Source organism: Chryseobacterium sp. CBTAP 102, from assembly GCF_003201365.1.
Taxonomy (GTDB): Bacteria; Bacteroidota; Bacteroidia; order Flavobacteriales; family Weeksellaceae; genus Chryseobacterium; species Chryseobacterium candidae.
The window spans coordinates 115,343-230,685 of record NZ_QICX01000006.1 but is presented as its reverse complement, the minus strand read 5'-3'; the positions used below and the strand labels follow the sequence as shown (position 1 = coordinate 230,685).

Annotated in this window: 106 protein-coding genes and 1 riboswitch (2 of these 107 running past the window's edge); of the genes, 61 read left to right on the top strand and 45 right to left on the bottom strand. The window is 36.3% G+C overall.

The genetic code is table 11. The features are described 5' to 3' along the window. A protein-coding gene (locus C8D70_RS10860; RefSeq protein ID WP_076597077.1) for a peptide deformylase crosses the window boundary here: on the top strand, positions 1–324 show its 3' portion. Its footprint begins 312 nt before the window's first position; 324 of the gene's 636 nt are visible here — the last part of the coding sequence; its start codon lies beyond the left edge, outside the window; the stop codon is at positions 322–324. A gap of 153 nt (positions 325–477) precedes the next feature. Here C8D70_RS10860 and C8D70_RS10855 read toward each other — a convergent pair whose 3' ends face one another. From C8D70_RS10855 to C8D70_RS10845, 3 genes are read right to left on the bottom strand one after another with little or no spacing between them, the layout of a single operon-like run. After that, positions 478–903, bottom strand: a complete 426-nt coding sequence (locus C8D70_RS10855; protein WP_110367323.1) for an organic hydroperoxide resistance protein — start codon at positions 901–903, stop codon at positions 478–480. Next, a complete protein-coding gene (locus C8D70_RS10850; protein ID WP_076597074.1) occupies positions 900–1,337 on the bottom strand; it encodes a MarR family winged helix-turn-helix transcriptional regulator in 438 nt (145 codons plus the stop codon). Before C8D70_RS10850 ends, C8D70_RS10855 begins: the two co-directional genes overlap by 4 nt. Positions 1,338–1,369: 32 nt before the next feature. After that, positions 1,370–2,002 (bottom strand): NAD(P)H-dependent oxidoreductase, encoded by a 633-nt coding sequence (locus C8D70_RS10845; RefSeq protein ID WP_062670959.1) that lies wholly within the window; start codon positions 2,000–2,002, stop codon positions 1,370–1,372. A 293-nt stretch (positions 2,003–2,295) separates the two neighbouring features. On the opposite strand from C8D70_RS10845, the gene C8D70_RS10840 reads away from it, so the two are divergent. Further along, entirely contained in the window at positions 2,296–3,048 is a 753-nt protein-coding gene (locus C8D70_RS10840; protein WP_110367322.1) for an SDR family oxidoreductase, read from the top strand. 6 nt (positions 3,049–3,054) lie between these two features. On the opposite strand, the gene C8D70_RS10835 is transcribed toward C8D70_RS10840, so the two are convergent. From C8D70_RS10835 to C8D70_RS10775, 13 genes are all read right to left on the bottom strand, one after another. Next, positions 3,055–3,366, bottom strand: coding sequence for a hypothetical protein (locus tag C8D70_RS10835; protein WP_076597072.1), 312 nt, complete (start codon positions 3,364–3,366; stop codon positions 3,055–3,057). A 69-nt stretch (positions 3,367–3,435) separates the two neighbouring features. Next, positions 3,436–4,395 (bottom strand): protein-glutamine glutaminase, encoded by a 960-nt coding sequence (locus C8D70_RS10830; RefSeq protein ID WP_146212877.1) that lies wholly within the window; start codon positions 4,393–4,395, stop codon positions 3,436–3,438. Between the two features lie 515 nt (positions 4,396–4,910). Next, a complete protein-coding gene (gene lipB, locus C8D70_RS10825) occupies positions 4,911–5,639 on the bottom strand; it encodes a lipoyl(octanoyl) transferase LipB (protein ID WP_110367320.1) in 729 nt (242 codons plus the stop codon). Between the two features lie 31 nt (positions 5,640–5,670). Further along, positions 5,671–6,405, bottom strand: coding sequence for a tryptophan synthase subunit alpha (gene trpA, locus C8D70_RS10820; protein ID WP_110367319.1), 735 nt, complete (start codon positions 6,403–6,405; stop codon positions 5,671–5,673). Positions 6,406–6,480: 75 nt separating this feature from the next. After that, positions 6,481–7,665, bottom strand: coding sequence for a tryptophan synthase subunit beta (trpB, locus tag C8D70_RS10815; protein WP_076597068.1), 1,185 nt, complete (start codon positions 7,663–7,665; stop codon positions 6,481–6,483). Positions 7,666–7,669: 4 nt separating this feature from the next. Continuing rightward, positions 7,670–8,215 carry a GNAT family N-acetyltransferase gene (locus C8D70_RS10810; RefSeq protein ID WP_110367318.1) on the bottom strand — a complete coding sequence of 182 codons (546 nt, stop codon included), beginning with the start codon at positions 8,213–8,215 and terminating at the stop codon, positions 7,670–7,672. Beyond that, positions 8,212–8,721, bottom strand: coding sequence for a hypothetical protein (locus C8D70_RS10805; RefSeq protein WP_076597066.1), 510 nt, complete (start codon positions 8,719–8,721; stop codon positions 8,212–8,214). Before C8D70_RS10805 ends, C8D70_RS10810 begins: the two co-directional genes overlap by 4 nt. A 27-nt stretch (positions 8,722–8,748) precedes the next feature. Next, positions 8,749–9,423: a phosphoribosylanthranilate isomerase gene (locus tag C8D70_RS10800; protein WP_110367317.1), complete on the bottom strand. Its 675-nt coding sequence runs from the start codon at positions 9,421–9,423 to the stop codon at positions 8,749–8,751. A gap of 11 nt (positions 9,424–9,434) precedes the next feature. Beyond that, positions 9,435–10,208, bottom strand: a complete 774-nt coding sequence (trpC, locus tag C8D70_RS10795) for an indole-3-glycerol phosphate synthase TrpC (protein WP_110367316.1) — start codon at positions 10,206–10,208, stop codon at positions 9,435–9,437. Positions 10,209–10,264: 56 nt separating this feature from the next. Then, a complete protein-coding gene (trpD, locus tag C8D70_RS10790) occupies positions 10,265–11,251 on the bottom strand; it encodes an anthranilate phosphoribosyltransferase (RefSeq protein WP_110367365.1) in 987 nt (328 codons plus the stop codon). 41 nt (positions 11,252–11,292) lie between these two features. Then, a complete protein-coding gene (locus C8D70_RS10785) occupies positions 11,293–11,895 on the bottom strand; it encodes an anthranilate synthase component II (protein WP_110367315.1) in 603 nt (200 codons plus the stop codon). A 54-nt stretch (positions 11,896–11,949) separates the two neighbouring features. Next, positions 11,950–13,374, bottom strand: a complete 1,425-nt coding sequence (locus tag C8D70_RS10780) for an anthranilate synthase component I family protein (protein ID WP_110367314.1) — start codon at positions 13,372–13,374, stop codon at positions 11,950–11,952. A 719-nt stretch (positions 13,375–14,093) separates the two neighbouring features. Next, a complete protein-coding gene (locus C8D70_RS10775; RefSeq protein WP_110367313.1) occupies positions 14,094–14,546 on the bottom strand; it encodes a cupin domain-containing protein in 453 nt (150 codons plus the stop codon). Positions 14,547–14,743: 197 nt separating this feature from the next. On the opposite strand from C8D70_RS10775, the gene C8D70_RS10770 reads away from it, so the two are divergent. The 5 genes from C8D70_RS10770 to C8D70_RS10750 all read left to right on the top strand — a co-directional run bounded on the left by C8D70_RS10770 (position 14,744) and on the right by C8D70_RS10750 (position 19,117). Then, on the top strand, positions 14,744–14,962 hold the full coding sequence (locus C8D70_RS10770; RefSeq protein ID WP_076597060.1) for a hypothetical protein: 219 nt from the start codon (positions 14,744–14,746) through the stop codon (positions 14,960–14,962). Then, entirely contained in the window at positions 14,962–15,336 is a 375-nt protein-coding gene (locus C8D70_RS10765) for a c-type cytochrome (protein ID WP_110367312.1), read from the top strand. The genes C8D70_RS10770 and C8D70_RS10765 overlap by 1 nt, the downstream gene beginning before the upstream one ends. A 3-nt stretch (positions 15,337–15,339) precedes the next feature. Beyond that, positions 15,340–16,269 carry a 23S rRNA (adenine(1618)-N(6))-methyltransferase RlmF gene (rlmF, locus tag C8D70_RS10760; protein WP_110367311.1) on the top strand — a complete coding sequence of 310 codons (930 nt, stop codon included), beginning with the start codon at positions 15,340–15,342 and terminating at the stop codon, positions 16,267–16,269. A gap of 281 nt (positions 16,270–16,550) precedes the next feature. After that, positions 16,551–18,248 carry a lysine--tRNA ligase gene (gene lysS, locus C8D70_RS10755; protein WP_110367310.1) on the top strand — a complete coding sequence of 566 codons (1,698 nt, stop codon included), beginning with the start codon at positions 16,551–16,553 and terminating at the stop codon, positions 18,246–18,248. Positions 18,249–18,376: 128 nt separating this feature from the next. Then, on the top strand, positions 18,377–19,117 hold the full coding sequence (locus C8D70_RS10750) for a hypothetical protein (protein WP_110367309.1): 741 nt from the start codon (positions 18,377–18,379) through the stop codon (positions 19,115–19,117). Between the two features lie 18 nt (positions 19,118–19,135). On the opposite strand, the gene C8D70_RS10745 is transcribed toward C8D70_RS10750, so the two are convergent. The 3 genes from C8D70_RS10745 to C8D70_RS10735 are packed head-to-tail and all read right to left on the bottom strand — an operon-like array spanning position 19,136 to position 22,002. Then, a complete protein-coding gene (locus tag C8D70_RS10745; RefSeq protein ID WP_110367308.1) occupies positions 19,136–19,651 on the bottom strand; it encodes a ClbS/DfsB family four-helix bundle protein in 516 nt (171 codons plus the stop codon). A 6-nt stretch (positions 19,652–19,657) separates the two neighbouring features. Next, the gene (locus tag C8D70_RS10740) at positions 19,658–20,662 is read right to left on the bottom strand and encodes a cytochrome d ubiquinol oxidase subunit II (protein WP_110367307.1); all 1,005 of its coding nucleotides are present in this window, start codon (positions 20,660–20,662) and stop codon (positions 19,658–19,660) included. Further along, positions 20,659–22,002: a cytochrome ubiquinol oxidase subunit I gene (locus C8D70_RS10735; protein ID WP_110367306.1), complete on the bottom strand. Its 1,344-nt coding sequence runs from the start codon at positions 22,000–22,002 to the stop codon at positions 20,659–20,661. Before C8D70_RS10735 ends, C8D70_RS10740 begins: the two co-directional genes overlap by 4 nt. 234 nt (positions 22,003–22,236) lie before the next feature. On the opposite strand from C8D70_RS10735, the gene gyrB reads away from it, so the two are divergent. The 6 genes from gyrB to C8D70_RS10705 all read left to right on the top strand — a co-directional run bounded on the left by gyrB (position 22,237) and on the right by C8D70_RS10705 (position 30,719). Then, the gene (gene gyrB / locus C8D70_RS10730; RefSeq protein WP_110367305.1) at positions 22,237–24,171 is read left to right on the top strand and encodes a DNA topoisomerase (ATP-hydrolyzing) subunit B; all 1,935 of its coding nucleotides are present in this window, start codon (positions 22,237–22,239) and stop codon (positions 24,169–24,171) included. Between the two features lie 81 nt (positions 24,172–24,252). Then, on the top strand, positions 24,253–24,675 hold the full coding sequence (locus C8D70_RS10725) for a DUF5684 domain-containing protein (RefSeq protein ID WP_110367304.1): 423 nt from the start codon (positions 24,253–24,255) through the stop codon (positions 24,673–24,675). 399 nt (positions 24,676–25,074) lie between these two features. Continuing rightward, complete coding sequence (locus C8D70_RS10720) at positions 25,075–26,967, top strand: DUF3857 domain-containing protein (RefSeq protein ID WP_110367303.1); 1,893 nt, start codon at positions 25,075–25,077, stop codon at positions 26,965–26,967. A 2-nt stretch (positions 26,968–26,969) separates the two neighbouring features. Next, a complete protein-coding gene (locus tag C8D70_RS10715) occupies positions 26,970–28,904 on the top strand; it encodes a DUF3857 domain-containing protein (protein WP_110367302.1) in 1,935 nt (644 codons plus the stop codon). Between the two features lie 95 nt (positions 28,905–28,999). Further along, positions 29,000–29,824 carry an RsiV family protein gene (locus C8D70_RS10710; RefSeq protein ID WP_076597047.1) on the top strand — a complete coding sequence of 275 codons (825 nt, stop codon included), beginning with the start codon at positions 29,000–29,002 and terminating at the stop codon, positions 29,822–29,824. A 43-nt stretch (positions 29,825–29,867) separates the two neighbouring features. Beyond that, on the top strand, positions 29,868–30,719 hold the full coding sequence (locus C8D70_RS10705) for a diacylglycerol/lipid kinase family protein (RefSeq protein WP_076597127.1): 852 nt from the start codon (positions 29,868–29,870) through the stop codon (positions 30,717–30,719). 144 nt (positions 30,720–30,863) lie between these two features. Here C8D70_RS10705 and C8D70_RS10700 read toward each other — a convergent pair whose 3' ends face one another. Then, a complete protein-coding gene (locus C8D70_RS10700; RefSeq protein WP_076597046.1) occupies positions 30,864–32,144 on the bottom strand; it encodes a dicarboxylate/amino acid:cation symporter in 1,281 nt (426 codons plus the stop codon). A 282-nt stretch (positions 32,145–32,426) separates the two neighbouring features. Between C8D70_RS10700 and C8D70_RS10695 the strand changes: the two genes are divergently transcribed. Together C8D70_RS10695 and C8D70_RS10690 are read left to right on the top strand one after the other, a co-directional pair. Then, complete coding sequence (locus C8D70_RS10695) at positions 32,427–34,379, top strand: hypothetical protein (RefSeq protein WP_110367301.1); 1,953 nt, start codon at positions 32,427–32,429, stop codon at positions 34,377–34,379. A gap of 4 nt (positions 34,380–34,383) precedes the next feature. Then, positions 34,384–34,965: a hypothetical protein gene (locus C8D70_RS10690; RefSeq protein ID WP_136522495.1), complete on the top strand. Its 582-nt coding sequence runs from the start codon at positions 34,384–34,386 to the stop codon at positions 34,963–34,965. A 265-nt stretch (positions 34,966–35,230) separates the two neighbouring features. Here C8D70_RS10690 and ggt read toward each other — a convergent pair whose 3' ends face one another. Next, positions 35,231–36,919, bottom strand: coding sequence for a gamma-glutamyltransferase (gene ggt / locus C8D70_RS10685; protein WP_110367299.1), 1,689 nt, complete (start codon positions 36,917–36,919; stop codon positions 35,231–35,233). Between the two features lie 204 nt (positions 36,920–37,123). Between ggt and C8D70_RS10680 the strand changes: the two genes are divergently transcribed. Beyond that, positions 37,124–38,089: an NAD-dependent epimerase/dehydratase family protein gene (locus C8D70_RS10680; RefSeq protein WP_110367298.1), complete on the top strand. Its 966-nt coding sequence runs from the start codon at positions 37,124–37,126 to the stop codon at positions 38,087–38,089. Positions 38,090–38,173: 84 nt separating this feature from the next. Beyond that, on the top strand, positions 38,174–38,926 hold the full coding sequence (locus C8D70_RS10675) for a polysaccharide deacetylase family protein (RefSeq protein ID WP_076597043.1): 753 nt from the start codon (positions 38,174–38,176) through the stop codon (positions 38,924–38,926). Positions 38,927–39,051: 125 nt separating this feature from the next. On the opposite strand, the gene C8D70_RS10670 is transcribed toward C8D70_RS10675, so the two are convergent. Beyond that, positions 39,052–40,257 carry a metallophosphoesterase gene (locus C8D70_RS10670; RefSeq protein ID WP_110367297.1) on the bottom strand — a complete coding sequence of 402 codons (1,206 nt, stop codon included), beginning with the start codon at positions 40,255–40,257 and terminating at the stop codon, positions 39,052–39,054. Positions 40,258–40,321: 64 nt separating this feature from the next. Next, positions 40,322–41,395 carry a 3-oxoacyl-ACP synthase III family protein gene (locus C8D70_RS10665; RefSeq protein ID WP_076597041.1) on the bottom strand — a complete coding sequence of 358 codons (1,074 nt, stop codon included), beginning with the start codon at positions 41,393–41,395 and terminating at the stop codon, positions 40,322–40,324. 101 nt (positions 41,396–41,496) lie between these two features. On the opposite strand from C8D70_RS10665, the gene C8D70_RS10660 reads away from it, so the two are divergent. The 8 genes from C8D70_RS10660 (at position 41,497) to C8D70_RS10625 (ending at position 47,782) form a co-directional block, all read left to right on the top strand. Further along, on the top strand, positions 41,497–42,066 hold the full coding sequence (locus C8D70_RS10660) for a hypothetical protein (protein ID WP_110367296.1): 570 nt from the start codon (positions 41,497–41,499) through the stop codon (positions 42,064–42,066). Positions 42,067–42,069: 3 nt separating this feature from the next. Beyond that, positions 42,070–42,801: a bifunctional demethylmenaquinone methyltransferase/2-methoxy-6-polyprenyl-1,4-benzoquinol methylase UbiE gene (gene ubiE, locus C8D70_RS10655; RefSeq protein WP_047096897.1), complete on the top strand. Its 732-nt coding sequence runs from the start codon at positions 42,070–42,072 to the stop codon at positions 42,799–42,801. 3 nt (positions 42,802–42,804) lie between these two features. Then, a complete protein-coding gene (locus C8D70_RS10650) occupies positions 42,805–43,587 on the top strand; it encodes a porin family protein (RefSeq protein WP_034695972.1) in 783 nt (260 codons plus the stop codon). A 139-nt stretch (positions 43,588–43,726) separates the two neighbouring features. Then, positions 43,727–44,029: a hypothetical protein gene (locus C8D70_RS10645; protein ID WP_047376863.1), complete on the top strand. Its 303-nt coding sequence runs from the start codon at positions 43,727–43,729 to the stop codon at positions 44,027–44,029. Beyond that, a complete protein-coding gene (locus C8D70_RS10640) occupies positions 44,029–44,316 on the top strand; it encodes a cell division protein ZapA (RefSeq protein ID WP_034695967.1) in 288 nt (95 codons plus the stop codon). Before C8D70_RS10645 ends, C8D70_RS10640 begins: the two co-directional genes overlap by 1 nt. Positions 44,317–44,550: 234 nt before the next feature. Continuing rightward, positions 44,551–46,116 (top strand): ribonuclease Y, encoded by a 1,566-nt coding sequence (rny, locus tag C8D70_RS10635; RefSeq protein WP_076597039.1) that lies wholly within the window; start codon positions 44,551–44,553, stop codon positions 46,114–46,116. A 73-nt stretch (positions 46,117–46,189) separates the two neighbouring features. Beyond that, positions 46,190–47,431 (top strand): MFS transporter, encoded by a 1,242-nt coding sequence (locus C8D70_RS10630; RefSeq protein ID WP_110367294.1) that lies wholly within the window; start codon positions 46,190–46,192, stop codon positions 47,429–47,431. Between the two features lie 168 nt (positions 47,432–47,599). Beyond that, positions 47,600–47,782: a hypothetical protein gene (locus tag C8D70_RS10625; RefSeq protein ID WP_076594213.1), complete on the top strand. Its 183-nt coding sequence runs from the start codon at positions 47,600–47,602 to the stop codon at positions 47,780–47,782. Between the two features lie 110 nt (positions 47,783–47,892). On the opposite strand, the gene C8D70_RS10620 is transcribed toward C8D70_RS10625, so the two are convergent. The 5 genes from C8D70_RS10620 to C8D70_RS10600 form a co-directional block, all read right to left on the bottom strand. Next, positions 47,893–48,525, bottom strand: a complete 633-nt coding sequence (locus tag C8D70_RS10620; RefSeq protein ID WP_146212876.1) for a hypothetical protein — start codon at positions 48,523–48,525, stop codon at positions 47,893–47,895. 190 nt (positions 48,526–48,715) lie between these two features. After that, positions 48,716–49,651: a YeiH family protein gene (locus tag C8D70_RS10615; protein WP_110367292.1), complete on the bottom strand. Its 936-nt coding sequence runs from the start codon at positions 49,649–49,651 to the stop codon at positions 48,716–48,718. Between the two features lie 164 nt (positions 49,652–49,815). Continuing rightward, a complete protein-coding gene (locus C8D70_RS10610; RefSeq protein ID WP_076594216.1) occupies positions 49,816–50,691 on the bottom strand; it encodes a LysR family transcriptional regulator in 876 nt (291 codons plus the stop codon). Between the two features lie 129 nt (positions 50,692–50,820). Continuing rightward, positions 50,821–52,128, bottom strand: coding sequence for a voltage-gated chloride channel family protein (locus tag C8D70_RS10605; RefSeq protein WP_181416121.1), 1,308 nt, complete (start codon positions 52,126–52,128; stop codon positions 50,821–50,823). A 31-nt stretch (positions 52,129–52,159) separates the two neighbouring features. Next, positions 52,160–52,227, bottom strand: a riboswitch (Fluoride riboswitch). Between the two features lie 160 nt (positions 52,228–52,387). Then, a complete protein-coding gene (locus tag C8D70_RS10600; RefSeq protein ID WP_047423514.1) occupies positions 52,388–52,855 on the bottom strand; it encodes an acyl-CoA thioesterase in 468 nt (155 codons plus the stop codon). 121 nt (positions 52,856–52,976) lie between these two features. Between C8D70_RS10600 and C8D70_RS10595 the strand changes: the two genes are divergently transcribed. Continuing rightward, on the top strand, positions 52,977–53,333 hold the full coding sequence (locus tag C8D70_RS10595) for an arsenate reductase family protein (RefSeq protein ID WP_076594217.1): 357 nt from the start codon (positions 52,977–52,979) through the stop codon (positions 53,331–53,333). 125 nt (positions 53,334–53,458) lie between these two features. Here C8D70_RS10595 and gcvT read toward each other — a convergent pair whose 3' ends face one another. Genes gcvT through idi form a run of 3 tightly spaced genes read right to left on the bottom strand, consistent with a single transcriptional unit; the run spans position 53,459 to position 55,527 of the window. Continuing rightward, positions 53,459–54,535, bottom strand: a complete 1,077-nt coding sequence (gcvT, locus tag C8D70_RS10590; RefSeq protein ID WP_110367291.1) for a glycine cleavage system aminomethyltransferase GcvT — start codon at positions 54,533–54,535, stop codon at positions 53,459–53,461. 9 nt (positions 54,536–54,544) lie between these two features. Beyond that, positions 54,545–55,018: a hypothetical protein gene (locus C8D70_RS10585; RefSeq protein WP_076594219.1), complete on the bottom strand. Its 474-nt coding sequence runs from the start codon at positions 55,016–55,018 to the stop codon at positions 54,545–54,547. Next, the gene (idi, locus tag C8D70_RS10580; protein WP_110367290.1) at positions 55,018–55,527 is read right to left on the bottom strand and encodes an isopentenyl-diphosphate Delta-isomerase; all 510 of its coding nucleotides are present in this window, start codon (positions 55,525–55,527) and stop codon (positions 55,018–55,020) included. The genes C8D70_RS10585 and idi overlap by 1 nt, the downstream gene beginning before the upstream one ends. A gap of 558 nt (positions 55,528–56,085) precedes the next feature. Here idi and C8D70_RS10575 point away from each other — a divergent pair. Further along, positions 56,086–56,496 carry a phosphoheptose isomerase gene (locus C8D70_RS10575; RefSeq protein WP_076594524.1) on the top strand — a complete coding sequence of 137 codons (411 nt, stop codon included), beginning with the start codon at positions 56,086–56,088 and terminating at the stop codon, positions 56,494–56,496. 86 nt (positions 56,497–56,582) lie between these two features. Then, positions 56,583–57,542 (top strand): D-2-hydroxyacid dehydrogenase, encoded by a 960-nt coding sequence (locus tag C8D70_RS10570; RefSeq protein ID WP_076594221.1) that lies wholly within the window; start codon positions 56,583–56,585, stop codon positions 57,540–57,542. A gap of 77 nt (positions 57,543–57,619) precedes the next feature. Here the strand turns inward: C8D70_RS10570 and mscL are convergent, their stop codons facing one another. After that, entirely contained in the window at positions 57,620–57,997 is a 378-nt protein-coding gene (mscL, locus tag C8D70_RS10565; RefSeq protein ID WP_076594222.1) for a large conductance mechanosensitive channel protein MscL, read from the bottom strand. Between the two features lie 246 nt (positions 57,998–58,243). Here mscL and C8D70_RS10560 point away from each other — a divergent pair, with 246 nt between their 5' ends. Further along, positions 58,244–59,761, top strand: a complete 1,518-nt coding sequence (locus C8D70_RS10560; protein WP_110367289.1) for an NAD(P)H-hydrate dehydratase — start codon at positions 58,244–58,246, stop codon at positions 59,759–59,761. 114 nt (positions 59,762–59,875) lie between these two features. Here C8D70_RS10560 and lgt read toward each other — a convergent pair whose 3' ends face one another. Then, positions 59,876–60,724, bottom strand: a complete 849-nt coding sequence (lgt, locus tag C8D70_RS10555; protein ID WP_228408016.1) for a prolipoprotein diacylglyceryl transferase — start codon at positions 60,722–60,724, stop codon at positions 59,876–59,878. A 450-nt stretch (positions 60,725–61,174) separates the two neighbouring features. After that, on the bottom strand, positions 61,175–61,426 hold the full coding sequence (yidD, locus tag C8D70_RS10550) for a membrane protein insertion efficiency factor YidD (protein ID WP_034695943.1): 252 nt from the start codon (positions 61,424–61,426) through the stop codon (positions 61,175–61,177). A gap of 100 nt (positions 61,427–61,526) precedes the next feature. Here yidD and C8D70_RS10545 point away from each other — a divergent pair, with 100 nt between their 5' ends. Then, positions 61,527–62,804 carry a replication-associated recombination protein A gene (locus tag C8D70_RS10545; RefSeq protein WP_110367287.1) on the top strand — a complete coding sequence of 426 codons (1,278 nt, stop codon included), beginning with the start codon at positions 61,527–61,529 and terminating at the stop codon, positions 62,802–62,804. Between the two features lie 46 nt (positions 62,805–62,850). Here the strand turns inward: C8D70_RS10545 and C8D70_RS10540 are convergent, their stop codons facing one another. From C8D70_RS10540 to C8D70_RS10520, 5 genes are all read right to left on the bottom strand, one after another. After that, a complete protein-coding gene (locus C8D70_RS10540) occupies positions 62,851–63,288 on the bottom strand; it encodes a hypothetical protein (protein WP_076594225.1) in 438 nt (145 codons plus the stop codon). A 116-nt stretch (positions 63,289–63,404) separates the two neighbouring features. Further along, positions 63,405–65,639, bottom strand: coding sequence for a DUF2339 domain-containing protein (locus tag C8D70_RS10535; protein ID WP_110367286.1), 2,235 nt, complete (start codon positions 65,637–65,639; stop codon positions 63,405–63,407). 112 nt (positions 65,640–65,751) lie between these two features. Then, the gene (locus tag C8D70_RS10530; protein WP_076594227.1) at positions 65,752–66,462 is read right to left on the bottom strand and encodes a hypothetical protein; all 711 of its coding nucleotides are present in this window, start codon (positions 66,460–66,462) and stop codon (positions 65,752–65,754) included. Positions 66,463–66,824: 362 nt separating this feature from the next. Beyond that, on the bottom strand, positions 66,825–67,673 hold the full coding sequence (gene pheA, locus C8D70_RS10525; RefSeq protein WP_076594228.1) for a prephenate dehydratase: 849 nt from the start codon (positions 67,671–67,673) through the stop codon (positions 66,825–66,827). 285 nt (positions 67,674–67,958) lie between these two features. After that, positions 67,959–68,369 carry an acyl-CoA thioesterase gene (locus tag C8D70_RS10520; protein WP_076594229.1) on the bottom strand — a complete coding sequence of 137 codons (411 nt, stop codon included), beginning with the start codon at positions 68,367–68,369 and terminating at the stop codon, positions 67,959–67,961. Positions 68,370–68,505: 136 nt separating this feature from the next. On the opposite strand from C8D70_RS10520, the gene dnaA reads away from it, so the two are divergent. The 4 genes from dnaA to C8D70_RS10500 all read left to right on the top strand — a co-directional run bounded on the left by dnaA (position 68,506) and on the right by C8D70_RS10500 (position 73,535). Next, complete coding sequence (dnaA, locus tag C8D70_RS10515) at positions 68,506–69,960, top strand: chromosomal replication initiator protein DnaA (RefSeq protein WP_076594230.1); 1,455 nt, start codon at positions 68,506–68,508, stop codon at positions 69,958–69,960. 101 nt (positions 69,961–70,061) lie between these two features. After that, positions 70,062–70,511, top strand: a complete 450-nt coding sequence (locus C8D70_RS10510; protein ID WP_110367285.1) for a low molecular weight protein-tyrosine-phosphatase — start codon at positions 70,062–70,064, stop codon at positions 70,509–70,511. A gap of 63 nt (positions 70,512–70,574) precedes the next feature. After that, complete coding sequence (locus tag C8D70_RS10505) at positions 70,575–71,273, top strand: SAM-dependent methyltransferase (protein ID WP_110367284.1); 699 nt, start codon at positions 70,575–70,577, stop codon at positions 71,271–71,273. A gap of 459 nt (positions 71,274–71,732) precedes the next feature. Next, positions 71,733–73,535: a lytic polysaccharide monooxygenase gene (locus tag C8D70_RS10500; protein ID WP_110367283.1), complete on the top strand. Its 1,803-nt coding sequence runs from the start codon at positions 71,733–71,735 to the stop codon at positions 73,533–73,535. A gap of 290 nt (positions 73,536–73,825) precedes the next feature. On the opposite strand, the gene C8D70_RS10495 is transcribed toward C8D70_RS10500, so the two are convergent. Continuing rightward, positions 73,826–74,713, bottom strand: coding sequence for a DUF4349 domain-containing protein (locus C8D70_RS10495; protein WP_110367282.1), 888 nt, complete (start codon positions 74,711–74,713; stop codon positions 73,826–73,828). Positions 74,714–74,879: 166 nt separating this feature from the next. Here C8D70_RS10495 and C8D70_RS10490 point away from each other — a divergent pair, with 166 nt between their 5' ends. Next, positions 74,880–75,947, top strand: coding sequence for a DUF2891 domain-containing protein (locus C8D70_RS10490; protein WP_076594235.1), 1,068 nt, complete (start codon positions 74,880–74,882; stop codon positions 75,945–75,947). On the opposite strand, the gene C8D70_RS10485 is transcribed toward C8D70_RS10490, so the two are convergent. Then, positions 75,944–76,417: a DUF962 domain-containing protein gene (locus tag C8D70_RS10485; RefSeq protein ID WP_076594236.1), complete on the bottom strand. Its 474-nt coding sequence runs from the start codon at positions 76,415–76,417 to the stop codon at positions 75,944–75,946. The genes C8D70_RS10490 and C8D70_RS10485 overlap by 4 nt on opposite strands. A 74-nt stretch (positions 76,418–76,491) precedes the next feature. Between C8D70_RS10485 and C8D70_RS10480 the strand changes: the two genes are divergently transcribed. The 5 genes from C8D70_RS10480 to C8D70_RS10460 all read left to right on the top strand — a co-directional run bounded on the left by C8D70_RS10480 (position 76,492) and on the right by C8D70_RS10460 (position 82,626). Beyond that, entirely contained in the window at positions 76,492–77,337 is an 846-nt protein-coding gene (locus tag C8D70_RS10480) for a helix-turn-helix domain-containing protein (RefSeq protein WP_076594237.1), read from the top strand. An 89-nt stretch (positions 77,338–77,426) separates the two neighbouring features. Beyond that, positions 77,427–78,737: a TolC family protein gene (locus C8D70_RS10475; protein WP_076594238.1), complete on the top strand. Its 1,311-nt coding sequence runs from the start codon at positions 77,427–77,429 to the stop codon at positions 78,735–78,737. Positions 78,738–78,761: 24 nt separating this feature from the next. Beyond that, entirely contained in the window at positions 78,762–79,877 is a 1,116-nt protein-coding gene (locus C8D70_RS10470; protein ID WP_110367281.1) for an HlyD family secretion protein, read from the top strand. 109 nt (positions 79,878–79,986) lie between these two features. Beyond that, positions 79,987–81,579 carry an MFS transporter gene (locus C8D70_RS10465; RefSeq protein ID WP_110367280.1) on the top strand — a complete coding sequence of 531 codons (1,593 nt, stop codon included), beginning with the start codon at positions 79,987–79,989 and terminating at the stop codon, positions 81,577–81,579. Positions 81,580–81,921: 342 nt separating this feature from the next. Further along, on the top strand, positions 81,922–82,626 hold the full coding sequence (locus C8D70_RS10460) for a class I SAM-dependent methyltransferase (protein ID WP_110367279.1): 705 nt from the start codon (positions 81,922–81,924) through the stop codon (positions 82,624–82,626). Positions 82,627–82,810: 184 nt separating this feature from the next. Here C8D70_RS10460 and C8D70_RS10455 read toward each other — a convergent pair whose 3' ends face one another. Beyond that, positions 82,811–83,479, bottom strand: a complete 669-nt coding sequence (locus tag C8D70_RS10455; RefSeq protein ID WP_110367278.1) for a hypothetical protein — start codon at positions 83,477–83,479, stop codon at positions 82,811–82,813. A 64-nt stretch (positions 83,480–83,543) separates the two neighbouring features. Beyond that, positions 83,544–85,580: a methionine--tRNA ligase gene (gene metG / locus C8D70_RS10450; protein ID WP_110367277.1), complete on the bottom strand. Its 2,037-nt coding sequence runs from the start codon at positions 85,578–85,580 to the stop codon at positions 83,544–83,546. Between the two features lie 335 nt (positions 85,581–85,915). On the opposite strand from metG, the gene C8D70_RS10445 reads away from it, so the two are divergent. From C8D70_RS10445 to C8D70_RS10405, 9 genes are all read left to right on the top strand, one after another. After that, complete coding sequence (locus C8D70_RS10445; protein WP_181416120.1) at positions 85,916–88,768, top strand: SusC/RagA family TonB-linked outer membrane protein; 2,853 nt, start codon at positions 85,916–85,918, stop codon at positions 88,766–88,768. Positions 88,769–88,785: 17 nt separating this feature from the next. Then, the gene (locus tag C8D70_RS10440) at positions 88,786–90,354 is read left to right on the top strand and encodes a RagB/SusD family nutrient uptake outer membrane protein (protein WP_110367275.1); all 1,569 of its coding nucleotides are present in this window, start codon (positions 88,786–88,788) and stop codon (positions 90,352–90,354) included. A 16-nt stretch (positions 90,355–90,370) separates the two neighbouring features. Continuing rightward, positions 90,371–91,489 (top strand): SusE domain-containing protein, encoded by a 1,119-nt coding sequence (locus tag C8D70_RS10435; protein ID WP_110367274.1) that lies wholly within the window; start codon positions 90,371–90,373, stop codon positions 91,487–91,489. Between the two features lie 71 nt (positions 91,490–91,560). Beyond that, on the top strand, positions 91,561–93,714 hold the full coding sequence (locus C8D70_RS10430; protein WP_110367273.1) for a glycoside hydrolase family 97 protein: 2,154 nt from the start codon (positions 91,561–91,563) through the stop codon (positions 93,712–93,714). An 84-nt stretch (positions 93,715–93,798) separates the two neighbouring features. Then, positions 93,799–94,017 (top strand): hypothetical protein, encoded by a 219-nt coding sequence (locus C8D70_RS10425; RefSeq protein ID WP_076594247.1) that lies wholly within the window; start codon positions 93,799–93,801, stop codon positions 94,015–94,017. Between the two features lie 63 nt (positions 94,018–94,080). Next, the gene (locus C8D70_RS10420) at positions 94,081–95,325 is read left to right on the top strand and encodes a radical SAM protein (RefSeq protein WP_110367272.1); all 1,245 of its coding nucleotides are present in this window, start codon (positions 94,081–94,083) and stop codon (positions 95,323–95,325) included. Continuing rightward, on the top strand, positions 95,322–96,155 hold the full coding sequence (locus C8D70_RS10415; RefSeq protein ID WP_076594249.1) for a hypothetical protein: 834 nt from the start codon (positions 95,322–95,324) through the stop codon (positions 96,153–96,155). Before C8D70_RS10420 ends, C8D70_RS10415 begins: the two co-directional genes overlap by 4 nt. Before the next feature lie 5 nt (positions 96,156–96,160). Further along, positions 96,161–97,033, top strand: a complete 873-nt coding sequence (locus C8D70_RS10410; protein WP_136521925.1) for a hypothetical protein — start codon at positions 96,161–96,163, stop codon at positions 97,031–97,033. A gap of 18 nt (positions 97,034–97,051) precedes the next feature. Next, complete coding sequence (locus tag C8D70_RS10405; protein WP_110367270.1) at positions 97,052–98,197, top strand: hypothetical protein; 1,146 nt, start codon at positions 97,052–97,054, stop codon at positions 98,195–98,197. A gap of 75 nt (positions 98,198–98,272) precedes the next feature. Here C8D70_RS10405 and C8D70_RS10400 read toward each other — a convergent pair whose 3' ends face one another. Beyond that, on the bottom strand, positions 98,273–99,196 hold the full coding sequence (locus tag C8D70_RS10400) for a sterol desaturase family protein (protein ID WP_110367269.1): 924 nt from the start codon (positions 99,194–99,196) through the stop codon (positions 98,273–98,275). Positions 99,197–99,349: 153 nt separating this feature from the next. Between C8D70_RS10400 and C8D70_RS10395 the strand changes: the two genes are divergently transcribed. The 11 genes from C8D70_RS10395 to C8D70_RS10340 all read left to right on the top strand — a co-directional run bounded on the left by C8D70_RS10395 (position 99,350) and on the right by C8D70_RS10340 (position 114,328). Next, a complete protein-coding gene (locus C8D70_RS10395) occupies positions 99,350–101,209 on the top strand; it encodes a glycoside hydrolase family 13 protein (protein ID WP_110367268.1) in 1,860 nt (619 codons plus the stop codon). Positions 101,210–101,218: 9 nt separating this feature from the next. Next, the gene (locus C8D70_RS10390; protein WP_181416118.1) at positions 101,219–101,737 is read left to right on the top strand and encodes a nuclear transport factor 2 family protein; all 519 of its coding nucleotides are present in this window, start codon (positions 101,219–101,221) and stop codon (positions 101,735–101,737) included. Further along, on the top strand, positions 101,737–103,155 hold the full coding sequence (locus C8D70_RS10385; RefSeq protein WP_110367266.1) for an MFS transporter: 1,419 nt from the start codon (positions 101,737–101,739) through the stop codon (positions 103,153–103,155). Before C8D70_RS10390 ends, C8D70_RS10385 begins: the two co-directional genes overlap by 1 nt. A gap of 587 nt (positions 103,156–103,742) precedes the next feature. Beyond that, a complete protein-coding gene (locus C8D70_RS10380; protein ID WP_110367265.1) occupies positions 103,743–104,471 on the top strand; it encodes a pirin family protein in 729 nt (242 codons plus the stop codon). 37 nt (positions 104,472–104,508) lie between these two features. Then, the gene (locus C8D70_RS10375) at positions 104,509–105,060 is read left to right on the top strand and encodes an NADPH-dependent FMN reductase (protein WP_076594255.1); all 552 of its coding nucleotides are present in this window, start codon (positions 104,509–104,511) and stop codon (positions 105,058–105,060) included. A gap of 308 nt (positions 105,061–105,368) precedes the next feature. Further along, positions 105,369–106,361, top strand: coding sequence for a phosphoribosylformylglycinamidine cyclo-ligase (gene purM / locus C8D70_RS10370; protein WP_110367264.1), 993 nt, complete (start codon positions 105,369–105,371; stop codon positions 106,359–106,361). A gap of 83 nt (positions 106,362–106,444) precedes the next feature. After that, positions 106,445–107,011 (top strand): phosphoribosylglycinamide formyltransferase, encoded by a 567-nt coding sequence (gene purN, locus C8D70_RS10365; RefSeq protein WP_110367263.1) that lies wholly within the window; start codon positions 106,445–106,447, stop codon positions 107,009–107,011. Between the two features lie 174 nt (positions 107,012–107,185). Beyond that, positions 107,186–108,703 (top strand): bifunctional phosphoribosylaminoimidazolecarboxamide formyltransferase/IMP cyclohydrolase, encoded by a 1,518-nt coding sequence (gene purH / locus C8D70_RS10360; protein ID WP_110367262.1) that lies wholly within the window; start codon positions 107,186–107,188, stop codon positions 108,701–108,703. Positions 108,704–108,793: 90 nt separating this feature from the next. Further along, positions 108,794–110,032: a phosphoribosylamine--glycine ligase gene (purD, locus tag C8D70_RS10355; RefSeq protein WP_076594259.1), complete on the top strand. Its 1,239-nt coding sequence runs from the start codon at positions 108,794–108,796 to the stop codon at positions 110,030–110,032. Between the two features lie 154 nt (positions 110,033–110,186). Next, a complete protein-coding gene (gene guaA / locus C8D70_RS10350; RefSeq protein WP_369073657.1) occupies positions 110,187–111,734 on the top strand; it encodes a glutamine-hydrolyzing GMP synthase in 1,548 nt (515 codons plus the stop codon). A 1,091-nt stretch (positions 111,735–112,825) separates the two neighbouring features. Further along, positions 112,826–114,328: a bifunctional GNAT family N-acetyltransferase/carbon-nitrogen hydrolase family protein gene (locus C8D70_RS10340; protein ID WP_110367260.1), complete on the top strand. Its 1,503-nt coding sequence runs from the start codon at positions 112,826–112,828 to the stop codon at positions 114,326–114,328. Between the two features lie 57 nt (positions 114,329–114,385). On the opposite strand, the gene C8D70_RS20805 is transcribed toward C8D70_RS10340, so the two are convergent. Next, complete coding sequence (locus C8D70_RS20805; RefSeq protein ID WP_168801959.1) at positions 114,386–114,550, bottom strand: hypothetical protein; 165 nt, start codon at positions 114,548–114,550, stop codon at positions 114,386–114,388. Between the two features lie 212 nt (positions 114,551–114,762). Here C8D70_RS20805 and C8D70_RS10335 point away from each other — a divergent pair, with 212 nt between their 5' ends. Next, on the top strand, positions 114,763–115,343 hold the beginning of the coding sequence (locus tag C8D70_RS10335) for an ABC1 kinase family protein (RefSeq protein WP_110367259.1). 1,069 nt of this gene lie beyond the right edge of the window; 581 of the gene's 1,650 nt are visible here — the first part of the coding sequence; the start codon lies at positions 114,763–114,765; its stop codon lies beyond the right edge, outside the window.

Here is a 115,343-nt window from a genome sequence, read left to right as displayed (position 1 = left end):
GAAGGAACTCCGTTGGAATATTTTATTAATCCAGTAATTGTTTGGAGATCTGATCTTCAGAACCTCGGTCCTGAAGGCGATTTATCTATTCCTGATTTCAGAGATCAGTTTTACAGAAGCAAAGTTATCCAACTGGAATATGTGGATTTGAAAGGACAGAAATATTCAGAAATCGTAGAAGGTTTTACTGCGGTGATTTTCCAGCATGAAATCGACCACCTTTTCGGCATCCTGATTTCCGATAAAAAGGAAAAAGAGAAAAATGATTCCTATAAAAAAGTCGATGCCTATCAGAAAAGTGATGTCATGAAGGACAGAAGGTAATGATGAATGATGAGTGAAATTCTTGAGCATTATATACATAAAAAATATTCTCAATCATCTGTGCCCATCTGAGAAATCTGTGGGAAAATAAAAAAAGGAGCTGTTTCCACGGAAACAGCTCCTTTCGTTATAACTATGCTTAAAAAAATTGGATTAATCGTTGTTGGTGACTGAAAGTTTCACCTCCATATTATTTCTGGTCGCATTAGAATAAGGACAGATCTGGTGTGCCTTTTCTGTCAACGCCTGCGCTTCTTCAAGAGAAACTCCGGGAATGTTAACATCCAGTTCTGCAGCCAGTCCGAAACCACCATTCTCAAGCTGACCTATGCTTACCTGAGCGGCTACCGTTGTTTCTCCTGTCTTTACTTTAGAAAGACTGATCACTCTGTTCAGAGCACTGTCGAAACATGCGGAATATCCTGCTGCAAAAAGCATTTCAGGATTGGCAAAATCATCATTGGCTCCTCCTAAAGCTTTTGGCATTCTAACATCAAGATCCAGCACTCCGTTTTCACTTTTTACATGGCCGTTTCTTCCTCCCTGAGCAGTGACCTGAGTTGTATATAACGTTTTCATTTATTTTCTATTTTGTTTAATATTTTTAACACGGTGTCTTTAAGATGCAGCAGCTCTTCCGGTTGTATTCCCAGTTTTTCCTGGATTTTTCCCGGAATCTCACAAGCCTTCTGCTGAAGCTTTTTCCCGGCTTCGTCTAAAAATACTTCAACCACTCTTTCGTCCTCTTTTTTTCTTTTGCGGATAATAAATCCTTTAGACTCCAGTCTTTTAAGGAGAGGTGTTAAAGTACCACTGTCCAGAAACAGTTTTTCTCCGATATGGGTTACCGTAAGCCCGTCACCATCCCATAATATCATCATCACAAGATACTGAGGATATGTAATGCCGAGTTCATCAAGAAATGGACGGTAAAGCCCCGTAATCTCTTTGGCAATGACATATAGCGGAAAGCAGATCTGATTTTCCAGCTTGGGTGTTTTCGGGTTTTCCATAATGTTTGAGTACGAAAGATTCGATGAAGGTATTACTTTTTTATGATAAATTCATCCATTGGAATTCTGACTTTTTTCATAGTAGAAAGCCAGTCATTCGCTTCGTCACGGTATCCAAGATATAAAAGGCTTACACTTTTTAATCCCAGTTCTTTTAGTCCCAGTACTTCATCTACCACCTCATTGCTGAATCCTTCTGCCGGTGTACTGTCGATTTTAAGCTCTGCAGCCTGCGCAAGGGCAATTCCTAAAGCGATATAAGTCTGGCGTGCAGTGTGTGCAAAATGCTCTTCGGGAGTCTGTGCACCGTATATTTCTTTTATTTTATCGGTATAGCTTCCAAAACGGCCTCTCGGAAGATCCCTTACGTCCGTATGATAATCATAAACTTTGTCAATCTTTTCATTAGAATAGCTGTCCCATGCCGCAAAGACCAAAACGTGAGAAGAGTCTCTCATTACTTCAGGGTTTAAAGCACCTGCTACCATTTTTTCTTTCAGCTCCTGGTTTTCCACAACAATAATTCTGAAGGGCTGCAATCCCGATGAAGTAGGAGCCAGTCTTGCTGATTCTAAAATCGTATTAAGGTCTTCCTGTGATACTTTTTTGGTCGGATCATAAGCTTTTACTGCATGTCTCCAGTTTAAATTTTCTATTAATGACATTTTTCTTTTTGTTTTTAAATTAAACTACTTGGCGATTATTAAACTTCATGATTTTACGTTGAAGTAAATTAACAGTACAAATGTACGCTCAATTTAATTGTGTACAATTTAATTTTAAAAGATTTTATTGATGACAATTATTGATGAACTTTAAAAATATAAAAGAAAAAGAGCAAAATAGCTCAGAGTCATAGGTGAATAAGGTATTTCACGATTCAGCCAATTCCGCATGATTCGGATTTTTTCAAAGTCTTAGTATTCCAATCTTTGCAATAGAATTTAAACTTAAAACAATGCAGAGATTTAGAAATAAAACGGCTTTAATTACAGGAGGAACCAATGGAATGGGTTTGGCTACCGCTCAGAAATTTATTGATGAAGGAGGATCAGTGATAATCACCGGACGAAGTGAAGAAACGGTGAATAGAGCTTTAGAGAAACTTGGAGAAAAGGCTTTCGGAATTGTTTCCAATGCCGGAAATATGAAAGATCTGATGAACCTGCAGCATGAAATCAGAAAATATACAGAACAGATTGATCTGGTTTTTGCCAATGCAGGATATGGAAGATTTGCTCCCCTGGAATATGTGGATGAAAATCACTTTGATGAACTGTTCAATATGCTGGTCAAGGGACCGTTTTTTACGGTACAGCAGGTGTTACCATTAATGAAAAGCGGCAGCTGCGTTATTTTCAATACTTCAATGGCCACAGATATTGCTATGGCTAATTTTTCAGTGTATTCTGCAGCAAAATCTGCGGTGCAGTCGTTGATCAAAACATTTGCTTTAGAACTTACAGAACGCGGCATTCGTGTCAATGGAGTAAGTCCCGGGCATATTAAAACCAATATTTTTAATAATACGGGCTTAACCGGAGATCAGATTGATAGTGCCATTGATGAGATTATTCCCACGATTCCTTTTAAAAGACAGGGCGAACCGTCAGAAATAGCCAATGTAGTTCTGTTTCTTGCTTCAGAAGAAGCTTCCTATATTCATGGAGCAGAAGTGAAAGTGGACGCCGGAATTTCGGTGATCAGATAATCCTGATTATTTGACTTCTTTAATTTCTTTGATGATATTGGTTTTATTTTCAATACCGATATTATAGGTCTTACCTTTTTTAAAGCTTTGGGTTGCTTTTTCCATAAGGCTTTTGTATTCCGGTGATTTTTTGGAAAGATAAAAAACCTGAGCACTGATTCCAATAGCGACACGTACCACTTCATTCGGTTTGTCGGGATCTTCCATGATATTTGAAATGGTGGCATTATTGTACCACGTTAAATTCTGCGGAGTGGAACTACCGGAACAGGATGTGATCATAATAAATAGCAATAATAAATAGGACCAGGCTTTCATAGCAAATAGTATTAAGTAAAAAGCTCCTGCAATATATCAAAATGTAAGCAGGAGCTTTCTATAAATTAATTAAAATCCACAGCTTGCCACACTAGGAGCTGGGGAAGGAGAACATCCTGAAAGGGATGAAAATTTAGTCAATACACAATTGGTATTTACATAGTTGTTGTCATACAGTAAAGAACCGGCTGGACTTCTGTAGTATACGTTTCCTGCTGTATTGGCATAAGAAGAAACAGAAGCAGATCCACAGCTTGTATTGGTACATGCAGCTCTCCATGCAGCGTCAGTTACAGGTCCGCTGGAGAATAATGACGGGTCAATGATTCTTTTTTCAACAATTCCTGAAGCATTTTTGAAGCTTACCAAAATGGCTACGTGATATACCCATGAAACACAGCATGTTCCTGTAGATGCTCTAAGGTTACCATACACGAATTGCTTTTCACAATCGTAACCTGCATTCAAAAGGATTTGTCTCATTTTGTGCGCTCTTGCATAGCAGCCATCCACAGGATATCTGAAAGTGATACATGGTGAAGAGGCGGTAGAAGTTCCACAAGCCTGATTTTTAATCTGTGCAAAAAGACTGTTTAACGTCGCCAGATTAGGAATGATACTTACTGCCTTATTACTTTCCCCTCTTTCTTCTTTGTTGAATACAGATTTGAAATAACGGATATCATCAGCAGTTGCTTTTTCTACCTTTGCGATTTCGTTAGAATTGGCTTTCAGGAAAATCTGAACAGGAGTTTCGTTTTCTACAGCTTCTTTGATCATGGAGATATAGCCCGCATTTTCTTTAGTATCTTTAATTTGATACGGTTGCGCTGAAACCATCAAGGAAACTTTAAACTTTCCATCTTCTTTTTCAATCCCTACCGGAACAGTTTTGCCGAAATCTTTCATTGCAATGTCGTTAGACTCTTTAGCAACAAGATTCGGATCCTGATTGGCGGTCGAATCTGAGCAGGCATTAAATGACAGTACCGTCACGAATACCATCATGGATAACAGAAATTTTTTCATAGCTTTTATATTTTGGTGATTAATTTTCAGTGAACTTTTTAATTGTGATAGTTCACTTATTTGTGACATTAAAAATAATAAAAATTAAAATATATGCAATGTTTTTTTGAAAAAATAAATAATTCTGTCGTTTTATTGGTTTTATGATATTGAAAAAGATGAAAAAATGATCGTTTTTATAGGGATATTCAAGGAAAATAGAAAATTTTTAAAATGGTGAAATCGGTTGTTTTTTACGCCTTGGTTTCCTACGGAATAGACAAGTTTGATGGATAATTCATCACTAGAATACGGATGTTTTTAGTACGTATCTTTTCTTTACTCGCTTTGTCATTTCATAGGAATCTAAACTCTTATTTTATCCTCATTCATTATTACAGGATTTCTGAATCTGGATTCCTTTGGAATGACAAATGTTGTGGATAATCTAAGCGAATAAAAATAACATTATCATAAAACTAAAAGCCCGGGTTCAATCGTTGAAACCGGGCTTATTTTATTGTAAGTAAACTTGACTATTTATAAATCAATTCTGCCTGAAAAACATCCGCGAAATGCTTTCTGATCTTTGCTTTCAGTTCTTCCATTTCTTCCGGTGTGAGTTCTCTTTCAAGCTCTCTTTTTAAAGAAGTAACCTGCTTATCCTTAATCCCACATGGAATAATGTATTCAAAATAACGCATATCTGTATTCACATTCAGTGCAAAACCATGAAGGGTAACCCATCGGGAAGCTTTCACTCCCATAGCACACATTTTTCTGGCGTAAGGTTTTCCTACATCCAGCCAAACTCCGGTCTCTCCCGGGGAACGTTCTCCTTTAATACCATATTCGGCAATGGTTCTGATGATCACTTCCTCCAGATTCCTCATATATAAATGGATATCTGTGAAAAAGTTTTCAAGATCCAGAATAGGGTAGCCTACAACCTGTCCGTAACCATGGTACGTAATATCTCCGCCACGGTTTACTTTCACAAACGTAGCATCAATTTCTTTCAGCTTATCAATACCGGCAAGCATATTTTCTTCATGTCCGCTTTTTCCTAATGTATACACATGAGGATGTTCCACGAAAAGAAGGTGGTTGGGAGTAATATTATGCTGTTCGGCAGGAAGATCCCTGTTTTTTATTTTGGTATCAATGATGTTTTTCATCAGTTGTTCCTGATAATCCCAGGCGGGCTGATATTCTTTGATTCCTAAATCTTCAAATTCTACTGCTTTATTTTGATTTGTATTCATTTCAATTTTTGATATACAAATTTAGTGAATTTTACCCTTTTATGGAATGGATAAAATCTATGGCACTTTTCTTCCAGTTTTTATCCTTAAGCAAAATATTCACAAAAGATGTTCCGATGATACCGCCATCCGCTTTTTCCGTTACGTTTTCAAAATCTTCCTTAGACTTAATTCCAAATCCTATCATTACCGGGTTTTTAAGTGGAAGAGATGCAAGTCTGGAAAGATAATCCTCATTTTTTAAAACCGCATTTTCATTTCCGGTGGTAGAAGAAGAGCTTACCGCATACAGAAAGCCTGAACTTAAAGAATCCAGATAGATCATCCTTTCATCAGAGGTTTCCGGGGTTACAAGAAAAGTGAAATTAAGATGATACTGTTTTAAAATATGCTGATAATTTTTCTCAAATTCAATAGGAGGAAGATCGGGTAGGATCAATCCTGAAACACCGCTTTCCGCACAAGCCGCACAGAATTTCTCAAATCCGAAGCTCAAAACCGGATTGATGTACCCCATCAGAATAACCGGAATTTTGATTTCGTCTTTGATTGCTTTCAATTGGGAAAGGAGTTTTTCAATCGTCATTCCGTTTTGTAAAGCCAGTTCATGAGCTTTCTGGATCACAGGGCCATCTGCCACAGGATCAGAATAAGGCATCCCGATTTCTATCATATCTGCTCCGGAATCCTGAATCAGTTGTATAATATCAGCGGTATCTTCCAGTTGCGGAATTCCTGCTGTGAAGTATATATTTAGTTTTTTCATTTTTTTTTTATAGAAGTTAGAAATTAGAGGTTAGAAGTTAGAAGGTGAATACTTGTTATTACTAATTTCTAGTATCTAACTTCTAATTTCTTTAAGATATGTTTCCATATCCTTGTCTCCACGGCCGCTCAGGCAAATCACCACAACATCATTTTCATTAAATTTCTTCTTATCCAGAACAGCCAGTGCATGAGAGCTTTCCAATGCAGGAATAATACCTTCCAGTCTGGTAAGCTCAAAGGCACATTTCAAAGCTTCATCATCATTAATGCTAAAGAATTCAGCTCTTTTTTGTTTAAATAAATGCGCATGGAAAGGTCCTATCCCCGGATAATCTAATCCTGCAGAAATAGAATGCGGCTCAATGACCTGTCCGTCTTCCGTCTGCATCAGAAGGCTTTTGCTTCCGTGAAGAACTCCAAGCGTTCCTAAGAATGTAGTCGCAGCAGATTTTCCGGAATCTACCCCCAGGCCTCCGGCTTCAGCAGCAATAATTTTTACTTCTTTCTCTTCTACAAAATGATAAAAAGTTCCTGCAGCATTACTTCCTCCACCCACACAGGCAATCACATAATCAGGATTTTCTCTACCGGTTTTTTCTTTAAGCTGCTCTTTGATTTCTTTTGAAATAATGCTTTGAAATCTGGCTACAAGATCCGGAAAAGGGTGTGGTCCCACGACACTCCCAATCACGTAATGGGTAGTTACAGGATTGTTGATCCAGTCTCTTAATGCTTCATTTACCGCATCTTTCAGCGTTTTTGATCCTGAAGTGGCAGCTACCACTTCTGCACCCAGCATTTTCATTCTTGCCACGTTGGGTGCTTGTCTCTGGATGTCAATTTCTCCCATATAAACAATGCACTCAAGACCAAGCAAAGCACACGCTGTAGCTGTGGCAACACCATGCTGTCCTGCTCCGGTTTCAGCAATAATTCTGTTTTTTCCGAGGCGTTTTGCCAATAAAACCTGTCCCAGAGCATTATTGATTTTATGAGCTCCGGTATGGTTGAGGTCTTCACGTTTTAAGTAAATCTGAGTCTTATATTTATTACTAAGATTTTTAGCAAAATATAATGGGGTAGCCCGCCCAACATAGTTTTTAAGTAAATCCTGATATTCAGCCTGAAAATCTTCAGATTCTATGATTTCAAGATAGTTTTTTTGCAGTTCTTCTACATTAGGATAAAGCATTTCGGGGATAAAAGCTCCTCCAAATTCTCCATAATATCCGTTTTCGTCGGGGTTTTTATAATTCATTTTTTTATTCTTTAGTCATTAAATAAGCATTGTTTTGTGAATTCAGCTGATTGAGCCGTTCTTTTCTTTCCTGTGTTGTATGAAAAATCAAAATATCATCATCTTCAGCATTCGCCCACTCTGAATCCACACTTTCTTTGATCATTTTGGCTTTGTCGTGTAGAATTTCTACATCACACTTTTCATAAAAAATACGAAGATCCGAATGGCAGAATCCAATTGTTTCCAGATTTCTCTGAGTAACATTTTCTTTGAAATAACGAACCAAAGCAGCTCCATACCCTTTCTTTTTATGAGCAGAAACCAGCCCTACAGCCTCTGCAAAGGAGTAATCTGTATCTGCTATTTGTATGGTGAAATCAAAATTCACTCTCATAATGGCCAGTATATTTTCATCCGTATCCATCAGAAAATGAAACTCTGAATCTCTGAAAAAAGAGCGGAAATAGGATGAATTCATGGTGCTCCAGGCAGAAATATCCCAAAGCTCCAGAATGTGTTTTATTTCTGCTTCTGTTAAATCTTTCGTTTTTTTTACTTGATATTTCATGGGTTTAAGCTCTTAATAAAGGTGAGGTGGTAATCGTACTGTTGTTTCGTAATCAGCTTTTTATAATATAACAATTCTATTTTATGTGTTAAATCAATTAAGGTTGCCTTATCTATTTCCGACTGATACATGGTAATGGCAATTTCCAGATTATCAATTAAAAAATAAGGATCGGAATCTTCATACAACAGAAAAATTTTAGCATAAATCAATCCCAGGTCATACTTTACACTTGATCTTACATGATTTTCTAAAAATTTATCTGAAATAATGACCAGATAATAGCTGTTCCATAAGCTGATTCTTTCAAAAAAATACTGGATATCACTTTCTTTAAAATCTTTAATAATACAAATGAAATCAGACAATAACCCTCCCACTTCCCAATGTTCTGTATTGCTGTCGTTCTCAGAAACAAAGCGGTACAGATTCTGAATTTTATCATTCCCGAATTTAGGCGGAAATAATGTTTTATAAAATGTCTTCTTTAGCAAATGTATATTCATCCTTGTGTGTTTTTTGTGTTATTTATTTTACTGAAACAGGGTTTTAAACTTTCTTATTCTGTCGATATTTTTACTGCCGGGTTCTGTTTCAAATTTTGAATTGATATCTAAAGCGAAAGGCTGTTGTTTCAATGTATCAATATTCCCTATATTTTCCTCGGAAATACCGCCGCTTAAAAAGTAGGGCAGAGGGATGTCGAATTCATTCAGAATACTCCAGTCGAATTGTTTTCCCGTTCCGCCGAAGGCTTTACTGTCAGTATCGAATAGGTAGTATGTGACAGGTGGCAGATTGGAGGTAAACGTTTGTGCTATTTTATCTTTATTATCAGAATCAATATCTCCTATTCTGATGACTTTAATGATTCCAACCTCAGGATTTAGTTTTTGTCTTAATCCGGCAATGAAATGATTGCTTTCATCACCATGAAGCTGAACGAAATTCAATCCTGCCTGCTGAACTGCTTTTAAAATGACATCTGTTTCTTCATTAACAAAAACACCTGTTTTTCCCCGATGCTCAATAGCTGAGATCTCTTCCATACTCAGATGATTCAAAACATATCTCGGGGATTTTTCATAGAAGATGAAACCGAGAAAATCTACACTCATAGAAATCAATTCCTGAATCTGATCCGGTTTTGTAAGACCGCAGACTTTGAGTTGAGGTGGCAGGTTAAAGGTTTTAGGTGGCAGGTTCATTGGTATTGAGTTTAAATTTGAGAAGCAAATTCTTCAAAAGCGTTGGCCGGATCTGTATTTTTCATGAAATATTCGCCCATCAGGAAACCGTCAAATCCTTTTTCTTTTAAAAATTGAAAATCTTCAAGACTGTAAATGCCGCTTTCTGCAACAGATAAAACTCCTTTTGGAAGCTGGTTTTTCAGCTGGACAGAATGCTGCAGATCTACTTTGAAATCTTTAAGGTTTCTGTTATTAATTCCTGCTAAATCAATTTTCGAATTGAAATGTTTCAGTTCATCTTCCGTATGAATTTCCAGTAAAACCTCCATTTTCAGTTGATGAGCTAATTCTGTAAATTCCTGAACCTGATTAGGTGAAAGACATGAAGCAATCAACAGAATAACATCTGCTCCTATACTTTTTGCTTCATAAAACTGATACTCGTCAATCATAAAATCTTTTCGCAGAATCGGAATGGTAATCTCATTTCTTACATCCTGAACATCATTTAAATTTCCTCCGAAATAATCATGATCAGTCAGGATAGAAATTCCGCTTGCTCCAAATTTTTCGTAAGCTGAAACTACTTCCAAAGGCTGTACACTATTGTTTATGATTCCTTTTGAAGGAGATTGTCTTTTAAATTCAGCGATAATTCCGCTCTTATTTTTGATAGATTCTTTCAGAGAACAGGTTGGTCTTCCAAAAAAAGCCGTGTTTTTTAAATGATCAAGAGAAATGCGTGATTTTGCTGCTGCAACTTCCTCTTTTTTTCGTTCAATAATTTTATCCAGTATAGTCATTTCTTGTGTTTAATTTTGGTCAATAGTGAATTTTGCTTCGCAAGTGAATAATGAATTTAATTAATCAAAAGATTAAAACTGTTTAATGCTTTTCCGCTGTGCAGACTTTCCTGAGCGAGCAGAAGACAGTCATCATACGTCCCGAATTGATGAGTGTTGTACAGGGCTACTGAAGCATTGGCCAGGATCACAGAGTTCTGCTGTTCCGTACCTTTTCCTTCCAGAATATTCATAAATATTTTTGCGGTTTCCTGAATGGAGTTTCCTGCTTTAATATCCTCCAGCGTTACCGGGTTGAAGCCTAAATCTTCCGCAGAATAGATTTCTTCACCGTTTTTTGTGATGATTTTGCTGTCATCCGTAAGGCTTATTTCATCATATCCATCCAGACCATGTACAAGAATAAAGTCACGTTCCTCTTTCTGAAGCAGATACTGATAAATTCTTGCAATTTCCAGATTGTAAACTCCAATCATGGAAAATTTTGGTTTTGCCGGATTTACCAATGGACCCAAGAGATTAAAAAATGTCCTTAATCCTAAAGACTTTCTCAATAAACCAACCGATTGCAGTGCAGGATGAAAATAAGGAGCATGCAAAAAGCAGATGTTGGATCTTTCCAGATCTTCATTCAATTGTTCTGAACTGCTTTTAAACTGATATCCCAGTTCTTCCAGCACATTGGATGAACCTGTAGTGGTAGAAGCTCCGTAATTTCCATGTTTTGTTACCTTCTGTCCGGTTCCGGCTACTACAAAGCTGGCAAGCGTTGAGATATTAATGGTGTCTTTTCCGTCTCCTCCGGTTCCTACAATGTCAATGGCATTACCGGCATCTATATCTACAGAAACGGCCATTTGTAATAAAGCTTCTCTGAAGCCTTCCAGTTCTGTTAGTGTGATGCTTCGCATCAGGAAAACACTGATGAAAGCCGTCACTTCCGCAGCATTGAATTTATTCTGTGCAATCTCAATCATCATAGCCTTAGCTTCAGATTTGGACAGCGTATTATGGTTGAACAGGTATTGCAGTATTTCTTTCATTTGTGGTGTTTTTATGGTTGTTGAAGGACTTTCTAGGGTTTTCATGACAACAGAAAGTTTTTAATGATTACTTCTCCTTCCGGCGTTAAAATGCTTTCAGGGTGAAACTGTACTCCGTGTACATCATAGGTTTTGTGCTGCAAAGCCATGATCATTCCGTCTTTATCTACAGCCGTTATTTCCAGTTCTTCCGGGAAACCTTCCGGATTTACTGCCCAGCTGTGGTATCTTCCCACTTCCAGTCCTGAACTTAAATCTTTGAACAATTTGGTGTTTTCTTTTACCAGTTCAGTAGTGGTTGCTACTCCGTGGAAGATCTCAGTCAGGTTGATCAGATTTCCTCCGAAAGCTTCAGCGATGGCCTGCTGGCCAAGGCATACTCCAAAAATACTTTTGGTAGGAGCATATTCTTTAATAAGGTCTAATAAAATACCTGCTTCTTCAGGAATACCGGGACCTGGAGAAAGGATGATCTTATCATATTTGCCAATCTCTTCCAGGGTAATTTCATCATTTCTTACCACATCTACTCTTTGGTTCAGAATTCTTTCAATAATCTGGACAAGGTTATACGTAAAGCTGTCATAGTTATCGAAAACGAGAACTTTAAGCTGTGGCTGTTGAGTGTTTATATTGTTGTTCATTGCTTTTTTGTTATGGAGTTGCTGGTTGTTTTTGTTGCTGGTTAATAGTAGGGCTTATTTTTCAACTATTTTTTCTGCTTTTTCAACAGCTTTTTTCAGGGCGTTCAGTTTGTTGTTGACTTCCTGCAGTTCACTTTCAGGGACAGATTTTGCTACAAGACCGGCACCTGCCTGATAAAATAATGTGTTGTTTTTGCTTAAGAAAGTTCTGATCATAATGGCCTGGTTGCAGGTTCCGTTCAGTCCGATAATTCCGATACAGCCGCCGTAATATCCGCGGGAATCTTTTTCGTATTGGTTGATCAGCTGTAGCGCTTTATGTTTTGGTGCTCCGCTCAGAGTTCCCTGAGGGAAAGTAGCGGAAACCATCTCAAGAGGATTGATATCATCTTCAACATCTGCCGTTACTTCACTTACCATATGAATAACGTGAGAGAACAGCTGAATCTCCTTAAGCTTGGTAACTGTTACATTTTTTCCAAGTTTTCCAAGATCATTTCTTGCCAGGTCCACCAGCATGGTATGTTCTGCGTTTTCTTTAGGATCAGCTTTTAAAACTTCAATGGCTTCAAGGTCTGCTTCAAAATTTCCCGTTCTTCTGGAAGTTCCTGCAATCGGGTGAATAATTGCTTTATTATTTTTGATGATTAACTGGCTTTCAGGGCTGGAACCAAATAATTTATAATTCCCGTAATCAAAATAGAATAGGTAAGGTGAAGGATTGATATTTCTCAAAGCACGGTATACATTGAATTCATCTCCCTTGAATTTCTGTTCAAATCTTCTGCTCAGAACCAGCTGGAAGACATCTCCGCGCATACAGTGTTTCTGAGCCGTTTTTACCAGTTCCAGATATTCTTCATTGGTAATATTAGAGGTTTCCTCGCTTGTTTTTTCAAAAGGATAAACCGGAGTATTCTGATTTTTAATAAGATTTTCCAAAAGATGAAGTTCAGATTTTACCCCATCAATAAAATTTTCAATGATATGCATTTCATCATTGAAATGATTGATAGCAATTACATATTGGTATAACCTGTATCTCATAACAGGAATTTCAACTTCCTTGCTCTGTGGTTTAAGATTGATGTTTTCAAAGAACTGTACCGCTTCAAAGCTTGTATAGCCAAAAAGGCTCTGAGCTGTCTGCTCTATTGGATCATTCGTTTTTTCACATTTAAAAATATTTCTGAAGTTTTCAAATACATCTGTAATCTTTTGATCATTAATCAATTGTTTTACAGGAGCTGAAGCGGGAAGCTTAATTTCAAATTCGCTGAGGTTTTTCACTTCAATTCCTGCAATGGCATTCACGGCGATAAAGGAAAAATTATTATCAATACTTTTTGAATCCGAGCTTTCCAGAAGAATGGTATCACGGAATTTATCCCTGATCTTAAGGTAGATATTCATGGGAGTATGAAGGTCTCCCAGTGTTTTTTTCGAAACAGTTTTTATTGTAATTGTGTTGGTCAACATTGTATTGTTTTTTGTAAGATTAAGGAATAAAAAAAGGCTTTAACGGTATCCGTCAAAGCCTATATATTGTTTTTTGATTATTTCTGCTGTAGTTAACAACATGACAATACCTTCAGACCCGACGAAGAGTTTGAAAGCCACCACCAAATATTGTTGTTCATTTTTAACATGGGACAAATGTAGAAAATTTTTTAATACCAAGAATAAAAAATATCAAAAAATACAAAAACTTAATATAGAAATCTATTGTTTAAGCTGTTCGAGTTTATGTTTCAATTCCTTAATCTTTTAAAAGCCGTCCGCTACAACCGTTTAATATAACCAGTTGAAAAACAGAATTTTTGAATTTTAAATCATGAATCAAATATGAAAAATTTATTGATTTATTCTTTTAATTAATAGTCGAGATTAATGATTAACAAAGTTTTTCTTATTGATAGTCATTCCACAGGCTCAGGCTGACAATTCGAATACCAACCGAAATTTTTGAGTGTTGTCAGGCTGGGCCTGTCGAAGATATTATTACTAAAAGGGATAGATCAATTATTTTATTTAAACGCGGAAGGGGCGCAATGATTTTGTTGATGATAAAATATCTTTCGCAAAGGCATTTCACTCAGCAAAGAAAGTATTGGTCTTAGCTAAACGAAGTGGCTTTGCACAAAAAAATAAACGCACTATAAAACAAATTGGCCTTGCAAACATAGCGTTTAAAACAACTATTTTACTGGTTCAGACAAAGGTGTATCAGGAGTTCCGCTGTAAAAAACAATTAAAGTCACTCCTTTATCTCCCGTTTTTCCTCTGTGGCCCATATTCACCATCTCGGGCAGCACCTCACCTTTACGAATCCACTGTGTTTTGCCGTCTTCTTTTCTTTCTACCTGAATTTCCCCTTTTTCTACATAAGCAGCATTAATAACAGGATGCTTATGCCAGTCTAAAGCTTTGTTGGGAGGTACCGCAATTTTAAGAACCGAAATTTCCGGCTGTGTAGCAGGATAGGCCGGATATACGGTTCCATCCCATGATTTAGTTGTTTTTAAAAGTGTCACCGATTCTATTTTATCTGAATATTGTGATTGTGGTTCGTTGGAGGAATTGTCACATGAAATAAAGAGGCAAGAGGAAACAACAAAGAAAGTTGCAGCAAACAATTTTTTTTTAGTCATAAGCTTCCTATTTATATTTTGGTTTGGATAATCCGTTATACAAAAATAACTAAGCTTATTTAATTTCTCCAATGTTTGAATTATTTTTTTTATTGATTGGATTAAAACCCGGTCTGTAAAAAATATTTCTTAAAGAAAACATTTGTCATAAGTTTAAAAGTTTATTTTTTATATTTTTGTTTCCAAATTAGAAAAAAATGAAAAAAGTATTAGCAATCGCATTTATCGGAGGTTTATTATTAGCAAGCTGTTCAAAAAAAACAGATCACTCTTTACAGGACAGCAACACAATGCTTGAAGAGCCAGCAGCAACTACTGTTGTGGATTCTACTGCTAAAACTGCTGCTCCAGCTGCTGCAACTCCGGCTGCTCCGGCACCAGAAGCTGCTAAAACAGATTCTACAGCAAAGAAATAATGAAAAAAATACTTTTAGCAGGAACTTTGGGTCTTATGATCATTTCCTGTTCTAAAAAAGAAAATACAGCAGAAGCAGCGTCTTCTTCTGAAGCAGTTGCTGTTTCAGAACCGGCTCAATCTAATCTTTCAGGTGATCAGATCATCGAAACATTGGACTGTTCAGGATGTCACTCTGTTAATGAGAGAATGATAGGACCTTCTTATAAGGAAATTGCAGGTAAGTACTCTGAAAAGGATACGGAGCTGCTGGCTTCCAAAATTATAGAAGGCGGAAGTGGAGTATGGGGAAGTGTGCCTATGGCTGCCCATCCACAGGTATCTAAAGAAGATGCCAAAAAAATGGTGGAATATATTTTAAGTCAGAAGAAATAAAATATGTCCGCTGAAAAATCCAGTCTGCACACAAGAAATCTGCATCGTAATCCTTATGATTTTGATCAGCTTATTTCTTGTGTGCCGGAACTGAAACACTATGTTTTTACAAATGCTTATCAGACGGTAACCATTAATTTCAGCATTCCACAAGCAGTCAAACTGCTCAACAAAGCCTTGCTCTTACATTTTTATAACATTAAAGGCTGGGATATTCCCGATACCAATCTTTGTCCACCGATCCCCGGAAGAGCAGATTATGTACATTATATTGCGGATCTTTTGGGCAAAGAACTTAATGAAACTCCAACAGGAAGTTTTGTAAAAGGACTTGACATAGGAACAGGAGCTAATCTTGTGTATCCTTTAATCAGCCACAGATCTTATGGATGGATGATGACAGCAACAGATATCAATCAGGATTCTTTGAAAAATGCTCAGGATATTTTAGATCAAAACCCGGATCTGTCTTCCGTTATTCAACTGAAAAGGCAGCCTGATACAGATCATATCTTTGTCCATATCATCAAACCTGAAGACAGATTCACTTTTACGATGTGCAATCCCCCTTTTCATGATTCTGAAGAGTCTGCTGTAAAAGGAAATATCCGAAAAACAAAGAACCTTAAAATCTCAAAATCCAAACAGCCTTTACTGAATTTTGGCGGTCAGCAGTCGGAATTATGGTGTGAGGGCGGTGAACTGGCTTTTATCACTAAAATGATCAATGAAAGTTCATTATTTTCATCGCAGGTTCTTTGGTTCACGTGTCTGGTTTCTAAAAAAGACAATCTCAATAAGCTTACTAACCTTTTAAAAAAAGTCAAAGCTGTAGAGGTCAAAACGATTGATATGGCTCAGGGACAAAAAGTAAGCAGAATATTAGCCTGGACGTTTATTCCCCAAAAGGACAGAAAAACCTGGTTGATTTAAAATTCAAAGTTTAAAGTTTCCAGCACGATAGCTCAAATTATGAGACTAAATTAACTAATAATAGGGTGTCTTGCTAAGTGAAACGGCTTTGCGATCGTTTTTTTATCATTATAATAATAATCTTTGCGACCCCATCGTTTAAATACTTCAATTATGGGTTCCAATACATTATATCCCTTATCTCAACTCCATTCCTTGTTCACTTTTTAAAATTTCTGAAAAAAGCCATTGATGGTCAGGTCAAAAATGCCTAAATTTGTAAGCTTTTAGAAAAATAAGAAATGCAATTATCAGAACAAGAAATCATTAGAAGAGAAAAGCTGAATAAGCTTACTGAAATGGGGATTAATGCTTTCCCTGCGGATGAGTATACAATTACAGATACTACAGAATCTATAAAACAGGACTTTTCTGAAAGTAAACAGGTAAAGATCGCTGGTAGATTAATGTCCCGCAGAATTCAGGGGAAGGCTTCTTTCGCAGAATTGCAGGATTCTAAAGGAAAAATTCAGGTTTATTTCAACAGAGACGAGATTTGTCCGGGTGAAGATAAAGAACTATATAATGAAGTATACAAACACCTATTGGATATTGGTGATATTATCGGTATCGAGGGAGAATTGTTTACGACTCAGGTAGGAGAGAAGACCGTTTTAGTAAAAAACTTTACCCTTCTTACGAAGGCTTTACGTCCGCTGCCTCAGGCTAAAACTGATGAGAACGGTGTTGTACATGACGGGTTTACAGATCCTGAATTAAGATACAGACAGCGTTATGTAGATTTAACGGTAAATCCACAGGTGAAAGAAATTTTCGTGAAGAGAACAAAACTGTTCAATGCCATGAGAACATTCTTTAATGACGCTGGATATTTTGAAGTGGAAACACCTATTTTACAGTCAATTCCTGGTGGAGCTGCGGCAAAACCATTCATCACGCACCACAATGCACTGGATATTCCATTATATTTAAGAATTGCCAACGAATTGTATCTGAAAAGATTGATCGTAGGTGGTTTTGACGGAGTATATGAGTTCTCTAAAAACTTCAGAAATGAAGGGATGGACAGAACTCACAACCCTGAGTTTACCGCCATGGAAATCTATGTAGCGTATAAAGATTACAACTGGATGATGGATTTCACTGAGAAATTACTGGAATTCTGTGCTATCCAGGTAAACGGAACTACAACGGCGACGTTCGGAGAACACAATGTAGACTTCAAAGCTCCTTATCCAAGAGTTTCCATGACAGAAGCGATTCTTAAATTTACAGGATTCGATATTACAGGAAAAACAGAGAAGGAATTATACGATTTTGCCAAGTCTATCGGTATTGAAGTGAATGAGACGATGGGTAAAGGAAAATTAATTGATGAGATCTTCGGTGAGAAATGTGAAGGAAACTTCATCCAGCCGACTTTCATTACAGATTATCCGATCGAAATGTCTCCATTAACAAAGAAACACAGAAGCAAAGAAGGCTTAACAGAGCGTTTTGAATTAATGGTATGCGGTAAAGAAATCGCGAATGCTTATTCAGAGCTTAATGATCCTATCGATCAGAGAGAACGTTTTGAAGCACAGATGGCGTTATCTGAAAGAGGAGATGATGAAGCGATGTTCATTGACCAGGACTTCTTAAGAGCGCTGGAATATGGTATGCCTCCAACTTCAGGATTAGGAATCGGTATGGACAGATTAATCATGTTCTTAACGAATAATGCATCTATCCAGGAAGTATTATTCTTCCCTCAGATGAGACCTGAAAAAGCAGTTCCACAAATTGAATTAGGGGAGGATGAAAAAGTAATCCTTGAAATCCTTAATTCTCAGGAAGAAGCAATGTCTTTAGCGGAATTAAAAGAAAGAAGCCAGTTATCCGGTAAAAAATGGGATAAAGCTTCCAAAACTTTAACAAAGAATAATATTGTGAAAGTAGAGAAAATTGACGAAAATCTTTTGATGAAATTGGTTTAAGATTTAATACAATAAATAGTATAAATAGAAAGACTGCTTTTGGGCAGTCTTTTTTTTGTAGGGCATTGTAAAAGAAGGTTTTATTTGTATATTCATCTCCTGAAAAACTGGCTGAAAACCTATTGAACATGTCAAAACGAATTAAAATTCTTCAACCTGTGGTGCTATATTCGGCTCATGAAGAAAACTCCAAAACTTCTGATTTTTTACACGAAGGAGAAATCGTAGAATTTAACCGTGAAAAAAGACGAAATGGAATCAACTGGATGGACATCTATTTGAAAGGAAAGAAAAGTTATATTAAAAAAGATTTCTCAAAAATTTATATTCTAAAAAAAGCAAAGCTTATTGATGATTCTTGTACGGTAGTTTTCTATGAATCAAAAACAAGAGTGAATTATGATTTTCATGAAGTATTTACTTCGCATGCACTTGAAGAAATGAGTCAGGAATCTATAAAGATGAAAAGGATCTATGATCATGCTCAAAAAGAAAAATATGTCAATTTATTTTATAATAATAATGATGTTGAAGTTTCAAAAAGAATTCTTGCAAAAGGAGAAGAAGTTATTATTACTAATGAAAAAGGTATGTTTTTAGAAGTCCTGTACGGCAAAAGGTTTGGATATATTTTATCTGATGTTGCTTATTATGAAGGAAAAAACTGGTGGATGATTGTTGTAGCAATGCTGGTGCTTTTAGGAATTATAGGAGGAAGCTTTTATTCATTAATAGATAATGGATGGACTATTACAGGATCAATTCTTGCTATTCCTGCAATTATTATTACTGCTGTAATTGTGATTTGTATCAAATTTGTTTTAGCAATATTCAATATGATCTATCAAAATATAAGAAAGAGGTTATAAAATATAAAAGGTACAAATCTATTCTGTACCTTTTTCTTTTTTCCATTTCCGAAGCTGTACCCTGAAATTTTTAAACGGAGCTATGGTATTGATATGAATCCATTTCCAGACCGGCCATAGTGCGGGTTTTGTTGCCCATTTTCTTTTGCCAGGAATAAATAGTATATCATCATCAAGGCTTTCTATCCAGTTGATAATTTCATCAACCTGATTTCTAAGCAGCTGTCTTTGCTGTTGTAAACTATAGGAACCATATTCATTATAAAAAGACTGATATAATCCTCCCAGATTATTCCATTTATAATCAGGAGTGGGAGTTTTTACTTCAATTCCTTGGCTTTCGTCAGATTCCCATTGTAAGAGCAGGTGAGTCCAGCCCAATTGATAGGAGATATTTTGCGATGGAGTTTTATCAACTCCAGCCATAAGAAGATCTTTATTCTCCTCTTTAATATCATTAAATTCCTCATCATACATTAGATATCTCTTCCTGATCTCCTCAATGAGCTCTGCTTTATCTTTATAAGTCTGCATATTCACCTATTTTCTCAACTTACTGAAAGAAGCCATCAGATAAAATAAAAACGGAAGAATAAATAATGAACCCAGCATCAGTGCCCATCCCAATGCCGCAATGGTTTTCTCAGGAGCCATATGTTCCAGCAATGAAAGATGCTGTCCGTTTCCTAATAAAATAATATCCGGATTATGCTGATACGTTGCCGCCACTAAAATCATCACCATCTGAAATCCAGCCAAAGCACGAACAGGAAGCAGCTTTTGACGGTTCAAGGCTCTTAGAATAAGCAATAAGGCAATCGTAGCAAAGGCAATGGCCATAATCCCCAAAGGTTTAGAAAATACCCACATCAAAAGGGGAATGTCTGAAATATAAGCGGTCACAAATACCAAAATACCTGTAATCACAACAAAGATCATCGTCTGTTTGGATTTTCTGATCATTAATAAAAGATCAGTTTTATCACGTGTTTCTCTTAATGAAAAGATAGAAGCAAGATAAGCACAAAGCGCTACCGTAAATAAACCTACGGAAACCCCAAACCAGTTCAGCCAGCTGAACACATACAGATCCAGAAAACCTATAGCATCAGGATTGATAGAATGTGAAACGGTTGCCGCAGCAATTAATCCCAAAAAGAAAGGGGTTAAAAGACTGGCATAATAAAAGATCTGAGTATATAAAACCTGCCAGTGATCCTTCACAGCATCATAATGTCTGAAGGTGAATGCTGTTCCTCTTGCAATAATTCCCAAAAGCATCAAAACCAAAGGAATATGCAGATAGGTTGACATGGTGGTATAAATTTCAGGAAACCCCACAAAAAGAATTACAATAGCAATAATCAGCCACATATGATTGGCTTCCCAAACAGGGGCAATAGATTCATACATTATTTCCTGAGTCTTATGGCGGGCTTTTTTATGGGTGAAAAGCTCCACAATTCCAGCTCCGAAATCAGCTCCGCCCAGAATAATATAAAGACAGATGGATAGCCAGAGAAAACCTATTACAATGTAAATCATGATTTTTTGTTTTTATCGTTAAACTGAGCATCTGTAGGATCGTAAAGTTTCGGTACCATTTGAATCTGTCTCTTTAAAAGGAAAACAAGGATCAATGATAATGATACGAAAATAGCAGTAAAGAAATAGAATGAATACTGTATTCCCGGCATAGGAGTTACAGCGTCTACCGTCCTCATGATTCCATAAATAATCCAAGGCTGTCTTCCTACTTCTGTCACTGTCCATCCGGCTTCCAACGCAATATATCCGAAAGGTGTTGCTATTAAGAACGTTTTTAACAACCAGTTTTTACTCAGCCAATCTTTTTTGAAGAAGAAGGCATACAAATAAATAGTGCCAATACCAATCATCACCACTCCAAAGAAGATCATGATCTGAAAAGCGTAATGAACAACAGCAATCGGAGGCCATTCATCTCTCGGAAAATCCTTAAGACCTTTTACTTCAGCATTGAAATCATTGCTCACCAGAAAACTCAACACTTTTGGAATTTTTACCGCATATTTCACTTCTTCTTTTTCCTCATCAGGAATTCCCCCAATCACAAATGAGGCCCCTTTTTCAGTTTCAAAATGAGCCTCCATAGCCGCCAGTTTGATAGGTTGTCTTTCTGCTACCGATTTTGCAGCAACATCGCCACTTAAAGGCGCGCCGAATGCTCCAATTAAGGCAAAACCTACCGCAATTCTGAAAGCTTTGGTATGAAATTCAACATTTCTTTTTCTCATAATCATAAAAGCATGTACTCCAGCTACAGCAAATCCTGTTGCACAAAATGCAGCCACCGTCATATGGAGAGCCTGCGGAAACCATGCATCATTGAACATCGCTTTAATAGGATCTATATTAAGATACTGCCCGTTAATATAATCAAAACCAGTAGGGGAGTTCATCCACGAGTTGGCCGCTACCACCAGAATTCCGGAAGCAAGTCCACTCAATCCTACAAGAAACCCGCAGAACCAGTGAAACCATTTATTGAATCTTTCCCAGCCATATAAAAAGAAACCGATAGCAATTGCTTCAATGAAAAAGGCTGTTCCTTCCAGAGAGAAAGGCATCCCGAAAATAGGACCGGCATGTTTCATAAATCCAGGCCATAGAAGTCCAAGTTCAAAGGAAAGCATTGTTCCTGAAACTGCTCCGGTAGCGAAAAGGATAGCTACCCCTTTGCTCCATGCTTTTGTCAGTCCTTTATATACTTCATTATTGGTCTTTAGGTATTTCCAATGGGCAAAAGCCATCAGAAAAGGCATCACCATACCCACACAGGAGAATATGATATGAAAGCCCAGAGAGAGTGCCATCTGAGCGCGTGCTGCTATAAAATCATCCATAATATCAACTTTTCAGTAAATAAATTTACGCATAAATTATTGATGTTGAATATGATTTACAACAGTTGCTATCTCAACAATACATTTTAATTTTGATTCTTTTACCGGCTCACTAATCCTTATGTTTTTCTAAAGAAAACTCTACATTTTTTTGACACTTTTTAACTTTCATACCTCGAAAAAAATCACGATATTTGTAAGTCTTTGCATGTAGCAGGATTTTTAATTTTTAATATGAGTCAAAAACAATATACAGCTAGTAGTATTCAGGCATTGGAAGGAATGGAGCACGTTCGTATGCGTCCTTCAATGTACATTGGTGATGTAGGAGTCAGAGGACTTCACCACTTGGTTTATGAAGTAGTAGATAACTCTATTGACGAGGCATTGGCAGGATACTGCGACACGATCTTCGTTAGCATCAAGGAAGGAAACGGAATTGAAGTAAGTGATAACGGTAGAGGTATTCCGGTTGATTTCCACGAAAAAGAACAGAAATCTGCCCTTGAAGTTGTAATGACAAAAATTGGAGCCGGAGGTAAGTTTGACAAAGACTCCTATAAGGTTTCAGGAGGTCTGCACGGAGTTGGGGTTTCTTGTGTGAATGCACTTTCCAACGAGATGATCACTACGGTTTACAGAGACGGAAACGTTTACCAGCAGATTTATTCAAGAGGAAAAGCTCAAACAGGTGTTGAGGAGATTGGTCACAGTGAAAAAAGAGGAACCAAGCAGTTTTTCCAGCCGGATGATACCATCTTCACAGAATTAATTTATAATTACGATACATTAGCAAGCCGTTTAAGAGAGCTTTCTTACCTTAATAAAGGAATTACCATTACATTAACGGATGAAAGAGAAAAGTTGGAAGACGGATCTTTCCGTTCAGAAGTTTTTCATTCTGAAGGGGGATTAAAAGAATTTGTTGCTTACATTGACGGAAACCGTGAGTCTATCATGGAACATGTAATCTTCATGGAAGGAGAAAGAGATGATATTCCTGTAGAAGTAGCAATGCGTTACAATACTTCTTTTAACGAAAATCTTCACTCTTACGTAAACAATATCAACACTCATGAAGGAGGAACTCACTTGGCAGGTTTCAGACGTGCTTTGACGAGAACCCTTAAAAAATATGCTGATGATCTGGGGATTCCACAGAAAGAGAAAGTAGAAGTTACAGGAGATGATTTCCGTGAAGGATTAACAGCTGTGATTTCTGTAAAAGTAATGGAGCCTCAGTTTGAAGGACAGACTAAAACAAAACTAGGAAACTCTGAAGTTTCCGGAGCGGTAGATAAAATTGTTGGGGAAATGCTTACCAATTTCCTTGAAGAAAACCCTTCTGAGGCAAAACTGATCGTTCAGAAAGTTGTTTTGGCAGCAAAAGCAAGACAGGCAGCGAAGAAAGCCCGTGAAATGGTTCAGAGAAAATCTCCGATGGGAGGTTCGGGTCTTCCTGGAAAATTATCTGACTGTTCATCAAAAGATCCGGCAGAATCTGAAATTTTCCTTGTAGAGGGAGATTCCGCAGGTGGAACTGCTAAGCAGGGAAGAGACAGACACTTCCAGGCTATCCTTCCATTGAGAGGTAAAATTTTAAATGTAGAAAAATCTATGCTTCATAAAGTTTATGACAATGAAGAAATCAGAAATATCTACACAGCACTTGGAGTTTCTGTAGGTACAGAAGAAGATAGCAAAGCATTAAATATGGCTAAGCTAAGATACCACAAGATCGTTATCATGACCGATGCCGATATTGACGGATCTCACATTTCTACATTGATCCTTACTTTCTTCTTCAGGTATATGAAAGAACTTATTGAGAACGGATATATCTATATCGCTCAACCACCTTTATACCTATTAAAGAAAGGAAACAAAAAAGTATATGCGTACAACGAAAAAGAACGTGAAGAGTTTACTTTAGAAATGTCTCCGGACGGAAAAGGAGTAGAGGTACAGCGTTACAAAGGTCTTGGAGAGATGAATCCTGAACAGCTTTGGGAAACTACCCTTAATCCTGAGCATAGAATCCTGAAACAGGTAACCATTGATAATGCAGTGGAGGCAGACAGTATTTTCTCAATGTTAATGGGAGATGAGGTTCCGCCAAGAAGAGAATTTATCGAAAAAAATGCAAAATATGCAAAAATTGATGCATAAACGTTTTTAAAATATAACAAAAAAGCTTCTAATTATTTAGAGGCTTTTTTTATATTTGGATAAACCAAAAAAAACAATAATATGTTAACTCTTTTACAAACAGATCCTTACAACGGGATGGATGCAGCTTCTGGAGCAGTGGCTGCAGGATTAGGAATCGGAACTATGTTCTTCGGCTTACTTTGCTATATATTCTATGGATACTGCATGTACAAAATCTTCCAGAAAGCAGGAAGACAAGATGCCTGGGCTGCCTTTATTCCTATTTATAATACCATCGTATTACTGGAAATTGTTAAAAAACCGATTTGGTGGATCATTCTTTTCTTTATTCCATTGGTGAATATCTATGCATGCTGGGTTGTATATGACAGGCTTGCCAAAGGCTTTGCAAAAGAAACGCCTCTGTACACCATTCTGATTCTCCTTTTTGGATTTATTTTTATTCCTGTATTAGGACTTGGAAACGATCAGTACAATAGTAAACTGATTCCAAATGATTAAAAAGTAACAAAAAAAGCTTAAAGACTTCAGAAATGAAGTCTTTTTTATAAATAATTTTTCAATTGTATAATTTATGGTATTTCTTCTTCTTATTGATTCTACATTATTAAAATTGCACGAATTGTGATTTATTTTAAATTTGAAATGCAGACAAGATGAAGTTTATCCATTCATAGCACAGAATAGATACAACCTTCTCCCAATATAGAATGCGTATAAATATCCTGTTTTTAACTTTTCAAAATTTGACAATACAAAGTGTTAATTTGTTGAATTTATTTTAGTTGTATTTAAAATGATGCTTTTTAAGTATGAGGTTAAGGCTTCATATGTTGAAGCCTTTTATATTTTTTTTAACAGTTATTAAGATTTTATTATTTTTGTACAATCTTAATAACTATGATGAAAATATTAGTCTTTGGGGCTTTATCGACTGCCTCATTATATTTCGCACAGAGCTATCCTGCCTCTGCTATTCCGGAGAATTTAAAGAAAAATGCTGATGTTGTTATTCGAAAGGATTTTACAACAGTCCAGATTCATAAAATTGATGAAATAAAATATCAGAAAAATAAGGTAACTACAGTTTTAAATAAAGATGGTGATAGTGAAGCAGTAGCTTATATTTCTTATGATAAGTCAAAAAGTATTTCGAACATAAAAGTTACGATTTATGATGAAGCCGGAAAAAAAATTAAAAGTATTTCAAAATCTGATTTTAAAGATGTAGCCAACAATCCTCAGGGTGTTTTTTATTCTGATAACAGGATACTGGTTTATTCATATACGCCGGTTCAATACCCTTATACTGTTGATTTTTCGTATGAAGCGGAAGATGAAGATACTGTTTTCATCCCGGATTTTGTACCGTTTACTTCTACTAAGATATCTCTGGAAGAAGCACAGTTCAAAATCATTAACACTTCGGGAATCGAACTTCGATCTAAGATTTATCCTTCAAAATATAATTATGCATCGGTAACAGAAAGCGGTAGTGCAAATGATAAAACCTATTCGTATAAAAATGTACCTGCTATAGATGATGCTTTTATGATTCCACAGCCTGTTAAAATTTTACCTGCAGTTAATTTTGCTTTAGCGAAATTCAGTCTGGCAGGAAAGCAGGGAACTTTAAATAACTGGACAGATTTCGGAACCTGGATTTACAATGATCTTTTGGTACCTGTTTCTGCGTCAACTCCCGCTATCAAAGCTGAAGTAGCCTCTTTACAATTACAGGGATCTGTAGAAGATAAAGTAAAGAAGATTTATCAGTACATGCAGAACAAAACCCGATATATTGCTGTTTCATTAGGAATAGGAGGCTGGCAGCCCATGTTGCCGGATGAGGTTCAGAAAAAAGGCTATGGTGACTGCAAGGGGCTTACAAACTATATGAAAATTCTATTGAACGAAGCAGGAATTCCTTCTCATTATTGTATTATCAATTCCGGTCGTTCACAGGTTTCCTTTGATCCGGAATTTCCTTCCATGGGCGGAAACCATATTATTCTGATGGTTCCGACAGAAAAGGGAAATATCTGGCTTGAAAATACTTCTCAGCAAATAGCTTTTAACCATTTAAGTTACAGTACTACGGACAGGAACGTACTCGCTGTAACTCCAAAAGGAATTGAGCTTATTAATACCCCTGTTTATAAAGCCGAACAGAACAAAGAAAAACAAACATTGAGGGTTAATCTTAATGAAGATAACAGTATTACCGGAACCGGTAACTTTTCCTATACCGGAAATCAATATGATTATAATTTAAGATTTGTCAATCTTAGTCCTAAGGAAAAAAATGATGCACTGAAAGGAATATTTGATGTTTTAAACTTTGAAAAAGTTGAAATGAAAAACTTTAATAATGACAGAGATAATGCTGTTATTACCTATGACATTGATTTTAAAACCAATAATTTTTCCAAAAAAGCGGGAAACAGCCTTCTGTTCAGATCTGTGCCTATTTTTACTGATGCTGTCTTTAAAACTGATGAAAGCCGTGAGCTTCCTTTTGAAGTCGGTATGTCTTATGAGGACGAATACGAAATTGCGTTTGTCCTTCCTTTAGGTTATAAAGTGGATGAAACTCCGGATAACTCAACCATCACTTCTGAATTTGGATCTTATAAACTCAGTTTTGCTACAAGTGAGGGACAGGTAAAAGTAACCAGAAAGATGCAGATTAATAAGGGATTATATCCAAAAGAAAAGTACAATGATTACATCAGTTTCAGAAAGAAGATTCTGAATATGGACAATTCAAAAATTTTAATAACAAAAATATAAAAATGAAAAAAATTATAGTATTGCTTTTCTGCTCTGCCAATGCAATATTGTTCAATGCTCAGAAAAAATACGAATTTCTGAATCCTCCTAAATTTAATGATGCAGATTTATCTAAAGCAAAATCATTATTAGATGAAAATGCTCCGGCCGAAATTTTATACAAATCTGCTTATTTTATGGTGGATGCCAATACAGGCAATCTGCACAAAAGATATTTTTACAGAGTTAAGATTTATAATAAAGATAAAGCTGAAGACTGGTTGAATCTTGAAATTCCTATTTATAATGTTGGGACCAACAGAGAATCACTAGGGAAGTTCAAAGCTTTTACCTATAATCTTGAAAATGGAACTACGGTTCCTGTAAAAGTGGAAAAAAGTTCCCAATATAAAAGTAAAGAGAATAAATATGTTACTTTAACAAAATTTGCTTTTCCAGGCGTGAAAAATGGATCAGTCATAGAATATCAATATGAAATAATATCTCCGTTTCGATTTATGATTCCAGAAGTATTGATAGAATCTGATACTCCTTCACTGAATACGGAATATGTTTTTGATACGCCCATCAATATGTCTTATAATGTAAACTATACGGGAGGAATCAGCCCTAAGTATAGAGAAATGGAAGAAAGATATCTGTACGGAGCTCAATACAAAACCTTTAGGTTTGCTTATGAAAATCTGAATGGTTTTAAAACTGAAAAATTTGTAAGAAATGATAGAAATTTCAGAACAAAAATCAGCGCTGAGTTAAATTCTACTAATTTCGGAGAGCTTAAACTGTATTCATCTTCATGGGATCAGATTGCAAAGAGATTGTACGATAGTGATGATTTTGGAGGTGAAATAAAAAGAACAAAACTGGCAAAAGAAAATATGCCGGCAGGAGTCTTAGAAATGAAAACTGACCTTGAAAAAGCAAATGCTATCTTTTCATATGTTCAAAAGACTTTTACCTGGAACAAAGATAAAGGTATTTATACCGAAGATGGAATTAAAAAGCTTTTGGAAACTAAAACGGGGAACGCCGCAGAAATCAATCTTTTTCTGGTTATGATGCTTCGCGAAGCAGGTCTTAAAGCAGATCCGTTGGTTATTTCTACAGTAGAGAACGGATTGATCAATCTGGTATCACCTAATATTTCCAATATGAACTTTGTCTTGGCAGCAATTGATATAGATAAGCAGCTGCATATTTATGATGCTACCTCTAAACAGTCTTCATTAGATGAAATACCTCTTAAAAACTGGAATCAATATGGAATTCTTGTGACGAAAGATAAAGCGCTGCAGATTCAAATGTCCAATTTGAAATCCAGTAATACTTATCTTACCGCGAATGCCAGGATCAATGATGACGGAAGTATTTCCGGTACCTATTCGGATAAAGATACAGGCGCATATGCAATGCATGCTAAAGATAACTACGATGATAATGCAGAAAAATACAAAAAACAGTATAAGGAAAACTTCTCAATAGATTTTACGGATATCAATTCAAAAGTGCTGGAAAATGGAGATTTTGAAAGCAGTATGAAATTCTCTTCATCCAACCTTATTGACAGAGTTGGGAAGAAAATGATTATCAATCCGATGTTGTTTTTAAGTAAAAATTCTAATGAATTTGATCAAACTGAAGTAAGAAAATATCCTATTGATTTCGGATCCCCTATAACCAGGATAAAAAAAGTCTCTCTTGAAATTCCTGAAGGATACGTGATAGAGGAAATGCCTAAAGAAAAAAGAATTGTTACTGAAGATAAAGAAATAGCATATACTTATTCTGTAGAACAAAAAGGAAATATGCTGGTGGTAACTACAACTACAAAAATTGGCAGTTCAGACTATCCGAAAGAATATTACCCTGCATTTAAGCAAATCTGGAGTGTTGCTTCAAAATTTGAAAATCAGGTAATCAGTCTTGTAAAAAAGTAATGTTTAACGTGATTTAAATAAAAAAATAAAACTTTTTCAAAAACCATTCATCTTTTGAATGGTTTTTGCATTTATTAACAAAAAAAAATAGAATTATGAAAAATACGATTGCTGTTATAGCATTATCTTCTTTCCTGGCAGTTACGGCCTGTAAAAAAAATGAAACAGCGGCATCAGGAGAAAAAACAGAAAACAAAGCTACTGAAGAATTTGTGGTAGACTCCGTAAAAGTCAATGATTCTACAAAAATTACAGACTCTTTAAAAGTGAGCTTTACTTCAAAACTCCTTGTTTTCCCTACTTTAAAAGATAAAAAACTGTTAGACAGCATCTATTTCCACAATGTAAACATTAAAGATTTTTCCAAAGCCGGTCTTCAGGCTTATCTGGATAATGAAAAAAATAATTATTTCAATTCTGTAAAAAATGATAATAAAGATTGGGCATCAGACGTTACTTATGCTCAAAACTGGTATTCTAGTTCGCATATGAATCTTATTTCTAATTCTAACGATTATATGCATATTCAGTATTTGGGAAGCGGGTATGAAGGAGGAGCACATGATAACTACGGATTTTCCGAAAGGGTTTTTGACCTTAAAAACAATAAAAAATTAGAATTGAAAGATATTACTTCAATGCCTAAAAATAAAATTGAAGCCATTCTGATGAAAAATATTGATAAAATGAATAGTGGTACGATGGATGGTGACGGAGAAGTGAAGAACTCCGAAATGCTTTTAGTGGATAAAATTCCGGCATCTGATAACTTTTATTTTGATGATAAAAACCTGTATTTTCACTACAGCCCCTATGAAATTGCTGCTTTTGCCGCCGGAGATATTACTATTCCGGTTTCCTGGGAAGACCTGAAAGGCACATTAAATACAGAATTTAAAGAAAGAATGAAAATTAAGTAAATTAATGCTTCCAGTTCTGGAAGCATTTTTTAATTTTGTGGTAATGGACAAAGTTGCTTTTATTATCAATCCTTTTTCGGCCAAAAAAAACTATCAGCCGTTTTTAAACGAACTTAAAACAAAGGTTAATAACCCTTTGTATTATGTGTCAGAATCTATTCCCGGAACAGAGGAATTTATTAAGTCTCATTTTGAAGAGGTGGATATTTTTGTGGCAATAGGAGGCGATGGTACTATTTCTACGGTGGCTAAAAATCTTATTTATACAGATAAAATTCTGGCAATTTTTCCCGCAGGTTCTGGAAATGGATTTTCCAACGAAACACAATTCAGTAAAAATCTGGATGAACTTTTAGAAAAAATAAAAGCTAAAAACTCCAGAAAGATTGACACATTTACTGTGAACGAAAGGCTTTCCATTAATGTATCGGGGACGGGATTTGACGGTAAAGTGGTTAAAGAATTTGAAAAAACAAGCCGTGGATTCAAAAACTATATCAAAGTTTCCCTGAAAACTTTTTTCAATTACAAACCCATCAAGGTGAAATTTTTTGATGAGGAATATCAGCAGTATAATGGAAGGTATCTGATGATGAATATCGCCAATACCCGCCAGTTTGGCAACAACGCCTATATTGCACCGAAGGCCAGTAAAAGTGATGGTTTGGTCGATATGGTTCTGGTAAAAAAGTTTCCGTTAACTTATTCTGCACTTTTTGCTTTCCGTATGTTTACCAAAAGACTGAAAGATGATGAATATGTTACCTATCTTCCAGTTTCTGAAATATCTTTTAAAGTCAATACCAAAAACTGGCATCTTGATGGTGAATTCAATAAGATCAAATCACCAATTCATGTTAAAGTACAGCCGGCGAGTTTGAATATTTTGATTTAAAGTTCAAGGTTTAAAGTTTTGGGTTGGTTAATGATTGAGGAACATTCTGATTTTCTAAATTGATTATTCACCTGCGAAGTGAAATTTACTATCGACGTTATTTATTCAATTCCTGTAACCTAAAACCTGTTATCTGCCACCTATCTAAACTTCGAGTTTTTTCTCCACTTCAGCAGGATGATCCAGACAGTATTGAAGCTGTTTTTTATCAAGCTGTTTTTCCCAGTTGGCCACTACTACAGTAGCTACGGAATTTCCAATTACGTTGGTCAAAGCTCTGCATTCGCTCATGAACTTATCAATTCCAAGAATTAAGGTCATTCCTGCAATCGGAATTTCAGGAACTACGGCCAGTGTTGCTGCAAGGGTAACAAATCCTGCACCAGTAACGCCAGCTGCGCCTTTTGAGCTTAACATTGCCACCAAAAGAAGCATCAGTTGCTTTTCAATAGGAAGATGAATATTTAATGCCTGCGCAATAAAGAGAGAGGCCAGCGTCATATAGATATTCGTTCCGTCAAGATTGAAAGAATATCCGGTAGGGACTACCAAACCTACAATTGCCCTTGAACAGCCAGCTTTTTCAAGTTTTTCCATAATTCCGGGAAGAGCAGACTCTGATGAGCTTGTACCCAAAACCAGAAGAAGCTCTTCTTTAAGATAGAAAAGGAGTTTAAAAATATTAAATCCGTTATACCATGCAACTGCTCCCAATACCAGAACGACAAAAAGGATAGACGTAATATAAAATGTACCTACCAGGAATATAAGATTCAGAACAGAATGAAGTCCATATTTTCCGATGGTAAATGCCATTGCGCCAAAAGCTCCGATTGGGGCCAGTTTCATCAGCATATGAACAATTTTAAATACCGGAGTTGACAGATCCTGTAGAAAATCAGTTACTTTCTGGCTTTTCTCTTTTGTTAAAACCAAAGCAACTCCCATTAAAATAGCCACCAAAAGAACCTGAAGGATATTTTCACCCACCAACGGACTGAATAATGTCTCCGGAATAATATTCATAATGAAGCCCGTAAGTGTTGATTCATGAGCTTTTGCCTGATACTGTGAAACATCACCCGAAAGAGTAGAAGGATCAATATGTAAACCATGACCCGGTTGAAGAATATTTCCTACTAATAACCCTATGATAAGAGCCAGAGTTGAAAAGGTAAAAAAATAGATCATTGCTTTGATTGCAATTCTGCCCACTTTTTTCAAATCGGTCATGTGGGCGATTCCTAAGGTAAGTGTAATGAAAATTACCGGAGCGATAATCATTTTTACCAATTTGATGAATCCATCTCCCAAAGGTTTCATCTTTTCTCCTAACTCAGGATAAAATTTTCCCAGAAGAATACCTGCAATGATGGCGATAATCACCTGGAAATAAAGCTGATTGTGTATTTTTTTTGCTTTCAAAGAACAGTCGTTTTGTTTTTTTAAGGGCGAAAATTAAGAAAATTTATCTAAAAACATAACAAAAGTCATTGAAAAGAATCTGTAGAGAAGTTTTATCTGTAGATAATATCATCTAAACACTATAATCGGGGAAATTTGAAAAATAATATGTCATTCCTCAAGTTTTCAATAATATTAAAAAAAGTATAGTAGATATTTTAACACGTCAAGTCTTGTCGCTACTTCCATTTACATTTGCTTTAGAAACGTTTCAGAAAAAGGAAATAATAAAAACATGATTTTATGGAAAATATTTTAGACGACATTGACGATTTTGACGACGAAAGCAAGCAAATGCTTCGAGGAAGCCGCATCATACAATTTGCAGAGATTAAAAAAGGAATTTATGGGAGTGGCAGAGATCCTTTTGAACAGATAAGAACCAATAAAACATTTGATGAAATTTCCAATGAATATGCATTAAGTACACCTTTTTGGAAAAAAAGCCTCTTTTATAAACCCACAACGAAAGATTACGATGCATTATCTCAAGACTTTTATACCGGTGGGATTAACTATGAGCTTCTCGCAAAAGATTTGAAAGAAAAATTAGGACTGATAAATAACTTCTTGTTTGAGCCAGAAAAGTATCTATTGGAAGATAAGAACGTTTATTCAGGTTCTTCCTCGTTTAATGCTCCTGTATTCAGTAGTATTAAAAATAACAAACCCTTTGTATATAAAAAGAATGATACAGAAATTCAGGCGACTTTTGATTTAGCCAAATTAAATACCAGAAAAAATTTACTGAGTAACTCTTATAATTTTGGGATATATTTTGACAATTATAAAGTAACCTATAATCTTAACTTTATCTATAAAGATGGAGAGGATAAGAAATTTTCCGATGCACAAACAGATGCCACAGAAAGTCCTTATGATTTCAAACTGAATGATGAATATATTGCAATAAAGCTTTATACTGGGAATGCAGAAACTTTCATTGAATTTTTGAGAATTATAAAAGGTAATTCACAAGCTGAGCAAATGAAAAATGATATTATACGATATTATAAACATTTTTTTGCAACCGCTAAAAGCAACCCTGATATTATAGATGCTTTATATGAAAATATCCCTGATTTTGTTTTGGAAGTCCTTACAGATGAAATGCTTTGGAAGGATTTTGTTTCCCTTTCTGAAAAAGCTATTGATACATCTGGTACTAATGAAAATATTTCAATTATTAATCTGCTGAAAGGTGTAAAAAATGCGAATTGGTGGTACAATCAAATCAATAAAAATCCTGAGGCTGTCCGCCAAGTATTTGAAAAATTCAGCAATAAGCATATTGAAGTATTAATTACAACTTTTTCAAGAATTGGTCTTAAAAACTGGACCAATAAAGAACTCGAACAGGCATGGAAATTTGATATTGATTATGAGGAATATAAGTCTTCTGACGGTGTTAATGATCCTTTTATAAGATATACTGGCTTTGCTTATTATTTAGAAAAAGAAAAAAAATATAGGGTAGGTACTGCATTATTTGGATATGATAATGCCTCTATCGTAATGCCTTATAATGAGAAAGAAATTGGCCCAGATGAACTACAACTGCCATTTGCTCCAATGAAATTAGTTTTAGGTAAAGGGAAAGTAACTTATATTCCTTGCTTTGTTGCTGAATATTTTACTGATAAGAAAATAGATGAGGAATTTTGGATAATTTTGAATAACATTGCTGTGGGATTATTACCTGAAATTGAGGCTAAATTAATTGGAAATGCTATTAAAAACATAAAACAGGAAAGTGAGCTTCTAAAGAAACTACGTAAGTTTGCAAAAATATCAAATAAATATCCAAAAGAATCTATGCCACCAGATGGAAAATTATTTGGTATTGCGGAAGTTGAAAATGGATTAATTAAAATAGATGGGATTTTGGCAAATTATCCTCAAAATGTTGATTATGTAATTACAACAGAAGGAAAATTGCTTTTAGGAAAAAAACACCATTTTTTAGGTAGTGCTCAGGATGTATTGGCGGCAGGAGATTTAAAAATAGTTAAAGGAAAAATAAAAAGAATATCTAATTTATCTGGACATTATCAACCAACAAAATTAGAAGCTGAACAATTTCCTGATCTATTTAAAGCAATAAATGTTGATTTAAAAAATTCTAACTTAAATATAGGATATCAAACGACAGAAAACTTGCAAGGATGGAAAGAGATAACAACAAAAATAAAATAATAATATGAGTGCAATAGGTTTTATAAAAATGATGGATAGTAATCCTAATGTCGATTATTCGGGATTATATAAAGATTACTTTAAACAGTTCTCAAAAAAAGAAAGAATTGATGCTTTTGCGTATTCTATGACTATGTATAAAGTTACTAAAAGTTTATTTATTACAAATACTGAATTATGGATAGATTTTACTAAAGAAGATTGGGAAGAAATTTTGGTAAATAATAATAACAGACCTGAAATATCTGCCAATCCAGATTCTAGAATTATTGATTTATATGAGTATGATGATTTAATCATATTGAATAAATATTTAAAAATAAATCCTTTTAATATACTACTTGAAAACAAAGATAAAATGAGTAGAGATAGTTTATTGAACAGTCTTAGGTATGGGTATTTTATGTCTTCTTTTTTCTTTCAATCAGATGAATTTTTAATTGAAGATTTGGAAGATTTTTCTAATATATCATATACTGAACTTAAAGAATATTCTAAAAAATTAATTTTGGAAGGTTGCGAAAACCGATTAGATACGCCAGAGGAATTATCTTCGTGGTTGGAAGAGAAAATAAAAACAGTCTAAACTTTTTCAATTTTACAGTAAAGAAATTTTTGGATATATTTTTATAAATGATTAATTATCAGTAGGGATTAGAGAATTTAAATGAACTGTTGATAAATTAAACTAAATAGCCTTGACTATAAACGGTCAAGGTTATTTTTTTATCTTGCAGTGATTAAAAATATTATAAAATGTTTATCACAAGTTTGATACAAAAACTCCGGCTTCATTTCCTTAAAGTCAAAACCTCGTACATGAAGCTGTATTTATTTGATTGTAATATAAATTATTCCACTGCTACAGAATCATCTCCACGGCCATCAGCGACAGCATGAATATTTCCGTTTTCATCAAGGACAATCATTTCCGTTTTTCCAATATACTTTGTCTTTTCGATGATGTAATTTTTACTTTTCAGTTCAGAAATAGTACTTTCCGGAAAGTTGTTTTCAACTGTTATGGTTTCCGGAAGCCACTGGTGGTGGAATTTTGGTGCGTTGACAGACATATTCGCATTCAGTTTAAAATCTACCACATTCACAATGGATTGATACACTGAAGTCGGGATTGTAGTTCCTCCCGGTGTTCCCACTACCATATAAGGCTTTCCTTTCTTAAGAATAATGGTGGGAGTCATAGAAGAAAGCATTCTCTTGTTAGGTTGTATTGAATTGGCTTCACCGCCTACTGCTCCAAACATATTCGGTACACCTGGTTTGATAGAGAAATCATCCATTTCATTATTTAAAAAGAATCCGGCTCCCGAAACTAATACTTTACTCCCGTAATACCCGTTAAGAGTTGTCGTTACAGAAGCTGCATTTCCGTCTTTATCCAATACGGAAATATGGGTAGTCTGCATCGATTCTTTAGGCTGTTCTATGATTTTGCCTACTTCTGCACTGGGTGTCGCTTTATCAAAACTGAAGCTTTTCCATCTTCCTTTCAGGTAATCATCAGAGATCAGGTAAGAGGTTTTGTCCTGAATAAAATCCGGATCACCCATATATTCTGCTCTGTCTGCATAAGCTCTTCGTTCTGCTTCAGTCATAATCTGAACAGCTTTTGCAGAGTTTTGCTGGTACTTTTCAAGATTTTCAAAACCAGCCATTTTGAGCATTTGCGCAAGAAGAACTCCACCGCTTGATGGTAAAGGCATGGTAACAACATTATTTCCTTTATAATCAAATTCCAGTGCTTTTCTCTCAGCAACTTTATAATTTTTAAGGTCTTCCAGGGTGATGATTCCGTTACCTCTTTTCATTTCAGCAACTAAAAGTTCAGCTGTTTTTCCTTCATAAAAACCTTTAGCTCCCTGTTTCTGGATCAGTTTCAGGGTCTCGGCGAGGTCTTTTTGGATCAACAGATCCCCGGCTTTCCATGGAGTATCCTTTACAAAAATGATCGATGATTTATTATGTTTCTGGAATTTTTCCCTCTGGTTATTCAGCATTTCTGCTTCTTTATCCGTGATGGCAAATCCTTTTTCAGCAAGATCGATGGCGGGCTGGATAATTTTTTCCATAGGAAGTTTGCAGTATTTCAGTGTCGCAAAAAATCCTGCTACGCTTCCCGGGATTCCTACTGCCAGCCTTCCGTTTTGGGAAAGATCTGTATCTGCTTTTCCTTTTTTATCAATGTACATGTCCCTGGAAGCTTTTTTCGGAGCCGTTTCCCTGTAATCCAGTGTAAATTTTTCACCGTTATTTTTCACACCTACCAAAAATCCTCCTCCTCCGATATTTCCAGCTTGCGGATACACAACAGCAAGGGCGTATTGTGTTGCGGTAACAGCGTCATATGCATTTCCGCCCATTTTTAAGATTTTGGCTCCGGCTTCACTGGCTAATGGATGTGCGGAGACCACAACACCTTTGTTCTTTACCTGTACTTCTTTGATGATATTGATGTCAGTAAATTGAGCCCAGCTGAGCTGTGCCGCCAAAAGCATCGAAGCAATTAAAATCTTCTTCATATGATTGTTTTTTTCTTACAGCAAAATTATTGAATTTTAAGTTAATGTCAGCTTGTGATGATTGCATTTGATTATTTCTATTGTTCAGGAAAATTTTCACTGGCTATCAGTATCTTTTAGCAAAGGAATGTTTTTAAATACACCTTTTTTATTATGGTTGACATGTTTTTTTTACTTTTGTAGAATTCTAAAAAAATCTGAAAAATGGAATCCTATACGGAAAGAATACTGATTACAGGTGCCTTGGGACAAATTGGTACCGAATTGACGAACAGACTTGTTGAAATTCACGGAGCGGAAAATGTTGTTGCTTCAGGATTGGACAGATGGCAGGAAGGAATTACTTCTGCCGGACACTATGAAAGAATGGATGTTACCAACACCCAATTGGTAAGACAGGTGATCAAAGATTATGATATCACAACAGTGTATCATCTGGCATCGCTTTTATCCGGAACTTCTGAAAAGCAGCCAATTTTTGCGTGGAAACTGAATCTTGAACCACTGCTTCATTTTTGTGAAATGGCAAAAGAAGGGCTTCTTAAAAAGATCTTCTGGCCAAGTTCAATTGCTGTATTTGGGAAAGGAATTCCAAAGCATGATGTAGGACAGGATGTAGTGTTGAATCCAACAACTGTTTACGGGATCTCTAAAATGGCAGGGGAGAAGTGGTGTGAATACTATTTCGACAAATATGGTGTAGATGTAAGAAGTATCAGATATCCTGGATTGATCTCCTGGAAAACTCCGGCAGGAGGTGGAACTACCGACTATGCCGTTGAGATTTTCTATAAAGCGATTGAAGACGGAAAGTATACCAGTTTCATTTCAGAGAATACAGGAATGCCGATGTTGTATATGGATGATGCCATCAACGCAACTTTGAAATTAATGGATGCCCCCAAAGAAAGTGTAACAGTTCGTTCTTCCTATAATCTGGGTGGAATGTCATTTACTCCAAAAGAACTGGCAGAAGAAATTACAAAAGAAATTCCGGATTTTACGATCGATTATAAGCCGGATTTCAGACAGGCAATTGCAGATTCATGGCCCGCTTCCATTGATGATTCAGTCGCTAAAAAAGACTGGGGTCTGACTTATGATTTCGGAATTTCTGAAATGACCAAAGATATGATCAAGAATCTGAAAGTGAAATTAGGTAAGAATTAATAATGTAAAGTAATACTTTAATTAATGATTATTTTAACATCTGATTTTTAATATTTTATAGAATTTATATAAATTTTAATTTAAATGGTATTATTGACTTTTAACATCACGTGTGTCGAAGCTGAAGTGAAAAAAGGCTCCCGGATTACTGCAGATGAGAGACTGAAAATTACAGAAGATAATACCAAAGCGATTCTTAGAATTTTAGATATTCATGATATCAAATCAAGTTTTTTTGTAGAGGTTTCTCTTATCGAAAAACTTCAGAATTTAATAAAAGCAATTTCATCCAAAGGGCATGAAATTGCTTTTTACAATAAAGGGTCAAATCCGGAAGAAATAGAAAATGCCAAAAAGAATATTCAGGATCTTTTGGAAAAACAGATCAGGGGAATTCGTCAGAAAGATGTAAAGGTTTCACAGGAAATTTTGAAGCTGATGGAATTTAATTATGTTTCCAATATCGACAATGCCAATATTCTTTTCCCCTTCAAAAGACTAAAAAGAGATACCGAAATTACAGAAGAGGACGGGTTGAGTATTGTTCCGGAAAGTATCTCTCCATACAGTCAGCTGCCTTATAATGATTTTGTATTTCAGATTCTGCCGATGAAGTATTATCAGAATATGGTGCTGGAAACTTTGCAGAATGAAGAATTTGTACTGATCTATCTGAACACATGGCAGTTTACAGATTTCAGGAAATACCGTTTTGATATTCCTTTTTACCGAAGCCTATTTTCGGGCAAAAAAATGGAGGACAAATTAGATGCCCTCCTCACTTTTCTCAATAATAGGGAAATGGCTACTTCCCGCATGAAAGATTATATTTTTTAGGTGACAGATAACAGGTTTCAGGTTAAAGTGATCAGGGAGAGAATGCAAGGGTTAATGTTTTGCGTAACACAAGAAATCCGCAACCCGCCCGCAACTCGCAACAAAACAACTTGCAGCCTGAATCCCTAACTCAACTCAAAAAGGGTAATCTCCGGCAATACACCCACTCTTCCCGGATAACCCAATACCCCGAATCCTCTGTTGACATACAGAAGCTTTCCTTCACTTTCGTATAAATCTGCCCATTTTGGATATTTGTATTGTACCGGTGACCATTTTACATTTTTAAGATCCAGACCAAACTGCATTCCATGGGTGTGTCCCGAAAGAGTCAGGTGGATATTGGCAGGATGTTTTTTTACCACATAATCAAAGTGGGTAGGGTCGTGGCTCATTAAAATCTTAGTGGCAGATTCGGGTATTCCTTTTAATGCATCATCAATTTTTCCAAACTGAGGAAAGGGTTTCAATCCCCAGTTCTCAACGCCCAGAATGTATAACTTTTCTCCGTTTCTTTCGATGATTCTGTGTTCGTTTCTCAGCATATCAAAACCTGCTTGTTTTTCATAACCAATTAAAGTGTCAAGATTTTCTTTTTTGGCAGCTGGTGATTCCCAGGTTACGTAATCTCCGTAATCATGGTTTCCCAATACTGCAAACTTGCCGTCTTTAGCCTGTATTTTTGAAAACAAAGGAATAAAAGGTTTAAACTCGTCTGCAACGTTATTTACCATGTCTCCGGTAAAGAGTACAAGGTCGGGATTTTGTTGGTTGATCAGCTCAATGGCATGCTCCAATTTGCCGGGATCAGAGAAACTTCCGCTGTGAACATCAGAGATCTGAATGATTTTGTAGCCTTTGAAGTTTTTCGGAAGGTTGGCAAAATTAACTCTTACTCTTCTCACTTTATGTCTGTACTTCCCAAATGTAATTCCATCGATAAAAAGAGCTGACAGAACACCGCTCATTCCCAATCCAACCAGGCTCAGGAACTTTCGTCTTTCCGGGAAGAAATTTTCCGATGGTTTGGTAAAGCCTATCAGGTAGCCTCCGGTTCTGATAATATCATCAATTAATAAAAACAGAACCACAAAAATTTTCGGAAGAATGAAAATCAAAAATAACGAAATCATGATCTGGGCCCTTACCATGCTTTTGTCTGATCTTTGGTAGTGGGTAACTTCATATGCGAAAATTCCATACACAATTAAAGATATGATCCAATATCCGATTCTGATCCAGGAATTATCGGTAAGTGTTCTGATAGCCTGATAAATATACACTTCCAGAAAGAGGAAGATTCCGGCGATGATTAAAAAATTCTTTTGCATGTTCTGATAAAAAAAGCACAAAGAATAAACTTCCCTGTGCTTTATATTTTTAATGTTTTAAATATTACTTTTTAGGAAATCTATAAACAATAGCATTGATGTTCATTCCGGCACCTACCGAAGTCATCACAATGTTACCATTATCTTTAAACGATTGACCCTCCATTTTTCCTTTAATTATTAAATCATACATGGTAGGAATTGTTGCTACAGACGTGTTTCCAAGATCCTGGATCGTCATAGGAGAGATGGCATGATCATATTCTTTCACATCATAAAGCCTGTGAAGTCTCTCAATCATTGCATAATCCATTTTGGCATTCGCCTGGTGAATTAAGATTTTATCTATATCTTCAATAGAAAGGTCTGCATCTGTAATGGTATCTTTAATCGCAACCGGTACATTTTTAAGCGCGTACTCATAGATTTTTCTTCCTAGCATTCTTACATAAAGACGTCTCTGATCTACTTCTTTATTGATGGAAGGCTGGTTTTCAAGATAGCTTAATTCCGGTCCGTTGTCACAAATAGTGTTGTGAGCAATAATCCCTACATTCTCTTCATCCGTTGCTTTTACTACTACAGCTCCTGCGCCGTCTGCAAAGATCATTCTGTTTCTGTCATGTGGATCTGTTACTCTGCTTAAAGTTTCTCCTCCGATAACAAGAATTGTTTTGGCTGATTTGGCTTTGATAAGGTTATCCGCCAAAATCATTGCTTCTACCCATCCCGGACATCCGAAAAGCATATCGTACGTTACGCATTTTCTGTTTTTGATTCCCAGTTTATTCTTCACTCTGGCTGCCATTGTAGGCATAAAATCAGCATATCCGTGTTCTGTAACTTCCCCGAAATTGCTTGCATAGATGATATAATCCAGTTCTTCGCCGTCTACTTTTGCATCCTCAAGGGCGATTTTTGCAGCTTCATAACCGATTTGTGAGTTGGAAAGATTATCCTCAATGAATCTCCTGTTTTCGATTTCTGTAATCTCTACAAATTTCGCAATGGTCTCTTCCACAGGTTTTTCAATCTTTACCCCGTCTTCAGTATAGAACTCGGAATTCATGAAGTAATCTCTACCAATAACTCTGTTCGGAATATAAGATCCAGAGCCAATAATGATTGTATTCGGCATTCGTTTATATGATTTTTTTAAAGATGCAAAGTTAATAATTAATATTAATAACGGAGAATTAAAAATATTATTAAATTTGCAAAAATTGTACTTTACAATCTATGAAAAACAACTCGTCCTTAAAAGGCTTACTTATTGCAGCTGTGGCATTTATCGTTGCCTTTGGGATCTACTTCCTTTTTTTAGCCAAGAAGAATTATTATGTGGTAGATAATCCTACCCCGAATACGTATTACTTTAAGATCAATAACGGATCTGAAGGAATTATTTCCGCGGGGCAGTATGTGCATGTGGATCTGAATAAAGGGAAAAACTCTATTCAGGTTTTTGATCAGAACAAGAAAATGCTTTACGATTCGGCATTTGAAGTGAATAAACTTCGTGGTCTGATTAATATTACTCATCAGGATTACTATATAAACGATCAGTATTACGGATATAACCTTAAAAAGGATTCGTTACTGGCTCATCTTGATAAAACTGTTATTGACGGAAAGGATTATTACGGAGGAGCAAGACGCTTCAATAAGCTTTACACAGAAGATTTTTATTACAATGTAGATGAAGATTATGACAAAGTGATCAAAAATATCCAGAAAGTGGAATCACGATCTAAAATCTTCAGAAAGCAGGATTACCTAAATTATTACAAAGAATATTACAAGTTTTAAGTTTTGACAAAAGATATCACCAAAGTTACTCCCTACAATTCAGAGGCTACAAAAAAGAGCCAGGTAGAGGATATGTTCGACAATATTGCACCGAAGTATGACCTTCTGAACCATGTTTTATCCATGAAAATTGACGTTTTGTGGAGGAATAAACTGGTAAGATGGATGAAAAATGATAATCCGCAGGAAGTGCTGGATGTGGCTACAGGAACAGGAGATCTGGCAATTACCATTGAAAAAGGAACCGGTTCTAAAGTAGTTGGATTAGATTTATCACAACAAATGCTGAATGTTGGCGTTATTAAAATAAAAAAACTTAAATTAGACGGCAAAATTTCCATGCAAAAAGGAGATGCAGAAAATTTACCTTTCGAGGACAATAGATTTGATGCTGTTTCCGTTGCATTTGGAGTAAGGAATTTTGAAAACCTTACCAAAGGTTTGGCAGAGTTAAGAAGAGTAGTTAAAGATAACAAGAGTGTTTATATACTGGAGTTTTCAAAGGTTGAGGGTTTCATGGGACCATTTTATATGTTTTATTTCAAAAATATATTACCTGCCATCGGCAGATTGGTTTCTAAGGATAATAGGGCGTATACATACCTTCCGGATTCTGTAAATGCTTTTCCTTTCGGGGAGAAGATGAAGCAAATTCTTTTAGATACGGGATTTAAGAAAGTTGAATATAAAAAATTAAGTTTAGGTATAGCCACAATTTATAAAGCAACAAAGTAACCTATGAATAAATTTCTATTAAAAGCACTGGTTTTAACCTCAGTAAATGTTGCCGTTTTTGCTAACGCGCAATTCAGAACCCGAAACAGAATGGACAAGTTGGAAGATTTCGACGAACAGAAATTCAGTTGGGGTTTTTATTTGAACGGGAACAGACTGGATTACCGCATTGTTTTGCATCCGAAATATGGGATGAATGATAATGAAAACCTTGTTACCTCTAAGGAAAGTTATAGTTTCGGTGCCGGGCTTATTGCAAAATGGAGACTGAATGACTATCTTGATGTAAGAGTAGAGCCGGGGTTACAGTTTGCACAAAGACAGTTGACTTTTAATACTCAATCCAATGACATTTATGCGGGTGGATCTTTAACCAACCCTCCTTTTATGCCATTCCCTTTACAGGAAAAGGATAAAGTAAGAGAAATTAAATCTACTTTGATTGATATTCCGGTACTTCTGGAACTTCACGGTCAAAGATGGTACAATTCAAGACCTTACGTTGCTGCAGGGGTAAACTATGTGGTAAACCTTCAGTCTAATTCAAGTTCTACAGATGATAATATGCAGGGAATCTACAGATCTACAACACATAATTTTGCATGGTCTGCAGAAATGGGAATTCAGTTTTATTTCAACAAATTTAAACTGACTCCTGCTGTAAGAGGAACATTCTTCATGAACAATGAGAAAGTGGCAGATAATGCTACTACACCTCCTTACTGGTCATCTGCGATCTCTACACTGCAGACAAGAGCCGTAATGTTCGTTCTGAAATTTGAATAAAAAATAATGTATAGAAAAATACACTGGAGGTGCGCTGGCGCCTCCTTTTTTATTGTTATGTCAAAATATAGAGTGTTTTATTTTTGTTAGTGCTATTATTTTTTTATTTTTGCTTTTAGTTAGAATATACAAACCTGAAATGCTTCAAGATTTAGAAAACAATTTTTCAGAATTAGAGAGAAAAATTTCGACTCTGCAAAAGAACTATAAAAATCTTACGGAAAATTTAAAAGAATTAAATATTGAGCATGAAGAGTTGAAGAAGAAGTATGATGAGGAAAGAAGAAAGAATCAGGTATTAGCAGAAGAACAAAAAAATATAAAACTTTATTCAGCAATATCAGGAAATCCTGAACACAATAGGTTAATGAAAAACCATATCAACCGATTAGTGAAAGAAATTGATTTCTGTATTGCTCAGCTTCAAAACAGTGGATTATAATGGAGGTAAGGAGAATAACCGTCAACATTGCAGGAAGAGTGTATCCGCTGAACGTACCGGCAGCAGAGGAAGAAACTTTGCGTAAAGTAGGGAAGCAGATCGAGAATATGATTAAAGATTTTGAACAAAATTTCGATGTAAGAGATAAACAGGATGCTTTGGCAATGTGCGCCCTTAAACTGGGAACCAATGCAGAAGTAGTTTCTCTGAATTACGAAAAAAATATTAATTCAACCAACGAAAGATTAACGCAGATTAATCAGTCGTTGAATGAAATCGGGAAATAGATTTTTTTTCCTGAGAAATTACTGCCTACAATAATTCTAACACATTAAAGGTAAACTCAACGCTAAACAATTACCGAACAAATGTCCATCGAATGGCGTGCCGGATTTCCGGATTACAGACAGTGGAAATCAGTTCAAATCGTGTTGATTAGGAGTTTACTCTCAATCTCTGGATTATTGTGGGCTTTTTTATTTAACAAAGGATATGAATACAATTAAAACTCAATATAAATTATGATAGAAGTTATAGTCGGTGTTGTTTGTTTAGTAATTGGAGCTGTAGTGGGAATATTTTTTTCCAAAAGTTCTCTGAATACTAAAGCAAAATTCATCATAGATGATGCCAAGAAAAATGCCGAAAACCTTATAGAAAAAGCTAATGTACAGGCTGAATCCATAAAGAAAGAAAAGAACCTTCAGGCTAAAGAAAAGTTCCTGGAACTGAAATCACAGCATGACGCTGATATTCAAGCCCGCGAAAAGAAAATGCAGGAAGTTGAAAAGAGAACGAAAGACAAGGAACACAAGCTGAATGACGAACTTAGCAAGACGGGCAAACTTGAAAAAGATTTAGATAAGCAGATCGCAGATTACGCTAAGAAAAACGAAATTCTTGAAAGAAAACAGCAGGAATTGGATATCGCAACTGCGAAGAAAGTAGAAATACTTGAAAAAATCTCTAATTATACTGCTGAAGAAGCTAAAGCTGAATTAGTGGAAACCATGAGAGCAGAAGCGAAAACAAGAGCGCAGGCACATGTTCAGAGTATCATGGAAGAAGCTCAGCTGAATGCCAAGAATGAAGCAAGAAAAATTGTTATTCAAACGATTCAGAGAATTGGAACCGAGCAGGCTATCGAAAATTCAGTGTCAGTTTTCAACATTGAATCTGATGAGGTAAAAGGTAGAATTATCGGTAGAGAAGGTAGAAATATTCGTGCTTTAGAAGCAGTAACAGGAGTAGAAATTATTGTTGATGATACTCCGGAAGCTATTCTTCTTTCATGTTTTGACCCTGTAAGAAGAGAAATTGCAAGACTATCCCTTCACAGATTGGTTACCGATGGTAGAATTCACCCGGCAAGAATTGAAGAAGTAGTAGAAAAAACAAGAAAACAGATCGAGGAGGAAATCATTGAAGTGGGTAAAAGAACGATCATTGATTTAGGAATCCACGGATTGCACCCTGAACTGATCAAAATCGTTGGTAGAATGAAATACCGTTCTTCTTACGGACAAAATTTACTGCAGCACTCAAGAGAAGTAGCCAACATCGCTGCAACAATGGCTGCTGAGCTAGGATTAAACGTAAAACTGGCAAAAAGAGCAGGTCTTTTACATGATATCGGTAAAGTTCCGGAGCAGGAATCAGAATTACCACACGCTCTTTTAGGAATGCAGTGGGCTGAGAAATACGGTGAAAACCCAGAAGTAGTAAATGCGATTGGAGCTCACCACGACGAAATTGAAATGAAGTCATTATTATCTCCGATTATCCAGGTAGCCGATGCGATCTCAGGAGCAAGACCGGGAGCAAGAAGACAGGTATTGGAATCTTATATTCAGAGATTAAAAGACCTTGAATCTGCTGCGTTAAGCTTTGATGGTGTATCCAGTGCTTACGCAATCCAGGCAGGTAGAGAATTGAGAGTAATGGTTGAGAGCGGAAAAGTAAATGATGAGGTAGCTTCTCAGCTTTCTTACGACATCTCCGAGAAAATCCAGAATGAACTGACGTATCCGGGACAGGTAAAAGTAACAGTAATCAGAGAAACGAGAGCTGTGAATATTGCCAGATAATAATCAGAAAAAGATATTTGATAAAAACCTTTCAAGAAATTGAAAGGTTTTTTATTTTTATCAAAACTTAAAAATGCAAGAACTGTCCCTGTCTTCAAAACTGAAGTACATTTTTTCTATTCCCGTTATTATTTCCGCCTTAGGCTATTTTGTAGATATTTATGACCTCCTTTTGTTCGGAATCGTTAGGATTCCCAGTTTAAAGGCATTGGGGCTTAATCCTGATGCAGACGGAACCTTTATTCTGAACTGCCAGATGGTTGGGCTGCTTATAGGAGGTGTTTTCTGGGGGATTTTCGGAGATAAAAAAGGGAGGCTTTCTGTTCTTTTTGGATCTATTTTAGTGTATTCATTAGCCAACATCGCCTGTGGCTTTCTTCCTTATTTTCCAAAAGAGCATTTGGTGTACCAATATGCCGGGTTAAGATTCATTGCAGGTATAGGGCTTGCCGGAGAGCTTGGAGCGGGAATTACGTTGGTTTCTGAAAGTCTGCCGAAGAACTTAAGGGCAATCGGAACATCGGTTGTTGCAGGATTCGGATTAATGGGTGCTGTGGTAGCCCAGCTTACCGTAGAACTGGCCGGAGGTTGGAATATCTCTTACATCATTGGCGGAATAATGGGAATCTTACTTTTGCTGTTAAGAATCAGCGTATCCGAATCCGGAATTTATAAGAATATTGTACATAAAAATGTTTCCAAGGGGAATTTTCTATCCTTTTTTACCAATAAAGACCGGTTGGTAAGATATTTAAAATGTATTGCGGTAGGATTACCTACATGGTACTGCATAGGGATTCTGGCTGTGTTAGCCAATCAGTTTGCTCCTGAATTAGGAATAAAGGATATTAACCCCGGAAAAGCAATTATGTGGGCTTATATAGGTATTTCTGTGGGTGATCTCTTGAGTGGTTTTATTTCCCATGCTTTAAAATCAAGGAAAATGGCTATCTTTTATATGCTGGTCTTTACCCTGATAGGTGTAGCAATTATGTTATTCGGGAATACCAATACGGAAACAAAATATTACCTGTTTTGTGTATGGCTGGGATTTGGAACAGGATATTGGGCCATGTTTGTGACACTGGCGGCAGAACAGTTCGGAACGAATATCAGAAATACAGCAACCACCACCGTTCCCAATATGGTAAGAGGATTGGTACCGGTAATGATATTTGCTTTTGATTCCCTTAAAGGTCATTTCGCGGTGGTGGAAAGTGCTGCCATAGTAGGAGTGGTAGTATTCGCGCTGGCATTTTATTCTTCACTTACCATTTCAGAAACCCACGACAGAGATCTTGAATTTACAGAATAATTTAAATTGTTTAATAAATAATATATTGATAATCCTTGTTTTGGATGTAATAATTAAGTTATAATCAATAATTTATTAATTTTTATATTGATTTTTGTTGCGAGTAATTAATATTTGTTTAACTTTGGGAAGTAACTAATACTTTATTTTTAATCAAAACTAAACTACATGAACATTATGAAAAATGCTAAAAAACTGAGAAAACAAGACTTGAAAAATATTACTGGAGGAGTAAGCGGTAAGCCGGATTTATCTCTTTGCGGATGCAGCTGTTCTGGATCTGTAACTGGTCCTGATTATTGCTCAACATACATAGGCTGTCCACAGGTTTATACTTGTGGTGAGATCTAAGAAATTATTTCAATACGAAATAAACATTTCCACATTTAATATGCAAAAGCCTTTTGGAGTTTCAAAAGGCTTTTGTTATTCAAAGGTTTAGGCTGGATCTTATTATTTCCTTATCCCCCCAAAGCCACTACAGAAATCTGAGCTGAGGTAATGGAAGAAGTTCTGGTGTAATCAGTAGTAAGTTTGAAAGTATCACCAGGGTTTAAATATACTACATAGGTGAAATTCTGATTAGTTGATTGTGTTCCAGGAAGATATCCGTTGATTATAATATTTACGACAATGTTGTTGACTAATAAGCTAACAGCCGATGATCCGTCAGTTGGATTATTCATACTGACATCTTTGTTTACGGTTGCTGTAATTTGATAATATCCCTGTTTTAAAGCTGTATATACACCGGTAGCTGAGGCATAAGTAAAATTATTAAGAAGCGGATTGGTATTAAAAATAACAGTTGCTTGTAAGTTCGCAGCAATATTAGAGCTTTTTGTTGTTTTACTTCCTATTACCGAAGTGCTGGGAATAAATAAACTGCTGTTTACTTTTAATACCCCGTTGGGATCTGTAACGACCAATTTGTCTGTAGAATCAGTACTGATGTTTGAATTGATATCCCTTATTCTGATATTTCCACTGGCCACATCAATAGACTCTGTAGGCTGTGCTGTCTTTATACCTATCTGTGAAAAGGCAAGTCCAGGCAGTAATATAAATGACAGGTTTACAATTGTTTTTTTCATTTGTTGTTTTTTAGAAATAAAAATCATTCTGATTGCGAATTTATATAATACCTTCGAAAACGTAATAATAAAAACATACATCAAATATACATCACTTATATATGATTTATTAATAGGTGCTTTTTTTGAATAATGATGTACATGAAGCGAAACAACTAGATCAAGAAAAAAATATAAACGACAGAGATAATTATCCTATAATATAGACCAGACTTCCTGTACTGATAACAACCCATAGAATTACTGCGACTAATAAAGGTTTTAATCCTATTGATCTCAACGTTTGAATAGAAAGGGTAGAACCAATGAAAAATAAGGTCAGATTCAATCCTGATTTTGCCAAAACTGTAATGGAAGCACTGAAACGGTCAAGAAACGGGAAGTAAGTATTCAAAAGAATCGCCACAATAAAATAACCAATAAACCACGGAATCTTTATTTTGGAATCCTTACTTTTAAAAATAAACATGGTAATCAACGAAACAGGGATGATCCATAAAGCACGGGCGAGTTTTACTGTAGTTGCAATTTTCAAAGCTTCATCTCCATACTTACCGGCGGCACCTACTACAGAACTTGTATCATGAATTCCTACTGCACACCAGAGTCCAAACTGTTCCTGGGAAAGATTCAGAAGATGCCCTACGGCAGGGTAAATGAATAATGCAATAGAATTTAGGGTAAAGACGATCGCCAGGGCAAGAGAGATCTGCTTGGTGCTTGGTTTAATAATAGGAGATACTGCTGCAATTGCGCTCCCTCCACAAATAGCTGTTCCAGCAGAGAGAAGATAGGATAAAGGTCTTTCCAGTTTAAATACTTTTCCCAGCAAATACCCCAGAATCATGACTGTAAAAATACTTACAACCGTTAATAGTAAACCTTCTTTTCCTGCGTGAAGTGCTTCATCCAGTTTCAGCCCGAATCCCAGCCCAACAATTGAAATCTGCAACAGCAAATGGATATAATGATGCAGATGTTTTTCAAAAGGATTTCCTATGAGAACAGCCAGTACAAATCCTAAAATCAGGGCTATAGGTGAAGATATAAATGGTGTAAGACATAAAACTGCCAATACAATAAAAAAAACTTTCCGTATCGTTTCATTTTGAATGAAATCTTTCATAATGCGAACTTTTAAAATCTGCACCAAAATTCCGGAAAATAGTATTACAAAGTAAATCGTATTTTGTTATATTGGATAACTAGAAGTTATATCTTTGCTTATCACTTATCACTTATCACTTATCACTTATCACTTATCACTTATCACTTATCATTTATCACCTGTCATTCTGCAAATCTCAGGAAAAGTTTGATAAGTTCAGACTGGTCTCCTTTAGGTAATATAAAATGAAAATCTCTTTCAATACTGAAATTTTTAATATCAATAACGGTCAATATATTGTTTTTAAGCTCATTCAGGATGGTGCTGATGGAAAGAAATGCCATACATTCCGAATGAAGAAGATAATTTTTAATACTTTCACTGCTTCCCAGCTGCATGACGGTATTCAGCTCATGGATATTAATTTCTTTTTCTCTGAGTCTGTTTTGTATAAACTCTAAAGTCCCGGAACCTTGCTCTCTGAAGATAAGATCCAGTTGATAGAGATCTTTTAAGTTTAAAGTTTTATGAGCAAGAGGATGATCTGACTTTGCTGCCAAAACAATTTCATCCGGCTTAAAAGTTTTATATTCAAAATAAGAAGACTGCGATTCTCCTTCAATGATACCCAGATCAATCTTTTCTTCTTTTAAAAGCGTTGAGATCGTTTCTGTATTTCCTGTAAGAAGTTCAATCTTAATATCTCTGTAATACGAATTGAATTTGGCTAAAATTTCCGGTAAAATATACTGTGCTACAGTTGTACTTGCCCCGATAATCAATTTTCCTTTATGCTGCTGACTGATCTGGCTGATCTCAAATTCCATGTCACGGTAGATATTTCTGATCTTCTCTGCATGCTCAAACAAAATTTTTCCGCTTTGGGTCAGTTGGATAGAAGTTCCTTTACGGTCAAATAATTTAGCGCCTATCTGAGTTTCAATCTCTTTAATATGTTTAGTAACAGCGGGTTGTGAAATATGCAGCTCTTCTGAAGCCTTAGTGAAGCTTAATCGCGTAGCCACCGTGTGGAAAACTTTTAATCTGTAATCGAACATGGGAGTAAAATTACGAATTAAAGTTGGAAATGGAGTGAGGGAATTGGTGAGTTTGAGAGTTGGAGAATTCGAGAGTTTTCGGGTTTCGGGATGCGAAATACGTACTTCGCATCCCTAAACCCGAAACCTTTATAAAAAATCCGAAATAGATCTGTCCTGCTGGTTTTCAAACCTACTGTTTTTTGCCTCTCCAATCTTCTGTTTTGTATAAATACTGTTATGTCCTGAGAGAAGATAAGAAACTACACAGGCGATGGCTACATACACACCAGATTCTGCTCCGAACAATTCAATTCCCATCAGCATACAGGCTAGTGGAGTATTGGTTGCTCCGGCAAATACAGCCACAAATCCCATTCCTGCCAATAATCCGAAAGGCAGAGGAATAAACAGAGACAAAGCACTGCCTAATGTAGCTCCGATAAAGAACAAAGGAGTAACTTCCCCACCTTTGAATCCAGCTGAAAGCGTCACAATCGTAAAGATCATTTTTAAAGCAAAATCATACAACGGAAGCTGCTTTTCAAAAGATTCTGCAATCACAGGAATTCCTAATCCAATATAGCGGGTTGTGTCCATTGCAAAAACGGCAAGTGCAATAATAATTCCTCCCACAACGGGACGAAACGGAGGATATTTGATTTTTGATTTGAAAACAGAACCCATCCAATGAATTATTTTGCTGAAAGCAGCGGCACAGATTCCGAAGGCTATTCCTGCAAGAATACTGTAGAGGATTGGCAGCAGTTCAAGTTTGGGTATAAAATCAATATGATAATGGGTGTGTTGTACATTCCAGAGGTTGGTAGCCCAGTCCGCCAGAATTGCAGAAGCAAATGCCGGAAAGATAGCATTGTAGCGAATTCTTCCCATCAGAAAAACCTCAAGACCAAAAACAGCGCCGGCCAGTGGAGTTCCGAATACAGAACCAAATCCAGCTGCAATAGCTGCAATAATCAATATTTTTCTTTCGTTTCTGTCAAGTTTAAAAGGTCTGGTAAGCTGGTCGGCAATAGCCCCTGCCATTTGAAGTGCGGTTCCTTCACGGCCTGCTGAACCTCCGAAAAAATGAGTTACAATTGTCCCCAGATAAACAAAAGGTGCCATTTTGAAAGGAATGATTCCCTTAGGCTCATGGATTGTATCAATCAGCAAATTGTTTCCGGCCTCAACATCTTTTCCGAAATAATAATAGAGAAGTCCTATCAGAAATCCTGCAACAGGAAGTAAAGCAATCAGCCATAAATGATTTTCCCTGAAGTTCGTTGCCCATTCCAATGACTGAAGAAACCCTGCAGAAGCTGTTCCTGCCAAAGCACCAATAATGATACTGATACACAGCCATTTTAAAATATAGAGAAACGCCGGAAATTTTCTGAAGAAAAAATGAGTGTGAAAAACTGCTTTTTTAACAAGTGTTCGTTGACTTTTTGACATAATACTCCTGATTAGTTATTTGTTAATAATCTTTTAATCAGGCGTCATCAGCTTTTGTAAAGCGGTTGGGTAAGGAAGAACACCATTTCCTTTGATAGTGCAAATATAAAAAGAAGAATTTGTTTTTCAAAAAGAATTTCTTGTTTGCTGGTTGTTTTTGGGCTACTGATTACCCAGAAACTTTAAATCTTAAACTTTGAACATTTAACATTTAACTTTCATCCTTAAACTCTCAAACCCAAACTCCGCATCTCACGTATTACAAAAAAGGCTTCATCTCATCTTCAATCTGTGTTCTCAGCTCCATCAGGCGCTTTGCATATATTTCCTGTTGTTTCTCTTCTTCTGTTTCCGGTGTCCATTTCGGTACAGGCAGCTTTTTTCCATTTTCATCTACAGCTACAAAAACGATGATACAGTGGGTTTTTTTCTCAAAGTTTGGCTGTTTCAGGTTTCTTGAAAAGACATTAATGGCGATATGCATGCTTGAAGTTCCGGTATAGATCACCTGTGCGTCTACTTTTACAACTTCACCAATTTTAATGGGATCATAAAAACGGATTCCACCTACATATACTGTGACAGAATAATTACCGCTCCAGGTTGTCGCGCATGCATAACCGGCCTGGTCAATCCATTTCATGACACTTCCTCCATGTACATTTCCTCCGTAATTAACATCTGAAGGTTCCGAAATAAACTGAAAAGTAATAGGCTTGTTCTGCATCTTTATAAAATTTGAATAAAGTTATTTAATAATTTCCAAAGTTTTAGATTAAATCCTACTTTTGAAACACGAAACTTTCAATGAAAGGGAATTTTAACCAATAACAGATTTAGCAACAGTAATGAAGAAAGTATTTTATCTCAACACCTGTGATACCTGCAGAAAAATTTTAGCCCAATTTGATCTTACAGACTGGGAACTTCGCGAAATAAAAAAAGAGCCTGTCACGAAAGAGGAATTGGCAGAAATGCATAAGAAAACAAAATCATACGAAGCATTGTTCAGCAAAAAATCTACTCAGATCAAATTGAGAGGACTGGATGTGAAATCACTGACAGAAAAAGATTTTAAAGAATTATTGCTGGATCACTATACATTCCTTAAAAGACCTGTCTTTATAACAGACAAAGAGATTTTTGTTGGAAATGATAAAAAGAATGTGGAAGAATTGCAGAAGTTCTTTGGGGTAAATGAATAAATTTAACCGGAGACTGATTTTGCAAATAATAAACCTTACAGGTTTTTAAAACCTATAAGGTTTGGATATAAACCCAAAAGAGGCTGTGATTTGTTCACAGCCTCTTTTTTGCTATTTTTTTTCAATTATACAAAAGGAGCTTTCACCACTTTTGCAGGAATGTTCTTGTTTCTTACCTGAATAAAGATCTCAGACCCTAATTTGAAGTGAGGTTTGTCCACATAAGCAAGGCCCAAACCTACTTTTTTCATTGGAGACTGTGTTCCTGAAGTTACTTTTCCGATTACGTTTCCTTCTGCATCCACTACAGGATAGTCGTGTCTTGGAACTCCTTTATCTGTAAGTTCAAAACCTACTAATTTTCTTGTAATACCTTCTTCTTTCTGTTTTGCGAAAACATCTTTAGAAACGAAGTCTTTATCAAACTTAGTGATCCATCCTAAACCAGCTTCAATAGGAGAGGTAGTATCATCGATATCATTTCCGTACAGACAGAATCCTTTTTCTAATCTTAAAGTATCTCTGGCAGCCAATCCGCAAGGAATCATTCCTTCTTCTTTACCAGCTTCCATTACAGCATCCCAAAGTTTTTCAGCACTGGCATTGTTGAAATAAATCTCAAAACCTCCGCTTCCTGTGTATCCGGTGTTTGAAATGATCACATTATTTTCTCCTGCAACACTTCCTACAGTGAAATGATAGTAAGGGATTTCTGAAAGGTTTACATCTGTAAGTTTTTGAAGGATTTCAGTAGCTTTAGGCCCCTGAACTGCCAATAAAGACATCTCATCAGAAGCGTTGGTCATTTTAGCTCCGAAAGTGTTATATTTTGAAATATGATTCCAGTCTTTGTCGATGTTGGATGCATTTACTACCACAAAATATTTGTCATCTTCCATTTTGTAAACGATAAGGTCATCTACAATTCCTCCGTTTTCGTTCGGAAGACAAGAATACTGTGCTTTTCCGTTTTCAAGAGCATCTACATTATTGGTAGTTACCAATTGTAAAAGATCTTTTGAGCCTGGTCCTTCGATGAAAAACTGTCCCATGTGGGAAACATCAAATAATCCTGCTTTTTCTCTTACGGCAAAGTGCTCTTCTGTAACCCCTGAGTATTGAACAGGCATTTCAAAACCTGCGAAAGGTACGATCTTAGCTCCCAAAGAAACATGTTTGTCGTACAAGGCTGTTTTCTTCATATTTAATTTTTATTTCTTTATTTTAAAACTGTTAAAAGTCTCATTGAATAAGGTCATATAGTTTCCGTTCCAGAACTTCTGGCCACAATTGATGGAAACTAAATATAAGTTTTTGTCTTTCTGAAAAGCTTTGGTGATCCAGAACAGCTTCTCTTTTTCATCGAAATGTTCATAGAAATATTCTGTATACCCTTTCTGGCTCTTCTTTTCTTTTACTTTTTTCTCTTCATCATGGGATTGATAAAGGGCCAGAATGAATTTTTTTACTTCTTCCTTGGGCAGCGGAAGATCATGGTATTCCGAAATGGTAATAGCTCCGATCTGGCTGGTAGGGAAAATGTTGATAATCTCGCTGTCATTAGTGGATTTCCAGCCTTCAGGAACATTGATAGAGTAATTTGGAGTGTCAAATACACCTGCTTTTTGGGCAAAAAACAGACTTCCTGTCAAAAGAGCAGAAAAGAACAATATTTTTTTCATCATTAAAAATGGTGTTTATATTCTTCGAGGATGATTTTAAACCATTCCGTAAAATTTTCAGGATGTTCGGAAATTTCCTTGTCCAGCTCTTCCATGGAAATGAATCTTACTTCTTCCACTTCTTCTTTATTTAAATTGAAATCAGCTTCATGACTTCCCACAAACACATGATCCAGCTCGTGTTCCCACAGACCACCGCCTACATCTGCTTTGTAAATAAAATTGAATTTTTCTGAAAGTTCCGCTTCAATTCCCAGTTCTTCCTTCAGCCTTCGTACCGCTCCTTCCTGATAAGTTTCCCCTTCTCGCGGGTGTGAGCAAACCGCATTGGTCCATTGGTTGGGAGAATGATACTTCCCTGAAGCCCGTTTCTGAAGAAGCATTTCTCCTTTACTGTTGAAAAGAAATACAGAAAAAGCACGGTGTAACAGGCCATTGATGTGAGCCTGCTGTTTTTCCATCAGTCCTAAAACTTCATCTTCAGGGTTTACTAAAACGACAAATTCTTCCATTCCTACAAATGTAAGAGTAATAAATGTATTTTGGAAATTTTTAGATAAACATCATGCTTTTTATAATAATGATAACAAGATAAAGGGAAACATAAAAAGTAACGGGTAAAATTATCATTCTCCGATTTGTTTTATCTGTAATCCTGATTTACTTCGAGGTTGTTTAAACTTTATATTCATTATTTTAACCACAAAAGACACAAAAGTTTTAAACACTTAAGTTTTCAGAACCAAGCCTTATGCTTAATATGTACACTCAGGTTTTGCGAAAATCTTTGCCTATTGAGCGAAGTCGAAATATTCCTCTTGTGTGAACTTTTCTGCGGTATCATTTTAAATTAAAACCTTTTGTGACTTTTGTGGTTGGGTAAAGTTTTAACAACTTTTTATTAAAAGAAAATTAAAAACGAAAAATTTTAACCATTTGCAGTTAAATAACGAATAAAATATTGATGTTATTCTTTAAATAATAGTTTTTATAGTAAAATATTAACATAAAGCGAGATTATCATGCCTGATAGTTGTAAAAACGCTAACTTTGTTACTTAATATTTAATGATGGAATTAGAATACATTGAACACATTAGTCCTATTCTAAAGGATGGAATAAAAAATTACTTAATAGATATCGACGGAACCATTACTGATGACGTTCCCAATGAAGAGCCCGAAAGAATGGTTACCTGCGAACCATATCCTGATGCCCTGGAAACGATCAACAGATGGTATGACGAAGGACATCAGATCTGCTTTTTTACTTCAAGAACCGAAAATCTGAAACAAATCACAATCGACTGGCTGGATAAGAATGGCTTCAAATACCACAGTGTGCTTTGCGGAAAACCTAGAGGAGGAAATTATCACTGGATAGACAACCACCTGGTAAGAGCTACAAGATACAAAGGAAGATTTACGGATTTGGTAGAAAAACAAGTAACCATTGAAGTATTCAAAGAAGACGGAGAATAAAAATATAATTCAAAGATTTAAAGATTAAATGCGAACCTGTTCCTTTAATTTTTAAATCTTTCATTTTTTAATATACTTGATATTTTATGAAAGTTTTAGCAAACGACGGCCTGGATCAATCTGGAATAGATGCATTGACAGAAAAAGGCTTTGAAGTGATCACTACAAAAGTTCCACAGGAGTTTTTAGTAGATTATATTAATGAACACAAAATCCGCACATTATTGGTTAGAAGTGCTACACAGGTAAGAAAAGATATTATAGACGGATGTCCGTCCATCGACATTATTGGGAGAGGAGGTGTTGGTATGGATAATATTGACGTAGATTATGCAAGAGAAAAAGGAATCCATGTGATCAATACCCCTTCAGCTTCTTCGGAATCTGTGGCGGAGCTTGTTTTCGCCCATTTGTTTTCCGGGGCAAGATTCCTTCAGGATTCGAACAGAAGAATGCCGGTTGTAGGAGATACTGAATTTGCAGGTCTTAAAAAAGCATATGCTGCAGGTATCGAATTGAGAGGAAAAACCATTGGAATTGTAGGAATGGGAAGGATCGGTCAGGAAGTGGCAAGAATTGCTTTAGGACTTGGGATGAGAGTGGTTGCTGCTGATAATAATGTAGGAAGAGCAAGTATCAAAGTGAAATTTTACAACAATCAGTTCATCAATGTTGATATCGAAACAGAGCCGTTACAGGATGTTTTAAAACATTCAGATTTCATTACTTTACACGTTCCTGCACAGAAGGACGGTTACATGATCGGAAAGAATGAATTTGAAATCATGAAAGACGGAGTGGCTATTGTAAACTGTTCAAGAGGTGGGGTTATTGATGAAGCGGCTTTAATTGAGGCTTTGGACTCAGGCAAAGTAAGATTTGCCGGATTAGATGTTTTCATTAATGAGCCAACACCATCCAAAGAAATTCTTACTCATTCCAAAATCTCTCTTACCCCGCACACAGGAGCCTCTACTCTTGAAGCACAGGATCGAATAGGGCTTTCCCTTGCAGAGCAGATTTCAAGTATCTTACAGATTCAATAATTTGAAATGGATCATAAATAAAAGCACCTCGGTCTGCTAACCGAGGTGCTTTTTTATTTTAAACTGTTGTTTGCAGACTAGATATTTTTGCTTTTCAGCAAATCTCTGATCTCCATCAGTAATTTTTGATCTTCTGTAGGTCCGGCAGGAGCTGGAGCCTCTTTTTTGTTTACTTTATTGGCGAATTTAATGATCCAGAAAAGAACCATCGCAATACAAAGAAAACTGATTACTGCGGAAATAAAATTTCCGTAAGCAACACCATTCCATGAAAGTTTTGAAATGTTTTCTGCACCGGCTGCTTTTAATGCCGGGTTGAGTATCAGAGGAGTGATTACATCTTCCACTAAAGAGGAAACAATTTTACCAAATGCTGCCCCAATGATCACACCGACAGCAAGATCGAGAACATTACCCTTAAAGGCAAACTCTTTAAATTCTTTTACAAATCCCATAATTTATATTTTTTTAATTAGCATAAACACAAAAATATAATTAAAAAATGTAAAAAACACTACGTTTTTATAGTTTTTTGTTCCCAAAATATTGAATTTTATGCAGAATTTCTATCATCTGTTTTAATGAATATGCCAACATTATATCAATACATTATTTCATTAATGATGACTTTTTATTTTTATTAATGACGTGATATCATAATAAAAAATCTTTTGTAATTTGCTTAAAAGTTTGTTTTACCTATGAAAGTTTTCACCGCAGAACAGATACGCAGCTGGGATCAGTTTACCATCTCCCATGAGCCTGTTTCTTCTATTCAATTAATGGAAAGAGTTTCAATGGCTGCAGCTCATTGGATTTCGGAGCACTGTAAAAACCATAAGAAACTTGCTGTATTCTGTGGTAACGGAAATAACGGAGGTGACGGCCTGGCTGTCGCAAGAATACTTTATCTGAAAGGTTTTGATGTGGATGTATTTGTTGGTGATTCCAAAAGGAAATTTTCAGAAGATGCTTCTGTAAATTTGAAAAGACTTCGCGATTTGTCGGGAATTTCGGTCAGAAAATTGAGCCCCGGTGAACACTATAATTTCGATGAGAAAACAATTATTGTAGATGCTCTTTTTGGAACAGGATTATCCAGACCATTGGAAGGAGATAATAAAAAGCTTGTTGAACAATTGAATAATAAAAAAAATAGTAAAATATCCATCGATATCCCTTCAGGATTGTCTGCAGATGGAATATTTGATGATAGTTCTGTTATTCTGAAAGCTGATTATACGTTGACTTTCCAATGTTGGAAAAGAACCTTTCTTCATCCTGAAACCGGAAAATATACAGGAAAAGTAGTACTGCTGGATATTGATTTAAGTAAAACATACGCAGAAACAACCGGTTCTGATTACTCTGTGATTGATGATCAGCTGATTGGTTCGATATTCATTCCGAGACAGGAATTTTCTCATAAAGGAACTTATGGTAAGGCAGTTATCGTAGGAGGCAGCTACGGAAAAATAGGAGCTGCAGTGCTGGCAACACGATCGGCGTTGAAAACAGGGGCAGGGCTTACCTTTACACTCGCTCCGGAATGTGGGTATGACATTTTGCAGCTCTCTTGTCCTGAGGCCATGTTTATAAAAGGAGGGGATACATTTATATTCAATTTTGAGACTGATAAAGATGTTACCTGTGGTGTAGGACCCGGTTTGGGAACTCATTCCGGAACAGAGAAAAGCTTTTTGAGTTTTTTGAAAAGCCATTCTCAGCCGTTGGTTCTGGATGCAGATGCGTTGAATATTATTTCAAAAGATCAGAAGAATTTGAAACTGATTCCCAAAAAATCAATCATAACCCCTCATCCGAAAGAGTTTGAGCGACTTTTCGGAAATACAGACAATTCTTTTAAAAGACTTGAACTGGCCAGAAAAAAGGCAAAAGAACTTAATCTTTATATCATTCTGAAAGATCATCACACGCAGATCATTACTCCGCATGGGAAGGTATTTTACAATATAACGGGAAATGCAGGGCTGGCAAAGGGCGGAAGCGGAGATATTCTTACCGGAATTCTTACTTCGCTGCTGGCCCAGAAATATTCCGAGGAAGAGACTTGTATTCTTGGTGTGTGGTTACATGGCAGAGCTGCGGATGTAGCTTCAGAAAAGCATTCAAAAGAATCGATGCTGCCTACTGATGTTATTGATGCGTTGGGGACTGTTTTTGAGGAACTGAACAGGAAAGCAGAAAGGAATCTGTAATAAGGCGAACAGACAAAGAAGTCAATGATTTTAAAATATTTAAAAAGGCAAATCTGTATTTTACAAATTTGCCTTTTTATTTTTTTATTGCTGAATAAAACGTTTAGTCTTCAATTATTCCGGCTTTGCGTTCTCTTCTTCTGTGATTTTAAATTTCTTGGAAACAATCATGATGACAACCCCTGCAATCATAAAAGGAATTGAAAGAACCTGACCCGTATTCAGACCTCCAATCTGGATAAACTCATCTCCCTGTGGTTCTTTAAGGAACTCTACAAAGAATCTGATAGCCCAAAGAATGATAAAGAACAGACCGAATAACCATCCCTGCTGATATTTTTTATCTGTTTTTCTGTAAAGTACCCACAATAAGATAAAGAGAAGAACATATCCTGCCGCTTCAAATAACTGGCTTGGATAACGGGGTACAGTAAGACCATACTCACTGCTCTGCTGCGGGAAAAGAAGAGCAAACGGAGAGTTGGGATCAGCTGGTTTACCAACAATTTCAGAGTTGAAAAAGTTCCCCATTCTTACAAATGCTCCTCCTAAAGCGACTACAATACCCAATCTGTCATATACCCAGAAAGGATTTTTCTTAATAATTTTAAATGAATAATACAGCGTAGTGAAAATCAAAGCAATGGTAGCTCCGTGGCTTGCCAATCCTGAAAATCCCGTAAACTTAAACCCGTTTTTTGTGCTGATGGGTAAAAATACGCTCCAGAAATCTTCTTTAAATAATTCCGGCTGATAAAAGATAACATGTCCTAATCTTGCTCCCAGAATAGTCCCGATCAATGTCCATGTGAACAGAGGTTCAAGGTATTTTTGATTCACATTATCAATCTTAAAGATTCTCATCATTAAAACATACCCGAAGCCAAATGCAAAAACAAACATCAAACTATAAAAGTGAAGCATAAATGATCCAATGTGAATACCCTTTGAAGGATCCCATATTTTAAAAGAAGTTTTAAGCTCTACTTTATCAGAATCAGTGATAGGCTTTACAGATTTTACAGCATATTTAAAAGTGGTGATGTTTTCTTTGGTAACACCGGTATCAATCAGTTTAAAATTTTTATCGAAAAACTGATATTTTGAATCCTTGTACTTTGCTAAAGTGGAAGCTCCATAATTATAATAAGCAGGTTCAAAACTAGATTCATTAAGGATGACAACAAAAGACTGGTTCTTATCTGATTCTCTGTCCGGAAAAGCCGTAAGGTCTCCCATCTCTGTAGTAGAATAGATTTTTACAGGAATATTGCTTCCGTTGATATCTAAAGTTCCGTCAGATAAACCCCCAGGGTATTCCTGTGCAAAAAGAAGCTGCGTTGTAAACGCAAACAGCACAAGATAAATTCTGAAAAAGATAGTATTCATTTTTCTATTGATTTAATAGTTTGATTATTGACATTTATGTTTGGGTGGAACAGGATCATAACCGCTTCCTCCCCAAGGATGGCATCTTAAAATTCTTTTAAATCCCAGCCAGAAACCTTTAAAAACACCATGTACCTGAAGGGACTCAATCATATAATGAGAACAGGTAGGTTCGTAACGGCAGTTTTTGGGAAGTAAGGGCGAGATGAACCATTGGTAAAATTTGATCAAAATTACCAGCGGAAATGTAATGATTTTATTGAATGTAAGTTTCAAAACAATGCAAAAATAGGGTAAAAAAATGAAAATTAGTTTAAATTTGTTATAAGTTTCGGAGATCAGAAATCCGGACATTGATCTTAAAAAAAGAATTACTTTGAATCAAAATATTCCATTAGCTGAAAAATTAAGACCTAAAACCCTGAACGATGTATTGGGACAGGAGCACCTTACAGGCGATAAAGGAACAATCAGAAAAATGATTGAAAATAATACCCTCAATTCACTGATATTCTGGGGACCTCCCGGAACAGGAAAAACTACGCTGGCTGAAATTATCTCAGAACAGTCTGGGAGGAAGTTTTATAAACTTTCGGCAGTTTCTTCAGGGGTAAAAGACGTAAGGGATGTAATTGAAGATGCCAAAAAACAGAATCTGTTCTCTGGGAAATCACCTATCTTATTTATTGATGAGATTCACCGGTTTAATAAGTCGCAGCAGGATTCATTATTACATGCAGTAGAGAAAGGATGGATTGTTTTGATTGGAGCAACTACCGAGAATCCAAGTTTTGAGGTGGTCTCGGCACTCCTGTCAAGAAGCCAGGTCTATGTTTTAAAAGCCTTAAGCTACGAAAAGCTGGAGGAGCTAATTGATATTGCTTCAGAAAGATACAATAAAGATGAAGGAACAGATTTTACAATCCTTGAAAAAGAAGCTTTCATCCAGTATTCCGGCGGTGATGCGAGAAAACTGATCAATTCCGTAGAACTGGTTTTGAATCAATATAAAAATTCCGGGACAACAGAAATTATTAATTCTGATGTACTGGAAGTTTTGCAGGAGACAATGGCTCTTTATGATAAAAACGGAGAACAGCATTATGATATCATTTCAGCTTTTATCAAATCTATGCGTGGAGGTGATCCGAACGGAGCGGTGTATTGGCTGGCCAGAATGATTGCCGGAGGAGAAGATATTAAGTTTATTGCAAGGAGAATGCTTATTTTGGCAGCTGAAGATGTGGGTTTGGCTAATCCCAATGCTTTGGTGGTTGCCAACAACTGTTTTCAGGCGATTAATGTAATCGGGAATCCTGAAGCAAGGATTATATTAAGTGAAACAGCGGTGTATCTGGCGGTTTCACCTAAAAGCAATTCTGCATATATGGCTATCAATGAGGCTTTAGCTTTGGTAAAACAGACGGGAAATCTGCCTGTGCCGCTTCATTTGAGAAATGCGCCTACCAAACTAATGAAAGATCTGGATTATGGAAAAGAATATAAATATGCCCATTCCTACGAAGGAAACTTTGTAGAACAGGATTTTCTTCCGGAAGAAATAAGAAATGTCAAACTGTACGAACCGGGAAATAATGCTACGGAGAAGAAAATCTATGAGGAACTCAAGAAAAAATGGAACAATAAATATTAAAATAAAAAGGATGCTGTTTTTTAGCATCCTTTTTTATAGTATTCAATTATTCGGTAGTATAAATAAATAATGTTTTCTTACCGTTATAATCTTTTGTTTCCGTTCTTTTTTTGATTTCAGGATAGATCATAGTATTGGTATCCGTAAATTCATATCCTTCAATAAATACCGGATTGTCTGCCGGAATATTGTATTGTACGTTGATGGACGATAATGGCATTCTGTCCAGAATATTTTCTCCGTTTTTGAACTTATATTCGGTAACTCCTTTTGTAAAAACAGAACTGTATTTTTTTAAACTTTGGGGAAAGCCTGAGGGAGTATTGTATACTTTTAAAACCTGTAATGCGTTCTTTTTTGTATTGAATAATTCTACTGTCCCAATGGCGTTATCAGCCACTGCGAACTTCACAGCAGGATTTTTTTGCTGGGCAAATAGAGCAGCTGAGGACAGGAGTAAAAAAGAGTAGAGTAATTTTTTCATAATCAGAATATGTAACTGTTAAAAACGTGATAAATATAGTTATTTTTTGTAAAATTTGAATAAAATATTGAATTGTTTTAAATATTATTTAGAAATAAAAACTTTTACCATTATTGTTAGTCTGTGCTTTCTTCCTTTTTATCTTTTTTATCCACCATATTTCTGATCATGTTTTTCAGGCGCTGAAAAGTGAAAGAGCTTAGCAATAAAATAATTCCGAGAACAATAAAGGCGCTGATTCTTGAAATATTATCCATCTGCCACACATCGTAACCATAAAGTTTTAATACCATAAGGCCTACCAATGCAAAGCCAATCTTGTTGTATTCCTGAATATTCTTTTTCAAGCCGGTATAAATAAAGATGCTGGCAAGAATTGTCCATATAATAGGAAGATAAAGAATATTGAAATGTTCACTTGCTTTGTAAGAATGAGGAAGGTCATTGGAGGTCATTAAAATATAAGCATGATGAAATTCGCAACTTACAGAGATAATGAGTGCTAAAGATAGCATCCAGTAAGAAACCTGTTGTTTGTGGAACGCTGAAGAAGGAATAATCCTGTACCATACATATATAAAAGGAATCCATTGTAGCAGATGCAGGAAATAAAAACTTAAATGGAGTGTCTTTGTTAAGATAGCCGTCACAACGGGAAGCGTAGATACAGAGGTGTTTATTGCAATCAGGAAAAAAAACAGATACATCAGTATATTTTGGATGTCGTTTCTGATGTTCAGTAGTTTTCTGAAAAGCAATAAAACAAAAATATAATAAATACTGAATAAAAGTCCTGTGCTGGCAACGGCTGACCATGGCATTTCTGAAACATGGTACGTAATCTCAAGAAGAAAAGTGATGTAAATGACCCCATAGCTAATCACCGTAATAAGATCTTCAAAAAAGTTACTCTCTTTTCCATTGGGCTCTTTGGAGAAGTTCCTTAATAAATACAAATTAATTATTATGGAAACAATGGTAAACGAACTGGTGATAAACGGAGGATTGAATATGATATTGAGATCTTTTGTTTCAAAATAATCAGTCCAGGTTACGAGCTGGGCAATCATCACTAATGGAAACAGGATATAAAAGAAAATCTTGAAAATCTTCTGACCGGTTTTTTTCCAGATAAAAAGAAGAAGAGTAGTTTCTATTGCCCAAATGCTGGTAATGAGGTGGGTTTTAAACTGAATAGCAACTGCAATTGTAATAAGACTGGTAACAAGTCCTGCGAATACGGAATAGGCAACTCCGGAATCTTTCCGTTTATATTCTCTAAACAGCAGAACAGAATTGACAGCAGTAAAGATAAGAGGAAAAATAATGGGAGGTTCGTATTTTAATGTATCAAAAATATAAAGCAGCCCCAGAATACTTGAAAAATTAGCGAGAGCAAGTATTAAAATATCTGAGGTTGAAAGTATATTTCTTTTGAAATAGTCATTCAGGGCAAAAATGTAGAAAATTGCATAACTGATAAGATAAAAGGTGATGTTTAAAAGCTCAGGGCTTTTATGAGTCCAGGATAGAAGATAACCTGTGGTAAAAATATAAGCTGTCCATCCCACGCTTTTCCAGTGCTGCAGAAAAGAGACGGCCAGCATTCCGGTATTTAAAAGAGTAATATAAATAAAAAGGAAAAGATAGTTACTTTGTCCTGTGCTTATCATGAGAGGAGCTGCAAAACCTCCTATGAGCGAAAAGATAATCAGTACTTCACTTTTATAATAATAGGATAGAATAATAGAGGCTGCAGTAATCAGTACCGTGATGATAAATGCCGTATTCTGGGTAAACAGATGGTATTCACGGAAGGCAATGGTGGCAGTGAAATACAGAACAGCAACACCACCTCCTGTAATGATGGAAGAAAAGGCCTGGTAATTTTTTCTGAGAAAATGGGCGGTTATGATAATTCCTGCACCGGTACAAAAACCAATTCCTGCTCTTGCTGCTTCACCAATCCAGTTTTTATCAATGGCATATTTTACAAAATAACCGATTCCGAGAACAAGTGTGAAAATACCAATAATGGTAAGCGCATTTTGTTTTAAAAAATCAAAAACAGGAGTGAGCCGGTCTTTTTGACCTGTTGTTGGAAGTTTTTCACTTTCTTCGCCGTGCTTTATGTTTTCAAAATGAACCTGTTGAGGCTGTCCTTGTTGTGGGATAAATGTCTCTTCCGTTGAAGTTTTCTCAGAGATTACTTCAGTCTGAGCCGGAGGGATATTATTGATTTTATAATTAAGATCTGAAATCTCCTTCTCCAATTTTCTGATTTTGGTATTCAGATTATTGAAAATAATGAAGATAATTATAAAGATGATGACCGCAACAAATTCATTCATTTCATTAGTTTTATCAAATATAAAGAAATGTTTTGTATGCTATTAAAAAAATTAACCCATCGTGGTATAAACGATGGGCTAAATGGTATAGATAACTAACAATATGTTTTTACTAGTTTGATACTTTATAAATGTAGAAGGATGCAATACTGGATCCTAATAATCCTGCTGAAACAATACCGGAATCTACAATTCCGAAAGATACTTTGTCACCTGCCTGAAATGAATACAAAGAATTAATACTGGAATCGGAAAGTGTTAAGTTAACTGCTAATGCAAGATTAACACCGCTGAACGGACGTGTGTCTATAAGAGTTGTTATTCCGGATCTGGTTCTTGCAATTGCGATACCAGGAGCTCCTGATAATAAAGAAGCTTGTAATCCTGTTCCATATCTGAATGCGAACCCAACAGCATATACTCCAGTGGATGGAATATTATAAGAACCGTCAGCATTGGTAAACAAAGCAGCGCTTCCTATAGTTCTATCAGTTTGTACAAAGCTTACAGGTTGAAAATCAGAAGGTAAAACTCCTAGATTCAAGAGCGTTATACCTGTTGTTTTTTTTGCGGAATAGACAGAAGTATTGGTTCCTGCAGCGGCTGTTATTAAGGATGGATCCATGGAGAAAACCTGATTAGTTCCCTGATTGAGTGCTAAAATTTGATATCCTGGTAGTGCTGTAGCTGCAGGGGTAACGCGAACTTTCATAGTTCCATTTACGTCTAAGGTTGCGGATGGGCTAGCTGTATTGATACCAACTTGCGAGAATAATAGTAACGCAGCACATGCTAACATTAAGCTGTAAAGTTTAGTTTTCATGATCAATATTTTAATTAGTTGCTAGACAAATATACAACAAAAATCATACCCTGAATTGTTGTATTTGTAATATTTGTATTAATATAATGTGATATTTTTAAACATATGTTTATATTTTGATTAATAATTGTATATAATTTAATTACTGTTTATTATATTTGTTTTTTAAATTAATTGGTTGTTTATCAGTGTTTTAATAAAAAACAATTCTCTCTGTTGTGTGGGTTATTTTTTATCAGACAGAATGTGCTGTTTGTGAAATAATTTATTATAAAAGTTATTTGAATTTTATTTCTTTTGTTTAGTATGAATAAAAAAACACTGCTGTTAAGGCAGTGCTTTTTATGGATTTATGGATTTTTCTAGCTTTCAAGAAGAAATTCTTTATAATTTCCAAGGAAATCTACATTGGCATTGATAGATTCAAGTTCTTTTAAGGCGTTTTCATGTAAGACTTTTTTCCATGGCCCTTGAACATTGATGAAGAAGAAGTAATTTCCCAGTCCTGTTTTTAATGTTCTGGATTCAATCTTACTGAGATTCATTTTTCTCCATGCAAAAACTGATAAAACCTGATGTAATCCACCGGGATGATCTTCCGGAAGAGTAATCAGCATTCCTGATTTTTCACCCAGTGTTTCCAATTTATCATTTTGGTATTTATTCTGCTCCTTGGAAATGATAATAAATCGGGTATGGTTCTGTTCAAAATCCTGAATATTCCGGTTTACGATTTTCAAACCATATAAATTGGCTGCAAACTGATTGGCTACTGCCGCAATTGGAGTTTCGGGATTCTCAGAAACAAATTTTGCTGCAGCTGCTGTGGAGGAAAAGTCCTGTTTGGGAATTTCTTTATAATGAGTGTCCAGAAAATGAAAACTCTGTGCGAGAGCCTGTGGGTGAGAATATATTCTTTCCATATGCTCAACAGAATTTCCCGGATGAATCATCAGATGATGGGCAATAGGCATTACAGCTTCTGCTTCTATCTTAATAGACGGAGTTTTATATAAATAATCCAGTGTCATTGAGACGGTTCCTTCAATAGAGTTTTCCAAAGGTACAACGGCTTTTAATGCTTCTCCTCTTTCAACAGCATTAAAACAGTCCAGAATGCTGGCCTGTGGTACTATTTCGTCATCAGGGAAAAGCTGTGCTGCGGCAAGCTGGGTAAAACTGGCATGAGGTCCCAAAAATGCAATCTTCATAATATATAATATAAAGGAGGTTAAAATAAAGGTACAAAGGTGCGAATTAATTCATAAATAGAATACGTATTGTGGGGTGTTTTGTTACGGATGAGAGTTGCTGGTTTATTTTGTTGCTGGTTTCTTTTGTTATTAGTTAAGTAGAGATAAATATATCTTAATTGCGTTAAAACATTCACCTTTCACTTGCGAAGCAAAATTGACCATTGACATCAATACTCCTGCATTAATATTTCACAGAGTAATTTCTCTAATTCCTGCAACCTACAACCTGCTACCTACGATCTATTTCTTCCAGTTCTTCTCAATAAGTTCCATCAGGAAATCCGGGCACTTGATCACTTTATTGGTTTTTGCGTCGAGAAAGAATAGAGTAGTGGAAGCTTCGGTTATTTTAATATGCTCTTCATTGTAAATTTCATACTCAAATTCAAGCCTCACCCCTGGAATTTTTTTTACATAAGTATGAATTTCTAATTTTTGATCGTACAAAGCAGGCCGGATATATTTAATTTTGTAGTCCGAAACGGGCAGCCAAATTCCTTGGTTTTCAATTTCATCGTATGAAATTCCTATGCTTCTGAAGAGTTCAACTCTCGCTACTTCGAAGTACGTTGCGTAATTGCCATAGTATACATATTTCATCGGGTCTGTCTCTGCGTAACGTACTCGTATTGAGTGGGTTGTGTGTATCATTTTAGATGTTAAATTATACATACAAATATATTTTTAAATAATCAATACCTGCAATATTTTTTTTTGAAAAGAAAATATTGGACCTTTGTCTTCCTTCTAAACACAGTACAAACAAAGAATAATCGGGGCTTAAAAAATGGATGACAATTTAATGATGATATGGCAGAAATGCCTTCAGTTTATGCGCGATAACCTGAACGCTGCTGAAGACAATTCTGACCTTAAAAAACTTGAAAAATCTTTCGATATGCTATTCGATAAGGTTCAGCCGCTTTCATTGGTGGCCAACAACCTTACGTTGATCGTGCCGAGCGATTTTTACAAGGAATATATAGAGGACAATTACCTGTCCTTACTTTCTGCTGCCCTGAAGAAAAATATTGGAAAAGGAGTGAAATTATGGTATTCTGTGATGGAAAACAGACCAAAAGGTGAAGAAAAACCTGTTACCATGAACATCAAAGGACAAAGCGTTCCTACTCCAAAAACACAGGAAACTATGCCACAAGGATTCTCTGCTAATATTGTAAATCCGTTTGTAGTTCCTGGAATTAGAAAAGTAAATATAGATTCTAACCTGAAGCCTGACTATTCATTTGATAGTTATGTGGAAGGAGAAAGCAATAAATTTGCAGCCACTGTAGCCAGATCCATTGCAAAAAGACCTGGAGCAACAGCTTTTAACCCATTATTCTTATATGGAGGTTACGGAGTTGGAAAAACCCACCTGGGACAGGCTGTTGGACTTGAAGTAAAAAATCAGTTTCCGGATAAAGTAGTTCTTTATCTGTCTTCTGAAAAATTTATCCAGCAGTTTATCTCTGCTGCTAAAGCTCATAAACAGACTGAATTTGCAAACTTCTATCAAATGGTAGATGTGCTGATTATTGATGATATTCAGTTCCTGTCTGGTAAATCTGCTACTCAGGATAGTTTCTTCCATATTTTTGACCACCTGCATCAGAATGGAAAACAGATTATCCTTACCTCAGATAAAGCGCCTGCAGATATTATGGATATCCAGGACAGAATTGTTTCCCGTTTCAAATGGGGGCTTTCCGCAGAAATAAAATCTCCTGATTTATCCACAAGAAGACAAATTATCGAGGATAAGCTAAGTAGGGATGGGATCGTTCTTCCCGATGATATGCTTGATTTCCTTGCTGTTGAAACGAAAACCAATGTGAGAGAGCTTATCGGGGTTATTAACTCTGTGATCGCTTACTCTACCGTATACAAGAGAGATCTTAGTCTTGAGTTGCTTAAGGAAACCATCAACAGAATTGCAGCTAACCAGAAAAAGGTGATTAATATTCCTTACATTCAGGAAGTGGTCTGTGATTATTTTGGAATCAAAAAAGAGCAGCTGCTTTCAAAAACAAGAAAAAGAGAGATCGCATTACCAAGACAGCTTGCCATGTACTTCTCCAAAGAATTCACCAATTCTACATTTACTAAAATCGGTGAAGAAATGGGAGGAAAAGATCACTCAACAGTAATGTATGCTTGTGATACTATCAAAGACGTTTCGAAAATTGATAAAGAAATCAAGAAATACGTAAAAGATCTTACTGAAAGAATCAAACAATAAGTAAGGGTGAGCTTACATAAATTAAAATGAAGGATAGTTGTATTCTTCATTTTTTATTTAGTTTTGTTATAGTAAAAGACTTTTTTTAAATAAAACGGAACATGAAAATATTAATGGTTTGTCTGGGAAATATATGCAGGAGCCCATTGGCAGAAGGAATTATGAAAACAAAACTGCCGGAGGATTATATGGTAGATTCAGCCGGAACCATTTCCTTGCATGAAGGGGAGCATCCGGATAAAAGAGCTGTTAAAACTGCCGCTAATCATGATATAGATATATCGCAGCAAAGATCAAGACCTATCACCAGGAAAGATTTTGAGATCTTTGATAAGATCTACTGTATGGATATTGATGTGTTGAATGATGTTGTTTCTAAAACCAAAAATGAAGAAGAACGTCAGAAAGTATCTTTGTTTTTAGAAGTAATGGGAGATCGTAAAAATACTGAGGTTCCCGATCCGTATTGGGGAGACATGAAAGATTTTGAAGCGGTTTTTCAACTTTTGGATAAAGGATGTGAAGCTATCAAAAACCAGCTGTCAAAATAATAAACATGAAAATGTAAAATATTTCTATAAACATCACTCAACGAAAGAACTAAAAATAATACAATGCTTTTTTTACTCCCTGCTTATTTATCAGAAAACACTTCTATCAACCATTTTTCACCTGTTGTGAAGGATTATATCATGCAGACCGATTATTTCTTTGTGGAAAATGAGAAAACTGCCCGAAAGGTCGTTAAATTTTTTGCTCCGGAAAAAAAGCAGGCTGATCTGAAATTGTTTTTATTGGATAAATACACGGAAAGCACAGATATCAAGGAAGCCCGGGAGCTTATGCTGAAAGGGCAGGACTTCGGACTGCTGTCTGAAGCAGGGTTGCCATGTATTGCAGACCCGGGAAATCTGATGGTGAAATGGTGTCATGAGAAAAATATCAGAGTGATTCCAATTTCAGGGCCTTCATCCATTATCCTTGCCTTGATCTCAAGTGGATTCAATGGGCAGGAATTTACTTTTCACGGCTATCTTCCTATTGATAAAAGTGAAAAAAAGAAACAGATCATGAACCTCGAAAACCTTGTTCAGAAGACCGGATATTCACAGATTTTCATGGAAACACCTTACAGAAATAACCAGCTGTTGGAGGATTTATGTAGGTTTTTGTCACCCAATACAAAACTTTGTATCGCTGCCAATATCAACGATCCGGAACATGAGTTCATCAAAACAAAAACCATAAAAGACTGGCAGAAACAAAAGCCGGAACTTCATAAAATTCCCGCAGTATTTGTAATTGGGAAGTAGAACCTGCTCTTATAGTCTATAATAGATAGGCGTTTTTTAGAAGACTGTGAAAAGGCTGTGATTATTGATCGCAGCCTTTTTTTTATTTAAAATGAGGTTTGAATTTTGTGAATAGGCTTTCTAAACTTCTATTTTCTCTTCCTTTCAGCGATTCAATAGGAGTTTCAAATAATAATATTTCAATAATTAGTGATAAATATCATGGGGTTTATATGGTTTTATAATATAAAAAATCCTAATTTTATATCCAGATATAATGCATTATGGATTTATATTTTTTAATAAAATGAATGATATTGTTATACTTTAGTTGTTTCGTTTAATTTTTATTATACATATTATAATTGAGTTACTTTTAATGATATAAGTTAATTTCGCTTGTATTTATTGAATTACAGATGATTTAAATTCAGTTTTGCTTAAAAGCGATCAAACCAATCAACACCAAAATATTAAAATATGATGACACGTAAAATTTTTTTTCCGGTATTGCTGATGCTGGCTATGCTGGTACCATCTTTAATTCATCTGTCTGCACACGGATATGTACTGAGTCCTGCCTCAAGAGGATATCAGGGAAGCCTGGACAAGGCCACACTCGGTTATTCTGCAGCATTTGGAATCTATGGATCTGTTATTAATGAACCGGGATCTCTGGAAGCTCCGAAAGGGTTTCCTGCGTTGGGTCCTGCCGACGGAAAGATTGCCTCCGCTAATGGAAGTATAGGAGGAGACACTACACTGGATATCCAGACTGCCGACAGATGGAAGAAAACAAATATCTCCACGGGTGTGAATGCCTTTATCTGGAAATACTCGGCGTATCATGCGACAGCGAAATGGCATTATTATATGACAAAGCAGGGTTGGAATCCCAACCAGCCTCTTTCCCGTCAGGATCTTGAGCTTATTGGAACAGTTGCACATAATGGAACACCACCCCAGGATAATGTTTCTCACCAGATTACCGTTCCTGCAAACCGTACCGGCTACCATATTATTTTAGCGGTCTGGGATGTAGCGGATACTACCAATGCATTTTATAATGTGATTGATGTTAACGTAACCTCCGGAACAGGAGTTTCTGCTCCTGCCACCCCAACAGGATTATCACAAATAGGAGTAACCAGTTCTACTGCTAAAATAAGCTGGAATCCACAATCTGATGCGGTATCTTATAACGTTTTCCGCAACGGACAGAATGTTCAGCAGGTAAGCACACCTTCATTTCAGGATACAGGTTTAACTGCCAATACAGTTTATATATATGAAATACAGGCAAAAGGCTCTTCCGGACTTACTTCACCGAAAAGTTCACCACTCAATGTAAAGACAAACAGTGAAGGTATTCCTGAAAAACCTACAGCACCCTCAAACCTTCATTCAATGGGAGTTACCGAAAACTCCGTTTCCCTAATGTGGATGGCATCCACTCATACACAGGGAATTAAAAATTATCAGGTCTTTGAAAACGGAATCAAAGTAGGAGAGACTGTACAAACAAGCTTTTTACGGACAGGATTATCACAAGACACAGAATATACCTATACCGTAAGATCTGTTGCAATGAACGATCAGCTTTCGGATATGGGTAATGAATTAAAAGTCAGAACAAAAAAAGTTACACCAGGAAATGGGCAATCCTATTGCGGAGCAGAGCAGTATAATGCTGCTAATGCATATCCTACAGCCGGAGTGAAAGTTTTTTACTCTTGTAAAATCTGGAAAAATAAATGGTACGCAAATCCTGGAGAACTTCCGGGAGCGAATATGGTTTGGGAGGAAGTAAGTGTATGTACAGAAGGTTCTGACTGTGAATCAGGCGGTCCGGTTACGTATTGCGGAGCTCAGGAATATAATTCGGCAAAAACGTATTCAACAGCAGGAACTAAAGTATTCAATGCCTGTAAAATCTGGGAAAACAAATGGTACGTGAATCCGGGAGAAGCGCCGGGAAGTAATGCTGTCTGGAAATTTGTAAGCGACTGTAATGAAGGGCAGGGTTGTAAAACATCAGTTCTTGCCAGTAAAGAAAATGATCTTTCAATCATAGTATCTGAGCATTTGATCAATTTTGCACCTGAAAACTTCTATGATAAAATAAGCAGAGTAGATATTATTACTCCACATGGACTTCAGATAATGACTTTTATGAATCCAGAAAAAGACAACATGGATATCAGCCGCCTTCAGCCTGGAATCTATTTTATAAAGATCCACTATAAAGATGGAAGAAATATGACCAAAACCATCAGAAAATAGTAAAAAGAATAAACAAAAAGGTGGTCTCAAAAGTGTCATTCTGAATGAAATGCAACGTAATGAAGAATCTCATATTACAAATTGTGAATAAGACTATTCCTTCGGCAGAATGGCGAAATGCAAATAGTTTGACTTTTGAGACAATTTCTTTTTTCAAAAATATTTAACAGCCGTTAACAAGACTATTGCATTGTTATTGATTTTAAATAAACACTGGAAACGGAATAAAATGCTGGTAATGCAGTGAAAATCCGGGCATCTTTGATGCCCGGATTTTTAATAAGTTAATTTTAATCTTCTTTCTTTGATTTCCATTTTCTCCAAATAAAAATAATAACAGGAATAAGCAAAAAGAAAGGCCACAGAGAAATGATTCCGAGCATAAAGCTTACAAAACTGTTCCAGCCTTCCGTTACCGAATCTACAAACCGGCTTCCAAAACCTATTTTTGAGGTTGCTGAACTTCTCACTTTTTCTTTATATAAATTTAAATTCAGAGTGCTGTAATTCACACGGTCATCAATAAAACGAAGACTCCCTTCTGCCACATCAATCTCATCTTCCAGATCGCGTATGTTTTCCTGAATTTCAAGCATATCTTTTGTGGTAGCTGCCTTTTTAAGCAGGTCACGGTATTTTTCCAGATATATCTTTTTATTGGCCAGCTTTATGGCTATATCCGTATATTCTTTTGTTACATCATTAGATGAAATATTTTTAGACAAAACAGTTCCTACACCATCCGAAAATGAATGGATCAGAGCATCAAAATTTTTATGAGGCACGCGGATAATCAGGCTTAGATTATCATCCATATCCGTATTTTGAAACTCTTCTTTCTGGATGTAAGCATTGTTTTTCTTGATGATCTCATAGACCTTATTCTGTGTCTTTTTGATATCACCCACCTGAATCTTCATATCTCCGTTTTTGATGATTTTTTTAGAGATCGTATCTGTTTTCTTAGGGATATAATTTTCTTTGTTTGTAACATTTTCATCAGATACCAGCTTTTCGGAGACAGAAAGTGGTGGAGGTGGAGGTGCCGCTGCAGGAGAAGGGGCTTTATCTTCGGTTAGAACTTCCATCAGGTCGGCTTTCACTTCCTGTTGTTCACCCCCTGATTTGCTGCAATTGATCAGGATAAGACCTGATAACAGGAAAATCATTTTTTTCATGGCTAGTTAGTTTTTTATGGATACGATCAAAAAGTGTGCTCAAAAATGACCATTTGTAAAATGAATGAAAATTTAAAACGAAAGAATGTTAATACAAAATCAATAAATAGCTCTAAAACCGATCTGAAAATTGCTGAGACTGATAAATTATTTTTATTTTTAAATCATGAAAAAAAGTCTTTTAGCATTTGTGTTTTCTCCATTTCTGATGTATGCCCAGGAAGCTCCGAAACTTACAGACGATATGGCGATGAAATTATCTGACAAACCTCTTCACTGTATCAACCAGGAATATCCGAATAAAACGGCCCACATCATCAATAATGCAGGCGAAGTTCCTTTAACTCCAAAAGATCTTCACCCCAGTTTCTACGGATGTTTCGACTGGCATAGCTCTGTTCATGGACATTGGATGCTGACAAGGCTTTTGAAAACAAAACCCAATCTCTCTAATGCCAAAGACATTGAAAAAATTCTTGACGAATCATTTCAGAAAGAGAAACTGCAAGCAGAAGCAGATTATTTTACAAAATATCAGCTGACGGGAACTTTTGAAAGAACCTATGGCTGGGCGTGGATCTTAAAGCTGGATGAAGAACTGACCAACTGGGATCATCCGAAAGCTACAATATGGCATCAAAACCTGAAACCACTTACAGATCAGATCCTGAAGTCCTGGAAAACCTATCTTCCAAAACAAACTTACCCAAACAGAACCGGAGTTCACCCAAACACTGCATTTGCAATGGCTTTTGCTATAGACTGGGCAAGAGCAAATAAAGATAAAGAATTCGAAAATCAGCTGATGGAAAAGGCTAAATACTTTTTCTTAAAAGATCAGAAAACGCCTGCTTATCTGGAACCGGATGGGTCGGATTTCTTTTCGCCAAGTCTGGAAATTGCAGATCTGATGCGTAGGGTCCTTCCTCAAAAAGAATTTGTACAGTGGCTGAATGCCTTCTATGAAAAAAGGAGTCTGGAAAATGTTGAAAGAATTCCGGTAGTGAGTGATCTGAGCGATTATCAGACCGTTCACCTTGTAGGATTATCTTTTTCCAAAGCATGGTGTATGAAAGGAATTTCCAATGCACTTCCTGCCAATCATCCTCTGAAAAAAGATTTCAGGAAAACAGCAGATGTATTTCTAAATAACGGATTGCCGCTGCTTTTCCAGGGAAATTACGGTGGAGATCACTGGCTGGCCAGTTTTGCTGTTTATGCGCTGGAAGATTAATATCTGATTCCTGCTTTTTTAAGAACAAAGCCTAACAGCCATATGGGTCCTATCAGAAGAAACTGCAGATCTTTAAGGAAACTAGGCTTTTTTCCTTCAATTTTATGGCCTATAAACTGAAAAATCCATGTGATGATAAATACAGAAAGGTAAACCATCCATGATTGTTTTCCGAAACTAATATTGGTCAGATAGATGAAATGTTCCATCATAAGCATGATCACGATCATTATAATAGCGATCAATAAAGAGAGCCTTACATAGAACAGAGTGATCAGAGTAATCACCAAAAGGCTTATAATACTTGCACATCCGAAGTAGGAAGTGCAGAAATGTGGTGAGGGAATCAGGGAGGCGAACCCCAGAATTGTCCAGAAAATTAAGGGCACACAAATCCAGTGAATGAACTTGTTAGTCGCGTTTCTATGGCTTTTACTGTATTCGGCAAATAATAGATCAACCTTTCTCATGCTGAAGGGAAATTGGATTCCTGCTAAAATAATAAAATTTTGTAATCACTGGTAAGATTGCTTACATTTGTCTTATGTCTGCCCTGGAAAAATTTGGCGTTGATATTTTTACCGAACATAATATTTTCGAGCGAATAGCTGTGGGTAAACCGTTTCGCCCCGAAAATCCTGCTTTTATTTTTATTAAATCAGGAACTATAAAACTCCGTCAGCACTTCAGTGATCTGGAGGTTTCTGCCAATATGTTTATGGTAACCGATCCGCAAACCATTTACGAAGTGGTGGGAGTAACTGATGATTTTCAGTCGAGGATGGTTTCTTACAAAAGAGAATTTATTTCTGCCTTATCATTGAAATTTAACCGTCTGATTACGTATCGATATTTCAGGCAGCAGATGAATAAAGGAGTTCCTTTTCATGAGGACGAAATGGAGGTCGTATGGAAAAGTGTCAATTTTCTGAAATATATTCTGGATTCTGATACCGAAATGCTTTATAAAAAGGAAATGGTGGAGCATCTTTTCTCCGTTTTCTGCTATCAGATGGCAGGAATTATTTCTAAGGAAGATAACAGCTCTATGAACCAGATGTCCAGACAGGAAGAGATTGTATTCGTATTTCTTACCGACCTCGCAGAGCATCATCTTACCGAGAGAACCGTTGAGTTCTATGCCGAACGGCAGTCAATTACAACCAGACATCTTTCTTCTGTAGTAAAGGCGATCACGGGAAAATCTGCAAGCCAGATCATCGCCTTAATTGTGATCAACGAGGCGAAAGTGCTCCTAAACTCTTCCAATAAACCGGTTTCAGAGATTTCTTCTATTCTCGGATTCAGTGATCAATACTCGTTTTCTCACTTTTTTAAGAAGCATCTGGAGGTAAGTCCTACACAGTATAGACATCAGTTCGAAAATTAAAATCTTACATTTGAACATCTTTTTCCAAAAATCAAACATTTGATTGATTTTGTTGTTGATCTAACTTTGCATCTGTAAAACAAGGTAAAATGACAAAGAAAATAAAAACAGCACTATCTGTACTGATAGCAGCTTTTCCTGCGCTGTTTTTTTCACAACAGATCAAACAGATGACTGCAGGTGAGGTGGCGGAACTCGCTGTTCAGAATCATCAGCAGCTCAAAGTTTCTGCGCAGAATATTGGTATAGCAAAACAAAATATGAATGTCGTTAAGCTTCAGAAACTTCCTACGATTACCGCTTCTACAAGTCAGTTCTATTTGGGAGATGCAGTCGCTATTGATAAAGACTTTTCGAATTCTACAAACGTTCCGATGCCGCATTACGGAAGTTCGTATGCGGTACAGGCCACGCAGCTGATCTTCAAAGGAGGATTGGTAAATAAATCTATCGAAATGGCGGGGCTTCGCGAGCAGCTTTCCGAACTGGATTTAGAGAAAAACAAACAGGACGTGAAATTCTTAGTGATTTCCAATTATCTGGATGTCTATAAAATCATTAATCAGGAAGAGGTATTTCAGAATAATAAAAAACTGGCTCAGGAACGTTTGAAAAATATCCAGAAATTCTATCAGCAGGGAATGGTCACAAGAAATGAGGTCATTCGTGGAGAATTGGCTATCAAAAACCTGGATCAGGGAATTCTTACCCTTACCAATAATAAAAAAATCCTTAATTATAATCTGAATATTGCATTAGGCCTATCCTCTGATACGGAGATTATCCCTACGGAAAGTCTGGAGAATAAAGAATCCGGAATCGGTATGGAGTATTACAGAGAGCTGGCTCATGAAAGCAATCCATTACTGAAATCTGCTCAAAAAAACATTGCTGTTGCAGATAAAAATATTGAAATTATCAAAACAGACAATTCACCTACACTTGCCGGATTTGGCGGATATACGCTGCAAAGACCTATCACGACAAGAAATCCTGTTTTGGATATGTATTCAGGGGGCTGGCAGACAGGGGTTTCTTTGAGCTACAACATTGATACGCTTTATAAAACAAAAGAGAAAGTAAAATTAGGGGAACTACAAAAGGATCAGGCGAATGACGCTCTGACTCTGGTTCAGCAGAATGTAGATATGGCGGTGAATGCAGCGTATACCAAATACCAGGAAGCGATTCAGCAGGCTGATATTCTGAATGATTCCAAAAGACTGGCGGAAGAAAACTATAAGATTACGGAAGCCAAATATCTGAATCAACTGGCTGTACAGGCAGAAATGATTGATGCGCAGAACCAAAAACTGCAGGCAGAGCTTGATTATGCCAACGCTGAAATCAATGTTCTGTATCAGTATTACAACCTTTTGAAATCTACAGGAACACTTTAATTTTTAAAACTGAAAATCAATACAATGGAAAACAAGGGACAAACCACTCAAAATACAACACCAAATCCGGCAGCATCCACCGCAGAGAATAAAAAAAAGAAAAATAAAACCAATAAAATCAGAGCAATCATCTCCAATATCATCGTTTTTCTGGTGATCGGTTTCGGGTTATTCTGGTTAATACGTGAATATTTCCATATCGGAAGCAAAACCTATACGGAAGCGGCTCAGGTAGAGGAATTTATTAACCCTATCAATACGAGAGTTTCTGCTTATATCAAAGAAATCAAGTTCATTGAACATCAGCGTGTTAAAAAAGGAGATACTCTGGTAATACTTGATGATCGCGAAATTCTTACACAGCTGGGGCAGGCACAAGCAGCTTATCAAAACGCGATGGCACAAAAAACAGCTACCAGCTCTTCCGTGAATACAGTTTCCAACAATATCAATGTAATGAAGTCCAATATCGCAGGAGCAAAAGCAAGATTATGGAATGCTGAGCAGAATTTAAACCGATATAAAAACCTTCTGGCAGCCGAAGCAGTTACCAGACAGCAATATGATCAGGTGAAAACTGAATATGATGCGCAAAAGGCTGCTTATGAGACCTTAGTGAACCAAAAACAATCTGCCAACCTTTCCACTACCGAAGTAAAAAGCAGATTGGGAATTAATGATGCTGAAATTAAAAGAACAAAATCTGCTTTGGATATGGCGAAAATTAATCTTTCGTATACTGTAATTACAGCACCTTATGATGGAGTAATGGGAAGAAGAACAATCTCTGAAGGTCAGTTGATTCAACCCGGACAGCAGGTTGCCACGATTGTTTTGAATGGTCAGAAGTGGGTAACTGCCAACTTCCTGGAAAGCCAGATGCCGAATATCAAAGTCGGAGAAAAAATTTCCATGACGGCTGATGCTTTGGGAGGGAAAAAATTTGAAGGAATTGTGACTGCTGTTTCAGCGGCTACCGGATCAAGGTATTCAAGCGTGCCTACAGACAATTCTACAGGAAACTTTATCAAAGTACAGCAGAGAATCCCTGTAAGAATAGAGTTTACAGCTTCCAACAAAAAAGAAGATCTGGATAAACTGAGTGCCGGAATGAATATGAACGTGAATATTGGTCAGTAATTTAAAAATTTAATCATTGAAAGATTAAAAGATTGGAAAATGCAGATGTTAAGCTGAAAATTTTCAGTCACTAACTTCTATTTTCTAACCTCTAACTTCTATATTCATTATGTACAATAAAGGATTATATAACGACTGGGTACCCAAACCCGTACAGCTGCTGTTGATTGTATTGCTGCTTACTGTGGTAATGCCAATCGGTGGGGTGTATACCGGAAATATCAGTTCTCTGGTAAGCGGTACCGGAGCCATGACAGAGTATTTTATGTGGGCCAATTACGCCACTACCATTGGGATGGGAGCCTGTATGCCTGTTGTTCTCAGAATCAAAATGAGATTCAAAGTAAGAGATAAGATGGTTGTGCTCCTGATGCTTTTAGGAGTGCTGAGCTACGTGAATGGGACGACTTTACAGCCCATGATTTTTATTTTTACTTCTTTATTGATTGGTTTTATGAAAATGATGGTTACCATAGAGCTTTTCCTGCCATTGATGGTTATGATCGGAAACAGGGGAGTATTTTACGGAGCTTTCTATACCTTCGTTCTGGTAATGAATCAGGTAGCTACCTACTATGCGGCTGAGTTTGCCCTTCTTTACAACTGGCAGCAGTTTTACCTGCTCACAGCCGTTTTATGCTTTATTTTAGCTTTAATACACTGGATTTTTATGCATAATAAATATTTTGCGTTAAAAGTTCCCCTGCATTATATTGACTGGCTGAGTATTTTGCTTTTCATTTCCACATTTATGTTTTCGGCGTATGTATATTCATTTGGAAGACAGCAGGATTGGTTTAATTCCCAGAATATAATGAATGCGAGTATTGCCGCTTTTGTAAGTTTTGCACTGCTTTCTATCCGTCAGCTGACTTTAAAACGACCATACCTTTCATTTAAAATTTTCACAAAAAATAATGTACAGCACGGATTATTCATGCTTTTCTGGCTGGGAATGTTTCTGGGAACTGCTTCTCTTCAGAATACTTTTGCAGTAGGAGTTTTAGGATATGATCAATTGACGAATACCAGATTGAGTTTGCTGATGATTCCGGGAATTATTTTAGCCGGTGTCATTGCCATTTTCTGGTTCAAAAAAGAAAAACCTTTGAAAATGTACATTTTTTCCGGTTTTGCCTCAATGGTAGGATATGCCATTATCATGTACTTTTCAATGGTGTTGGAGTTCAGTTATGACAACTGGTATCTGCCGATGTTCTTAAAAGGTTATGGAATGTGTTCATTGTTTATTTCCGTATGGTTTTATACGCTGGATAAGCTTGAAATGGATGAAATGCTGGCAGCCATCGGACTTGTATTGGTTTGGAGAACTTTCCTTGCCGTAGGAATTTTTTCAACACTCTATTCATGGTTTCAGTACCGTTTTCAGCTTACAGCAATGGGTGATCTTGCAGTTTATATGGACGGAATGACTATTACTCCTCAGAATGTAGCCGCCAATATGAAAGCCATCCAGCTCAATGCAGTCATCATAGCTGCCAAAAAGATATTTGGATATATTATTCTGGTCGGATTTGGAGTGCTTATTTATGTTGCTACCCATCATTTTGGTGCCAAACGTTTTCAGTATTTCAGATTTGTAAGGGTTCTTGGTGGTAAATCCGTTATTGCAAGAAGAAGACTTCGCGAAAGAAAAAAATTATTGGAAGAGATAAAAGACGCTGCAGGGCCTGCAGTATAAAGAATACCTTGTTTTTCACCAGTAAAATCCTGGTCCTTCATTGGGCTGGGATTTTACGTTTTCTAACGAGGGAAGCTGGATGCTGGAAGTGGGAAGTACTGAAAGCCGGGTTATAGCTATTTGTTTTATGTAACCTCTTTATCTTAAAAGAAGTTATTGTAATTTTATTGTATGTACATCATAAATAACTTCCAGCTTTCCTTAAAAGAGTATGAGCATCTTCAAAAAATTGCGATCTAATAATGTACCCAAACGCTATAATGAAAAACAACAAGAGTCCGTAACTCAAAAACCTGAATCACCAGCTTTGAACTTTAGTTTCTGAAGCTGTATCTTTGCACTATGAAAGATTTAATGGGCAGAGCAATCTGGGATTATTACCACAATGACAATCCTGAAGATCTGCAGACTGAAACGTCAATTTCTGAGCTGGATGAACTTCCGGTGGATTATTTATTCAGAGATTTTGAAGAAATGAATGATATTGAGCAGAAAGCACTGCAGTTATCCAACGGAAAAGTTCTGGATATCGGAGCGGGTGCAGGTTCTCATTCTTTATACCTCCAAAATGAAAGAAATCTTGAGGTGACGGCTTTGGATATTTCACCCAAATCCGTTGAGGTCTGTAAGTTAAGGGGAATTAAAAAAGCAGTTTGTGAAAATATGCTTAATTTCTCAGGAGAAACTTTTGATACCATTTTACTGTTGATGAACGGTACCGGAGTTTTTGAAAGTCTGGCTAAAATTGATACTTATCTTCAAAAACTGCATACTTTACTGAATGATGGCGGACAGGTTTTAATTGACAGTACGGATATTCTTTATATGTTCGATCGTGATAAAGATGGCGGAGTGTATATTCCGGCGGGTGGATACTACGGAGAACTGGAATATGTGGTTCATTATAAAGGTGAATCTGAAGAACCGATTACCTGGCTGTATCTTGATTTTAATACCTTGAAAAATGCTGCCACAAATAATGGTTTCAAAATAGAAAGAGTATTGAAAGACGAAGATGCTTACTTAGCGAAACTTACTAAGAAATAATTAAAAACAAGTCATTGCGAGCTGAAAGCGAAGCAATCTCAAAAAATAATACATTGTCATTCTGTACACCGGAATGACTTTTGTTGTGCCTGTTCCTAGCCCCGATAGAAACGGTTACCCCACAGCAAGAGTTAGCCATTTAGGCAGGCGCGAGGAGTAAAAGTGGATAGCGGGAATAAGCTCCTTACCATTGTCTGAATAGATGAATGGTTCTTGCAAGCGGATAGTAAGAAAACCATTCCTGAAAATAAAAATACATCAGAACAGCGCTTGCTACACATAAAATCACTGGAAGAACGTAGGATTTTTGGCGGTATGGCAACTTTTTTGGAGTAGCCACAACCCAAATAATGATTAATCCAAGTGCTCCTACGGCTATAACGCCTATTTCCGGGCTCAACCGTGAGATTGAATTGGGATCAAAATTGGATAACAGAACATATTTTTGCACCATGAAAAAAAGAAATCCATATATCAGCGCCAAGATGGCGGCAGGATACTTTTTTAATTGTATTAAATTCAGAAAAAGTAGAATGGCTCCCGGAATGGTGCCAAAAAAAACACTGACTACAAGAATCGTAATTCTTGAATGGAGCTTAACGGCATTGGGATCTTCTGTAACATGATCTTTCCAGACTTCAACCTCTTCTGTATGTTTTGCTTGCTCTTCTTCCTTTTTATTTTGAATCAATTGCTGAACAGCTGTTTTTTCCATTTCACTGAAAACACGTCCTCTTTCTTCCAGAATTTCAAAAGCTGCCTGAACAGCCTCCGGAACAAAGCGGTTGCCTTCTTTTAAATATCCCTCCAATTCCTGATTGGAAAGCTTTCTTAAAACATTTTTACTGACCATAAGCTGTATATAAAAGAAAGGCTGCTTCTAATGAAACAGCCTGTGATCTTTATAAGGATTTTAATTATCCGATCTCAATACCGTTTTCAACATTGCTGTCATCCGGTGTTACGAAAGATAATTTTCCGTCTGGTTTTGTTGTTAATAATAACATTCCCTGAGATTCAATTCCTCTGATCTTTCTAGGAGCAAGGTTCAGAAGGATCATCACCTGCTTCCCGATTACTTCCTCAGGAGTGAAACTTTCTGCAATCCCCGAAACAACAGTTCTTACATCTACTCCTGTATCTACAGTAAGTTTTAATAATTTATCTGCTTTTTCTACTTTTTCAGCTTCTAAAATGGTTGCTGTTCTAAGGTCTATTTTAGTAAAGTCATCAAACGTGATCTCCTCTTTCATAGGGTTGGCGTTAGGGTTTGTTTTTTTATTGTTTTGTTTTGTGTTTTCCAGCTTTTGGATTTGAGCCTCGATTACGCTATCTTCGATTTTATTGAATAATAGTGGAGCTTCTTCAATTTTGTGGCCAGCTTCAATATGGATTTTCGTATTTTGTAAATCATTCCAATCCTTTTTTTCAATATTGAAGTAACCAAATAGTTTTTCAGCTGAGAATGGCATGAATGGTTCACATAATTGAGCAACAACCGCTGCAATCTGAGCTCCAACAAACATAGTTTGTCCTGCTTCATTTGGGTCGTTCTTTATTGTTTTCCAAGGCTCAGCATTTTGAAGGTATAAATTACCATAGTCTACAAGCCTCATAAAAGCACTTAAAGCATTTCTGAATTCATATTTTTCTAGATGATTACTTACTTCTTCTATTCCAGTTTTGATAGCAATTTGGCTTTCTTCATCTAAAATACCATTTGGAACTTTTCCTTCAAAATTTTTATTTATAAAGGAAATAACTCTGTTGATAAAGTTTCCAAATTTATTAACTAATTCGAAGTTATTTTTAGCTTGAAAATCCTTCCATGTAAAATTATTATCTTTAGTTTCCGGAGCCGATGAAAGAAGAGCATATCTTAAAACATCCTGCTGTCCGGGGAAGTCTTCTACATATTCATGAGCCCATACTGCCCAGTTTCTTGAAGTCGAGATCTTATCGTTCTCAAGGTTCAGGAATTCAAAAGCAGGAACATTTTTAGGCATGATATAATCTCCGTGAGCTTTCATCATTGAAGGGAAAATAATACAGTGGAATACAATATTATCCTTTCCGATAAAATGTACCAGGTCACTGTTTTCACTCTGCCAGTAGTCTTTCCAGTCTTTTCCGTTTTTCTCTGCCCATTCTTTGGTAAAAGAAATATACCCGATAGGAGCATCAAACCATACGTATAATACTTTTCCTTCTGCATTGGGAAGTGGAACAGGAACACCCCAGTTCAGGTCTCTGGTCATGGCACGAGGCTTAAGGCCGTCATTCAACCATGATTTAACCTGTCCGTATACGTTAGGCTTCCAGTCATCTTTATGACCTTCAATGATCCATTCATTTAAGAAGTCTTCGTATTCATTTAACGGAAGATACCAGTTTTTTGTTTCTTTAAGGATAGGAACATTTCCGCTAAGCATTGATTTCGGATTAATCAGCTCAGAAGGAGAAAGGGTAGAACCACATTTTTCACACTGATCTCCGTAAGCGTTTTCATTACCACAATTAGGGCAAGTTCCTACAATATAGCGGTCAGCAAGGAATTCTCCTGCCTGCTCATCAAAATACTGTTCAGAAATTTCTTCAGTGAATTTTCCTTTTTCGTATAAAACTTTGAAGAAATCCTGACTGGTTTCATAATGGTTTTTAGACGTTGTTCTGGAGTATTCATCAAATGAAATTCCCAGATCAGCAAAAGACTTTTTAATGATCTCGTGATATTTGTCCACGATATCCTGAGGAGTTACTCCTTCTTTTTTAGCTCTTATGGTAATAGGAATCCCGTGCTCATCCGAACCACAGATAAACGCTACATCTTTTCCTAATCTTCTCTGAAATCTTGCGTAAACATCCGCAGGAATATAAACACCTGCCAAATGTCCTATATGAACCGGCCCGTTTGCATAAGGCAAAGCTGCCGTAATCATCTTTCTGTTTGACATTTATAGTAAAGTTTTAACTGCAAAGATAAGGAATATCTGCTGAATACCGCTATTGAAGGTGTTATTATGCTCCAGAATGCAAATTTGAAAGACTTGATATGAAATTAAGTTAAACAATTGTTTAACATTTTCTTAAATTAAAACAAATAGTATGTAATACATAAGACGTTGTAAAATATTGGAATTTAAAAAACTAACTAAAATGGGTTTCGTAATATACATAATTTTAACTAAAATTATATTAAATTTATGATAATTCTATTTTTTTTTTAAATTGCAAGTCTGGCATAAGGCCAAAATATGACTGAAAAACGAAACTATAAAAAAATAAGATTGTGAAGAATTTTACAACAGTATTAAAAATTGCGCCCGCTTTTTTACTGGCCAGTACAGTAATACATGCGCAGAAAAAAGATTCTCTTCCTCAGGAGAAAAAAATAGAGGAAGTTGTCTTAGTAGGATATGGGAAGCAGAAGAAATCTGATCTTACAGGTTCTATCACTGCGGTCTCTGAGAAAGATTTTAATAAAGGAGCTATTGTATCTGCAGATCAGCTAATCAACGGTAAAGCTCCCGGTGTAAGAATTACTAACGATGGAGGTTCTCCGGATTCAAAACCAAACATCAGGATCAGAGGTGGAGCTTCCTTGAATGCCCAGAATAATCCATTGATTGTAATTGACGGAGTTCCTCTTGATTCCAGTAATCCTGCTGGTGTTGGAAACCCTTTGAATCTGGTAAACCCGAATGATATTGAATCTTTCTCAATTTTGAAAGATGCTTCCGCTACCGCAATTTATGGTTCCCGTGCCTCAAACGGTGTCATCATTATTACTACTAAAAAAGGAGGTGGAAAGCTGAAAATTAATTTAAGTACCAATGTATCGGTAGGTGAAGTAACAAAGTATATGGATGTAATGAAGTCTTCAGACTTCGTCAACTACATCAATACCTACTATCCTCAGTATAATTATAGATTGGGTGTAGGTGGAAGTCCTGACAATCCTACAACTCCGGGACAAATATATGATACCGATTGGCAAAGAGCAATTTATAGAACCTCTGTTTCCAGTGATAATAACTTAAGTATTTCAGGAAACTTATTCAAAAAACTTCCGATTAGATTATCATTAGGATATAACAGAACTGAAGGAGTAGTAAAGACCAGTGATTATGAAAGATTTTCAGGGTCTTTGAAAATAACCCCTACATTCTTTGATAACCATTTAAAAGTTGATATTAACGCAAAAGGGATTATTTCCGACTTAAATGCTATTGATGCAGGCGCAGCCATTGGTGGTGCTATTAATATTAATCCAACTTTACCTATTTATTCAAATAATCTTCCATATGGAGTTGACTTCGGAGGCTATTATCAGAATATTGATAATAATAAGAACCCTTATAAAAAAATTGGACAGGATAATCCCGTAGCAGCTTTATTACAGCGTTCTGCGCCTCAAAGGGTCAATAAATTTCTAGGAAATATTGAGTTTGATTATAAAATGCATTTTTTACCGGATCTTAGGGCTGTATTGAATTTAGGATTGGAATCATCAAAATCTGATCTTAAAACAATATTTGGTAATAACGCAATACAAACTTACAAGTTGCCTACAGATGGTTCAGCACCTTACGTTTTCAATCCTGGTATTGATTATCGTGAAATACAAAATATTTCCAATAAAACGATGGATGCTTATTTGGTATATAACAAAAAACTTTCAGGATTTATCTCTAATTTCCTGATCCAGGGTGGATATTCATATCAGAATTTCAGAAATGAAGGAGATAAAGACCGTTATAAATATGATGACGGAGATCCGAGCACGGGTTTAAGAGTTCCAATTGTATTACCTTTTTTGAATCCTGAGGATAAATACTTGAATGAATTAAATTTACAATCATTTATTGCCAGATCTAATATTGATCTTTTAAATAAATACCTATTTACTGTTACATTCAGAGCAGATGCATCTTCACTGTTCAAAAAAGATTCCCGATGGGGATATTTTCCGGCAGTAGGTTTTGCATGGAAAGTGAATGAAGAGAACTTCTTGAAGGATGTTTCTTCAGTTAGAGAGCTTAAGCTTAGATTGGGATGGGGGAAAACAGGACAACAGGATATTACCGGTATTGTAGGATTCTATCCATCAAGACCGTTGTTCCAGATTGGAAGCACAAACTCCCAATACTTTCCTGCAATAGGAACTTATAGTGCACTCCCTTTTAATGAAAATCTTACTTGGGAAACAACCACAACAATTAATGGAGGTTTAGATTTCACAATTCTGAAAAATGGTATGCTAACCGGTAGCTTTGACGTATACGACAGAAAAACTACAAATCTTCTGGCGAGAAGATCTATACCACCAGGACAGGGATTGACAAACAGCTTTGTTGATAATGTAGGGGAAATGAATAACAGAGGATTTGAAGCCAACTTAACGTTTACTCCTATAAAAAGAGAAGACCTAAGCTGGAGTATTTCTGGAAATATATCTTATAATAAAGGAAAGGTAACAAAACTTGAATCGGTCCTTCTTGCACAGGATGGAGGGCTTCCTGTAGGCACAGGAACACAGCTGGCATATCATGTGGAGGGATATCAGCCTTATTCCGCTTGGGTATTCCAGCAGGTATATGACAGTGCAGGAAATCCTTTACCAGATGTATATGTTGATAGAAATGGTGATGGTAAAATCAATAACGATGACAGATATTATACCGCTTTAAGACCTAACTGGACTTACGGATTCAGTACTACACTGAATTACAAGAATTGGGACTTGAGTGCTAATTTCAGAGGACAGATAGGAGGTAAGGTATTTAATTCAAGAAAACTAGCACAAGGCTTTAAATCATATGCTGTTCCGCAAAATGATGTGGCTCTGAATAATGTTCTGAATTATACAGCAAATTCACCGTTTATGAATTTGACAGACAATACATATTTTTCTGATTTCTTTTTGGAAGATGCCTCATTCTTAAGATTAGACAATGCTACAATTGGATATCTTGTTAAGAATATGTTTGGCAGTACGAATGTTAGAATATATGGTTCTGTAAGTAATGCATTTGTTATCACAAAATATAAAGGACAAGATCCTGAAAACTTCAATGCCATTGATAACAATTTTTATCCAAGACCAAGAATATATACACTTGGTTTCAATTTTAATTTCTAAAATTTAAAATTAGAGAAATGAAAAACATTAAATTTAAAATAAAATTCATTGCAATAGCCTCTATGTTGGCTTTTGTTACTACATCTTGTTTGAATGATCTGGATACAGAACCAAAATATGATTTGACCCTAGAAAATCTATTACAGCAAGACCCCAAAGCAGTTGAAGGATTGCTTTCAAGATTATATGCAAGTTTCGCACTTTCCAGTGTGGAAGGTCCGGATAAATCTGACATAGAAGGAGCTAATGCGGGAGAATCACCTTTTATCAGAGGTATTGTAAATTTGAATGACTTTACTGCTGATGCAATGAAAAACAGATGGGGGGATAATGGCTTGGATCAACTTACCACTACCACAAACTGGACCAGTAATAATAAATTTTTTAAATATGTATATGATAGAATTTATTATACCATTCCACAGTCTACCAACCTGATCCTGATAATGAAAAAAGGCAATATTAATTATGCCAATAAAGACCAAGTTATTAATGAACTTAGATTCCTGAGAGCCCTCTCTTATTATTATCTGATAGATTTATTTGGAAAAGGATCTTTGGTTACAGATGATAACTTTAACTCAAGTACACCATTACCAGAAGCTTCAAGAAAAGATTTGTTCAATTATGTAGAAAGTGAATTGTTGGCAATTGAGGCCCAGCTTCCTCTTTCTAATTCTTACGGAAGAGCCAATAAATCAGTAGTGAGAATGTTGTTGGCAAAGTTATATTTAAATGCTGAAGTTTATACGGGGACAGCAAGATATAATGATGCGGGTACTTATATTACGAAAGTCATTAATGAAGGCGGATATCAATTAGAATCTAATTTCAGAAAAAATTTCTCAGCAGATAATAATACTTCAAAAGAGATAATTTTCCCATTAATTGCAGATGCGGTTTCCAGCCAGAGTTATGGAAATACAACCTACCTTGTTAATGGAAGCTTGAGTACAGAAACAATGGTTTTAGCAAATTTTGGGGCGACTGACGGATGGGCCGGACACAGAGCTACAAAAGCATGGTATGGCTTATTTGGTAATAATGCTACTGATCTTAAGAATAGTAATGATGTTAGAGCGAGATTATTCTGGACTCAGGGGCATCAGTGGGAAATGGATGATTACAAAACCTGGAATAACGGTTTCCCTTCAGATAAATTCTGGAATAAAAATTCTGATGGAACAGGTGGAGCCACAGCTTTCTCATCAACAGATTTCCCTTTATTCAGATTAAGTGATGCATACCTTATTTATGCAGAATGTGCCCTTCGAGGAGCGGCTTCAGCTAATGCAGCCCAGGCTTTAACATATGTAAATCAGGTGAGAGCCAGAGCAGGAGCATCTGCATTAGGCTCAATTACATTAAAGTCTGTTCTGGATGAAAGAGCACGTGAGCTGAATTTGGAAGGTGTAAGAAGACAGGATCTTATCAGATATGGAATGTTTACCGGATCTTCTTATTTATGGCCTTGGAAAGGAGGTGTTAAAAATGGTACATCTATTTCAGATAACTATAAAGTATTTCCAATCCCGACAACAGCCCTTCAGGCAAATCCTAATTTGACTCAAAACCCAGGTTATTAATTTAAAAAACTAAAAAATGAAAAAGATATTCAACGTTTTATTAGTGGCTCTGGTAGGTTTATACCTTATCTCATGCTCTAAAGAGGATGATAAACTAGAGTTGAATAATACTTCACAGGCTAAAATAACTTCAGATAAAACTTCTGTAGTACTTGATGAAACGAAAGCAGGAGAAAATGCACTGGCTATCACTTGGGAAAATCCAACTTTTACCCCAAGTGTAGGCTTCAGTAATTCTCTACAGTTTGCAGTTGCCGGAACCAGTTTCGCAACAAATGTACTCCAGGATCTGCCTTCAGACCAGAAAACGTACTCACTTACCCATTTGCAGCTTAATAACATCCTTGCACAGTTAAATGTAGCTCCGGATACCGCTAAGCCTATTGAAGTGAGAATGAGAACTGCATTAAACAGTACTACTTTCTTTTATTCAAATGTAGTTACTGTGAATATGACAGGGTATAAGCCAAATCCGGACCTTATCTATCCAAAAATAAATGTTCCCGGAGGATATGCCGGAGCAGCAGGATATGCAGATTGGAATCCAGCGAACTCACCGAATCTGTTCTCTCCTGAGAAAAATGATAAATACAGAGGATTTATCTTCATTAAAGATGCTTCAGGTGATAATGGGAAATATAAATTTGCGATCAATCAGGATTGGCCGGGAAATAAAGGAGATGATGGGACTAATACCGGAAAACTAAAAGTTGATGGTTCAGATATAGTTCCGGCAGCAGCAGGAACTTATTACATGAAAATAGACTGGGCAGCAAATACTTATTCTGCGTTGTTAGCAAACTTCGGAGTTATTGGTGATGCAACGCCTACAGGATGGGGATCAGATACTGACTTTGTTTACAATCCTGCAACCAAAACGTTTGTAATCAATTCTATTGCCTTATCCAATACCGGAGTATTTAAATTCAGAGCCAATGATGATTGGGCGATAAAGTTCCAGCCAAAAGATGCAGAGCAGACTCTGGTTTCAGGAACAGGTGTTCAATCCTATTTAAGCTCAGAAGGAACTGTTACAGGAGATCCTGGATATAAAGTTTCACAGGCAGGCAATTATAAAATTGAACTGGATTTACACAATTCAGCATATTACAAACTAACTGTTACAAAATTGTAAATCAAACTAAAATAAAGCAAAGTGCTGTTTTACCGCAGCACTTTATTTTTTAAGTTAATTAAATAGTCATTATGAAGAAAATTACAGTTGGAGCGCTTTTGCTCTCAATGATGTTTACAGGTGTGAAAGCCCAATCTTTAAAATCTCCGGACGGGAAATTTGAAATGAATTTCCAGTTGAAAGAAGGAGTGCCTTACTACAACCTTAAGTATAACGGTACAGTAGTGGTGGAAGATTCTAAATTGGGTTTGAGATTATTTAAAGACACAGCTATAAAATTTGCTTCCGAAATAGCCAAACCGGAAGATGCAAAATACGATCTGAACAACGGTTTTGCAAAGACAGATGAAAAAAGAGACTCCAAAAATGAAACCTGGCAGCCGGTTTTAGGAGAAAAGAAAAATTATATCAACCATTACAACGAACTGGCAGTTACCCTGAATCAGGCTTCTACAGACAGAAGTATTGTGGTAAAGTTCAGATTATTCAATGATGGGCTGGGATTCAGATATGAATTCCCACAGCAAAAAAATCTTAATTATTTTGTGATCAGAGAAGAAGATTCTGAAATTGATTTCCCTACCGATATGAAGGCATGGTGGATTGTTGCAGATTACGACTCTCAGGAATATCAGTACCAGGAAACAAAAGTTTCTGAAATTCCGGCAAAATGGGACAAAGCATATGATGCCAACGCTTCACAGTCATTGGTGAAAAATGCAGTTCAGTCTCCGTTGATGCTTAAAAAAGAAGGAAAAGAACCTTTGTACATCAACGTTGCAGAAGCAGCAGTATTGGATTATCCGGCTTCACATCTTGAAGTAGATGCGCAGAATTTTAAGTTTAAAACACATTTAACTGCAGACAGACAAGGAGCGAAAGGGTATATCCAGACTCCATCGGTAACGCCTTGGAGAACCATTATTGTAGCTCCGAAAGCAGAACAGGTAATGGATTCTAAAATGATCTTCAATCTTAATGAGCCTACAAAGTACACTGATACTTCTTACATCCACCCCACAAAATACATGGGAGTCTGGTGGGAAATGATTATTGGAAAATCACAGTGGGCGTATTCTACTGCAGAAAATGTTCACTTAGGGAAAACAGATTTTACAAAGCTGACTCCCAACGGAAAACATGCAGCCAACAATACAAAGGTTAAAGAATATATTGACTTTGCTGCAGAAAACGGATTCCAGGGATTATTGATCGAGGGTTGGAATATCGGTTGGGAAGACTGGTTCGGACACTCAAAAGAATTTGTTTTCGATTTCATTACCCCTTATCCGGATTTTGACATCAAAATGCTGAATGAATATGCTCATTCGAAAGGAATTAAACTAATCATGCACCATGAAACTTCAGGTTCTGCCACGAACTATGAAAGATGGGCGGATAAAGCCTTCCAGACGATGAATAAATATGGCTATGATGCTGTGAAAACAGGATATGTAGGAGATATCATTCCTAGAGGAGAACATCACTATTCTCAATGGACCATTAATCATTATTATAGAATTGCGGAAAAAGCAAATGACTATAAAATCATGGTGAATTCTCACGAATCTGTACGTCCTACAGGAGAAAGCCGTACCTATCCGAACTATATCTCCGCAGAAGCAGCACGTGGAACAGAATATGAAGCGTTCGGAGGAAATAAGCCGGATCACCAGACCGTTCTTCCTTTTACAAGATGGATGGGAGGTTCTATGGACTACACACCAGGAATTTTCCAGACAAAACTTGATTATTATTTCCCTGGAGATACACGTTTTGTAAAAACTACGCTGGTAAAACAGCTGGCTCTTTATGTAACCATGTATATGCCGCTTCAGATGGCTGCAGACCTTCCTGAAAACTACAAAAAACATATGGATGCATTCCAGTTCATCAAAGATGTAGCAGCAGATTGGGATGATACCAGGATTTTGTGCGCAGAACCTGGTGATTATGTGGTGACAGCAAGGAAAGCAAAAGGTACTGATAACTGGTTTGTAGGAGGTATTACAGATGAGAACAAACGTGAATATACTGTAGACTTCTCATTCCTGGATAAAGGAACAAAATATGAAGCAACAATCTATGAAGATGGAAAAGATGCTGATTATATTGATAATCCTCAAAGCTATAATATCTATAAGAAAGAGATTACAACTAAATCAAAAATTAAATTTAAGATGGCAAGAAGTGGTGGTTTTGCAATAACAATTAAAAAAAAGTAATTATTTCGTAAAAAGTTATTTTTCATTTGATAAAATTTCTATATTTGGAGAATTATTATAATTTACTAACCAAAACTATTTATCATGAAAAAGAAACTGAAAATTACCAGTAACTTAGAGCAAAAGAACATTCTTAAAAAAGCGATGCAGTCTTCTGAAAATGTAGATTTATACAAATCTATTTTCGGTGGGAAAGATACTGTTATAGTAGCACCAAATAACTGTACAGTAACAGCTATATCTGGAGCTTCGGCAGCTTATAACAGAGCTGATCAATTTTTATTGGCTACCACTAAGCTATAATCGCTAAATCAAAATTTGCAGTTCTCCGCTATAGCGGAGAACTATTTTTTTATCTGATAAGATATGATTACATCTTTTGTATTAAAGGTTGCAAGTAGATGCAATCTTAACTGTTCATATTGTTACATGTATAATTTGGGTGATAAGACTTATTTAAAACAGCCTAAATTCATGTCAATTGATACCATAAAAGCTTTCGCCACCAAACTTAATCAATATAGCCTGGAAAATAATTTGAATAATATACAGATTGTTTTTCACGGAGGAGAACCTCTTTTGATATCCAAAGATTTTTATCGTGAATCTGTTAAAATTTTCAAAGAAATACTTCCCGGTCATTACTTTGATTTTGTAATCCAGACCAATGGGGTTGGATTGGATGATGAGTGGTATCAACTCTTTAACGAGTTGGATATCAGAGTGGGAATAAGTATAGACGGCCCCAGAGAATATCATGACAAATACCGTGTTTTTCATAACGGAAAAGGCTCTTATGATGAGGTGAAAAAAGCAGTTATGCTGGGACAGAATTATGGGCTTAACGGAGTTCTGTCTGTCATAAACATTAAAATTCCTCCTCAGGAACTTTATGATGAAGTGAAGAGTCTTCAGGTAAAAGGCCTTAATATTCTTCTGCCGGATGGCCACTTTGATCAGCTTCCTGACGGAATGGAAAAGGAATGGGTTAATACAAAAAATTATACCCCCTATGCAGACTGGCTTATAGAGCTGTTTAAGATCTGGAAGAACGACCCGGAAAGGGTGAGTGTAAGATTTTTTAAAACCCTTATTGATCTTATTGTGGGCGAGGATGAAGGAGATCAGATTTTAGGTAAAAATATTAATGGTGTTGCTGTACTGGAAACCAATGGTAATTTGGAAGTAGCAGACTTTATAAGGGCTTGTTATGAAGGAATTACCAGAAACGATATTAATATTCATACCCATTCTATCGGGGATGTTTTCAATGACAGGCTTTTTGATGTGTATATGAATGCGCACGCAATGGTATCACAGAAATGCCTTAACTGTTCTGTTTATGATTTTTGCGGGGGTGGATTTTTAGGAAACCGTTATTCTAACGAAAGAGGTTTTGATAACCCCACTATTTATTGTCACGATATGATTAAACTTATTACCTACATTCAGAATGATATTATAGATGATATTCCGCAGGAAACACGAGAGGAAATGGAGCTGTCGAAAGTTTCTTATGATGATATAGTACATGAGCTGGAATTTGACAACGGGGAAATTATGATTGAATCCGAAGTTAAAGAAAAATTAATGCATTATCGTTTAACATGAATCTGAAGAAAGGAATGTACTTAGCTGGGGATTCTTGTTTTAATTGGAAAAATCAGCTTAGAATTAATAGAGGAGTAGTGGCTGAAAAAGTTGTCAATACAGGAATCGGGTATTTTGATAATGCTTATCTACCAGATGATGAATGGCGGGATCTTACCGAATCTGAATATAAAATTCTTTCTTATTCAGAGAAAGGGAATAAAATGTTCAATACCTTGGGATTGGGTGAAATTCCCAATGAATTAAAGACGCTGTTTAAAGCCGTAAAGCTGGAAGAGTGCAAGACACTTTTTGAGGTTCAGCCTAAATTTCAGGAAGATGAAAAACTCACACTACAACTTAATAAAGTTTTAAATCAGTTTCTAAATCAGAAATCTGATACCCAAAGATATAATTTTCACCGCATTACAAGATGTCTTCCGGATATGCATACCACTACTTTTCATCTCCATAACAGAGAGCATATAAAGTATACAGGTTTACATATAGATCAGAGTACAAAATTTACCCCCAATACTGCTTATAAATCAGACAATAGGATATCTATCAATATCAGTGAAGAATCCAGATATCTGTATTTTGTAAATTTAACACTGAAACAAATTTATATTGCTGTTAAGAAACATTATCAGGATGTTACTATTACCTCAGATAATATTGTGGAATTGTTTTTTTCATTATATCCTGATTACCCGATTATCCGGATAGAAATAAAACCGTATCAGTATTATATTGCACCAACAGATAATTTTATTCATGACGGAAGTACACTGGGAAACAAAAAGTTTGATATAACCATGGTATTTGTGGGAGAATTTAATAATTACTAATGATTATGAAACTAAAATCAGGAATTAAAATATACGGTGAGCATCTAGAAGAGGTCCTGGAAATCAATTCCGGACTTGTTCATCATTCAAAGCAGGAGCCTGTAGAAATTGCATTTAAAAACATTAAGTTCAAAGCACAATATGAGCCCAATGCCCATCTGGCAAAAAGAGACTGGAGAAAGCTTTCTGAGCTTGAGCTTTATACATTGAAAGGAGATCACGTTAATAAGAAAGATTATAACTCCGTTTTTATAGGAGAAATACCGGAAGAATTAAAAGATATGTTCCATAAACTGAATCTTCATTCAGCCACTTCGGATAGTGATGCATTTCAGAAATTTATGGATAATAAAGAGTTGGTTCATGAATTAAATACCCATCTCAATGGGGTGTTGGACGAAATTTCATTGGCTCCTTACCGCTTTATGAGTATTGCAACCAACTATCCCAATAGTGAAGTGGTTTCTTTGAACAAGAGAAAACTGCCTGAAAATTTTACCTTTAAGGATATTCATTTTATTGGTGTTCATAAAGACAGTTCCAAAGATATGACTTTACACACCTGCTACCGGTATGGAAATAGATTTACCATTAATTTAGGAGAACAGGCCCGCTATTTTTTGTTTGTTAATCTTACCATGAAGCAGGCATATAAAATGCTTAAAGAAAAAGAAGAACTTAAGGATGCAGAGATCACCAATGAAAACATTACTGATTATTTTCTGGAGCATTATCCTGACTATCCTGTTATTAAAGTAAAGCAAGAACCTTATCAGTTTTACATTGCTCCCACAGATAATTGTTTTCATGACGGCACTACAATAGGAAATACTGCCATAGATGTGGTAATGACCTATTTAGGAAAATTTTGTATTTAATTTAAATAGTATTGAGGTATGAAGTTTTTTTTATCATTATGTATGGTCTCATTTTTAACGTCCTTTTCATGGGCTCAGACTAAGTTACCTGTTCTGAAAGCAAATGGAACTAAAGCCGTTATTTATGAAAAAGACAATGGCTTAAAAACAGATTGGAATATAGATCCTAAAATTAAACCGGATGTCTATACAGTATCCAAAATAGCCACTTCCAATAAAAGGGTTATCATAAAAACAGATATAGATTCTCTTGCCGTAGACCTCAAAAAAGGAGAAAAAAAAGATATTATCATTCTTCTAAAAGATAAAGATTCCGCTTTGACAAGAATAGAATCTCTGCCGCCAAAAGACTTCAGTAACAGGTCTTTTAAAGATACGATGAAGCTTCATATCAATGAGCAGAATACCATATTCGTAAAAACAGTACTCAATAAAACAGATACTCTTTTGCTCAACTTTGATACCGGTACAAGTGATCTTGTCCTTACCCAGGAAACACTTAAGAATAAAATCAAAAGTTCATTAAAATCAGGGACCAATATTCTGCAGATTGGAAATAGAGAATATAAGGGATTTACCATTTATCCCGCACAGCTTACAGGCCATGGTACAGATGGTAGGTTTGGATGGGATCTGTTTGATGGCATGATTGTAGAATTAAATTATGACAAAGGTTTAATGGTGGTACATTCTCAGCTTCCGCCTGATGTGAAATCTCAATATTCTTCGGTTCCGATAAAATATTTTAATAACGTCTTTCAGGTGCAGGTAGGCATCACGCAGGATAAGGTTAAAAACAAAGATTGGTACCTGTTTGATACAGGATATCAAAGAACGGCCATGCTGGACGGCCCTTTATTGAATGAACAGGGTTTTCCTGCCGATAAAATGACGGTCATTAAAAAAGTAATCATGAAAGGGGCTCAGGGTAATGAAATTCCGGTGATGACCTCCAATCTTCAGTCTTTATCATTAGGAAAAACAAAACTAAAAAATATTCCTGTACAGCTATTATCTCAAAGCAGACCAGTAACGGGTACCAGGATGAATATTTTAGGGAATGAAATACTAAAGAGATTCAACGTATTTTTAGATTTTCAAAAAAATGTCGTTTATATGAAGCCTAATCAATTGGTTAATGTAACTTACATAGAAAGTAAATAAATTTTTTAGTCTGATATTTTTAATCCACTATAACCAAACAGTCTACAGGTTCATGCCCTGTAGACTTTTTATTCTTTAATTGGGAATGTTTTTTACCTTTTCTTTATATTCCTTCTGATACTGCTTTACCGTTTTCCCAGAGCCGTCATGCCTCCATCCCGGCGAATAAAAAAGATATTTTATCCGGTCCTTAAAAGAAATTCCCGGCTGTCTGATATCTTTTCCTATTCTTCTCCATTCATAGAAAAGCATGGTAGCAGGATCTTTGGATTTTATTTTTGGATATACACCATATTTCACAGGAACTTCAGGGTCTTCTTTTTCAAAAGTTCCAAAAATTTTGTCCCAGATAATAAGTCCCATTCCCATATTACGATCCAGATATTTGATGTTACACGCATGATGTACCCTGTGGTGGGAAGGCGTAACCAGAATATATTCCAAAAATCCCATACTTTTAATCGATTGGGTATGAACAAAAGTGCCATAAATCTGTATAGAAGAATAAGCTACCAGAATATGCCACGGATGAAAGCCCATGAAAGCTAATGGAGAGAAAAACAGATATCTGTACAATGGTTGAAAAACAGGGCTTCTGAATCCTGTGCTGATATTGAAATAATCAGAATTATGGTGTGTAATATGTACCGCCCAGAAAACCCTGGAATGATGATCTACATAATGATGAACATAATACGCAAAGTCCTGAGCCAGAAATACCGCAATCCAATACCATATGCCTTCCTGCCAGTCAAAAAGACGGTGCTGGTAGAAAAACATCATCACGAATAAGGAAAAACCTTTCATAATGATATCCAATCCATAATTAAGCAGGGCGAAAAGAACGTTTGTTGCTACATCTTTAGTTTCATATATTTTCTCTTTATTAAAGTGGCTGTAGGCCATTTCCAGGAAAATTATAGCAGCAAACACAGGAATTGTCCATGTGTAAACAACATCCGGTCCTTCAGTTTTGAACATATTGCTGAAATCCAACATTTTTTCTATAAAACTAAACATAAAAAGCATGGGAAATTAATTTTATGCATGAATTTTTTATGAAAAATTTAAGTATTCATTGTAAAAAAAATACACTTTCTGTTGTGTTTTTGGATGCATATATAAAAATTTAATGCTAAATTGAACACTAATATGAAGACAATATATGCAGCATTCGCCCTTTCGATAGCTTCCTTTGCTTCTTCCCAGAAAAATCTGGAAAGAGTAGAGCCGGCTTTCTGGTGGAAGGGAATGAAAAATCCTGAACTTCAGATCCTTGTTTATGGAAAAGATGTAGCCAATCACGAGATTACGCTTTCAGATGGGATACAGATCAAAGACATCCGGAAAGTGGATAATCCTAACTATGTTTTTGTTACGGTGGATACCCGGGAAATAAACATTCCGAAGTTTATTATCAATATTAAAAAAGATAAAAAGAATCTTGGTTCATATACCTATGAGTTAAAACAAAGAAATCCCGGATCTGCCAATCGTGAGTCTTTTACTTCAAAAGACTTTATGTATCTGATCATGCCGGACCGATTTGCCAATGGTGATGAAAAGAACGATTCAAGACCGGAACTTACCGAAAAAGCAGATCGCACCCTTCCCAATGGCAGGCATGGCGGAGATCTTCGGGGAATTATCAACAACCTTGATTATATCCAGAATCTGGGAGCTACCGCTGTCTGGCTTACTCCTGTGAATGAAGACAACGAAAAAGTATATTCCTATCACGGCTATGCCCAGACTGATCTCTATAAAATAGACGGCCGCTATGGAACCAATGAAGATTATAAAACATTATCCCGGGAGCTGAATAAACGAAATATGAAGCTCGTGATGGATTATGTAACCAACCATTGGGGCGGGTCACACTGGATGATTAAAGATCTGCCTTCCAAAGACTGGATCCACTGGTTTGATGAAGGAGAAAAAGGATTTAAAAGGTCCAACTACAAAACGACAACACAGTTTGATACCAATGCTTCTGATATAGATAAAAAATATGCACTGGATGGTTGGTTTGATACCACCATGCCTGATATCAACCAGAAAAATCCATTGGTTCTTAAATATCTGACCCAAAATGCAATCTGGTGGATCGAATATGCTGAGCTGGGAGGATTCCGTGTAGATACTTATCCATATAATGATAAAGAAGCCATGGCAAAATGGGCTAAAGCAATTACGGATGAATATCCGAAATTCAATATCGTAGGAGAAACATGGCTGTATACAGCAGCACAAATTGCAGCGTGGCAGAAAAATTCGAAAATAGGGGCGATAGAAAATTATAATTCAAATTTACCGTCGGTAATGGATTTTATGCTCTTTGAAAGTATGCCTAAAGCCCTTAGTGAAAAAGAAAGCTGGGATAAAGGGATGATTAGAATTTATGACTCTTTTACCAGCGATTTCCTGTATCCGGATATCAATAACCTGCTTGTTTTCTTTGAAAATCATGATACCGAAAGATGGAATGAAATCTTTAACGCCAATCCGGAAGCTTACAAAATAGGACTTACTCTGATTTCCACAGTAAGAGGAATTCCACAGATTTATTACGGATCAGAAATAGGAATGAGAGGTGATAAAAAGACGGGAGGCGATGCAGATATCCGCAGAGACTTTCCGGGAGGCTGGAAATCTGATACACAAAACGCTTTTAATCCCTCCTCTCAGACCCCGGAGCAGAAAGAATTTTTCCGGTTTACCCAAAAACTACTGAACTGGAGAAAAGGCAAAGAGGTGATTCATAATGGAAAGACTAAAAATTTCGTTCCTCAGGATGGAGTCTTTGTATATTTCAGATATAATGAAAAAGAAAGTGTAATGGTGGTGGTCAACAATAATGAAAAAGATCAGACGTTAGATTTGAAACGGTTTGCAGAATCACTTAACGGATTTACAAAAGGAAAAGAGATTATTTCAGACAAAGAAATTTCATTACAAAAAAGCATGAATATTCCTGCCAAAACTCCACTGATCATTGAACTAGAAAAATAATAATACCCTATGAATAAACTAACGACTGCTTATACATTAATCCTTTTTTTAATGGGTTTTTCTTTACTTACAGCACAATCGAAGACCGGATTTGAAAAAGAAAAATCGGAAATCACTACCATGCTTGATACCTTCAATGCTATGGCAGCAAAGGCCGATTACATTGCCTATTTTAATCTGTTTGCAGAGGAATCTACCTTTATTGGAACAGATGCTACTGAAATCTGGGATAAAAAAGCATTTATGGTATGGGCAAAACCTTATTTCGATAAAAAGAAAACCTGGAATTTTAAAGCCCTTAAAAGAAATATTTATTTCAGTAAAGACGGAAAACTGGCCTGGTTTGATGAATTACTGGATACCCAGATGAAAATTTGCAGAGGTTCGGGGGTAGTGGAAAAAATCAACGGAAGCTGGAAAGTAAAACAGTATGTTCTTTCCATGACTGTTCCCAATGAAGTGGTAGATAAAGTAGTTACAGAAAAAGCACCTATTGAAGATGCATTAATTAAAAAACTGAAATCATAATGGCAATAATGATGGGGAAATATGATACAGGAGCAGTAGGAAAAAGAAAAAAACCGGACTTATCCATGCTCCAGATTATTAATATGAGCATGGGATTCCTGGGAATTCAGATGGCGTTCGGATTACAAAACGGAAATGCCAGCCGTATTCTGGGGAATTTAGGAGCAGATGTTCACGAGCTGTCCTGGTTCTGGCTTGTAGCTCCCATTACAGGCTTGATCGTTCAGCCTATTATCGGTCATATGGGGGACAATACATGGAGTCCGTTGGGTAGAAGAAAGCCTTATTTCCTGATTGGAGCAGTCTTGTGTGCAATAGGGTTGGTTTTACTTCCTAATGCAGCTTCTGTTACTCAAATGTTTGTTGCCAATGCACTTTTGTTAGCCGTAATATTCCTCGCCATGATGGATGCTTCGGTCAATATTGCAATGGAGCCTTTCAGAGCTTTGGTGGGAGATATGCTCCCTAAACATCAGGGGACAATAGGGTTCTCGGTACAAACCATTCTGATTGGAATCGGGGCAGTACTGGGTTCATATTTGCCTGACTGGTTAACAAAACTGGGAATTTCAAACGAAGCACCAGCAGGATTTGTCGCCGATAATGTTATTTATTCTTTTTATATCGGGGCAGGATTGCTTATTATATCAATTCTGTATACCATCATGACAACCAGAGAATATTCTCCACAGGAATTTGCAGATTTTGAAGATGGAAAAGAAGCGGATCAACACAAATCCAAGTTTTCAGATATTTTTAAAGACTTTGCAGCAATACCTTTGCAGATGAAAAAGCTGGGAATTGTTCAGTTTTTCTCATGGTTTGCATTGTTTACCATGTGGGTTTTCACAACCAGTGCTCTGGCCACCCATCATTTTGGACTTTCCCCGGAAGATACCCATTCCAAGGCATTCAATGATGCCGGAGATCTTACCGGAAAGCTCTTCGGGATGTATAATCTCTGGGCAATTCCGTTTGCTTTTCTGCTGACACCTATTGCTAAACTGATCGGTAAAAAACAAACCCATGCTTTAGCCTTATTGTGTGGAGGTTTGGGATTGGTTTCAATGTATTTCATTAAAGATGTCAATAATTTATGGATCTCCATGATCGGATTAGGTTTTGCCTGGGCAAGTATTTTAGCAATGCCTTATGCAATGCTTATTGAGGTGATTCCACAAAGAAAAATGGGTGTTTATATGGGAATATTCAATTTCTTTATTGTGATTCCACAGATCATCAATGGTTTGTTCGGAGGTCCCATCGTAAGCGGGATTTTCGGAAAGCAGGCGATGGATTATGTGGTTGTAGGAGGTGTCTGCATGCTGATTGGAGCTGTAGTAACCATGATTTTTGTAAAATCTGAAGATGAAACTCCAAAAGGAATCGAAGAAGAAATCAAGCAGGTACACTTTTAAAAAATAAATAGTTGTACTGACCTATTCGTTTTAGTCATAATAGTTTCGATAGTCCCTGCCTGACATCGCTTAAAATTTAGGTTGGTATTCGGGTTGTCACCCTGAGCCTGTCGAAGGGTTATCACTAAGAAAACCTTCGTTAATCATTAATCTCGAGTATTAGGAATAAGTTAACTGGTTTAAACAAGTATCAATAGGAGCGGGCTTTAGCCCGCTTTTCTTTTAAACATTCATCAATTGGCTTTAGCCAAAACTTAAAATCTATCCTTCGTATACTTATTATTTTTTTTGATCCAAGATTGCAATAATCTCCCACAGATTTTTACAGATAACACGTATGCTTGCACTTGTTTAATCATTGGAAGAAAAAATATCCCATATAAAATTTTATCCCACATAAAATCTTTGTGCCTTAAAAACATATTGAAAATAAAAAAATCGCGTCTTTGCGTAATCCAACCTATAAAATGATCCTCACTTTCTGAGCTCTCTCAACCTTTTTAATTTCTCCAAATTTCCTTTCTTAACCTACATCAACTTTTTAAACATCCGCATACCGTACATTTGTAATATAAATAATCACAGAAATGAAAACAGTATATCATAAAGCAGATTCAAGAGGCCATGCCAACCACGGATGGTTAAATTCTTACCATACATTCAGTTTTGCCAACTATCAAAACAGAGACAGAACGAACTTTGGTGTTTTAAGAGTATTGAACGATGACACCGTTTCTCAGGGAATGGGCTTCGGAACACACCCGCACAGGGATATGGAAATTATTTCAATCCCTTTGGAAGGAGATCTGGAGCATAAAGATTCAATGGGAACTACAGCGGTGATCAGAAAAGGAGAAATCCAGGTGATGAGTGCGGGAACCGGTGTACAGCACAGCGAATACAATAAAAATAAAGATGAAGAAGTAAAATTCCTTCAGATCTGGGTTTTCCCAAGAGAATTGGATGTTGAACCTCGATACGATCAGAAAAGCATTAAAGAAGGTGAAAAGATCAACGGCTTCCAGCAGATCTTATCTCCCAATAAAAATGATGACGGAGTTTGGATTCATCAGGATGCATGGTTCAACTTAGCAAATTTTACAAAAGGAAATGGTAAAAATTATATGCTCAACAAAAAAGGAAACGGGGTTTATGCATTCGTTTTAAAAGGAAGTGCCAAAATAGGAGACCGTATTCTGAACGAAAGAGACGGATTGGGAATTTGGGATACGCAGAGTTTTAATATCGAAGCCGTGGAAGACACCGAAATATTATTAATGGAAGTCCCAATGGAGCTGCCGTCTTATCTTAAATAAAAAACTAAATTTGTAACCTTAAAAATAAGCCACATATATGAAAATTTTAGCCATAGCAGGAAGTAATTCAGAAGTTTCAATAAACAAACAGTTGGTAGCCTATGCATCAACATTATTTGAAAATGCAGAAGTAGAAGTAATTGATTTAAATCCTTTTGAAATGCCAATCTATAAACACGAAAGAGAATTAGCAGGTGGTGTTCCACAGGAAGCTCATGATTTCGCAGCAAAAATTGACGGTGCTGATGTATTACTGGTTTCTTTGGGAGAGCACAACGGAACGTATTCTACAGCATTCAAAAATGTGTTCGATTGGGTATCCAGAATCAAAGACAGAACTGTCTGGAACGAAGTACCTATGCTATTGATGTCTACATCTCCCGGAGGTAGAGGCGGAGCAGGAGTTTTGGAGGCAGCGTCAAAGCGTTTTCCTTTCCATGGAGGAAATGTGGTAGAGACTTTTTCTCTTCCTTTCTTTAATGATAACTTTGATAAAGCAGCTCAGAAAATTTCTAATGAAGAGAAAGACAGTGAGTTAAAAGAAAAAATTAAGAAGATTGCAGCCATTGAAACAATCCTTGAAAAATAGAATTTGAATATTCGTTTAAAATTACTATTTTTGCAAAAAGAAAAGAGATGAAAATTCAGACCTCCTATAAACAATGTTTTTCTCATAAAGGGAAAGTTGTGGACTCTGAAATTCTGAGATAAAATAACGGCCGATAATCTGAAAAGATTGTCGGCTTTTTTGTTTTCTAAAATCGAGTATAAAAGTAATTATTAAAATAAAATGTACCAATATACTAATGTACCAATTTACCAATTCTCCGGTTTCCAAAGTGAAGCTATTGTTACATTGCTAAACTGATATATTGTTACATTATTAAATTATTAGACATGAGCAACACTTACAAATCAGCAGGAGTAGACAAAGAAGAAGGATATAAAACCGTCGACAAGATCAAAAAAGCGGTTGGTGAAACCCACAATTCCAATGTACTGAATCATTTGGGAAGTTTTGGGGCGTTCTATGAAATCGGGGGATACAAAAATCCGGTTCTTGTATCAGGAACAGATGGAGTAGGAACAAAGCTGAAAGTAGCTTTAGATACTAAAAAATATGATTCTATTGGGGTAGATTGTTTCGCAATGTGTGCCAACGATATTCTTTGTCATGGAGCAAAACCGTTATTCTTTTTAGATTATCTGGCTTGTGGAAAGCTGGATTCAGAAATTGCTGCAGAAATCGTTTTAGGAATGGTTGCCGCTTGTAAGGATAACAACTGTGCGCTGATTGGTGGTGAAACTGCTGAAATGCCTGGAATGTACCAGCCTGGAGATTATGATGTTGCCGGATTCTGTGTAGGAATCGTAGAAAAAGATCAGATCATTGATGGTTCTAAGATCAAGGCAGGAAACAAAATTATTGCATTACCAAGCTCAGGATTCCACTCAAACGGATTCTCTTTAGTAAGAAAAGTATTCCCGGACTTTGAAGAAGAGTTTGAAGGAAAACCGTTATACGAAACACTTTTAGTTCCTACAAGACTATATTATAAAGACATCCACAAAGTATTGGAAGAAGTGAAAGTAGAAGGGATTGCTCACATTACAGGAGGAGGTCTTTATGAAAACGTTCCAAGAATTATTCCTGAAGGACTTTGCGCTTCTATTGACGAATCAAAAATCAGAATTCCTAGTGTGATGCTTGAGCTTGAAAAAAGAGGTGGAGTAAAACGTGAAGAAATGCACGGAACATTCAATATGGGTGTAGGAATGGTAATCGTTGTAGATGCTGAACATGCTGAAAAAGTATTGCACCTTTTGGATGACGCTTACGAAATCGGAGTAATCACTGAAGGAGCAGAGAAAATCAATTTATCACTATAATAATATAACAATATAACAATGTACCGGTGTACCAATTAAATCATTGTTACATTGATAGACTGATACATTGTTACATTATTAATATGAAGAACATCGTTGTACTCGTATCCGGTTCAGGAACCAATCTGCAGAGAATCATTGATACTATTGACTCAGGAGAAATCCAAAATGCAAAAGTAACTTTGGTGGTAGCAGACAGAGAATGTTTCGGACTGGAAAGAGCAAAGAATCACAATATAGAAAACATATTGATTCCGAGAGGAAAGAATTTCAGCAGTGAATTGGCTAAAGTAATCCCTGAAAATACAGATCTTATTGTATTGGCAGGATTTTTATCCATCTTAAAATCTGAATTCTGTGAAAACTGGAATGGTAAAATAATCAATATTCACCCGGCTTTGCTTCCGAAATTCGGAGGAAAAGGAATGTGGGGAATGAACGTTCACAATGCAGTCATTGAAGCCAAAGAAACAGAGAGTGGGGCGACTGTACATTTTGTGACACCGGGCATTGATGAAGGAGAAGCTATTCTTCAGAAGTCTTTTGAAGTAACCACTGAAGATACTCCTGAAACGCTGGCTCAGAAAGTTCACCAGATTGAATATGAAATTTTCCCGCTAGCCATCAATAAGGTTCTGGGAAATGAATAAATATAACAATGTATCAGTGTACCAATTTACCAATGTTGAAGGTATTGTTACATTACTAAATTGATACATTGTTATACTAATAAAAGAAATCTAAGTAAAATAAAAGTAAGTTCGGAGGTGAAAGACCCGGACACAGTTTGAAATAGCTGTAAAAAGTAAAAAATTGAAAGTAAAATGAGTAAAAAGAGAGTTTTAATCAGTGTTTCTGACAAAAGTGGATTAATTGAATTCGCACAGTTTTTGGAAGCTCAGAATTATGAGTTGATCTCTACAGGAGGAACGTTCAAACATTTGAAAGACGCTGGTTTAAATCCTATTCAGATTGATGAGGTAACCAATTTCCCTGAAATGTTGGATGGAAGAGTGAAAACTTTACACCCGAAAGTTCATGGTGGACTGCTGGCTGTCCGTACCAACGAAGAGCACATGAAAACCGTTCAGGAACACGGAATTGGTCTGATTGACATGGTGATTGTAAACCTTTACCCTTTCTTTGAAAATGTAAACAAGGATATTTCTTTACATGAGAAAGTAGAGTTTATTGACATCGGCGGCCCTTCAATGCTTCGTTCTGCAGCTAAAAACTTTGATTCTGTTACAGTAATCACTGATGTGGAAGATTATGCAGCAGTGAAAATTGAAATGGAACAAAACGGAGATACATACATCGAAACCCGTAAAAAGCTGGCAGGAAAAGTGTTCAATCTTACCTCTGCGTATGATGCAGCAATTTCAAGAATGCTTTTAGATGAAGAATATCCTGCTTATCTTAATGCTTCCTATAAAAAAGTAGCGGATCTAAGATACGGAGAAAACCCTCACCAGACAGCAGCTTACTACGTTTCTACTTTCGAGAACGGAGCGATGAAAGATTTCGAACAGCTTGGAGGTAAAGAACTTTCTTTCAACAATCTTCGTGATATGGACCTTTGCTGGAAAGTAGTCACTGAGTTCAAAGAAGAAATGGCCTGTTGTGCGGTAAAACACTCTACCCCTTGCGGAGTTGCCATTGGTACTTCAGCATTGGAAACCTACCAGAAAACATTCGAATGTGATCCGGTTTCCATCTTTGGCGGAATTGTTGCAATGAACTATAAGATTGATGCAGCAACAGCGGAAGAACTCAACAAAACTTTCCTTGAAATTGTAATGGCTCCTGAATTTGATGAAGAAGCCCTTGACGTTTTAAGAAAAAAGAAAAACCTGAGAATCATCAAAATAGTAAACCCGGTTTCAGACAAACAAACTTGGGTGAAAGTAGACGGAGGAATCCTTGTCCAGGATAATGACCTTCACTTTTCAGATGATATCAAAGTGGTAACTGAAGTACAGCCTACAGAAGAACAGAAAAAAGCATTACTTTTCTCTCAGAGAGTAGTAAAATATGTGAAGTCTAACGCGATTGTAGTTTCCAACGGAATTCAGGCATTCGGTATCGGAGGCGGACAGGTCAACAGAATCTGGGCAACTCAGCAGGCTATCGAAAGAGCAAAAGAGAAATTCTCGGGAGATTTAGTTCTGGCTTCAGATGCATTTTTCCCTTTCCGTGATGTGGTAGATTTCTGCGCTCAGGAAGGTATCAAGGCCATTATTCAGCCGGGTGGAAGTGTAAAAGATCAGGATAGTATTGAGGCGGCAAACGAGCACAATATTCCAATGATGTTTACAGGTGTCAGACACTTTTTCCACTAATTAAAATAGAATTAAAAAATAATTAGGGATTGTATTTTTAGCATTCAAAATTATATATTTGTAAAATAAGACTAGATAATAATATAAAGTATGAGAATATTAATCATAGGTGAAGGCGGTAGAGAATCTGCTTTAGCGGCAAAGCTTCAGAATGACTCAAGAATTTCTAAAATGTTTTTTGCCAACGGGAATGCTACTACCGATGTAATAGGGAAAAATGTTCATTTATCAGAAATCAAAGAACTTAGAGATTTCGCGATTAAAGAAAAAATTGATCTTACGATCGTAGGTCCTGAAGCTCCTCTTGTAGCGGGTATCAAGGATGAGTTTAAAAAGCATGATCTTAAAGTTTTCGGGCCTAATCAAAAAGTAGCGAGCCTGGAAGGAAGTAAAGCTTTCTCTAAGAAATTTATGCAGACCTATGATATCAAAACAGCTAAAGCGGTCGTATTTGATTCATACAATGACGCTAAAGAGTATGTGCAGACACAGCAATATCCTTTGGTGATCAAAGCTAGCGGTTTAGCAGGCGGAAAAGGGGTGGTTATCTGTGACAACCTTGAAGAAGCTGAAGCTACAATCCACGATTTCATGATCAGAAGAATTTATGGTGATGCTGGTATTCGTTTAGTTATTGAAGAATATTTACAAGGTTTTGAAGCGTCTATCATTGCTTTCTCTAACGGGGAAAAATTATTCCCTTGTGTAGCGGCTAAAGATTATAAAAAAGCTGGAAACGGAGATACAGGACCTAATACGGGAGGTATGGGTTCCGTAGCACCAAGCCCGGAATTTACTCAGGAGCACTATGCAGATTTTGAGAAAAATATCTTAGAACCTACTGTTAAAGGTCTTAAAGCTGAAGGTTTCGGATTTAAAGGAATCATCTTCTTTGGATTGATGGTAACGAAAAACGGAGCTTACCTTCTTGAATACAACATGAGATTCGGAGATCCTGAAACTCAGGTATTGATGGCATTAATGGAAAACAATCTTCTTGATGTGATCCAGGATTGTATGGAAGGAAAAGACATCGAGCTTAAGTTTAAAGACGAAAAAGCAGTTTGTTTGGTAATGTGTTCCGGAGGTTATCCGAGAAACATCGAAATAGGTTTCGAAATTACGGGTGAAGATAAACTGAAACACAGTAAACTGTTATACGCAGGAGCAATCAGCAAAGGAGATAAAGTAGTTTCCAATGGAGGTAGAGTACTGAACATTGTGGCTACAGGAGCTACTTACGAAGATGCCCGCAAAAAAGTTTACGAAGACGCAGGTCACGTACATTTCGATTACGGCTTCTACAGAGAAGACATCGGAAAGTTTTAATAAAAATCACGAAAAAAGATTTGGATACATTCCAAGTCTTTTTTTGTAAAACAGTTAAATAAGCAATAAGCTTTAAGCTACAGGCAGTATGCTTATTGCAGTATAAAAAGCTTATAGCCTGAAGCCTATTGCTTAAAGCTTATAATTAATCATCATTTATCAATTATCAAAAATGAACAACGGTATTATTATTTTAGATTTCGGATCCCAGTACAACCAGCTTATCGGAAGAAGAATCCGTGAGATGGGTGTATACTCTGAAATCTTGCCTTACAATACACCATTACAAGATATTTTAGCTAAACAGCCAAAAGGAATCATCCTTTCCGGTGGACCAAGTTCTGTAAATGCAGAAAATGCCCACCTGGTTGAAAAAGAATTATACGAGCAGGGAGTTCCTGTCTTGGGAATCTGCTACGGAATGCAGATGACGGCTCACCTTTTAGGAGGAAAAGTAAACAAAGGAGAGAAAGGAGAATACGGTAAAGCCAACTTAGAGATCGTTAAAGAAAGCTCTTTATTGAAAGGAGTTACTCAGAACTCTGTAGTTTGGATGAGCCACTTTGACGAAGTAGGAGAATTGCCTGCTGGTTTTGAATTAAATGCGAAATCAGGCGTAATTGCTTCTATCTCTAATGAAGACAAAAAAATCTTCTGCGTTCAGTTCCACCCGGAAGTTTCTCATACAGAAGAAGGAGGGAAAATGCTTGAAAATTTCGTTTTCAGCATCTGTAATGCAGAGAAAAACTGGAAACTGACCAACTATATTGAAAAAACAGTTGAGGAAATCCGTGAGAAAGTAGGAGACAATAAAGTAATCCTTGGTCTTTCAGGAGGTGTAGACTCTTCTGTAGCCGCTGTTTTGATCCACAAAGCAATCGGTGATCAGTTGACTTGTATCTTCGTAGATACGGGATTATTGAGAAAGGATGAAGGCAAAAAAGTAATGGATCAGTATGGAGAGCATTTCCATATGAACATTAAAATGGTAGATGCCAAAGAAAGATTCCTAACAAAATTAGCCGGAGTAGACGATCCTGAAGCAAAGAGAAAAATCATTGGAAACGAATTCATCCATGTTTTTGACGAAGAATCTCACAAAATTGAAGGTGCTAAATTCTTAGCTCAGGGAACCATTTATCCTGATGTTATCGAAAGCCAGTCTGTAAACGGACCATCTGCAGTAATCAAGTCTCACCACAACGTTGGAGGACTTCCTGAAGATATGGAATTTGAATTATTAGAGCCATTAAGAGAGCTTTTCAAGGATGAAGTAAGAAGAGTAGGAGAAGAATTGGGAATTCCTCACCATTTGGTATACAGACACCCTTTCCCAGGTCCTGGATTAGGAATCAGAGTATTGGGAGCTGTGGATGCTGAAAAAGTAAGAATCCTTCAGGAAGCTGATGATATCTTCATTGAAGAATTATACAAAAATGACCTTTACGAAAAAGTATCTCAGGCTTTCGTAGTCCTTCTTCCTGTAAAATCTGTAGGAGTAATGGGTGACGAAAGAACTTACGAATATACAGCGGTAGTTCGTTCTGCCAACACCATCGACTTTATGACAGCAACATGGAGCAGACTTCCTTATGAATTCCTGGATACTGTTTCAAGCAGAATCATCAACGAAGTAAGAGGAATCAACAGAGTAGCGTACGATATTTCAAGCAAACCGCCTGCAACGATTGAGTGGGAATAATTTTTGACTTGAATTTAGATATAATCCTGCCCGTTTTTGGGTGGGATTTTTTTGTTAAAACTGTTTTAATGAAAAAACGATCACAATAATATTGATAACAATTAACAAGTAATATACCAGTTTAAAGAGTATATGCTTATGGAAAATAACGTAATTTATTAACATTGTAATCATTAAGTAAAAGTAAATGAAACTTTTTACTTCCTGAGGTTTTATTTCAGATGCTGAAAACAAGTTTAAATTATGTGAAAGATTGATCATTGAGTCTGAATAAAAAATTCTTAAAATAAAAATAATGGTGATACTGATGAGTAAAGTTACTGCGTATGGTTTCATCAGCTAATAAAAATTTAATATAATCATTACTCTCCGATAAAAAGTTATAAATACATTGAGAATATCAATATTTACAGCATGAATTAACAGGCCGCTCCTCCGGAGCTATAATTTTAAAACAAATATGTCCTATTAACAGTTTTAGCTCCCAGTGGAGCTGGATTTGATCCCGTCGGGATCTGCTGTTAGTAGAAAAAAAGAAGTTCCCATAAAAATAAAGCTCCGGAGGAGCGACCTGTTAATTACGCTTTAATTTTAATCGGACGAGAATCATTTTTAATTGACATTGTAAAATAAAAATCTTCAGCAGAAAAAAAAATCAAATTTTCCATAAATTCAAAATAAACATTGTAAATGTCAGGATTTACAGATAGATATGGATTAGAGAGAGTATCAACACTAATGTATTCTATATCATGAAATGAATGAAGAATATTTTTTACTTGTAAAGCATATTGACTTTCGATAAAAATCAGAGGATTAATTCAAACAGATATATCCGATGGTTTTATTTTCAAGGCACAGAATAGTAATTTTTTTTCTGTATCCATTTCTATATCAGCATTATAATGGATTATAAGTACCTCGATTACAGAGCTGAAATCAGAATGTTTCCAGTAATTATTTGAATAAAGTGCTGCTTGTAAAGTTTCGGTGATATCCACTGTTAAATTTTGTGTAAAATAGTTGGGGAAGTACTTTGTATAATAATGTAAGTAAATTATTTTCCCTAAATTTAAGTAAAATTACATCAAATGCAAATAGAAACAAGAAACCTGACGCTTCAGGATTATGATGAACTGGCGGAAACGATGAAAAGGGCCTACCCGCAAATGTCGGAGTCCATTTGGTCCAAAAAAAGTATTGATAAGCTTACAAAAATGTTCCCTAATGGGCAGATATGTATTACTGTCGATGGAAAGTTGGCTGCTGTGGCACTTTCTATCATCGTCAATTATGAAGAATTCGGGGATGACCATACTTACAGTGATATTACGGGAAATTATACATTTAATACCCATACTTCCACGGGAAATGTTCTTTATGGAATTGAAGTTTTCGTAGATCCTGAGTTTCGGGAGTTGCGCTTGGGAAGAAGGCTTTATGATGCCCGAAAAGAACTTTGTGAACACTTAAATCTGAAATCCATTGTTCTGGGCGGCAGAATCCCGAATTATCACAAATACAGCCATGAATTTTCTCCAAGAGAATATATCCGGAAAGTAAGAGATAAAGAGATTTATGATCCGGTATTGTCTTTCCAGCTTTCCAATAATTTTCTTCCGATAAGAATCCTGAAAAAATATCTTCCGGAAGATGAAGCATCCAGAGAAAATGCAGTTCTTTTACAATGGAACAACATCTATTACAGCAGAAAACCGAATACCATGCAGGACAGCATTATCCGTCTCGGATTGGTGCAATGGCAGATGAGGCACTTCAGAGATATTCAAGCCTTTTATGAACAGGTGGAATTTTTTGTGAATGTAATGGGAGATTATAAATCCGATTTTGTCCTGTTTCCGGAACTTTTCAATACACCTTTATTAGCTCCTTTCAACAATCTTTCTGAAAGAGACAGTATGATAGAATTGGCTAAGCTTACGGAACAGATTAAAAAGAAAATTTCAGAACTGGCCATAAGCTATAACGTGAATATTATTTCCGGAAGTATGCCTGTTTTTGATAATAATGATTTGTATAATGTCAGTTATCTTTTGCACCGTGACGGGCGTATAGACGAATACCGGAAAATTCACATTACTCCGAATGAAAAGAGATATTATGGAATGAAAGGAGGAAATGAAATTAAAGTATTTGATACCGACTGCGGAAAAATAGGTCTCGTGATCTGCTACGACGTAGAATTTCCGGAATTACCGAGGATTTTAGCCGACCAGGGCATGAAAGTACTGTTTGTTCCTTATCTGACAGACACTCAGAATGCTTATATGAGAGTACGCCACTGTGCTGCAGCAAGAGCCATTGAAAATGAATGCTACGTAGCCATTGCCGGATGTGTAGGAAACCTTCCGAAGGTCAATAATATGGACATTCAGTTCGGACAGGCAGCCGTATTTACCCCTTCCGACTTTGCCTTCCCATCCAATGCTGTAAAAGGAGAAGCAACTCCCAATACAGAAATGACATTGATTGTGGATGTAGATCTGAACCTGTTGAAAGATCTCCATCACAACGGTTCTGTTCAGGTGATGAAAGACCGCAGAAAAGATCTTTATGAGACTTATCTTAAATAACAAAACAGAATGCGAAAGCATTCTGTTTTTATTTTACCTAAAATTTTTTTGAGCAGCTTACATATACTCAGGACATACTACAGCAGGGCAGATCAATTTTGGACATCTTGGCCTTCCATCTTTAGGGCAGCATTCGTTGGAGCAGTTTCCGATAATGATCCCGCTTCCTGCAATCCCTTTTAATTGCGCTCTTGAAAGTTTGTTGTTACGTAAATTTTTCATGTGCTAATACTTTTGATTTGTTTTAATTTTGTACGCTGTAAATATATTAATTTTTATAATATATGATGCTCTTTTGTTGTTATTGATGTATTTTATTCTTTAAAATATTGATTATGTGTTATTATTTTTAATTTATTCATCGGTTTTGTAGTCATAATTCTTTTCATAAAGGAACAATTTTTGGAGTAAATTGCACCTACTATTGATACACTATGTTTGACAAGCCTCAAAGAAAACTGAAAAGATCCGCAAGACTGATTTCCGTACTAAGTAAATATGGATTCAAAGATATTCTTGCAAGAATGAATGGAAATAAACAGGAAGAATCTTCCTCCGGTAATTCAGATGAAATCATTTCAAAAGGAACCGTTTACGAAAGAATAAGACTGGCTCTTGAAGAGCTGGGACCTACGTTTGTAAAATTGGGTCAGACATTCAGTAACAGAGAAGACCTATTACCGCCGGAATTGATTCAGGAGCTGCAGAGGCTTCAGGACAAAGTGGAAACAGTAGAGATGGATGTAGAGGAAGCACTGGAAAATGAATTTAATATTTCTGTGAAAGATTATTTCCGAGAAATCCAAAAAAAACCTTTGGCTACTGCTTCCATTGCGCAGGTTTATAAGGCTGTTCTGCTGGATGGCAGTCCTGTGATTTTAAAATTGAGAAAGCCTAATGTACAGTCAGTCATTGAAGATGACTTACTTTTGATTAAAGATATTGAAAAGCTGATATCTGCCTACTCGGAAATAGGAGAAAAGCTGAATCTGAAACAGGCTATTTCTACCTTTGA

Excerpts from the sequence above, each read along its gene's own strand:
- C8D70_RS10775 (WP_110367313.1), bottom strand. The coding sequence starts at position 14,546 with ATGACTAAAAAAAAATTGTTTGCTGCAACTTTCTTTGTTGTTTCCTCT.
- C8D70_RS10850 (WP_076597074.1), bottom strand. The coding sequence starts at position 1,337 with ATGGAAAACCCGAAAACACCCAAGCTGGAAAATCAGATCTGCTTTCCG.
- C8D70_RS10375 (WP_076594255.1), top strand. The coding sequence starts at position 104,509 with ATGAAAATTTTAGCCATAGCAGGAAGTAATTCAGAAGTTTCAATAAAC.
- C8D70_RS10610 (WP_076594216.1), bottom strand. The coding sequence starts at position 50,691 with ATGTTCGATTACAGATTAAAAGTTTTCCACACGGTGGCTACGCGATTA.
- C8D70_RS10670 (WP_110367297.1), bottom strand. The coding sequence starts at position 40,257 with ATGCAAAAGAATTTTTTAATCATCGCCGGAATCTTCCTCTTTCTGGAA.
- C8D70_RS10735 (WP_110367306.1), bottom strand. The coding sequence starts at position 22,002 with ATGGATGATTTTATAGCAGCACGCGCTCAGATGGCACTCTCTCTGGGC.
- purH (WP_110367262.1), top strand. The coding sequence starts at position 107,186 with ATGAGTAAAAAGAGAGTTTTAATCAGTGTTTCTGACAAAAGTGGATTA.
- purD (WP_076594259.1), top strand. The coding sequence starts at position 108,794 with ATGAGAATATTAATCATAGGTGAAGGCGGTAGAGAATCTGCTTTAGCG.
- C8D70_RS10530 (WP_076594227.1), bottom strand. The coding sequence starts at position 66,462 with ATGAAAACTAAACTTTACAGCTTAATGTTAGCATGTGCTGCGTTACTA.
- C8D70_RS10805 (WP_076597066.1), bottom strand. The coding sequence starts at position 8,721 with ATGAATATACATTTGCTAAAGAAGACATTTTATAAAACATTATTTCCG.
- C8D70_RS10710 (WP_076597047.1), top strand. The coding sequence starts at position 29,000 with ATGAAAAATACGATTGCTGTTATAGCATTATCTTCTTTCCTGGCAGTT.
- C8D70_RS10510 (WP_110367285.1), top strand. The coding sequence starts at position 70,062 with ATGAAAATATTAATGGTTTGTCTGGGAAATATATGCAGGAGCCCATTG.
- C8D70_RS10765 (WP_110367312.1), top strand. The coding sequence starts at position 14,962 with ATGAAAAAAATACTTTTAGCAGGAACTTTGGGTCTTATGATCATTTCC.
- C8D70_RS10675 (WP_076597043.1), top strand. The coding sequence starts at position 38,174 with ATGGTATTATTGACTTTTAACATCACGTGTGTCGAAGCTGAAGTGAAA.
- C8D70_RS10575 (WP_076594524.1), top strand. The coding sequence starts at position 56,086 with ATGGAATTAGAATACATTGAACACATTAGTCCTATTCTAAAGGATGGA.
- C8D70_RS10410 (WP_136521925.1), top strand. The coding sequence starts at position 96,161 with ATGAAACTAAAATCAGGAATTAAAATATACGGTGAGCATCTAGAAGAG.
- C8D70_RS10835 (WP_076597072.1), bottom strand. The coding sequence starts at position 3,366 with ATGAAAGCCTGGTCCTATTTATTATTGCTATTTATTATGATCACATCC.
- C8D70_RS10425 (WP_076594247.1), top strand. The coding sequence starts at position 93,799 with ATGAAAAAGAAACTGAAAATTACCAGTAACTTAGAGCAAAAGAACATT.
- C8D70_RS10480 (WP_076594237.1), top strand. The coding sequence starts at position 76,492 with ATGTCTGCCCTGGAAAAATTTGGCGTTGATATTTTTACCGAACATAAT.
- C8D70_RS10340 (WP_110367260.1), top strand. The coding sequence starts at position 112,826 with ATGCAAATAGAAACAAGAAACCTGACGCTTCAGGATTATGATGAACTG.
- C8D70_RS10460 (WP_110367279.1), top strand. The coding sequence starts at position 81,922 with ATGAAAGATTTAATGGGCAGAGCAATCTGGGATTATTACCACAATGAC.
- C8D70_RS10690 (WP_136522495.1), top strand. The coding sequence starts at position 34,384 with ATGAGTGCAATAGGTTTTATAAAAATGATGGATAGTAATCCTAATGTC.
- C8D70_RS10390 (WP_181416118.1), top strand. The coding sequence starts at position 101,219 with ATGAATAAACTAACGACTGCTTATACATTAATCCTTTTTTTAATGGGT.
- C8D70_RS10440 (WP_110367275.1), top strand. The coding sequence starts at position 88,786 with ATGAAAAACATTAAATTTAAAATAAAATTCATTGCAATAGCCTCTATG.
- C8D70_RS10745 (WP_110367308.1), bottom strand. The coding sequence starts at position 19,651 with ATGCAGACTTATAAAGATAAAGCAGAGCTCATTGAGGAGATCAGGAAG.
- C8D70_RS10560 (WP_110367289.1), top strand. The coding sequence starts at position 58,244 with ATGAAAGTTTTCACCGCAGAACAGATACGCAGCTGGGATCAGTTTACC.
- C8D70_RS10400 (WP_110367269.1), bottom strand. The coding sequence starts at position 99,196 with ATGTTGGATTTCAGCAATATGTTCAAAACTGAAGGACCGGATGTTGTT.
- C8D70_RS10845 (WP_062670959.1), bottom strand. The coding sequence starts at position 2,002 with ATGTCATTAATAGAAAATTTAAACTGGAGACATGCAGTAAAAGCTTAT.
- C8D70_RS10535 (WP_110367286.1), bottom strand. The coding sequence starts at position 65,639 with ATGAATGAATTTGTTGCGGTCATCATCTTTATAATTATCTTCATTATT.
- lipB (WP_110367320.1), bottom strand. The coding sequence starts at position 5,639 with ATGAATACAAATCAAAATAAAGCAGTAGAATTTGAAGATTTAGGAATC.
- C8D70_RS10380 (WP_110367265.1), top strand. The coding sequence starts at position 103,743 with ATGAAAACAGTATATCATAAAGCAGATTCAAGAGGCCATGCCAACCAC.
- C8D70_RS10785 (WP_110367315.1), bottom strand. The coding sequence starts at position 11,895 with ATGAACAACAATATAAACACTCAACAGCCACAGCTTAAAGTTCTCGTT.
- C8D70_RS10810 (WP_110367318.1), bottom strand. The coding sequence starts at position 8,215 with ATGAAATATCAAGTAAAAAAAACGAAAGATTTAACAGAAGCAGAAATA.
- C8D70_RS10430 (WP_110367273.1), top strand. The coding sequence starts at position 91,561 with ATGAAGAAAATTACAGTTGGAGCGCTTTTGCTCTCAATGATGTTTACA.
- C8D70_RS10495 (WP_110367282.1), bottom strand. The coding sequence starts at position 74,713 with ATGAAAAAAATGATTTTCCTGTTATCAGGTCTTATCCTGATCAATTGC.
- pheA (WP_076594228.1), bottom strand. The coding sequence starts at position 67,673 with ATGAAGATTGCATTTTTGGGACCTCATGCCAGTTTTACCCAGCTTGCC.
- C8D70_RS10750 (WP_110367309.1), top strand. The coding sequence starts at position 18,377 with ATGTCAAAACGAATTAAAATTCTTCAACCTGTGGTGCTATATTCGGCT.
- C8D70_RS10615 (WP_110367292.1), bottom strand. The coding sequence starts at position 49,651 with ATGAAAGATTTCATTCAAAATGAAACGATACGGAAAGTTTTTTTTATT.
- gcvT (WP_110367291.1), bottom strand. The coding sequence starts at position 54,535 with ATGAAGAAAACAGCCTTGTACGACAAACATGTTTCTTTGGGAGCTAAG.
- mscL (WP_076594222.1), bottom strand. The coding sequence starts at position 57,997 with ATGGGATTTGTAAAAGAATTTAAAGAGTTTGCCTTTAAGGGTAATGTT.
- C8D70_RS10770 (WP_076597060.1), top strand. The coding sequence starts at position 14,744 with ATGAAAAAAGTATTAGCAATCGCATTTATCGGAGGTTTATTATTAGCA.
- C8D70_RS10415 (WP_076594249.1), top strand. The coding sequence starts at position 95,322 with ATGAATCTGAAGAAAGGAATGTACTTAGCTGGGGATTCTTGTTTTAAT.
- C8D70_RS10640 (WP_034695967.1), top strand. The coding sequence starts at position 44,029 with ATGGAGGTAAGGAGAATAACCGTCAACATTGCAGGAAGAGTGTATCCG.
- C8D70_RS10780 (WP_110367314.1), bottom strand. The coding sequence starts at position 13,374 with ATGTTGACCAACACAATTACAATAAAAACTGTTTCGAAAAAAACACTG.
- C8D70_RS20805 (WP_168801959.1), bottom strand. The coding sequence starts at position 114,550 with ATGAAAAATTTACGTAACAACAAACTTTCAAGAGCGCAATTAAAAGGG.
- C8D70_RS10740 (WP_110367307.1), bottom strand. The coding sequence starts at position 20,662 with ATGATTTACATTGTAATAGGTTTTCTCTGGCTATCCATCTGTCTTTAT.
- C8D70_RS10645 (WP_047376863.1), top strand. The coding sequence starts at position 43,727 with ATGCTTCAAGATTTAGAAAACAATTTTTCAGAATTAGAGAGAAAAATT.
- C8D70_RS10605 (WP_181416121.1), bottom strand. The coding sequence starts at position 52,128 with ATGTCAAAAAGTCAACGAACACTTGTTAAAAAAGCAGTTTTTCACACT.
- C8D70_RS10720 (WP_110367303.1), top strand. The coding sequence starts at position 25,075 with ATGATGAAAATATTAGTCTTTGGGGCTTTATCGACTGCCTCATTATAT.
- C8D70_RS10660 (WP_110367296.1), top strand. The coding sequence starts at position 41,497 with ATGAAAAACAACTCGTCCTTAAAAGGCTTACTTATTGCAGCTGTGGCA.
- C8D70_RS10540 (WP_076594225.1), bottom strand. The coding sequence starts at position 63,288 with ATGAAAAAATTACTCTACTCTTTTTTACTCCTGTCCTCAGCTGCTCTA.
- C8D70_RS10405 (WP_110367270.1), top strand. The coding sequence starts at position 97,052 with ATGAAGTTTTTTTTATCATTATGTATGGTCTCATTTTTAACGTCCTTT.
- gyrB (WP_110367305.1), top strand. The coding sequence starts at position 22,237 with ATGAGTCAAAAACAATATACAGCTAGTAGTATTCAGGCATTGGAAGGA.
- trpB (WP_076597068.1), bottom strand. The coding sequence starts at position 7,665 with ATGAATTATAAAAACCCCGACGAAAACGGATATTATGGAGAATTTGGA.
- C8D70_RS10840 (WP_110367322.1), top strand. The coding sequence starts at position 2,296 with ATGCAGAGATTTAGAAATAAAACGGCTTTAATTACAGGAGGAACCAAT.
- C8D70_RS10470 (WP_110367281.1), top strand. The coding sequence starts at position 78,762 with ATGGAAAACAAGGGACAAACCACTCAAAATACAACACCAAATCCGGCA.
- trpA (WP_110367319.1), bottom strand. The coding sequence starts at position 6,405 with ATGAAAAAACTAAATATATACTTCACAGCAGGAATTCCGCAACTGGAA.
- C8D70_RS10600 (WP_047423514.1), bottom strand. The coding sequence starts at position 52,855 with ATGCAGAACAAGCCTATTACTTTTCAGTTTATTTCGGAACCTTCAGAT.
- C8D70_RS10695 (WP_110367301.1), top strand. The coding sequence starts at position 32,427 with ATGGAAAATATTTTAGACGACATTGACGATTTTGACGACGAAAGCAAG.
- C8D70_RS10625 (WP_076594213.1), top strand. The coding sequence starts at position 47,600 with ATGAACATTATGAAAAATGCTAAAAAACTGAGAAAACAAGACTTGAAA.
- C8D70_RS10455 (WP_110367278.1), bottom strand. The coding sequence starts at position 83,479 with ATGGTCAGTAAAAATGTTTTAAGAAAGCTTTCCAATCAGGAATTGGAG.
- C8D70_RS10500 (WP_110367283.1), top strand. The coding sequence starts at position 71,733 with ATGATGACACGTAAAATTTTTTTTCCGGTATTGCTGATGCTGGCTATG.
- rlmF (WP_110367311.1), top strand. The coding sequence starts at position 15,340 with ATGTCCGCTGAAAAATCCAGTCTGCACACAAGAAATCTGCATCGTAAT.
- C8D70_RS10465 (WP_110367280.1), top strand. The coding sequence starts at position 79,987 with ATGTACAATAAAGGATTATATAACGACTGGGTACCCAAACCCGTACAG.
- C8D70_RS10705 (WP_076597127.1), top strand. The coding sequence starts at position 29,868 with ATGGACAAAGTTGCTTTTATTATCAATCCTTTTTCGGCCAAAAAAAAC.
- rny (WP_076597039.1), top strand. The coding sequence starts at position 44,551 with ATGATAGAAGTTATAGTCGGTGTTGTTTGTTTAGTAATTGGAGCTGTA.
- C8D70_RS10585 (WP_076594219.1), bottom strand. The coding sequence starts at position 55,018 with ATGATGAAAAAAATATTGTTCTTTTCTGCTCTTTTGACAGGAAGTCTG.
- C8D70_RS10715 (WP_110367302.1), top strand. The coding sequence starts at position 26,970 with ATGAAAAAAATTATAGTATTGCTTTTCTGCTCTGCCAATGCAATATTG.
- C8D70_RS10630 (WP_110367294.1), top strand. The coding sequence starts at position 46,190 with ATGCAAGAACTGTCCCTGTCTTCAAAACTGAAGTACATTTTTTCTATT.
- trpC (WP_110367316.1), bottom strand. The coding sequence starts at position 10,208 with ATGACTATACTGGATAAAATTATTGAACGAAAAAAAGAGGAAGTTGCA.
- C8D70_RS10395 (WP_110367268.1), top strand. The coding sequence starts at position 99,350 with ATGAAGACAATATATGCAGCATTCGCCCTTTCGATAGCTTCCTTTGCT.
- metG (WP_110367277.1), bottom strand. The coding sequence starts at position 85,580 with ATGTCAAACAGAAAGATGATTACGGCAGCTTTGCCTTATGCAAACGGG.
- C8D70_RS10725 (WP_110367304.1), top strand. The coding sequence starts at position 24,253 with ATGTTAACTCTTTTACAAACAGATCCTTACAACGGGATGGATGCAGCT.
- C8D70_RS10385 (WP_110367266.1), top strand. The coding sequence starts at position 101,737 with ATGGCAATAATGATGGGGAAATATGATACAGGAGCAGTAGGAAAAAGA.
- C8D70_RS10485 (WP_076594236.1), bottom strand. The coding sequence starts at position 76,417 with ATGAGAAAGGTTGATCTATTATTTGCCGAATACAGTAAAAGCCATAGA.
- C8D70_RS10435 (WP_110367274.1), top strand. The coding sequence starts at position 90,371 with ATGAAAAAGATATTCAACGTTTTATTAGTGGCTCTGGTAGGTTTATAC.
- idi (WP_110367290.1), bottom strand. The coding sequence starts at position 55,527 with ATGGAAGAATTTGTCGTTTTAGTAAACCCTGAAGATGAAGTTTTAGGA.
- C8D70_RS10520 (WP_076594229.1), bottom strand. The coding sequence starts at position 68,369 with ATGATACACACAACCCACTCAATACGAGTACGTTACGCAGAGACAGAC.
- purM (WP_110367264.1), top strand. The coding sequence starts at position 105,369 with ATGAGCAACACTTACAAATCAGCAGGAGTAGACAAAGAAGAAGGATAT.
- C8D70_RS10505 (WP_110367284.1), top strand. The coding sequence starts at position 70,575 with ATGCTTTTTTTACTCCCTGCTTATTTATCAGAAAACACTTCTATCAAC.
- C8D70_RS10830 (WP_146212877.1), bottom strand. The coding sequence starts at position 4,395 with ATGAAAAAATTTCTGTTATCCATGATGGTATTCGTGACGGTACTGTCA.
- ggt (WP_110367299.1), bottom strand. The coding sequence starts at position 36,919 with ATGAAGAAGATTTTAATTGCTTCGATGCTTTTGGCGGCACAGCTCAGC.
- dnaA (WP_076594230.1), top strand. The coding sequence starts at position 68,506 with ATGGATGACAATTTAATGATGATATGGCAGAAATGCCTTCAGTTTATG.
- purN (WP_110367263.1), top strand. The coding sequence starts at position 106,445 with ATGAAGAACATCGTTGTACTCGTATCCGGTTCAGGAACCAATCTGCAG.
- C8D70_RS10595 (WP_076594217.1), top strand. The coding sequence starts at position 52,977 with ATGAAGAAAGTATTTTATCTCAACACCTGTGATACCTGCAGAAAAATT.
- C8D70_RS10570 (WP_076594221.1), top strand. The coding sequence starts at position 56,583 with ATGAAAGTTTTAGCAAACGACGGCCTGGATCAATCTGGAATAGATGCA.
- C8D70_RS10475 (WP_076594238.1), top strand. The coding sequence starts at position 77,427 with ATGACAAAGAAAATAAAAACAGCACTATCTGTACTGATAGCAGCTTTT.
- C8D70_RS10800 (WP_110367317.1), bottom strand. The coding sequence starts at position 9,423 with ATGAACCTGCCACCTAAAACCTTTAACCTGCCACCTCAACTCAAAGTC.
- lysS (WP_110367310.1), top strand. The coding sequence starts at position 16,551 with ATGCAATTATCAGAACAAGAAATCATTAGAAGAGAAAAGCTGAATAAG.
- trpD (WP_110367365.1), bottom strand. The coding sequence starts at position 11,251 with ATGAAAGAAATACTGCAATACCTGTTCAACCATAATACGCTGTCCAAA.
- C8D70_RS10680 (WP_110367298.1), top strand. The coding sequence starts at position 37,124 with ATGGAATCCTATACGGAAAGAATACTGATTACAGGTGCCTTGGGACAA.
- C8D70_RS10420 (WP_110367272.1), top strand. The coding sequence starts at position 94,081 with ATGATTACATCTTTTGTATTAAAGGTTGCAAGTAGATGCAATCTTAAC.
- C8D70_RS10665 (WP_076597041.1), bottom strand. The coding sequence starts at position 41,395 with ATGCCGAATACAATCATTATTGGCTCTGGATCTTATATTCCGAACAGA.
- C8D70_RS10490 (WP_076594235.1), top strand. The coding sequence starts at position 74,880 with ATGAAAAAAAGTCTTTTAGCATTTGTGTTTTCTCCATTTCTGATGTAT.
- C8D70_RS10650 (WP_034695972.1), top strand. The coding sequence starts at position 42,805 with ATGAATAAATTTCTATTAAAAGCACTGGTTTTAACCTCAGTAAATGTT.
- C8D70_RS10855 (WP_110367323.1), bottom strand. The coding sequence starts at position 903 with ATGAAAACGTTATATACAACTCAGGTCACTGCTCAGGGAGGAAGAAAC.
- C8D70_RS10620 (WP_146212876.1), bottom strand. The coding sequence starts at position 48,525 with ATGAAAAAAACAATTGTAAACCTGTCATTTATATTACTGCCTGGACTT.